Annotated in this window: 110 protein-coding genes (1 of these 110 running past the window's edge); 47 read left to right on the top strand and 63 right to left on the bottom strand. The window is 64.9% G+C overall.

Annotated features, from left to right (window positions below; all coding sequences use genetic code 11):
* Positions 1-80, bottom strand: partial view of an aldo/keto reductase gene (locus JW897_RS12085; RefSeq protein WP_205466278.1) — the start only. It extends 910 nt beyond the left edge of the window; the window shows 80 of its 990 coding nt (coding positions 1-80); the start codon lies at positions 78-80; its stop codon lies off the left edge, out of view.
* Between the two features lie 103 nt (positions 81-183).
* Here JW897_RS12085 and JW897_RS12080 point away from each other — a divergent pair, with 103 nt between their 5' ends.
* Positions 184-1,101: a LysR family transcriptional regulator gene (locus JW897_RS12080; RefSeq protein ID WP_205466277.1), complete on the top strand. Its 918-nt coding sequence runs from the start codon at positions 184-186 to the stop codon at positions 1,099-1,101.
* A gap of 13 nt (positions 1,102-1,114) precedes the next feature.
* On the opposite strand, the gene JW897_RS12075 is transcribed toward JW897_RS12080, so the two are convergent.
* Positions 1,115-2,056, bottom strand: a complete 942-nt coding sequence (locus tag JW897_RS12075; RefSeq protein ID WP_205466276.1) for a GGDEF domain-containing protein — start codon at positions 2,054-2,056, stop codon at positions 1,115-1,117.
* Positions 2,057-2,087: 31 nt separating this feature from the next.
* Complete coding sequence (locus JW897_RS12070; protein ID WP_048415661.1) at positions 2,088-4,898, bottom strand: bifunctional diguanylate cyclase/phosphodiesterase; 2,811 nt, start codon at positions 4,896-4,898, stop codon at positions 2,088-2,090.
* A gap of 253 nt (positions 4,899-5,151) precedes the next feature.
* Between JW897_RS12070 and JW897_RS12065 the strand changes: the two genes are divergently transcribed.
* The 3 genes from JW897_RS12065 to JW897_RS12055 all read left to right on the top strand — a co-directional run bounded on the left by JW897_RS12065 (position 5,152) and on the right by JW897_RS12055 (position 8,338).
* Complete coding sequence (locus tag JW897_RS12065; RefSeq protein ID WP_048415662.1) at positions 5,152-6,471, top strand: TRZ/ATZ family hydrolase; 1,320 nt, start codon at positions 5,152-5,154, stop codon at positions 6,469-6,471.
* Between the two features lie 2 nt (positions 6,472-6,473).
* Complete coding sequence (ubiG, locus tag JW897_RS12060; protein ID WP_205466275.1) at positions 6,474-7,172, top strand: bifunctional 2-polyprenyl-6-hydroxyphenol methylase/3-demethylubiquinol 3-O-methyltransferase UbiG; 699 nt, start codon at positions 6,474-6,476, stop codon at positions 7,170-7,172.
* A 497-nt stretch (positions 7,173-7,669) separates the two neighbouring features.
* Complete coding sequence (locus JW897_RS12055) at positions 7,670-8,338, top strand: GntR family transcriptional regulator (protein ID WP_048415664.1); 669 nt, start codon at positions 7,670-7,672, stop codon at positions 8,336-8,338.
* Here JW897_RS12055 and JW897_RS12050 read toward each other — a convergent pair.
* Complete coding sequence (locus JW897_RS12050; protein ID WP_205466274.1) at positions 8,321-9,226, bottom strand: LysR family transcriptional regulator; 906 nt, start codon at positions 9,224-9,226, stop codon at positions 8,321-8,323. The two genes, JW897_RS12055 and JW897_RS12050, sit on opposite strands and share 18 nt — an antisense overlap.
* Positions 9,227-9,313: 87 nt before the next feature.
* On the opposite strand from JW897_RS12050, the gene mdtH reads away from it, so the two are divergent.
* Positions 9,314-10,516 carry a multidrug efflux MFS transporter MdtH gene (gene mdtH / locus JW897_RS12045; protein ID WP_205466273.1) on the top strand — a complete coding sequence of 401 codons (1,203 nt, stop codon included), beginning with the start codon at positions 9,314-9,316 and terminating at the stop codon, positions 10,514-10,516.
* 85 nt (positions 10,517-10,601) lie between these two features.
* Here mdtH and JW897_RS12040 read toward each other — a convergent pair whose 3' ends face one another.
* Positions 10,602-10,805 carry a cold-shock protein gene (locus JW897_RS12040; RefSeq protein ID WP_019101271.1) on the bottom strand — a complete coding sequence of 68 codons (204 nt, stop codon included), beginning with the start codon at positions 10,803-10,805 and terminating at the stop codon, positions 10,602-10,604.
* Positions 10,806-11,036: 231 nt separating this feature from the next.
* Between JW897_RS12040 and clpS the strand changes: the two genes are divergently transcribed.
* Both clpS and clpA read left to right on the top strand, forming a co-directional pair.
* Entirely contained in the window at positions 11,037-11,345 is a 309-nt protein-coding gene (clpS, locus tag JW897_RS12035; RefSeq protein WP_019101854.1) for an ATP-dependent Clp protease adapter ClpS, read from the top strand.
* Entirely contained in the window at positions 11,345-13,621 is a 2,277-nt protein-coding gene (gene clpA / locus JW897_RS12030; RefSeq protein WP_048415667.1) for an ATP-dependent Clp protease ATP-binding subunit ClpA, read from the top strand. The genes clpS and clpA overlap by 1 nt, the downstream gene beginning before the upstream one ends.
* 55 nt (positions 13,622-13,676) lie before the next feature.
* Here clpA and xerD read toward each other — a convergent pair whose 3' ends face one another.
* The 8 genes from xerD to JW897_RS11990 form a co-directional block, all read right to left on the bottom strand.
* Positions 13,677-14,585 (bottom strand): site-specific tyrosine recombinase XerD, encoded by a 909-nt coding sequence (gene xerD / locus JW897_RS12025; protein ID WP_369700248.1) that lies wholly within the window; start codon positions 14,583-14,585, stop codon positions 13,677-13,679.
* Between the two features lie 162 nt (positions 14,586-14,747).
* Entirely contained in the window at positions 14,748-15,215 is a 468-nt protein-coding gene (locus JW897_RS12020; RefSeq protein ID WP_205466272.1) for a methylated-DNA--[protein]-cysteine S-methyltransferase, read from the bottom strand.
* Positions 15,216-15,306: 91 nt separating this feature from the next.
* Positions 15,307-15,675, bottom strand: coding sequence for a 50S ribosomal protein L19 (rplS, locus tag JW897_RS12015; RefSeq protein WP_048415669.1), 369 nt, complete (start codon positions 15,673-15,675; stop codon positions 15,307-15,309).
* A 3-nt stretch (positions 15,676-15,678) separates the two neighbouring features.
* Positions 15,679-16,446, bottom strand: a complete 768-nt coding sequence (gene trmD / locus JW897_RS12010; protein ID WP_048415670.1) for a tRNA (guanosine(37)-N1)-methyltransferase TrmD — start codon at positions 16,444-16,446, stop codon at positions 15,679-15,681.
* On the bottom strand, positions 16,446-16,952 hold the full coding sequence (rimM, locus tag JW897_RS12005) for a ribosome maturation factor RimM (RefSeq protein WP_205466271.1): 507 nt from the start codon (positions 16,950-16,952) through the stop codon (positions 16,446-16,448). Before rimM ends, trmD begins: the two co-directional genes overlap by 1 nt.
* Before the next feature lie 35 nt (positions 16,953-16,987).
* Positions 16,988-17,236 carry a 30S ribosomal protein S16 gene (gene rpsP / locus JW897_RS12000; protein WP_019102878.1) on the bottom strand — a complete coding sequence of 83 codons (249 nt, stop codon included), beginning with the start codon at positions 17,234-17,236 and terminating at the stop codon, positions 16,988-16,990.
* A 107-nt stretch (positions 17,237-17,343) separates the two neighbouring features.
* The gene (locus JW897_RS11995) at positions 17,344-20,019 is read right to left on the bottom strand and encodes a bifunctional acetate--CoA ligase family protein/GNAT family N-acetyltransferase (protein WP_205466270.1); all 2,676 of its coding nucleotides are present in this window, start codon (positions 20,017-20,019) and stop codon (positions 17,344-17,346) included.
* Complete coding sequence (locus JW897_RS11990) at positions 20,016-21,026, bottom strand: cation diffusion facilitator family transporter (RefSeq protein ID WP_205466269.1); 1,011 nt, start codon at positions 21,024-21,026, stop codon at positions 20,016-20,018. Before JW897_RS11990 ends, JW897_RS11995 begins: the two co-directional genes overlap by 4 nt.
* A gap of 188 nt (positions 21,027-21,214) precedes the next feature.
* Between JW897_RS11990 and nadA the strand changes: the two genes are divergently transcribed.
* The 5 genes from nadA (at position 21,215) to rpoS (ending at position 25,831) form a co-directional block, all read left to right on the top strand.
* Positions 21,215-22,132 carry a quinolinate synthase NadA gene (gene nadA, locus JW897_RS11985; RefSeq protein ID WP_205466268.1) on the top strand — a complete coding sequence of 306 codons (918 nt, stop codon included), beginning with the start codon at positions 21,215-21,217 and terminating at the stop codon, positions 22,130-22,132.
* Positions 22,133-22,262: 130 nt separating this feature from the next.
* Positions 22,263-23,009, top strand: a complete 747-nt coding sequence (gene surE, locus JW897_RS11980; RefSeq protein WP_048415674.1) for a 5'/3'-nucleotidase SurE — start codon at positions 22,263-22,265, stop codon at positions 23,007-23,009.
* A complete protein-coding gene (locus JW897_RS11975; protein WP_043632250.1) occupies positions 22,991-23,662 on the top strand; it encodes a protein-L-isoaspartate(D-aspartate) O-methyltransferase in 672 nt (223 codons plus the stop codon). Before surE ends, JW897_RS11975 begins: the two co-directional genes overlap by 19 nt.
* The gene (locus JW897_RS11970; RefSeq protein ID WP_259043246.1) at positions 23,575-24,834 is read left to right on the top strand and encodes a peptidoglycan DD-metalloendopeptidase family protein; all 1,260 of its coding nucleotides are present in this window, start codon (positions 23,575-23,577) and stop codon (positions 24,832-24,834) included. The genes JW897_RS11975 and JW897_RS11970 overlap by 88 nt, the downstream gene beginning before the upstream one ends.
* A gap of 49 nt (positions 24,835-24,883) precedes the next feature.
* Positions 24,884-25,831, top strand: coding sequence for an RNA polymerase sigma factor RpoS (rpoS, locus tag JW897_RS11965; RefSeq protein ID WP_019102885.1), 948 nt, complete (start codon positions 24,884-24,886; stop codon positions 25,829-25,831).
* A gap of 49 nt (positions 25,832-25,880) precedes the next feature.
* Here rpoS and JW897_RS11960 read toward each other — a convergent pair whose 3' ends face one another.
* The 3 genes from JW897_RS11960 to JW897_RS11950 are packed head-to-tail and all read right to left on the bottom strand — an operon-like array spanning position 25,881 to position 29,653.
* Positions 25,881-27,818 (bottom strand): transglutaminase TgpA family protein, encoded by a 1,938-nt coding sequence (locus JW897_RS11960; RefSeq protein ID WP_205466267.1) that lies wholly within the window; start codon positions 27,816-27,818, stop codon positions 25,881-25,883.
* Positions 27,805-28,773 (bottom strand): DUF58 domain-containing protein, encoded by a 969-nt coding sequence (locus JW897_RS11955; protein ID WP_205466266.1) that lies wholly within the window; start codon positions 28,771-28,773, stop codon positions 27,805-27,807. Before JW897_RS11955 ends, JW897_RS11960 begins: the two co-directional genes overlap by 14 nt.
* Positions 28,757-29,653, bottom strand: a complete 897-nt coding sequence (locus JW897_RS11950; protein WP_048415678.1) for an AAA family ATPase — start codon at positions 29,651-29,653, stop codon at positions 28,757-28,759. Before JW897_RS11950 ends, JW897_RS11955 begins: the two co-directional genes overlap by 17 nt.
* Before the next feature lie 73 nt (positions 29,654-29,726).
* Between JW897_RS11950 and JW897_RS11945 the strand changes: the two genes are divergently transcribed.
* A complete protein-coding gene (locus JW897_RS11945) occupies positions 29,727-30,686 on the top strand; it encodes a histone deacetylase family protein (RefSeq protein ID WP_231589330.1) in 960 nt (319 codons plus the stop codon).
* A gap of 63 nt (positions 30,687-30,749) precedes the next feature.
* On the opposite strand, the gene plsY is transcribed toward JW897_RS11945, so the two are convergent.
* A complete protein-coding gene (gene plsY, locus JW897_RS11940) occupies positions 30,750-31,379 on the bottom strand; it encodes a glycerol-3-phosphate 1-O-acyltransferase PlsY (protein WP_048415679.1) in 630 nt (209 codons plus the stop codon).
* Positions 31,380-31,452: 73 nt separating this feature from the next.
* On the opposite strand from plsY, the gene JW897_RS11935 reads away from it, so the two are divergent.
* Together JW897_RS11935 and JW897_RS11930 are read left to right on the top strand one after the other, a co-directional pair.
* Positions 31,453-31,812 (top strand): dihydroneopterin aldolase, encoded by a 360-nt coding sequence (locus JW897_RS11935; RefSeq protein ID WP_048415680.1) that lies wholly within the window; start codon positions 31,453-31,455, stop codon positions 31,810-31,812.
* Between the two features lie 73 nt (positions 31,813-31,885).
* Complete coding sequence (locus tag JW897_RS11930; protein ID WP_048415681.1) at positions 31,886-32,311, top strand: PaaI family thioesterase; 426 nt, start codon at positions 31,886-31,888, stop codon at positions 32,309-32,311.
* A 26-nt stretch (positions 32,312-32,337) separates the two neighbouring features.
* Here JW897_RS11930 and JW897_RS11925 read toward each other — a convergent pair whose 3' ends face one another.
* From JW897_RS11925 to mutY, 15 genes are all read right to left on the bottom strand, one after another.
* Entirely contained in the window at positions 32,338-32,628 is a 291-nt protein-coding gene (locus JW897_RS11925; protein ID WP_156187979.1) for a hypothetical protein, read from the bottom strand.
* 74 nt (positions 32,629-32,702) lie between these two features.
* Positions 32,703-33,095, bottom strand: a complete 393-nt coding sequence (locus tag JW897_RS11920; protein ID WP_231589331.1) for a group II truncated hemoglobin — start codon at positions 33,093-33,095, stop codon at positions 32,703-32,705.
* Positions 33,092-34,300 (bottom strand): formate-dependent phosphoribosylglycinamide formyltransferase, encoded by a 1,209-nt coding sequence (gene purT, locus JW897_RS11915; protein WP_048415683.1) that lies wholly within the window; start codon positions 34,298-34,300, stop codon positions 33,092-33,094. The genes JW897_RS11920 and purT overlap by 4 nt, the downstream gene beginning before the upstream one ends.
* A gap of 115 nt (positions 34,301-34,415) precedes the next feature.
* Entirely contained in the window at positions 34,416-35,672 is a 1,257-nt protein-coding gene (locus tag JW897_RS11910; RefSeq protein ID WP_205466265.1) for a D-amino acid dehydrogenase, read from the bottom strand.
* A 67-nt stretch (positions 35,673-35,739) separates the two neighbouring features.
* A complete protein-coding gene (locus tag JW897_RS11905; RefSeq protein WP_205466264.1) occupies positions 35,740-36,588 on the bottom strand; it encodes a CheR family methyltransferase in 849 nt (282 codons plus the stop codon).
* Between the two features lie 62 nt (positions 36,589-36,650).
* Positions 36,651-36,983, bottom strand: a complete 333-nt coding sequence (erpA, locus tag JW897_RS11900; RefSeq protein ID WP_197083112.1) for an iron-sulfur cluster insertion protein ErpA — start codon at positions 36,981-36,983, stop codon at positions 36,651-36,653.
* 218 nt (positions 36,984-37,201) lie between these two features.
* Positions 37,202-38,230: an N-acetyl-gamma-glutamyl-phosphate reductase gene (gene argC / locus JW897_RS11895; RefSeq protein WP_048415687.1), complete on the bottom strand. Its 1,029-nt coding sequence runs from the start codon at positions 38,228-38,230 to the stop codon at positions 37,202-37,204.
* A 154-nt stretch (positions 38,231-38,384) separates the two neighbouring features.
* Positions 38,385-38,777 carry a 30S ribosomal protein S9 gene (gene rpsI, locus JW897_RS11890; RefSeq protein WP_019102900.1) on the bottom strand — a complete coding sequence of 131 codons (393 nt, stop codon included), beginning with the start codon at positions 38,775-38,777 and terminating at the stop codon, positions 38,385-38,387.
* Between the two features lie 15 nt (positions 38,778-38,792).
* On the bottom strand, positions 38,793-39,221 hold the full coding sequence (gene rplM / locus JW897_RS11885; RefSeq protein ID WP_019102901.1) for a 50S ribosomal protein L13: 429 nt from the start codon (positions 39,219-39,221) through the stop codon (positions 38,793-38,795).
* 498 nt (positions 39,222-39,719) lie between these two features.
* Complete coding sequence (gene deoD / locus JW897_RS11880) at positions 39,720-40,430, bottom strand: purine-nucleoside phosphorylase (RefSeq protein ID WP_048415688.1); 711 nt, start codon at positions 40,428-40,430, stop codon at positions 39,720-39,722.
* 72 nt (positions 40,431-40,502) lie between these two features.
* Positions 40,503-41,717, bottom strand: a complete 1,215-nt coding sequence (locus tag JW897_RS11875; RefSeq protein WP_048415689.1) for a phosphopentomutase — start codon at positions 41,715-41,717, stop codon at positions 40,503-40,505.
* A 15-nt stretch (positions 41,718-41,732) separates the two neighbouring features.
* Positions 41,733-43,058 (bottom strand): thymidine phosphorylase, encoded by a 1,326-nt coding sequence (gene deoA / locus JW897_RS11870; RefSeq protein WP_048415690.1) that lies wholly within the window; start codon positions 43,056-43,058, stop codon positions 41,733-41,735.
* A 214-nt stretch (positions 43,059-43,272) separates the two neighbouring features.
* Complete coding sequence (gene deoC, locus JW897_RS11865) at positions 43,273-44,040, bottom strand: deoxyribose-phosphate aldolase (RefSeq protein WP_205466263.1); 768 nt, start codon at positions 44,038-44,040, stop codon at positions 43,273-43,275.
* Between the two features lie 168 nt (positions 44,041-44,208).
* Positions 44,209-46,413: a RelA/SpoT family protein gene (locus JW897_RS11860; RefSeq protein ID WP_048415692.1), complete on the bottom strand. Its 2,205-nt coding sequence runs from the start codon at positions 46,411-46,413 to the stop codon at positions 44,209-44,211.
* 40 nt (positions 46,414-46,453) lie between these two features.
* Positions 46,454-47,494, bottom strand: coding sequence for an A/G-specific adenine glycosylase (gene mutY, locus JW897_RS11855; RefSeq protein WP_048415718.1), 1,041 nt, complete (start codon positions 47,492-47,494; stop codon positions 46,454-46,456).
* A 126-nt stretch (positions 47,495-47,620) separates the two neighbouring features.
* Between mutY and JW897_RS24615 the strand changes: the two genes are divergently transcribed.
* The 3 genes from JW897_RS24615 to JW897_RS11840 all read left to right on the top strand — a co-directional run bounded on the left by JW897_RS24615 (position 47,621) and on the right by JW897_RS11840 (position 51,881).
* Complete coding sequence (locus JW897_RS24615) at positions 47,621-50,359, top strand: THUMP domain-containing protein (RefSeq protein WP_205466262.1); 2,739 nt, start codon at positions 47,621-47,623, stop codon at positions 50,357-50,359.
* Positions 50,360-50,769: 410 nt separating this feature from the next.
* A complete protein-coding gene (locus JW897_RS11845) occupies positions 50,770-51,084 on the top strand; it encodes a DUF1484 family protein (protein ID WP_048415694.1) in 315 nt (104 codons plus the stop codon).
* Between the two features lie 194 nt (positions 51,085-51,278).
* Positions 51,279-51,881, top strand: coding sequence for a MarC family protein (locus JW897_RS11840; RefSeq protein ID WP_019100349.1), 603 nt, complete (start codon positions 51,279-51,281; stop codon positions 51,879-51,881).
* 28 nt (positions 51,882-51,909) lie between these two features.
* Here JW897_RS11840 and JW897_RS11835 read toward each other — a convergent pair whose 3' ends face one another.
* A complete protein-coding gene (locus tag JW897_RS11835) occupies positions 51,910-52,635 on the bottom strand; it encodes a substrate-binding periplasmic protein (protein WP_205466261.1) in 726 nt (241 codons plus the stop codon).
* Positions 52,636-52,930: 295 nt separating this feature from the next.
* Between JW897_RS11835 and JW897_RS11830 the strand changes: the two genes are divergently transcribed.
* From JW897_RS11830 to JW897_RS11820, 3 genes are all read left to right on the top strand, one after another.
* Positions 52,931-54,259, top strand: a complete 1,329-nt coding sequence (locus JW897_RS11830; protein WP_205466260.1) for a dicarboxylate/amino acid:cation symporter — start codon at positions 52,931-52,933, stop codon at positions 54,257-54,259.
* 214 nt (positions 54,260-54,473) lie between these two features.
* Entirely contained in the window at positions 54,474-55,247 is a 774-nt protein-coding gene (locus JW897_RS11825) for a GNAT family N-acetyltransferase (protein WP_205466259.1), read from the top strand.
* Between the two features lie 134 nt (positions 55,248-55,381).
* A complete protein-coding gene (locus JW897_RS11820) occupies positions 55,382-55,972 on the top strand; it encodes a thiol peroxidase (RefSeq protein ID WP_197083110.1) in 591 nt (196 codons plus the stop codon).
* A 76-nt stretch (positions 55,973-56,048) separates the two neighbouring features.
* Here the strand turns inward: JW897_RS11820 and JW897_RS11815 are convergent, their stop codons facing one another.
* The 3 genes from JW897_RS11815 to ppsA all read right to left on the bottom strand — a co-directional run bounded on the left by JW897_RS11815 (position 56,049) and on the right by ppsA (position 59,341).
* The gene (locus tag JW897_RS11815) at positions 56,049-56,393 is read right to left on the bottom strand and encodes a NirD/YgiW/YdeI family stress tolerance protein (protein WP_205466258.1); all 345 of its coding nucleotides are present in this window, start codon (positions 56,391-56,393) and stop codon (positions 56,049-56,051) included.
* A 60-nt stretch (positions 56,394-56,453) separates the two neighbouring features.
* Positions 56,454-56,822, bottom strand: a complete 369-nt coding sequence (locus tag JW897_RS11810) for a hypothetical protein (protein WP_205466256.1) — start codon at positions 56,820-56,822, stop codon at positions 56,454-56,456.
* Between the two features lie 131 nt (positions 56,823-56,953).
* Positions 56,954-59,341 (bottom strand): phosphoenolpyruvate synthase, encoded by a 2,388-nt coding sequence (gene ppsA, locus JW897_RS11805; RefSeq protein ID WP_048415700.1) that lies wholly within the window; start codon positions 59,339-59,341, stop codon positions 56,954-56,956.
* A gap of 322 nt (positions 59,342-59,663) precedes the next feature.
* Here ppsA and ppsR point away from each other — a divergent pair, with 322 nt between their 5' ends.
* The 3 genes from ppsR (at position 59,664) to trpS (ending at position 62,219) form a co-directional block, all read left to right on the top strand.
* Positions 59,664-60,488 (top strand): posphoenolpyruvate synthetase regulatory kinase/phosphorylase PpsR, encoded by an 825-nt coding sequence (gene ppsR, locus JW897_RS11800; RefSeq protein WP_048415701.1) that lies wholly within the window; start codon positions 59,664-59,666, stop codon positions 60,486-60,488.
* 184 nt (positions 60,489-60,672) lie between these two features.
* Positions 60,673-60,972 (top strand): hypothetical protein, encoded by a 300-nt coding sequence (locus tag JW897_RS11795; protein ID WP_205466254.1) that lies wholly within the window; start codon positions 60,673-60,675, stop codon positions 60,970-60,972.
* 224 nt (positions 60,973-61,196) lie between these two features.
* Complete coding sequence (gene trpS, locus JW897_RS11790) at positions 61,197-62,219, top strand: tryptophan--tRNA ligase (protein WP_205466252.1); 1,023 nt, start codon at positions 61,197-61,199, stop codon at positions 62,217-62,219.
* Here trpS and JW897_RS24610 read toward each other — a convergent pair.
* Positions 62,213-62,857: a GNAT family N-acetyltransferase gene (locus JW897_RS24610; RefSeq protein WP_338030569.1), complete on the bottom strand. Its 645-nt coding sequence runs from the start codon at positions 62,855-62,857 to the stop codon at positions 62,213-62,215. The genes trpS and JW897_RS24610 overlap by 7 nt on opposite strands.
* A 31-nt stretch (positions 62,858-62,888) precedes the next feature.
* Between JW897_RS24610 and JW897_RS11780 the strand changes: the two genes are divergently transcribed.
* Positions 62,889-63,374, top strand: coding sequence for a CreA family protein (locus tag JW897_RS11780; protein WP_240352182.1), 486 nt, complete (start codon positions 62,889-62,891; stop codon positions 63,372-63,374).
* Between the two features lie 44 nt (positions 63,375-63,418).
* Here the strand turns inward: JW897_RS11780 and JW897_RS11775 are convergent, their stop codons facing one another.
* Genes JW897_RS11775 through mltG form a run of 7 tightly spaced genes read right to left on the bottom strand, consistent with a single transcriptional unit; the run spans position 63,419 to position 68,480 of the window.
* On the bottom strand, positions 63,419-64,195 hold the full coding sequence (locus JW897_RS11775) for an MBL fold metallo-hydrolase (RefSeq protein ID WP_205466248.1): 777 nt from the start codon (positions 64,193-64,195) through the stop codon (positions 63,419-63,421).
* Positions 64,196-64,219: 24 nt separating this feature from the next.
* The gene (locus JW897_RS11770) at positions 64,220-64,612 is read right to left on the bottom strand and encodes a hypothetical protein (protein WP_205466247.1); all 393 of its coding nucleotides are present in this window, start codon (positions 64,610-64,612) and stop codon (positions 64,220-64,222) included.
* Between the two features lie 14 nt (positions 64,613-64,626).
* Complete coding sequence (locus JW897_RS11765) at positions 64,627-65,397, bottom strand: TatD family hydrolase (protein WP_048416061.1); 771 nt, start codon at positions 65,395-65,397, stop codon at positions 64,627-64,629.
* A 48-nt stretch (positions 65,398-65,445) separates the two neighbouring features.
* Positions 65,446-65,820 carry a PilZ domain-containing protein gene (locus tag JW897_RS11760; protein WP_048416050.1) on the bottom strand — a complete coding sequence of 125 codons (375 nt, stop codon included), beginning with the start codon at positions 65,818-65,820 and terminating at the stop codon, positions 65,446-65,448.
* 19 nt (positions 65,821-65,839) lie between these two features.
* Positions 65,840-66,853, bottom strand: a complete 1,014-nt coding sequence (locus JW897_RS11755) for a DNA polymerase III subunit delta' (protein ID WP_048416051.1) — start codon at positions 66,851-66,853, stop codon at positions 65,840-65,842.
* Positions 66,853-67,488 carry a dTMP kinase gene (tmk, locus tag JW897_RS11750; RefSeq protein WP_205466245.1) on the bottom strand — a complete coding sequence of 212 codons (636 nt, stop codon included), beginning with the start codon at positions 67,486-67,488 and terminating at the stop codon, positions 66,853-66,855. The genes JW897_RS11755 and tmk overlap by 1 nt, the downstream gene beginning before the upstream one ends.
* Entirely contained in the window at positions 67,488-68,480 is a 993-nt protein-coding gene (gene mltG / locus JW897_RS11745; protein WP_082159184.1) for an endolytic transglycosylase MltG, read from the bottom strand. The genes tmk and mltG overlap by 1 nt, the downstream gene beginning before the upstream one ends.
* A gap of 198 nt (positions 68,481-68,678) precedes the next feature.
* Between mltG and JW897_RS11740 the strand changes: the two genes are divergently transcribed.
* From JW897_RS11740 to JW897_RS11705, 8 genes are all read left to right on the top strand, one after another.
* Entirely contained in the window at positions 68,679-69,356 is a 678-nt protein-coding gene (locus tag JW897_RS11740; RefSeq protein WP_048416054.1) for a DUF3313 family protein, read from the top strand.
* A 106-nt stretch (positions 69,357-69,462) separates the two neighbouring features.
* Positions 69,463-70,149: a DUF3313 family protein gene (locus JW897_RS11735; RefSeq protein ID WP_082159186.1), complete on the top strand. Its 687-nt coding sequence runs from the start codon at positions 69,463-69,465 to the stop codon at positions 70,147-70,149.
* A 52-nt stretch (positions 70,150-70,201) separates the two neighbouring features.
* On the top strand, positions 70,202-70,930 hold the full coding sequence (gene modA / locus JW897_RS11730; protein WP_048416056.1) for a molybdate ABC transporter substrate-binding protein: 729 nt from the start codon (positions 70,202-70,204) through the stop codon (positions 70,928-70,930).
* A complete protein-coding gene (modB, locus tag JW897_RS11725) occupies positions 70,927-71,601 on the top strand; it encodes a molybdate ABC transporter permease subunit (protein ID WP_048416057.1) in 675 nt (224 codons plus the stop codon). The genes modA and modB overlap by 4 nt, the downstream gene beginning before the upstream one ends.
* Positions 71,602-71,753: 152 nt before the next feature.
* Positions 71,754-72,017: a hypothetical protein gene (locus JW897_RS11720; RefSeq protein WP_048416058.1), complete on the top strand. Its 264-nt coding sequence runs from the start codon at positions 71,754-71,756 to the stop codon at positions 72,015-72,017.
* Between the two features lie 170 nt (positions 72,018-72,187).
* Positions 72,188-73,666: a flagellar filament capping protein FliD gene (gene fliD / locus JW897_RS11715; protein WP_205466243.1), complete on the top strand. Its 1,479-nt coding sequence runs from the start codon at positions 72,188-72,190 to the stop codon at positions 73,664-73,666.
* 93 nt (positions 73,667-73,759) lie between these two features.
* The gene (locus tag JW897_RS11710; RefSeq protein WP_048416062.1) at positions 73,760-74,458 is read left to right on the top strand and encodes a FadR/GntR family transcriptional regulator; all 699 of its coding nucleotides are present in this window, start codon (positions 73,760-73,762) and stop codon (positions 74,456-74,458) included.
* 71 nt (positions 74,459-74,529) lie between these two features.
* A complete protein-coding gene (locus JW897_RS11705) occupies positions 74,530-75,801 on the top strand; it encodes a CynX/NimT family MFS transporter (protein WP_048416060.1) in 1,272 nt (423 codons plus the stop codon).
* Between the two features lie 289 nt (positions 75,802-76,090).
* Here the strand turns inward: JW897_RS11705 and JW897_RS11700 are convergent, their stop codons facing one another.
* The 3 genes from JW897_RS11700 to JW897_RS11690 are packed head-to-tail and all read right to left on the bottom strand — an operon-like array spanning position 76,091 to position 79,852.
* Complete coding sequence (locus tag JW897_RS11700; protein WP_240352181.1) at positions 76,091-76,618, bottom strand: DUF2946 family protein; 528 nt, start codon at positions 76,616-76,618, stop codon at positions 76,091-76,093.
* Between the two features lie 52 nt (positions 76,619-76,670).
* Positions 76,671-79,163 (bottom strand): ABC transporter permease, encoded by a 2,493-nt coding sequence (locus JW897_RS11695; protein ID WP_205466241.1) that lies wholly within the window; start codon positions 79,161-79,163, stop codon positions 76,671-76,673.
* Positions 79,160-79,852: an ABC transporter ATP-binding protein gene (locus JW897_RS11690; RefSeq protein WP_048414370.1), complete on the bottom strand. Its 693-nt coding sequence runs from the start codon at positions 79,850-79,852 to the stop codon at positions 79,160-79,162. Before JW897_RS11690 ends, JW897_RS11695 begins: the two co-directional genes overlap by 4 nt.
* Positions 79,853-79,854: 2 nt before the next feature.
* Here JW897_RS11690 and JW897_RS11685 point away from each other — a divergent pair, with 2 nt between their 5' ends.
* Both JW897_RS11685 and JW897_RS11680 read left to right on the top strand, forming a co-directional pair.
* Entirely contained in the window at positions 79,855-80,454 is a 600-nt protein-coding gene (locus JW897_RS11685) for an arylesterase (RefSeq protein WP_205466239.1), read from the top strand.
* Between the two features lie 117 nt (positions 80,455-80,571).
* Positions 80,572-81,867, top strand: a complete 1,296-nt coding sequence (locus JW897_RS11680; protein WP_205466237.1) for an MFS transporter — start codon at positions 80,572-80,574, stop codon at positions 81,865-81,867.
* 88 nt (positions 81,868-81,955) lie between these two features.
* On the opposite strand, the gene JW897_RS11675 is transcribed toward JW897_RS11680, so the two are convergent.
* The 6 genes from JW897_RS11675 to JW897_RS11650 form a co-directional block, all read right to left on the bottom strand.
* Entirely contained in the window at positions 81,956-83,164 is a 1,209-nt protein-coding gene (locus JW897_RS11675) for a GGDEF domain-containing protein (protein ID WP_205466234.1), read from the bottom strand.
* A 20-nt stretch (positions 83,165-83,184) separates the two neighbouring features.
* Entirely contained in the window at positions 83,185-84,387 is a 1,203-nt protein-coding gene (locus JW897_RS11670; RefSeq protein WP_053077363.1) for a GGDEF domain-containing protein, read from the bottom strand.
* A gap of 139 nt (positions 84,388-84,526) precedes the next feature.
* On the bottom strand, positions 84,527-85,141 hold the full coding sequence (locus JW897_RS11665; RefSeq protein WP_048409261.1) for a peroxiredoxin: 615 nt from the start codon (positions 85,139-85,141) through the stop codon (positions 84,527-84,529).
* Between the two features lie 290 nt (positions 85,142-85,431).
* Positions 85,432-87,225 carry an aspartate--tRNA ligase gene (gene aspS, locus JW897_RS11660; protein ID WP_205466232.1) on the bottom strand — a complete coding sequence of 598 codons (1,794 nt, stop codon included), beginning with the start codon at positions 87,223-87,225 and terminating at the stop codon, positions 85,432-85,434.
* An 83-nt stretch (positions 87,226-87,308) separates the two neighbouring features.
* Positions 87,309-87,977: a DUF502 domain-containing protein gene (locus tag JW897_RS11655; protein ID WP_019103357.1), complete on the bottom strand. Its 669-nt coding sequence runs from the start codon at positions 87,975-87,977 to the stop codon at positions 87,309-87,311.
* A 6-nt stretch (positions 87,978-87,983) separates the two neighbouring features.
* Complete coding sequence (locus tag JW897_RS11650; protein WP_048414374.1) at positions 87,984-88,244, bottom strand: FmdB family zinc ribbon protein; 261 nt, start codon at positions 88,242-88,244, stop codon at positions 87,984-87,986.
* 264 nt (positions 88,245-88,508) lie between these two features.
* Between JW897_RS11650 and fabI the strand changes: the two genes are divergently transcribed.
* Genes fabI through JW897_RS11635 form a run of 3 tightly spaced genes read left to right on the top strand, consistent with a single transcriptional unit; the run spans position 88,509 to position 91,383 of the window.
* Positions 88,509-89,285, top strand: coding sequence for an enoyl-ACP reductase FabI (fabI, locus tag JW897_RS11645; RefSeq protein WP_048414429.1), 777 nt, complete (start codon positions 88,509-88,511; stop codon positions 89,283-89,285).
* 11 nt (positions 89,286-89,296) lie between these two features.
* Positions 89,297-90,232 carry a phosphate acetyltransferase gene (locus tag JW897_RS11640; protein WP_048414375.1) on the top strand — a complete coding sequence of 312 codons (936 nt, stop codon included), beginning with the start codon at positions 89,297-89,299 and terminating at the stop codon, positions 90,230-90,232.
* The gene (locus JW897_RS11635) at positions 90,229-91,383 is read left to right on the top strand and encodes an acetate/propionate family kinase (RefSeq protein WP_048414376.1); all 1,155 of its coding nucleotides are present in this window, start codon (positions 90,229-90,231) and stop codon (positions 91,381-91,383) included. The genes JW897_RS11640 and JW897_RS11635 overlap by 4 nt, the downstream gene beginning before the upstream one ends.
* Before the next feature lie 97 nt (positions 91,384-91,480).
* Here JW897_RS11635 and JW897_RS11630 read toward each other — a convergent pair whose 3' ends face one another.
* Together JW897_RS11630 and rpsT are read right to left on the bottom strand one after the other, a co-directional pair.
* Entirely contained in the window at positions 91,481-92,539 is a 1,059-nt protein-coding gene (locus tag JW897_RS11630) for a phospholipase A (RefSeq protein WP_205466230.1), read from the bottom strand.
* Positions 92,540-92,626: 87 nt separating this feature from the next.
* Complete coding sequence (gene rpsT / locus JW897_RS11625; protein ID WP_048409254.1) at positions 92,627-92,890, bottom strand: 30S ribosomal protein S20; 264 nt, start codon at positions 92,888-92,890, stop codon at positions 92,627-92,629.
* A gap of 126 nt (positions 92,891-93,016) precedes the next feature.
* Here rpsT and murJ point away from each other — a divergent pair, with 126 nt between their 5' ends.
* The 3 genes from murJ to queF all read left to right on the top strand — a co-directional run bounded on the left by murJ (position 93,017) and on the right by queF (position 96,223).
* Positions 93,017-94,552 carry a murein biosynthesis integral membrane protein MurJ gene (gene murJ / locus JW897_RS11620; protein ID WP_205466228.1) on the top strand — a complete coding sequence of 512 codons (1,536 nt, stop codon included), beginning with the start codon at positions 93,017-93,019 and terminating at the stop codon, positions 94,550-94,552.
* A 1-nt stretch (position 94,553) separates the two neighbouring features.
* Complete coding sequence (locus JW897_RS11615; RefSeq protein WP_205466227.1) at positions 94,554-95,321, top strand: CPBP family intramembrane glutamic endopeptidase; 768 nt, start codon at positions 94,554-94,556, stop codon at positions 95,319-95,321.
* Between the two features lie 62 nt (positions 95,322-95,383).
* Positions 95,384-96,223 carry an NADPH-dependent 7-cyano-7-deazaguanine reductase QueF gene (queF, locus tag JW897_RS11610; protein ID WP_205466225.1) on the top strand — a complete coding sequence of 280 codons (840 nt, stop codon included), beginning with the start codon at positions 95,384-95,386 and terminating at the stop codon, positions 96,221-96,223.
* Between the two features lie 222 nt (positions 96,224-96,445).
* On the opposite strand, the gene JW897_RS11605 is transcribed toward queF, so the two are convergent.
* From JW897_RS11605 to aroQ, 5 genes are all read right to left on the bottom strand, one after another.
* The gene (locus JW897_RS11605) at positions 96,446-97,549 is read right to left on the bottom strand and encodes a DUF3426 domain-containing protein (protein ID WP_205466223.1); all 1,104 of its coding nucleotides are present in this window, start codon (positions 97,547-97,549) and stop codon (positions 96,446-96,448) included.
* Entirely contained in the window at positions 97,546-98,442 is an 897-nt protein-coding gene (gene prmA / locus JW897_RS11600; RefSeq protein WP_048414380.1) for a 50S ribosomal protein L11 methyltransferase, read from the bottom strand. The genes JW897_RS11605 and prmA overlap by 4 nt, the downstream gene beginning before the upstream one ends.
* Positions 98,442-99,800: an acetyl-CoA carboxylase biotin carboxylase subunit gene (gene accC / locus JW897_RS11595; protein WP_043592857.1), complete on the bottom strand. Its 1,359-nt coding sequence runs from the start codon at positions 99,798-99,800 to the stop codon at positions 98,442-98,444. Before accC ends, prmA begins: the two co-directional genes overlap by 1 nt.
* Positions 99,801-99,926: 126 nt before the next feature.
* Positions 99,927-100,379: an acetyl-CoA carboxylase biotin carboxyl carrier protein gene (gene accB, locus JW897_RS11590; RefSeq protein WP_048414381.1), complete on the bottom strand. Its 453-nt coding sequence runs from the start codon at positions 100,377-100,379 to the stop codon at positions 99,927-99,929.
* 36 nt (positions 100,380-100,415) lie between these two features.
* Positions 100,416-100,865, bottom strand: a complete 450-nt coding sequence (gene aroQ / locus JW897_RS11585; RefSeq protein ID WP_048414432.1) for a type II 3-dehydroquinate dehydratase — start codon at positions 100,863-100,865, stop codon at positions 100,416-100,418.
* A 279-nt stretch (positions 100,866-101,144) separates the two neighbouring features.
* Between aroQ and queA the strand changes: the two genes are divergently transcribed.
* From queA to ubiB, 5 genes are all read left to right on the top strand, one after another.
* Positions 101,145-102,167, top strand: coding sequence for a tRNA preQ1(34) S-adenosylmethionine ribosyltransferase-isomerase QueA (queA, locus tag JW897_RS11580; RefSeq protein WP_205466221.1), 1,023 nt, complete (start codon positions 101,145-101,147; stop codon positions 102,165-102,167).
* Between the two features lie 35 nt (positions 102,168-102,202).
* Positions 102,203-102,574 (top strand): gamma-butyrobetaine hydroxylase family protein, encoded by a 372-nt coding sequence (locus JW897_RS11575; RefSeq protein WP_205466220.1) that lies wholly within the window; start codon positions 102,203-102,205, stop codon positions 102,572-102,574.
* 2 nt (positions 102,575-102,576) lie between these two features.
* Positions 102,577-103,311: a bifunctional demethylmenaquinone methyltransferase/2-methoxy-6-polyprenyl-1,4-benzoquinol methylase UbiE gene (ubiE, locus tag JW897_RS11570; RefSeq protein ID WP_048414384.1), complete on the top strand. Its 735-nt coding sequence runs from the start codon at positions 102,577-102,579 to the stop codon at positions 103,309-103,311.
* 318 nt (positions 103,312-103,629) lie between these two features.
* Positions 103,630-104,214, top strand: a complete 585-nt coding sequence (locus JW897_RS11565; protein WP_048414385.1) for a ubiquinone biosynthesis accessory factor UbiJ — start codon at positions 103,630-103,632, stop codon at positions 104,212-104,214.
* Between the two features lie 6 nt (positions 104,215-104,220).
* Entirely contained in the window at positions 104,221-105,747 is a 1,527-nt protein-coding gene (ubiB, locus tag JW897_RS11560) for a ubiquinone biosynthesis regulatory protein kinase UbiB (RefSeq protein WP_048414386.1), read from the top strand.
* Between the two features lies 1 nt (position 105,748).
* Here the strand turns inward: ubiB and JW897_RS11555 are convergent, their stop codons facing one another.
* From JW897_RS11555 to JW897_RS11545, 3 genes are all read right to left on the bottom strand, one after another.
* Positions 105,749-107,161: an exonuclease domain-containing protein gene (locus JW897_RS11555; RefSeq protein WP_240352180.1), complete on the bottom strand. Its 1,413-nt coding sequence runs from the start codon at positions 107,159-107,161 to the stop codon at positions 105,749-105,751.
* Between the two features lie 139 nt (positions 107,162-107,300).
* Entirely contained in the window at positions 107,301-108,575 is a 1,275-nt protein-coding gene (locus JW897_RS11550; RefSeq protein WP_205466218.1) for a Y-family DNA polymerase, read from the bottom strand.
* A 137-nt stretch (positions 108,576-108,712) separates the two neighbouring features.
* Complete coding sequence (locus tag JW897_RS11545; protein WP_205466216.1) at positions 108,713-110,467, bottom strand: cholesterol oxidase substrate-binding domain-containing protein; 1,755 nt, start codon at positions 110,465-110,467, stop codon at positions 108,713-108,715.
* Positions 110,468-110,768: 301 nt separating this feature from the next.
* On the opposite strand from JW897_RS11545, the gene JW897_RS11540 reads away from it, so the two are divergent.
* Positions 110,769-112,337 (top strand): condensation domain-containing protein (locus tag JW897_RS11540; protein ID WP_205466214.1); only part of this gene is annotated, 1,569 nt, incomplete at its 3' end.

Below are 112,337 nucleotides of genomic sequence, written 5' to 3'. Positions count from 1 at the left end.
TAGAAGGCGCTCATGCCCATGCAGCCCAAGCCCAGCGCGGAAACGGTAGGGCCGTTACGGCCCAGGAGACGTTGTTTCATGCCTGCCATCTTTCGTGGTTGGTTAAGATGCCTGCAGCATAGACTCTTGCCTCAACGGGAAAAATGGGCTTAATCTGCATGCATTACGTAGAATAACTTCACAATGCCGCAAAATTCCCTGCACGCGCTGCAAGCCTTCCGTCTGATCGCCCAACACGGCAGCTTCACCCGCGCCGCCGCTCAACAAGAGATCACGCCTTCGGCGCTGAGCCAGACGCTGCGTCAGCTGGAAGCCCAGTTGGGCGTGCGCCTGCTGAACCGCACCACCCGCAAGGTAGGACTGACCGAGGCCGGCCAGGCGCTGCTGGCTCGGATCACGCCGTTGCTGGAACAATTGGACGGCGCGCTGGACGACACCCGTCAATGGCAGGGCCAGGTCAGCGGCACGCTGAAGCTGACCCTGCCCCACATCGCCGCCAGCCTGCTGCTGTATCCGCTGCTGCCCGGCTTCATGCGCGCTCATCCGCAGCTGCGGCTGGAACTGGATGTGAACAACCAGCTGGTGGACATCGTGGAGCGCGGCCTGGACGCCGGCCTGCGCTTTGGCGAGAGCCTGCAGCAAGACATGCAGGCGGTGGCGGTCAGCGCCCCGCTCCGCTTTTGCGTGGCCGCCAGCCCCCGCTATCTGCAGGCGCGCGGCGCGCCCGAGCATCCGGCCCAGTTGCGGCAGCATGATTGCCTGCGCTATCGCTTCGCCAGCAGCGGCCAGATCTACCGCTGGCAATTCGTCGACGCCGGACGGCCGTTCGAAGTCGCGGTGCAAGGCCCGCTGACCGCCAACGACACCGGAGCGGCGCTGCACGTCGCGCTGGACGGGCTGGGGCTCGCCTATTTGCCGCAAGCGATGGCCGCGCCGCATCTGGCGGACGGCGGCCTGGTGACGGTGCTGGACGAGTGGATGCCGCCGGCGGAGGCCTTTTACCTGTATTACCCGCACCACCTGCATCAGCCGGCGAAACTGCGTGTGTTCATCGATTATCTGAGACAGGCCATGGCCGGGCCCGCGCCGGATGCCCGCTGACGGCGCGTCGGCCTCAGCCCGCCCGACAGCAATTGCGTCCCGCCGCCTTGGCCAGATACAAGGCGGCGTCCGCGCGTTGCAGCAGAGCCTCCACCTCCAGGCCCGGCTGCGCGCAGACATGGCCTATGCTCAGCGTCAGGGGCACCGGCTGCTGCTGCCACTGCAGCTGGGCGCCGGCGAGCCGCTGCCGAGCCCGCTCCGCCAAAACCGCGGCCTCGACCCCATCGGCGTCCGGAGCCAGCAGCAGGAACTCCTCCCCGCCCCAGCGCGAACAGAGCAAATCCGGAAACGCCTCGCGCAGCAGGCGCGCCGCCTCCACCAGCACGTAGTCGCCGCCGTCGTGGCCGAAGCGGTCGTTCACCAGCTTGAAGTGGTCGATGTCGCACAGCAGCACGGCGAAGGGCCGGCGCGTCTGCAGCCATTGCAGCCAGGCGGACTCCAGCTGGCGCACCGCCTCGCGGCGGTTGATCAGTCCGGTGAGAAAATCGGTGCGCGACAGCCGGGCGTTCTCGTCCATCATGCACTTGAGGTCGTCCACGTCGCGAAAGGTGACGATGTGCCAGTTGGGCAGCAGGTCGGCGTGCAGCTGCGCGGTGACGATGAACCAGCGCAAGCGGCCGTCGGCGCAACAGACCCGCACCGTCATCTCCGCCAGATTGCGGCCCAGCGCCAGGCTGTCCTTCACCGCCTGCAGCCAGCTTTGCTCCACCTCCAGGCGGTAGGCCGGGTCGGGATAAGCCAGCCGGAACCAGGCCTCCATGTCCGGCATCTGCTCCAGCGTATAGCCTATCTGTTGCAGGAAAGCGCGGTTGAGATAGCGATGGACGCGCCGGCCGGGCTGGTCCAGCTTGGCGTCGGACTCCGAAATCAGGATGGGAATGGGCACGAAGTCCAGGCTGCGCGACAGCACCTCCTTGCCGACATCCACCGCCTCGTCGCCAATCCTGAAAGTCATCAGCGCGCTCCCGCCCAGCCCTTGGGTCAGCTCACTCCTGCGGCAACAGGCTGTCCTGCGCCAGCAGTTTGACGAACTCGTCCGCCGGCAGCGGCCGGGCGATCAGATAGCCTTGCACGTACTCGCAGCCCTCGCGTTGCAGGAAGTGCCATTGCTCTATCGTTTCCACCCCTTCCGCCACCACCTTCATGTTCAGGTTCTTGGCCATATTGATGATGGCGCGGGCAATGGCGGTGTCGTCGGCGTCGTGCGGGATGTCGCGCACGAAGGAACGGTCGATCTTCAGCTTGTCCGCCTTGAAACGCTTCAGGTAGGACAGGCTGGAATAGCCGGTGCCGAAGTCGTCGATGGACAGCTTCAGCCCCATGTTCTTCATATTGTCGATGGCCTGGATGGTGGCCATCGCGTCCTCCATCACCACGCTCTCGGTCACCTCGATGTCCAGCGCGTGGCCGGGCAGGCCGTTGGTGGCCAGCGCCGAGGTGATCTGATCCGCCAGATCGGACTGACGGAACTGCAAGGCGGACAGATTGATGGCCAGGGTCAGTTCCGGCAGGCCCTGGCTGCGCCAGGCGGCCAGCTGGCGCGTGGCCTCGCCTATCACCCAGTTGCCGATCTGCACGATGAAGCCGCGCTCTTCCGCCACCTCGATGAAGCGCACCGGCCCCAGCACGCCCAGCGACGGGTGGTTCCAGCGGATCAGCGCCTCGGCGCCGATGATGCGGCCGCTGGCCATTTCCACCTGCGGCTGGTAATGCAGCACGAATTCCTCGCGCTCCAAGGCGAAACGCAGCTGGCTCTCGATCGCCAGGATTTCGCGCGCGCGGGCGTTGAGGTCGGCGGTGTAGAACTTGTAGCTGTTGCGGCCCGAGGATTTGGCGTGGTACATCGCCGCGTCGGCGTTGCGCACCAGGGTTTCGTAGTCGCGGCCGTCGTCCGGGTAGACGCTGATGCCGATGGACGGCGTGATGGTGATCACATGGTTGTGCAGCTCGATCGACGCGGAGAAGGCGTCACGGATGCGCTCCGCCGCCAGCGCCGCCTCGCCGGGATCGGAAATCACCGGCAGCAATACGATGAATTCGTCGCCGCCCTGGCGCGCCAGCATCTCGCCCGGCCCCAGCACGCCCTTGATGCGGTCCGCCGCCACCTGCAGCAGGGTGTCGCCGGCGGTGTGGCCCAGCGATTCGTTGACGGTCTTGAAGCGGTCCAGGTCCAGCAGCAACAGCGCCAGCCGCTCGTTGTCGCGGCCGGCGTTGTGGATCGCCAGCTCCACCCGGTCCTGCATGTGCACGCGGTTGGGCAGGCTGGTCAGCACGTCGAAGTGGGCGAGGAACTGGATGCGCTCGTCGGCCGCCTTGCGTTCGGTCAGATCGCTGAAGATGGCCACGTAATGGGTGATTTCGCCCAGGCTGTTGCGCACCGCGTTGATCGCCAGCCATTCCGGGAACACCTCGCCGTTCTTGCGGCGGTTCCACAGCTCGCCCTGCCAGGAGCCGTGATCGGCGATGGACTGCCACATCTGCTCGTAAAACGGCTGGTCGTGGCGGCCCGAGGACAAGACGCTGGTCTTCTGGCCCAGCACCTCGTGCTGGGTGTAGCCGGTGATTTCGGTGAAAGCGCGGTTGACGCTGCGGATGCGTTTGTCGGCGTCGGTGATCATGATGCCCTCCACGGTGTTCTCGAACACCTTGGCGGCCAGTTGCACCCTCTCCTCCGCCGCGCGCTTCTCGGAGATGTCGCGCACCATGCGCCACACCGCGTTGATGCGGCCGAAAGCGTCGCGCATCGCCACGGTCTTGACGCTGACCGGCACCGGATTGCCGAAGCGGTTGATGTAGGTGGCCTCGAACTCGTCGCAGTAGCCGAAGCGCAAAACCTTGTTGTCCAGATTGAAGCGTTCCAGCGCCTCGCTCTCCGGCCCCACCAGGGTCCAGAAATTCTGCAGCTTGAGCTGGTCCAGGCTGTAGCACATCAGATTGAGAAAGGCGGGGTTGGCGTCTATCACCTGGCCGTCCAGCGAGCTGATAACGATGCCGTCCAGATTGGACCAGAACAGCTCGCGGTATTTGTTCTCGGAGCGGCGCAGCGCGTCCTCCACCTCGCGGCGGCGGGAGATGTCCGCCTCCAGCGCCAGCGTCTTGGCGCGCAACTCGTCCAGCAGGCGCTTGAGTTCGGCGCGGGTCCATTCCAGATGTTTGCCCAGATGACCGATCTCGTCGCGGCGCTGCCATTCGAACGGCCGGTCCAGCTTGAGTTCGGCCAACAAGCGCGCCTGCTCGGTCAGGGCCTTCATCGGGCTGAGAAAGCGCGAATGCAGAATGCTCATGATCAGCAGGATGGACAACACCAGCTGCGCCGCCAGAATCATCAGGATGTTCTTGATCTGGTTGTTGAGCGCGATGGCCAGGTGCTCGTTGTCGAACTCCAGCGTCACCTGGCCGATTTCCTCGCCGCGGTAGATCACCGGTTTTTCCACGAAGGACACGCTGCCGATGCGGCGTTCCGCGCGCACCGAGGATAGGAAAATCTGATTGGACTGGGTATCGGTGACGCGGATGGAAACCACCCTCGCGTCTTCCATCACCGAAGCGATCAAGGGGTTGCCGGCCTGGCGGCTCAGGTTCCACAAGGGCTCCTGCATGCCCAGGGCGACGATGTCCAGCAGGCGTTTTTGATCGGTTTCCAACTGGGCGGTCAGCGCGTCCCGTTGAATATTGAAACTCAGATAACTAATGATGGACGCGGGAATCAGCAAGCCCAGCACCACGGCGATGAGAAAAACAGCCCTAAGGGAAAGGCCGGTACTGGCTGTGGATTTATCGTCAGCGTGGTGTGCCATGTTTGCGTTTATTATCGCTCGCCATTAGCCGCAGGCAATTGAGCCCATGCGTCAGTTGTTCATATTTTCAAAAGTATACACCGGATAATCGCGGCAAAATGCTGGAATATTCACTAGTCATCGCCTTGTCAAGCCCGGCTCCGGCAAGCCTTGCGCCGGCGCGCTCCGGCGCCGCTTCCCGCGCTCCGTCATTGCCTTGCATTTAGCCTCGGCCTACAATCCACACACTTCAAAATCGCGCCAGGATTGCCCCATGTCCCAGTCCCGTTATGACAAAATTATCTCCGCCCGCTGGATCATTACCGTCGAGGAAGACGGCGAAATCCTGGAAAACCACGCCATTGCTTTGAAGGATGGCAGGATTGCCGCGATTATTCCAGCCGACCAAGCCGGCGCGCTGGAGGCGGATCAACGCGTGGAATTGCCCAATCACGTGCTGATGCCGGGCCTGATCAATCTGCACGGCCACTCCGCGATGACGCTGTTGCGCGGCATGGCCGACGACAAGGCGCTGATGGACTGGCTGACCAACCATATCTGGCCGGCCGAGGGCAAACATGTGCGCGACGACTTCGTGTTCGACGGCGCGCTGCTGGCGATGGGGGAAATGATCCGCGGCGGCACCACCACCATCAACGACATGTATTTCTATCACGGCGCGATGGCGCGCGCCGGCCTGGCCTCCGGCATGCGCACCTTCGTCGGCTGTTCCATCCTGGAATTCCCCACCAATTACGCCAGCAACGCCGACGACTACATCAGCAAGTCCCTGGCCGAGCGCCGCCAATTCCTGGGCGAAGAGCTGATCACCTTCACGCTGGCCCCGCACGCGCCCTATACCGTGTCGGACGACACCTTCGCCAAGGTGGTGACGCTGGCCGAGCAGGAAGACATGCTGATCCATTGCCACATCCACGAAACCGCGGACGAAGTGAGCAATAGCGTCAAGGAACGCCACCAGCGCCCGCTGGCCCGCCTGCAACAGCTGGGCCTGCTGTCGCCGCGCCTGATCGCCGCCCACATGGTGCATTTGAACGACGAGGAAATCGACATCGCCGCCAAGCACGGCGTGTCGGTCGCGCACAATCCCTCGTCCAATATGAAGCTGGCTTCCGGCATCGCCCCGATTCCCAAGATGCTGCAGGCCGGCATCGCCGTGGGCATAGGCACCGACGGCGCCGCGTCCAACAACAAGCTGGACATGCTGGCGGAAACCCGGCTGGCGGCGCTGCTGGCCAAAGTGGGCACGTTGGACCCCACCTCGGTTCCGGCCGCCACCGCCATCCGCATGGCCACGCTGAACGGCGCGCGCGCACTGGGCATCGCCGACAAGGTCGGCTCGATCAAGGCCGGCAAGCAGGCCGATCTGATCGCCATCGACCTGTCCGCCATCGAAACCGCGCCGGCCTTCGATCCGATCTCCCACGTGGTCTACGCGGCCGGCCGCGAACAAGTCAGCCACGTCTGGGTCAAAGGCCAGGCCCTATTGGAACAACGCCAACTCAAGACTCTGGACGAAGCCGCGCTCAAGGCGCGCGCGGAAGACTGGCGTCACCGCATCCTGGCGAAATAATCATGATCAATGTAGACGAAACCGAAATCGACAAATTCAGCCAGCTGGCGCACAAGTGGTGGGACATGAGCGGCGAATTCAAGCCGCTGCATGAAATCAACCCGCTGCGCCTGGGCTTCATCGACGAACGCGCGGCCATCGCCGGCAAGCAAGTGCTGGACGTGGGCTGCGGCGGCGGCATCCTGGCGGAGAGCATGGCCGCGCGCGGCGCCGCCGTCACCGGCATAGACCTGGCCAAGAAATCGCTGAAAGTGGCGCAATTGCACAGCCTGGAGTCCGGCGTGGCGGTGGACTACCGCTGCGTGGCGGTGGAGGAACTGGCGGCGGAAGCGCCGGCCAGCTTCGACGTGGTCACCTGCATGGAAATGCTGGAGCACGTGCCGGACCCGCAAAGCGTGGTGCGCAGCTGCGCCAGCCTGGTCAAGCCCGGCGGCTGGGTGTTCTTCTCCACGCTCAACCGCAACGCCAAGTCCTATCTGCTGGCGGTGGTCGGCGCCGAATACGTGCTGAACATGCTGCCGCGCGGCACTCACGAATACGCGCGCTTCCTCAAGCCTTCGGAATTGTCGCGCATGGCCCGCAACGCCGGTCTGGAGCTGGACGCCGTCCGCGGCATGAGCTACAACCCGCTGACCCGCATCTATGCGCTGGGCGACGACACCGCGGTCAACTATCTGATGGCCTGCCGCCGTCCCGAATAAGCGGCAAGAAAAAAGGCCTTCGCCAAAGGCGAAGGCCTGAATCACACTCCCGGTTCCACACCGGACACAACCCGCTAAAGTTCGCGAACGCCGCGTCGGCTTCGACGCCCTCGCGGGACGGCCCGCTTGCGGCGGCGTTCGGCTTGCGCCGTTCGTCGCCTGCGAGGCTGCTGTTCCCGCGCGGGCCGGCCGCCGGCCGGGTCCGCAAGGCGGCGGAAATGCCTCTCCGACGCCTCTCGCCCATTTTGATAGCCCCTCTCGTGTCAGCCATTTCAAACAAGCGTTTTAATCGTATGATTGATATGATGAATGCGCAAGAAAAACCTTCCGGACGCAGGTCTAGTGCGGCAAGTTGACAACAGTCCGCGCCAAAACCGCTGATAATGTTTTGATAACAACAATCTGTCGGACAAACTACTGCCAGACAAACGTTGCAGTTTGATTGCCGTCGCATATCAAACATAGGAAAATAATAATATTCTATTCCGGAGAGCAAGATGACGTTCAAAGCGAACGACTCACTGACCGAACAAATCGCCCAATACCTGGGCAAACAAATCATACAAGGCACGATGCAGGCAGGAGATCGCATCCAGGAGTTGCGCATTGCGTCGGAACTGGACGTCAGCCGCGGGTCCGTGCGCGAAGCTTTATTGATTTTGCAACGCCGCCATCTGGTGGAGATTTTTCCGCGCCGCGGCGCGGTGGTATCCAGCATCACCGGCCAGGATGTGCGCCATTTCTTCGAGCTGTGGTTTCTGTTGCTGGATCAAGCGGTCTGTAATCTCGCCACCTCGTGGCAGAACGACGACCTGGCCCACTTCTTCGAAGTCACCACCCAGTTGGCCGACTGCAATCGCAAAGACGATTTGCACGGCTTTTACGAGCACGGCGTCGATTTCCTCGACACCCTGTACCGCTACGCCGGCAACCGCTATCTGGAACACACGCTGAAAGACTTGCTGCCGCTGACCCAGCGCTGTCTGTTCGCCATTCTGCGGGCCGGCAAGAGCCAGATGGATCAGACCCAGCTCTTCCTGGAAAACCTGCTCAAGACCATCATCGCCCGCGACACCGCCAAATTGCGCCAGATGGTGGCCGAATTCGGCCAGCAATACAGCCAGCTGGCGCAAAGCGCGGCCGAGTCGCTAGCCGGACGCCATTGACGCCCACCGCCCGGCCAAAGCCCGGGCGGCGTCCAACACCAACTCCTTTCCCTCGTCCCTGCGCTTGCCGGCTCGCCAGGCCATGGTGACCTCCCACTGCCAGGCCGGCAGGTCGACAACGCTCAGCCGTCGCAAAACGCCGTCGGCCAGATCGGACTGAATCGACAATTCCGGCATGAAGCACAGAAAACCGTGGCGCAGCGCCAATTCCCTGGCCGCCGACGCCGGCTGGACCGCATGGATGGGCTGGGCCACGGTGCGCGCCAGCCGCAGCCGGCGTATCAACTCATCGCACTCCACGCCCCAGTACTGGGGGGCGATGCGGTAGGCGGCCACCTCCTCCAGCGATATCGGCTCCCGGCGCTCCGCCAGCGGATGCCCGGCCGCCGCCACCGCCACGATGGGAGAGCGCCACAGCGTTTCCATCTGAATGCCGGCCATCGCCGGGCAACGCAGCACAAAGCCCACCTGCACCAGGCCGGACAACAGGTTCTGCATGATTAGCGGCGAGTGATCGGTGTCGCAGCGGATTTCCAGCGGCGCCTCGGCCAGGTCCAACAGCAAAGGCCCAAAGACCGCCGAGGTCAGCGAGGGCAGGCAAGACAGCCGCAGACAGGGCAAGGCCGGCGTGCCCTGCAGGATTTCCCGCCCCTGCTCCAGCGCCGACGCCGCCTGCTGCGCCGATGGCAAAAAGGCCAGGCAGGCCGCTGTGGGCTCCGCGCCACGGCGATGGCGATGAAACAGGCAAGTCCCCAATTCCTGCTCCAGCGCCTGCACCCGCTGGCTGACCTGCGGCTGCGACCAGCCGCGCTTGGCCGCGGCCTGGCTGAAACTGCCCAATTCGGCGATATCCAGCAGCAGGCGCAAATCGGAGAGGACGATAGACATAAGAAAATCCAATATTAACTATTACAGATTAGTCAGTTACAGAATATCAGAACCGCTCATAAAATGACATGAAAATAAGGAGATTTCATGGCATTGCTAGCGCGGGCCCGGACCTTGGGCAAAGGCTTCATCCTGCTGGACAACCTGATCGTGGTATTCGGTTTCTTCATGGTCTTTCCCTTGATCAGCCTGCATTTCGTCGATCAATTGGGCTGGACCGCCGCCGCGGTGGGATTTGGGCTGGGCTTGCGCCAGTTCACCCAGCAAGGGCTCGGCTTGTTCGGAGGCTCCTTGGCCGACCGCTTCGGCGCCAAGCCGCTGATCGTGGCCGGCATGCTGCTGCGCGCCGCCGGCTTCGCCGCCATGGCGCTGGCGGACTCGCCGTGGCAGCTCTGGCTGTCCTGCCTGCTTTCCGGCCTGGGCGGCACCCTGTTCGATCCGCCGCGCTCCGCGCTGGTGGCCAAATTGACGCGGCCGCGCGAACGCAACCGCTTCTACTCGCTGCTGATGATGCAGGACAGCGCCGGCGCGGTGGGCGGCGCCTTGTTCGGCTCCTGGCTGCTGCAGTTCGATTTCCGCTGGGTCTGCCTGGGCGGCGCCGTCGCGTTTCTGGCGGCGGCGGCGGCAAACGCCTGCCTGCTGCCGGCTTATCGCGTCGCAGCCCGGCGCGCGCCGGCGCTGGCGTCCATCCGCATCGTGCTGAACGACCGCCGCTTCCTGAAGCTGGTGCTCACCCTCAGCGGCTATTACCTGCTCAGCGTGCAGATCATGCTGCTGCTGCCCATCGCCATCAAGCAGCTGACCGGCACCGCCCAGGCCGTCGGCTGGATGTACGGCCTGGAAACCGCCCTGTCGCTCAGCCTGCTCTACCCGCTGGCGCGGCTGGGCGAGCGTCATTTCCGCCTGGAGACCAGGGTGCTGGCCGGCATTGCGCTGATGAGCCTCAGCCTGGCCTGCATGGCCGCGGTGCGGCAGCCGCTGGCCGCCTTCGTCATCCTGGCGGCGTTCTTTCTCGGCACCCTCATCACCGAGCCGGCGCGGGAAACCCTGGTGGCCAGCCTGGCCCGACCGGAAGCCAGGGCCAGCTATATGGGCGCCAGCCGGCTGGGGCTGGCCTTGGGCGGCGGCGGCGGCTTCCTCGCCGGCGGCTGGCTGTACGATTTGGCCCAAAGCCGGCATCAGGCCGGCCTGCCCTGGCTGCTGCTGGCCGCAGCGGGCGCGCTCACCTTCATCGCGCTGGCGCGCCAGTTCGGCGCGGCCGCGCCGAGGGCGGCCAAACAAGCGGCCTGACAACAACAAAAGCCCGCCGGATGGCGGGCTTTTCATCAATCAGCTGGGCTGTTTGCCTTGCGGCAAACAGACAGTAAAACCGGTGTTACGCGTTCTGAATGTTGGACGCTTGCTTGCCCTTCGGACCGGACACCACTTCAAAGCTTACACGTTGCCCTTCTTTCAGGGTTTTGAAGCCTTGCATGTTGATGGCCGAGAAGTGAGCGAACAAGTCTTCGCCGCCTTCGTCCGGAGTAATGAAACCAAAGCCTTTAGCGTCATTGAACCACTTAACGGTACCTAATGCCATTCTTACTTCCTTGCAAAAAAAGGCTGGTGAAGCCGACCAACTTAGAGCTTAATAAGAGTTGTCTGGCTTGCCTAGCGCAAAAAAATGCCAAACAGTTAAGCCAAGCACCAGCTGCATTTCTACGCAACCCGCCGCCCATCGTCAAGTCGTAGAGGAAAAGTGCCAGTCCCCTTGAAAAAAACTCTTGGGGAACCCAAATTGAAGTAAGACGCAGATTCCACGAAAGCCGACATGTCTACGCAGTTCAAGGACGATGCCATACAAGAGGCGTCCCGGGTTAGGGAAAACCCACCCCCGATGTATAAGGTCTTGTTATTGAACGATGATTTTACCCCGATGGATTTTGTGATCCAGGTCCTCCAGCAGTTCTTCTACATGAACCGCGAAAAGGCCACTCACATCATGCTGCAAGTCCACACGCAAGGTCACGGCGTGTGTGGCGTTTATACCAAAGACGTGGCTGCAACAAAGGTCGAGCAGGTGTTGCAATATGCGAAAGCGCACCAGCATCCGCTCCAGTGCGTTATGGAGGAAAACTGATGATTGCCCAGGAGCTTGAAGTAAGCCTGCACATGGCGTTCATGGACGCAAGGCGCAAGCGCCACGAGTTCATCAGCGTGGAGCATCTGTTACTCGCGATGACCGACAACCCGTCGGCCGCCGAAGTACTGCGCGCATGTGGAGCCAATATCGACCAGCTGAAAAAACAGCTGGGAGATTTCATCGATGAGCACACCCCCACCGTGCCAGGAGAGGCGGAGGTGGAAACTCAACCCACACTCGGCTTCCAGCGCGTGATACAGCGCGCGATCCTGCACGTGCAGTCCTCCGGCAAGAAGGAGGTGACCGGGGCTAACATCCTGGTGGCCATCTTCGGCGAGAAGGATTCCCACGCGGTGTACTATCTGCACCAGCAAGGCATTTCGCGGCTGGACGTGGTGAATTTCATTTCGCACGGGATCACCAAGCAGCGCTCGCAGCAGCCGCCGCAGGAGCCCCGCGACAACAGCGGCGAAGCGGAGAGCGAGGAGCAGGCCTCCGGTCCGGGCGGAGCGCTGGAAAACTACACGCAGAACCTCAACCAACAGGCGCGCGACGGCAGGATAGACCCGCTGATCGGCCGCGAGGCCGAGCTTGAGCGCACCGTGCAGATTCTGTGCCGCCGCCGCAAGAACAACCCGCTCTTGGTGGGCGAAGCCGGCGTGGGCAAGACCGCCATCGCCGAAGGCCTGGCGCGCCGCATCGTCAACGGCGAAGTGCCGGAGATCCTGGCCAAGTCCACCGTCTACGCGCTGGACATGGGCGCGCTGCTGGCCGGCACCAAATACCGCGGCGATTTCGAACAGCGGCTGAAGGCGGTGATCAAGCAATTGACCGATGACAGCAACGCCATCCTGTTCATCGACGAGATCCACACCCTGATCGGCGCCGGCGCGGCCTCCGGCGGCACGCTGGACGCGTCCAACCTGCTGAAGCCGGCGCTGTCCAACGGCAGCCTGCGCTGTATCGGGGCGACCACCTACAACGAATACCGCAGCATCTTCGAAAAGGACAACGCGCTGTCGCGTCGTTTCCAGAAGATCGACGTCAACGAGCCGACGGTGGAACAGACCGTGGAAATCCTCAAGGGGCTGAAATCGCGCTTCGAGGCCCACCACGGCGTCAAGTACACCCAATCCGCGCTGTCCACCGCGGCGGAGCTGTCGGCGCGCTTCATCAACGACCGCCACCTGCCGGACAAGGCCATCGACGTGATCGACGAGGCCGGCGCCGCGCAGAAGATTCTGCCCAAGTCCAAGCAGAAGAAGGTGATCAACAAGACCGAGATCGAGGACATCGTCGCCAAGATCGCGCGCATTCCGCCCAAGACCGTGTCGTCCGACGACAAGAACGTGCTGAAAAACCTGGAGCGCGATCTGAAAAACGTGGTGTTCGGCCAGGAGAAAGCCATCGAAGGGCTGGCCAGCGCCATCAAGATGACGCGTTCCGGCCTGGGCAATCCGCAAAAGCCGATCGGGTCCTTCCTGTTCTCCGGCCCCACAGGCGTCGGCAAGACCGAGGTGGCGCGCCAGCTGGCCTACATCCTGGGCGTGGAGTTGATCCGCTTCGACATGTCCGAATACATGGAGCGCCACGCGGTGTCGCGGCTGATCGGCGCGCCTCCGGGCTACGTCGGCTTCGAACAGGGCGGCCAGCTGACCGAGGCGGTCAACAAGCATCCGTACGCGGTGGTGTTGCTGGATGAGATCGAAAAAGCGCATCCGGACATCTACAACGTGCTGCTGCAAGTGATGGACCACGGCACGCTGACCGACAACAACGGCCGCAAGGCGGACTTCCGCAACGTGGTGATCATCATGACCACCAACGCGGGCGCGGAGTCCTTGTCCAAGCCGACGCTGGGCTTCACCCAGACCAAGGCGGCCGGCGACGAGATGGGCGACATCAAGAAGCAGTTCAGCCCGGAATTCCGCAACCGCCTGGACGCCATCATCCCGTTCAAGATGCTGGACGAGCAGATCATCCTGCAAGTGGTGGACAAGTTCCTGATGCAGCTGGAACAGCAGTTGGCGGAGAAGCGGGTGGACATCCACTTCACCGACGAGCTGCGCCGCTACCTGGCGAAGAACGGCTTCGATCCGCTGATGGGCGCCCGCCCGATGGCGCGTCTGATCCAGGACACGCTGCGCAAGGCGCTGGCCGACGAGTTGCTGTTCGGCCGCCTGGTCACCGGCGGCGAGGTCACCGTCACCGTCGTGGACGACAAGGTGGAACTGCAATTCGACCACCAGGCGCTGACGCCCGAACCGGCCTGATCCTGCTTCCGCAATACGCAACGCCCGCTGACGCGGGCGTTTTTCTTTTCATCTCTCAACCACGCGGATGATGCTTGGCGTGCAACTGCTTCAAGCGCTCGCGCGCCACATGGGTGTAGATCTGGGTGGTGGAGATGTCCGAATGCCCCAGCAACAGCTGCACCACGCGCAAATCGGCGCCGTGGTTGACCAGATGAGTGGCGAAGGCGTGGCGCAGCACATGCGGGCTCACCGCCGGCAAGCCCTGCCGCTTGGCGTACTGCGAGATCAGATGCCAGGCCATTTGCCGCGTCATGCCCGCCTTGCGCTGGGTCACGAACACCGTGTCGCAAACCGCCCCCGCCAGCAAGAGCGGCCTCGCCTCGGCCAGATAGCGCTGCAGCCACTCCTGCGCCAGTTCGCCCAAGGGCACCAGCCTTTCCTTATTGCCCTTGCCCATGGTCTTGACCAGGCCGTCCAGCAGGTTCACCTGCTGCAAGCTCAGGCCCACCAGCTCCGACACCCGCAAGCCGCTGGCGTAGAGCAGCTCCAGCATCGCCCGGTCGCGCAGACCCAGCGGCGTGCCCACGTCCGGCGCTTCCAGCAAGGCTTCCACATGCCGCTCGGACAGGGATTTGGGCAGGCGCGGCCCCTGTTTGGGCGCGCGCAGCCGCGCGCAGGGATCGTCGCCGCGCACGCCCGACTGCGCCAGGTATTGATAGAAGCGCTTCATCGCCGACACCATGCGCGCCCGGGTCGCCGGCTTCTCGCGGTCCACCCCCAGCAACAGCGCCTGCTCCAACTGCTCCGGGCCGGCCTCCGTCAAACCCACGCCGTCGTCGCCCAGACGCGCGGCCAGCTTGCCCAGATCGCGCCGATACGCGGCCAGGGTGTTCTTGGACAAGCCGTCGCTCAACCATAGCTGGTCCAAAAACGCGTCAATGGCCTCTTCGGCCGCCTTCATCTCTTCGCTGCTCGCATCCATTGTCGTCGTCCGCTGATAGCCGGTCAGGCCGCCGCCCGCGCGGCGCACCCATACTGAATAATCTTCAGCCTTTGTCCGCCTCGCCGGCAAAACATTCCCTCGTCGGCCCGGCCGGCGCGTCAAAAGCGCGGAACGGCCGCCTTGCGCGCGTATCGGCGCGACTCAGCAGCCGAACTCATGCGCCAGCAGCCACTGCTTGATGTCCACGGTTTCCCGGCCCAATGAGCGGTTGAAACCGCCCAGGCTGCGGCGGGCCACCACGCGGTGGCAAGGCACGATGATGGGCACCGGATTGCGGCCGCAGGCATTGCCCACCGCCCGCGCCGACGAGCCCAGCGCCGTGGCGATATCCTGATAGCGCGTCATCCCTCCGCAGGGAATCCGTTCTATCTCGCGCCAGACGCGCAGCTGGTGCTCGCTGCCCAGCAGACGATAAGGCAGGCTGAAGCCGAAGCGCGGATCGAGGAAATAAGCGCGCAGCTGTTCCGCCACCTCCTGCTCCAGACTGCGCGGCGCCGGCGGCCTGAGGGCCCGCCGCGCGGCCAGGAACTCCAGATTCACCAGCGCGCCGTCGAGACACAGCATGCCCAGCTGCCCGAACGGCGCATCGATCACCGCGCTGTATTCCATTGTCCGCCTCCGGCGTCCCGATAATAAAAAAGCGCAAGGCATCGCCTTGCGCTTTGAACCGTCATCAAGCCTAAGCCTGACTCGACAAGGCTTAGCCTTGCTTGCGAGCCGGCAGTTTTTCCTTGATGCGTGCGGATTTGCCGGTACGGCCGCGCAGGTAGTACAGCTTGGCGCGACGCACGTCGCCGCGGCGCTTCACTTCAACAGCAGCCACCAGCGGGGAGTAGGTTTGGAAAGTACGCTCTACGCCTTCGCCGGCGGACATCTTGCGCACGGTGAAAGCGCTGTTCAGGCCAGCGTTTTTCTTGGCGATAACCACGCCTTCGTAAGCCTGCAGACGTTCGCGGTTGCCTTCCTTAACCTTCACCTGAACGACGATGGTGTCGCCCGGGGCGAATTCCGGCAGGGTTTTGCCCAGGCGGGCGATTTCTTCTTGCTCGAGTTTCTGGATCAGATCCATGATTTACTCCTGGTTTTTCTGGAGATCTTGTTCCTGCTGGTACTCCGCCAGCAGCCGAGATTCCTGTTTTGTCAAAATACGGCCTTGCAGCAAATCCGGGCGACGTTGCATCGTCCTGCCCAGAGCCTGTTTCAGCCGCCATTTAGCGATCAGCGCATGATTACCGGACAACAACACGTCCGGCACCCGCATGCCCTGATAGTCTTCGGGTCGGGTATAGTGCGGACAATCAAGAAGCCCGTCCACAAATGAATCTTCGTAAGCCGACTGCGCGTCGTTCAGGACGCCGGGCAGCAAACGCACCACCGCGTCCATCAACACCATGGCCGGCAGCTCGCCGCCGGACAGCACGTAGTCGCCGATGGAGATTTCCTCGTCGACCTCGCGCTGGATCAACCTCTCGTCCACGCCCTCGTAGCGACCGCACAGCAGGATCAGGCCCGCGCGTTGCGACAACTCCGCCGCTTTCGCGTGCGTCAGCGGACGGCCTTGCGGCGAAAGATAAATCACATGGCTGCGCTCGGCTCCGGCTTGCGCCTGCCTCGCCCTGGCCGCCGCGATCGACTGCGCCAGGGGCTCGATCTGCATCACCATGCCGGGGCCGCCGCCATAAGGCCGGTCGTCCACCCGACGATAGTTGTCATGCGTGAAATCGCGAGGATTCCAAGCCTGAAAACCCCAAATGCCCAAATCAAGCGCCCGCTGGCTGACGCCAAAGCGGGCAATGGAATCGAACATCTCCGGAAACAGCGTTACCGCGTCGATCTGCATCAGTAGTCCAGACCCCAGTCCACCTGGATCTTGCCTTCGGCAAGCTGGACTTCCAGCACATACTGATCCACGAAGGGAATCATGCGCTGACTGTCCGCGCCCTGCACCACCAACAGATCATGCGCGCCGGTTTCCATCAATTCGCTGACTTTGCCCAGCACTTCGCCTTGCTGATTGACGACCTCCAGACCGATCAGATCGGCCCAGTAGTATTCGCCTTCCTCGGCGGCCGGCAACTCTGCGCGCGGCACGGCGATCTGCATGCCGCGCAAGGCTTCGGCCGCGTCGCGGTCTTCCACGCCTTCCAGCTTGGCGGCAAGCGCCTTGGGCTGGAGAGCGCCGTTTTCAAATGTGTACGGCCTCCAGTCGTTCTCCTTGCCCAGCCACCAGACCGGGTAGTCGAACAGACCGTCAGCGTATTCGGTGTCGGCCTGGACTTTCACCCAGCCCTTGACACCAAAGGCGCCACGCACAAACCCCATCACTACGAGATCTTCGCTGCGCATGCGCCTAGTCCGTCAGTTGATGTGTCAACGAACGCTTAGGCAGCAGCCTTCTGCTCTTTCAGCAGCTTGGCAACGGCGTCGGAAACTTGAGCGCCAACGCCTACCCAGTGGTTCAGGCGGTCCATGGTGAAACGAACGCGCTCTTGCTTCTCGTTGGCAACCGGGTTGTAGAAGCCAACGCGCTCGATGAAGCGACCGTCACGACGGTTACGGGAATCGGTCACCACGATGTTGTAGAACGGACGGTTCTTGGCGCCGCCACGTGCCAGACGAATCACTACCATTGTCGATTGTCCTTGAATAAATACGGTATGTAGAAAAGCCCACGATTTTAGGTCAGTTTTCCCTTATCTTGCAAGCGCTTAATGCAAGACGGCTGTCAAGCCCGTCGTTACAAGCTCTTGGACACCATGGTCAGGGCCCGGTCTTCCGGGTGGGGCTCAACGGAAAAGCCCAGCTTGTGCATCAGTTTCAGCATGCCCTTGTTGCCGGCCAGCACCTCGCCGCGCATCACTTTCAGGCCCTGCTCGCGCGCCGCGTCGAACAAGGCTCTCATCAATAGATAGCCTATGCCCTTGCCCTGCCAGCGGTCGGCCACCTCCAGCGCGAACTCGCAGCCTTCGTTGTCCGGATCGGTGATGAAGCGCGCCACCGCCAGCATTTCCTCGCCGTCCTTGTGCTCGCGCGTCATCGCCAGCGCCATTTCGCGGTCGTAATCCAGCTGGGTGAAACGCACCAACATGCTTTGCGACAATTGCTTGATGCTGGACAGGTAGCGGTTGTAGCGGCTTTCCTCGGACAGATTGCGCACGAACTCCTGTTGCATGTCCGCGTCTTCCGGCCGCACCGGCCGCACCATCACATTGGTGCCGTCGTTCAGCTTGGCGCACACCACCATGTGGCTGGGGTAAGGCATGATCGCCATATGGCCGTAGCGCTTCAAATCCGGCCGCCGCGGCCGCACGATGATGCGGGCGTCCAGCGCGATCACCCCCTGCTCGTCGGCCACCAGCGGGTTGATGTCCATCTCGCGCAGCTCCGGCAGTTCGCACACCATCTCCGACACGTGCAGCAGCACGTCCTCCAGCTCGTCCTGGTCCACCGCCGGCAGGTTCTTGAACGCGCCCAGCAATTGGCCGATGCGGGTATGGCGGATCATGCTGGCCACCAGATAGCCGTTGAGCGGCGGCAGCGACAGCGCGCGGTCGTGCATCACTTCCACCGCGATGCCGCCAGCGCCGAAGGTGATCACCGGCCCGAAGGCATCGTCGTGGGTGACGCCCACCATCACTTCGCGGGCGAAACGGCGCTTGCGCATAGGCTGCACCGACACCCCGTCTATGCGCGCCTCCGGCCGCGCCTGCCGGGTGCGGCCGATGATGGCGTCGAAGGCTTCGCGCAGCGTCGCCTCGTTGCTGATGTTCAGTTCCACGCCGCCGACGTCGGACTTATAAATGATGTCCGGCGAATCGATCTTCAACACCACCGGGTAGCCTATCTTGTCGGCCTGCTTGACCGCCTCGTTGGCGGTTCGCGCCAGCCGGGTGGGGTTGACCGGGATGTGGAAGGCGGCCAGCACCTCCTTGGATTCGCGCTCGGACAGGATGTCCCGGCCCTCCTTCAAGGCCGAGGCGATCACCTTGCGCGCCTTGGCCACGTCCGGATCCGCGCGCTTGCCCTCCAGCGGCCCCGGCGTCTGCAGCAGCAATTGCTGGTTGCGCTGGTAGGCCGCCAGATTGCGGAACACCTCGATGCCGTACTCCGGCGCGCGGAAATGCGCGCACTTGGCCTTGGAAAACAGTTCGCGGCTTTCCGACACCTTGGCGTCGCCCAGCCAGGACAGGAACAGCGGTTTGCTGGACTCTCGCTGCAAACCTATCATCAGCTGCGCGGTGGTCAGGTGATCGGTGCCGGCCTGCGGCGTGAAGACCACCATCACGCCGTCCACGTTCGGGTCGTCCAGACAGGCCTTCACCGCGGTGCGAAAACGCGATGGGCTGGCGTCGCCGATGATGTCCAGCGGATTGCCGCGCGACCAGTTGCGCGGCAACACGCCATTCAGCAACTCCAGCGTGGGCTCGGACAGCTTGGCCAGCTCCACCCGGTTGGAATAGGCGCTGTCGGCGGCCAGCACGCCGGGGCCGATGCCGTTGGTAACGATGGCCAGCCGCTTGCCGCCCACCCGGTAATTGGCGGCCAGCACCTTGGCCGCGGTGAACAACTGGGCGATGGTGTCCACCCGCAACACGCCGGCGCGCGCCAGCGCGGCGTCGAACACGTCGCCGCTTTCCACCAGATTGCTTGAGTGCGTAACGCCGGTCACCGCGTCTTCGTAGCGGCCGGACTTGATCACCACCACCGGCTTGGTGCGCGCCGCGGCGCGCAGCGCCGACATGAAGCGGCGCGCGTCGTGGATGTGGTGGACATGCAACAGAATGCCCTGGGTGAAGTTGTCCGCCACCAGGTAATCCAGAATTTCGCCGAAGCCGACGTCCAGCGCGTTGCCCACCGAAATCACGCTGGAAAAGCCTATGCCCTTGCTGTCCGCCCAGTCCAGCATCGCCGTGCACAGCGCAGACGACTGCGACACCAGCGCCAGATTGCCCGGCCTCACCTTGCTGGTGTAGTTGCTGGCGTTGAAGCCGGCCACCGGCCGCATCAGGCCCAGCACGTTGGGGCCGAGGATGCGGATGCCGAAATGGCGGCTGATCGACAGCGTCTCGTTGATGATCTCCCGCTCCAGCTGCTCGCTGTCGGCGAACTCCTTGGCCAGCAGCACCGCCTTGATGCCCTTCTTGCCGCAGTCCTTCATGATCGCCGGCAAGGTGCGGGTGGCGGTCACCACCACCGCCAGGTCCACGGACTCGCTGATCTGGCGCACCGAGGCCACCGCCGGCACCCCGGCCACCACCTTGTGATTGAGGTTGACCGGAAACAGCTTGCCCTGGAAGTTGCCCGCCAGCAGATTGGCGAACACCGCTTGCCCGATCGAGCCCGGCGTGTCGCTGGCGCCTATCACGGCGACGCTGCGCGGCGAAAACAACGGAGTCAGGTAATGCGGCCTCATTGATGCTTATCCTCGGAAATAATGGTAACCGGCACGGTTTTCCCCGCCGGCGGCGGCAACGGCCACTCCGGCTGCAAAGTCACATGATCGATGCCGAACTCGCGCGACAACATGCGCTGGCAGGCCGCCAGGATGCGCGGCCAATCCTGCGGCGCGCCCAGCTGCAAATGCGCGGACAAGGCCACGCGGTCCGCGGCCATGGTCCAGATGTGCAGATCATGCACCGACCTGACCCCGGCGATGCCGCCCAGGGCGCGACCGATGCGGTTGAAGTCCAGCTCCGCCGGCACCTCCTCCATCAACACCGCCAGCGATTTGCGCAGCAGCCGCCAAGTCGACGACAGGATCAGGCAAGCCACCAGCATGGACAAGATCGGGTCCGCCGGCGTCCAGCCGGTCCAAAACACGATGGCCCCGGAAGCGATCGCCGCCAGCGAGCCCAGCAAATCCCCCATCACGTGCAGCAGCGCCGCCTTGCTGTTCAGGCTGTGCGCGCCGCGGCTCAGAATCCACACGGCCAGCACGTTCACCAGCAAACCCGCCGTCGCGATGCCCATCACGCCCAGGCCGTTGACCGCTTGCGGCTCCAGCAAACGCCGCACCGCCTCCACCGCGATGAAGACGATGACCCCGAACATGAACAAGCTGTTCAGAAAGGCGCCTATCACTTCCGCGCGGCCATGGCCGAAAGAATGCGACTCGTCCGCCGGACGGCGGCCGATATGCGCCACCCACAAGGCCAGCAGCAGCGACATGGAATCGGTCAGCATGTGGCCGGCGTCGGACAACAGCGCCAGCGAGCCCGTCGCCCAGCCGCCCACCGCCTCCACGCAGGCGAAGCCTATCGTCAGCAGCGCCACCCAGCGCAAGGCGCGCATGCTGGCGGCCCGCGCCGCCGCGCCCGTCACTCCGCCATGGGGGTGGCGATGCGGATGATTGTAATCGTGCTCGTCGTCATGCTCGCCGCCCACCGAGCCATCATCATGCAGACTGAATCTTGACGTCATCTTGACCTCCGGCAAGCCGAGTCCATCGCGTCCCGCTCCGCCGCAAGCGCCTAACGAGAATGGACTGGCGCGGACACTACAATATTGTTAATCTTTGCTGTTTAGCAATAGCTCTTTACTGCACCGCACAAAGTCGCCACGCGCCCTTGCACCAACAGAGGTCGGATGGCGGCGGGAGTCGATCCATCATGACGAAACGCGTCGTCACGCTTGCCCATTACTACACCCAGCCTGAAATCCAGCAAATGGCCGACAAGGTTGGCGACAGCCTGGAGCTTTCTTTGTACGCCAAGGAAGCCAATGCCGACATCATCGTTTTCGCCGGCGTGCGCTTCATGGCGGAAACCGCGAAAATCCTCAACCCGCAGGCGGAAGTGATTCTGCCCGACGCCGGTTCCACCTGTTCGCTGGTCACCCAGACCGACGTCGCCGCGCTGGCCAAATGGCGCAAGCAGCATCCGGACCACGTGCACGTGTCCTACATCAACTCCAGCGCCGAGCACAAAGCGCTGTCCGACTGGATCGTCACCAGCCGCAATGTCGACGACATCATTGCCCACCTGTACGCCGAAGGCAAAAAAGTGATCTTCTCGCCGGACCGCAATATGGGCGGCTACCTCAACTACCAGTACGGCTACGACATGCCGCTGTGGTCGGCGGTGTGCGAAGTGCACGACAAATTCAACGAGGCGGCGCTGGACGAAGCCTTCGCGGTCGCCGGCGCGGAGAAATACCTGATCGCCCACCCGGAAAGCCCGCTGCCGGTGCTGAAGAAGGCCGACTACGTCGGCTCCACCTCCGGCATGCTCAACTGGGTCAAGCAATTCTCCGGCAGCCCCGACGCGGTGATCTTCGTCGCCACCGAAGACGGCATCCTCTACAACATGGGCCTGGCCCGTCCGGACCTGGATCTGCGCCAGGCGCCGATCTACGCCGGCTGCCAGTGCAACTCCTGTCCGTACATGAAGATGAACACCATAGAAGCGGTCAAGCGCGCCCAGCAGGGCGTGGGCTTGCGCATCGACTACCTGAGCCGGGAACAGATGGACGCGGCGCGGCTGCCGATCGAGCGCATGCTGGAATTCAGCCAGCGTTATTACGCCTGAACCGCCTGCCCCAACCCGCCCACCGGCGGGTTTTGTTTGTCCCTCTTCCACGCCGGACTTTTCCGCGTCATCGTTGGAGCGATACAATCAGCCGGGCCACCTTTGCCGGCAAGAACAATAGAAAGACAGCATGAAGTTTCTCATCAGCAACGACGACGGTTATTTCGCTCCCGGACTGGCCATGCTGGCGCAAACCCTGTCCCGCCACGGCGAAGTCGTCGTTGTCGCGCCGGAGCGGGACCGCAGCGGCGCCAGCAACTCCCTGACCCTGGACCGCCCCCTGACCGTGCGCAAGGCCGCCAACGGCTTCCACTACGTCAACGGCACCCCCACCGACTGCGTGCACCTCGCCGTGACCGGCATGCTGGACTTCAAGCCGGACATGGTGTTCAGCGGCATCAACCACGGCCCGAATATGGGCGACGACACCCTGTACTCCGGCACCGTGGCCGCCGCCACCGAAGGCTTCATGCTGGGCATCCCCTCCATCGCGGTGTCGCTGGCCGGCTATAGCGGCCAGCACTTCGCCAGCGCCGGCCTGGTCGTTGATCAACTGGTGGAACGCTGCAAGCGCAACCCCTTCCGTGAACCGGTGCTGCTCAACGTCAACGTGCCCGACATCGCTCCGGAAGCGCTGGGCCAATTGACCGTCACCCGCCTGGGCCGCCGCCATTGCGCGCAGCCGGTGATCAAGTCTCAGAATCCGCGCGGCGAGACGATATACTGGGTAGGACCGGTCGGCAATGTGCAGGACGCCGGCGCGGGCACGGACTTCGGCGCGCTGGCCAACAACGACATTTCAGTGACGCCGCTGATGCTGGATTTAACCGCCTACGGCCAACTAGACGGAATCAAGACATGGCTACACCACAGCTGACGCCGGGCCAGCCGGCCTACGGCATGCTTTCCGACCGCACCCGACGCCGCATGGTCGAGCGCCTGCGCCAGAACGGCGTGGCCGACGAGCGCGTGCTGACCGCGATGTCGGACGTGCCGCGTCATCTGTTTGTGGACCAGGCGCTGGCCACCCGCGCCTATGACGACGTGTCCCTGCCCATAGGACACGGCCAGACCATCTCCCAGCCCTTCACCGTGGCGCGGATGACGGAAATCCTGTTGAATGGCAAGAAACCGGGCAAGGTGCTGGAGATCGGCACCGGCTGCGGCTACCAGACAGCGGTGCTGCTGAAGACCGGCGCCGAGGTCTACTCCATTGAACGCTTGGGCGCCATTCTTGACAAAGCCAGACGCAATTTGCGCGCCGCCAAGCTGGTGCACGCCCGCCTGGTTCACGGCGACGGCCATTTCGGCCTGGCCGAGGCCGCGCCCTTCGACGGCATCATCATGACCGCCGCCGCGCGCAACATTCCCCAGGCCCTGGTCGAACAACTCAACGACGGCGGCCGCATGATCATGCCGATAGGCGAAGAGGAACAGTACTTGTGGCTGATAGAGAAAACCGCGCAAGGCCTGCAGAAAAGCCGGCTGGACCCGGTGAAGTTCGTACCCTTGCTTGCCGGACGCAGTTAAAACTGCAAAAACACAACAGTTTCTTTGTCCGACAATTTATCAAATCACTTAAACAGACTATAAAAAACAAAAGTATGCTAAAAATGCATTGCAGCTATGCATATATATTCACGGCCTCGATCGGCATCGCCCTGAGCGGATGCAGCAGCATCGCCCAGCAGCCGGCCCCCGTGGAAAGCGCAACGCCGGCAGTCACCCGCAGCGCGCCGCCTTCGGCGCCCGTCGCGACCACCGGCAACAGTGCGGCGGTGACCACGCCGTACCAGGATAACGGAGGAGTGTCCGCCGCGCCGATAGGCTCCGCCTCGGCGGCGGGCGCAACAACAAAAGAAAAGACCCATGTGGTTCAGCCGGGGGAGAACCTGTTCCGCATCTCTCTGAACAACGGCCTGAAATACAAGGATGTCGCGGCCTGGAACAACCTGCCGGACAACAATATCAAAGTAGGACAAGTATTGCGCTTGACCCCGCCCGGCGACGACGTCCCCGCGGCGGCCAGCGCCGGTCAGCCGACGGCGGCCGCCGCGCCGGCCCAGCCAAGCGCGCCGGTGGAAAGCGCAACTGTCCAAGCTGGCGGTGTCAAGGCCTACCCTAAAGCCCTGAAACTGCCTTACAGCGCAGAAGCAGCAAAAACCCTGTCCGCCCAGAGCGAGGGAGGACCGGGCAACAACAAGAACGCTCAAGCTCCGATCAGCTCCGCCGGCGCGCCGGCGGCGGCAAGCGCTCCGGCCAAGGCCGAAGCCCCGGCGGCGACGCCGTCCAGCAAGCCCGAGGCCAGCAAGCCGGCGGCGAAAACGGACGAAGACGCGGTGCCGTGGCTGTGGCCGACCGAAGGCAAGATGATCCGGGGCTATTCCGATAGCAGCAAGGGCATAGACATCAGCGGCCGCAGCGGCCAGCCGGTGTTGGCGGCGGGAGACGGCAAAGTGGTGTACAGCGGCACCGGCCTGCGTGGCTACGGCAAGCTGATCATCATCAAGCACAATAAATCCTTCCTGTCGGCCTACGCCCACAATAGCCAGTTGCTCGTAAAGGAGGGCCAGTCTGTCAAGCGAGGGCAGAAGATTGCCGAAATGGGCAATTCCGACGCCGACCAAGTGAAACTGCACTTTGAAATCCGCCGCCTCGGCAAGCCGGTGGATCCGATGCAGTACCTTGACCATAAGTCCTGACGGGCGGCCGGGGCCCCCGTCCAGGATCAGAAAGAGACGGGGGTAGAACATGAGTAGCGAACTCGACATTCTCGAAGAGCAAGAAATTCTCGACGAGGAAAGCAATGAGGAAGCCGTTGCCGAAGTGGAGGCAGAGGAAGTCGGCGAAGCGCAGCCGGTATACGAAGAAGTTGCCGACGTCACCCAAATCTACCTCAACGATATCGGCAACAACGCCCTGCTGACGCCGCAGGAAGAACTGGCTCTGGCCCGCCGCGTGGTGGCTGGAGAATTCGAAGCGCGGCAGAAGATGATCGAGCACAATCTGCGGCTGGTGGTGAACATCGCCAAGCATTACATCAACCGCGGCCTGGCGCTGCTGGATCTGATCGAGGAAGGCAATATCGGTCTGATGCACGCGCTGGAGAAGTTCGATCCGGAGCGCGGCTTCCGCTTCTCCACCTATGCCACCTGGTGGATACGCCAGAGCATAGAACGCGCCATCATGAACCAATCTCGCACCATCCGCCTGCCGGTGCACGTGATCAAGGAACTCAACGTCTATCTGCGCGCTTCGCGCCACCTGGAAAGCCAGATCGGCCGCGAGCCGACGCTGGACGAAATCGCCCACCTGGTGGGCAAGCCGGTGGACGATGTGCGCAAGGTGATGAACCTCAACGAGCGCATGGCCTCGCTGGACGCGCCGCTGGACATCGACCCGATGCTGTCGATCGGCGAGTCCATCCCGGACGAGCAGCATGACGAGCCGGAAATCCAGTTGCACAACAGCCAGTTGGAGCACTTCGTCCACGAATGGCTGGGCCAGTTGAACGAGAAGCAGAAACTGGTGATCGAGCGCCGCTACGGTCTGAACGGCTACGAGATCTGCACGCTGGAGGAGTTGGCCGCCGCGCTGAGCCTGACCCGCGAACGCGTGCGCCAGATCCAGATCGAGGGCCTGGAGCAGTTGCGCCGCATCCTGCGCCGCAAGGGCATCTCCAAGGACTTCCTGTTGTAAGCCGCGGCAGCGTCGGCCGCCAGCAGCCCCCGGCCCCCCGGGGGCTTCGTCATTTGCGCGCCAGCCGGAAACGGCGGCTGCGGCGCAGCCAGTCCCGCTGCCGGGCGGCGTCCGCCGCGCGCGCGCGATAGCGCAAGGCCACGTAATCCTGCACCAGCGCCTTCAACTGCCGGTATTCCGCCTCAGCCAGCCCCGGCTTGGCGCGGCGCAACAACTCCAACGGCCCGTCGCATGGGCCCGCCTCGATCCGGCGCCGACGCAGCTCGGCCAACAGCAGCCGCCAGCCCCGCGTCAGCGGCTCCTCTCGCCCGCGGCCCCGCCGCCACCACCAAGCCAAGGGCAGGGCCGCCAGCAAGACGCCGACCAACAAAGCCCGCAACACGCTGGCCGCGCTCACGCTCTCGCCCAGCCCCAGGCGTTGAAACACGTTCCGCTGCCGCGCGGCGTCGTAGCCCACCACCCATTGCTGCCAGGCGAAGCCCGCCGCCTGCCAGTTCTGGCGCAAATCGCGCAGCCAGGCCGGCGGCAAACCCGCCACCCCGCGCTCCCTCAAGGCCGGCACGCTTTGCTCCGCGCCGTCCGCCAGCCGCAGCGGCGCCACCGCGCCGGTGGGATCGACGCGCAGCCATTGCCGGCTCTCCGCCAGCCAGATCTCGACCCAGGCGTGCGCGTCGGACGACTTCACCTGCCAGAAACGTCCCACCGGATTGTATTCGCCGCCCTGATAACCGACGACAATCCGCGCCGGCATGCCCGCGGCCCGCGCCAGGAACGCCAATGCCGACGCGTAATGCTCGCAAAAGCCTTGCCGGCTGGAAAACAGGAATTGATCGATCTCGTCTTGCCGGTCCAGCAGCGGCGGATTCAGCGTGTAGCGAAAGCTCTGGCTTTGGAAGGCCTGCAAGGCGGCCTGCGCGAAAGCGCCCTCCCCGCGCGCCGCCAGCTCCCGCGCCCAGGCGCGCGCGCGGGGATTGCCGGGCGGCAAGCGCAGGTAAAACGCGCGCTCGGCGTCGGACAAAGCCGCCCGATAGCGCGCGCCTAGCCGGCTGACCGCGTAAAAACGCTGAGTCCTCCTGTCCTTGCCGTCTCCGCGCAGCACCATGCCGTATCGCAATCGCGACGCGTCCTCGCCCGGCTGCGGCACATCCAGCGCCGGCAAACGCCCCTTGTCCGGCTCCAGCGTGATCGCATACTCCACCGTGTCGCCGCCGCTGACGCCCTCCGCGGCCACGCCGCGCGTCTCGCCGCCGCTCCAGCGGCTGCCGTCGAAACGGTCCAGCAGCAAGACCCGCCAGTACATCTGCGCCCGCGGCGGCGAGCGCTGCGGGAACACCACGGAAAAAGCCGGCTCCCGACTCAAAATCAGCTGGCTGACACTGCCCGGCTCCAGACTGTCGCCCAAGCCGCTGACCGCCTGTCTGCCCGGCTCGCTGGGCATGCTCCACAGCGGACCGGACAAGCGCGGCATGACCACGAACAAGACCAGCATCAAGGGTAGCGCCAGGGCCAGCGCCGACGCGGCCGAACGCAGGCTGCCGCGCCACGGCGCGCCCTCCAGCGCCGCCATCGCGCCGGTCAGCGCCAACAGGCTCAAAGCCAGCCAGACCGCCGCCGCCGGCGACTGATCGAACAGCAAGGGCATGGCCGCCAGAAACACCCCCAGCGCGATCAACACCCGCCAGTCCCGCTGCTGCGCGCACTCCTGCGCCTTGAAGCCCAGCAGCAGCAGCAAAATGCCGACGCCGCCCTCGCGCCCCACCAGGGTGCCGAGCGTGCGCCAGCACAGCCAGGCGGCCAGGAGCAAGGGCGGCAGCAACCACCAGAAGGCCGGAGGCGCCCGGCCCCGCCAGACCAGGACCGCCTTGCCCAGCAATAAGGCGAAGGCCAGGGCGACCAGCCAGAACGGCAGATGCAGCCATAGCGGCGCGGCGCTCAAAGCCACCGCCGCCAGCGCCGGCCAGGTCCTGCCGCGCTCAGGAACGCTCATCGCCGCGCTCCAGGTACAAGGCCAGGGCCGTCAGCGCCAACAAGCGCTGTTGCGGCTGCGGGCCCACGCTGCGTGTCGGCAGCTTCAACACATAAGGCTGACGCAGGCGCTCGCACTGCTCGACGCGCCAGGCCAAACGCGACAGCTTGAGCTCCACGTCGCCGCCGCGGCCGTAATCCTGCCAGTCCAGGGCCAGCAAGCCGGCGCGCCCTTCCCCGGCGAATTGCTTGCTGACCAGCGCGCCGCGGCGCGCCAGCACTTTCCAGGCGATGCGGCGCGGCGAATCCCCGACGCGATACGCGTCCAGATGGGAGAAGTCCTCTTCCTCGCCCGGCTGATCGCTGGGCTGATCGCCGCCGCCCAGACTGCGGCCGCGCTGGCCGTCCTGCAAGGGCGCGGGAAACAGCAGCGCCTGGGCCGTCAGCCTGACCCAGGCGCTGGCGCGCACCAGACCGAACGGCGCCTCGCTCCAGACCTGACAGGCCGGCAAGGCCATATAGCCGCGCCGGCTGCCGCAAACGCTCAGCAGCAGCTCGAACTCCTCCCCGCCGGGCAGGCGGTCAATCCGGGTTTCCGCGCCGTCTTCCAGCGCCAGGCTCAGTTGACGCTCGCCGTCGTCCTCATGCCGCAGCAACACGCGGAAACGCACGGCGTCGCCGGCGAAGACAGGCTCCGCGTCCAGCGCGCGCAACTGCAGGCCGGCCAACTGGCGGTAAGCCAGCAGCACCGCCACCAGCAGCAAGCCGGCCACCCAAAACGACAGCGCGTAGGCCAGGCTGACGTCGTAGTTCAACGCGCCTATCCACACCGCCAGCGCCACCAGGCCCAGCGTCAGGCCGAAGCGGGTGGGCAGCAGATAAATGCGGTTTTGCTCCAGCCGGCAATGCGGCTGCGGCGTCGCGCGGCGCAGCATCCATTGCCGCAGCCGGCGGCGCGGGTCAAGGAATGGGAACATGGGCGAGCAGCCCGCTGGCGGCGTCGCCGCCGTTGCCGCCGAGCAGACGATGGCCGGCCACGCTGGGGAAGACCGCCTTCACGTCCTCCGGCAGCACGTGATCGCGCCCTTCCAGCAAGGCCCAGGCGCGCGCCGCCGCCGCCAGCGCCAGGCCGGCGCGCGGGCTCAGCCCCGAGGCGAAGCGGCTGTCCCGGCGCGTGGCCTCGACCAAGGCCAGCACGTAGCCGGCCAAGGCCGGGCTGACCGTCAGCTGCGCGGCCTGGCGCTGCAGCGCGATCAATTCGCCGGGACGCAAGGCCGGCACCAGCTTGGCCAGCAGCTGGCGACGGTCCTCGCCCTGCAGCAAGGCCAGCTCGGCCTCGCGCGGCGGATAACCCAGCGAGATGCGCATCAGGAAACGGTCCTGCTGCGACTCCGGCAAGGGGAAGGTGCCGGCCTGTTCCGCCGGGTTCTGGGTGGCGATGACGAAGAAGGGCTCGGGCAAGGGATAGGTGGCGCCGTCCACCGAAACCTGACGCTCCTCCATCGCCTCCAGCAAGGCGGACTGGACCTTGGGCGAGGCGCGGTTGATCTCGTCGGCCAGCAGCACCTGCGAAAACACCGGGCCTTGATGAAAGTGGAAGGAAGAAGAGTCGCGCTGGTAGATGTTGACGCCGAGGATGTCCGAGGGCAGCAGATCGCTGGTGAACTGCACCCGGCGATATTCCAGGCCCAGCACGCCGGCCAGACCATGGGCCAACGTGGTCTTACCCACGCCGGGCACGTCCTCGATCAGCAAATGGCCTCGGGCGATCAAGCAGGTCAAGGCCAGGCGAATCGCCTGCGGCTTGCCCAGGATCAGCTGATTCAGTTGACGATACGCAATGGAGAGAGATTGCATTTGCACCCGCTTACGCGCACTATTTATCGATATCACATATCCCGCGCCCATTGTACGCAACAAGGAATCGCACGTGTTGACCTGGCTGAAAAATCGCTTGCAACGCTCAGGGCTCACCGCCTACATCACCCACCCCGAGTGTCTGCAGCACAATATGGGCGTGGGCCACCCGGAATGCCCGGAGCGCCTGATCGCCATCCGCGACCAGCTGATGGCCTCGCAGATTCTGGACGGGCTGCAGGAGATCGAAGCGCCGGAAGTCACCGAACAGCAGTTGGCGCGCGTGCATCCGCCGCACTATCTCGAATATCTGGAATCCTGCTCTCCCAGCATAGGCACTTTTCGCGTGGACCCGGACACCGCGATGTCCGCCGGCACGCTGCAAGCCGCGCGGCGCGCCGCCGGCGCCGTGGTCAAGGCGGTGGAGCTGGTGGCCGAGGACAAGGCGCCCAACGCCTTCTGCGCGGTGCGCCCGCCCGGCCACCACGCTGAAAGCGGCAAGGCGATGGGCTTCTGTTTCTTCAACAATCTGGCCATCGGCGTCACCCACGCGCTGTCCCACTATCAGTTCGAACGGGTGGCGGTGATCGACTTCGACGTCCATCACGGCAACGGCACCGAGGAAATCCTGCGCGACGATCCCAGGGTGCTGATGGTGTCCGTCTTCCAGCATCCGTTCTACCCCTATTGCGGCGACGCGCCGCTGGGCCCCAACATGCACAATGTGCCGCTGAAGGCAGGCAGCGGCGGCCGCGAGTTCCGCGAAGCGGTGGAGACGGTCTGGCTGCCGCTATTGCACGACTTCCAGCCGCAGATCCTATTCATCTCCGCCGGCTTCGACGCGCACCGCGAAGACGATATGGGTTCGCTGGGGCTGGTGGAGGCCGATTACGAGTGGGTGACCCGCCACCTGATGCAGATCGCCGATCTCTACGCCGACGGCCGCGTGGTCTCGGTGCTGGAAGGCGGTTACGACCTGTCGGCGCTGGGCCGCAGCGTGGCCGCTCACCTACGGGTGCTGTCCGACGGCTGAGCCGAGCCGCGCCAAAACAAAAAGCCGTCGCAAGCGACGGCCTTTTCATTCGCGGAGCCAAGCTCAGGAGGAGCTCTTGTCCGAGCTCTTGCCGCCTATCTTGTCCTCTTGACCGGTCAAGAGCTTGATCAGATTGGACTTGTGGCGATGCACCACCAGAATGGCGATGACGATGCAGCTGCCGAAGTAAACGCTCTGCGGCCCGACGATGAAATAGGCGTACACCGGCGTCAGCACGCAGGCGATGAGGGCGGACAGCGAGGAAATCTTCAGCACGAAGGCGACGAACAGCCAGGTGGCCAGCGCCGCCAGCGCCAGCCACGGGCTGAAGCCCAGCAGCACGCCCACCGCGGTGGCCACGCCCTTGCCGCCCTTGAAGCCGAAGAACACCGGCCACATGTGGCCGATCAGCACCGCCAGCGCCGACATCGCGATCGCCTGCTCGCCCAGCCCGTACTGCGGTCCGAACCAGGCGGTCAGCGCCACCGCCACCCAGCCCTTGACCCCGTCGCCGAGCAAGGTCAGCGCCGCCGCCAGCTTCTTGCCACTGCGCAGCACATTGGTGGCGCCGGGGTTGCCGGAACCGTAACTGCGCGGGTCGGCCATGCCCATGGCCTTGCTGACAATCACCGCGAAAGAGAGCGAGCCGATCAGGTAGGCCGCAACAACAAAGGCAAAAGCTGTCGTGGTCATGGTGTATCCATTAGAATAGAAGGCTTCGGATTTTACGGTATCGGGCGGCAAACCCCAACTCCCAGACAAACTGATGGACATCATATTCCTGCGCGAAGTGCGCGCCGACACCATTATCGGTGTCTACGAATGGGAGCGGAAAGCCCCGCAAACCATTGAAATCGACCTGGAAATCGGCATTCCCAGCGAAGCGCCCTGTCACAGCGACAATATCGGCGACACCATACACTACGGCGTGGTGGTGGAGCGGCTGCGCAAGGCGCTTTCGGAGCAACACTTCCTGCTGCTTGAGGCGCTGGCGGAATACATCGCCAAGGTGATCCGCGAGGACTTCGGCGCGCCCTGGGCCCGCGTCTCGGTCACCAAGCTGGGCATCCTGCCCGGCGTCAAACGCGTCGGCGTGCTGATCGAACGCGGCCACCGCCCGCGCTGAGCCCAAGCCGCCGGGCATTGACGCCCGCGCCCCGGCGCTCGATGATGTCAAGGTCACAGCGCCGGAGCGCCCCATGCCTCGACTATCCGTCCCGGAATTCCAGAGCCTGATCGATCAGGAACTGCCCCTGGTCCGCCTGTTCGGCATCCGGACCGAATCCATCGCCGACGGCGGCGCGGTGCTGCGCATGCATTTCAACCCGGACCTGATCCGGCCGGGCGGCACCATCGCCGGGCCCGCCTTGATGGCGCTGGCCGACGCCACGCTGTACGCGGTGGTGCTGGGCATGATAGGCCGAGTGGAGCTGGCGGTGACCACCAGCCTCAACATCAACTTCCTGCGCAAGCCGCCGCCGGCGGACGTGATCGCGGAAGGCCGCATCCTGAAGCTGGGCAAACGGCTGGCGGTGGGGGAAGTCTTGCTGCTGTCGGCGGGGCTGGAAGAGCCGGTGGCCCACGTCACCGGCACCTATTCGATTCCGCCCCCTCCCGGGAGCTGAAGCGACGCCGGGCCTTGCGCCCGGTCTCAGTCGGTGTTCACTTTCAAGCGCAGGCCGAACTGCTTGGGCGTCAAACGCAAAGACAGTTGTGCTTGCTTGTTCAGGTCCAGCACCGGGGACAAGGACAGGCGGTTGCTGACTGCTTCGCGCTCAAAGCGCAACCCGCCTAGAGTGATGTCCCTGTCGACGTCCCGAGGAAGGGCTTTGGCCCCCGCGTCGGCCGGAGAGGCGCAAGCCCAGGCTTGCGGCAAACACGTCGCCATGGCGCCCGCGCACACCGCCAGTCCCAGCCACAACATCAACAGCTTGCATGCCATGCGCACCATCTCCACCGGATGAAATGCGAGAACCTTCTCTCATCATGGACATTGGCGCGCCGGCCGCAAGTTTTTTATTGATTGCGCATGAAGTCGGCGGTGTTGTGGAAGGCCTCGATCAGCTTTTGCTTCAGCCAATCCTCGGCCACCAGCTCGTCCACCGCGCGGCGCATGCAGGACATCCACTGATCGCGCGCCGCCTCGTCCACCGCGAACGGCATATGGCGCATGCGCAGCCGCGGATGGCCGAAGGCCTCCATGTATAAAGACGGGCCGCCCAGCCAACCGGACAGGAACATGAACAGCTTCTGGCGCGAGCCGGCCAGGTCCTGCGGATGCATGTCGCGCAGCGGCTTGACCGCCGGATCGCTGTCCATGATGTCGTAAAAACGGTCGCTCAACCAACGCACCACGCCTTCGCCGCCCAATAATTGATAGGGCGTCATTTCCCGCACTTCATCGCTCACGCTTCATTCCCCGTCGTCGGCCGCACCAGCGCGGCCGCTGTTCTGGCCCGCTCGCGAGCCTGTTCCACCGTCTCCGCCGTGGCCAGGGCCACGCCCATGCGGCGCTTCAAATAACTTTCCGGCTTGCCGAACAGACGCAGGTCCGCGCCCGGCACCCGCAGGGCCTCGTCCACGCCGTCGAAAACGATGCCGGCCTCGTCCAGGCCGCCGTAGATCACCGCCGACGCGCCGGCGCTGAACATCGTCGCGTCCACCGGCAGGCCCAGGATGGCGCGCGCGTGCAATTCGAACTCGGACCAGCGCTGGGTCGCCAGCGTCACCAGGCCGGTGTCGTGCGGCCGCGGACTCACTTCGGAGAACCATACCTGATCGCCCTTGACGAACAGCTCGACGCCGAACAGGCCGCGGCCGCCCAGCGCGTCGGTCACCGCCTTGGACACTTCGCGCGCGCGCAGCAAGGCCAGCTCGCTCATCGGCTGCGGCTGCCAGCTCTCCACGTAATCGCCGCTGCGCTGCAGATGGCCGACCGGCGCGCAGAAATGCGTGGCGATGCCGCCCGCGCCGTCCGCCGCGCGCACGGTCAACTGGGTGATTTCGTAATCAAAATCGATGAAGCCCTCGACAATCACCCTGCCCTTGTCCACCCGGCCGCTGCTGGCGGCGTATTGCCAGGCCTTGGCCACGTCCTCCGGCCCGCGCAGCAGCGACTGGCCCTTGCCGCTGGACGACATCACCGGCTTCACCAGGCAGGGGTAGCCGATGCCGTCGTCGATGGCGGCTTGCAGCGCTTCCAGGCTGGACGCGAACGCGTACGGCGAAGTGGGCAGGCCCAGCTCTTCCGCCGCCAGCCGGCGGATGCCTTCGCGGTTCATCGTCAGATGCGCGGCGCGCGCGGTGGGAATCACCTCGGCCAGGCCGTCCGCCTCGATGCGCAGCAATTCTTCGGTGGCGATGGCCTCGATCTCCGGCACGATCAGATGCGGCCGCAGCTGCTCCACCAGCCGGCGCAAGGCCGCGGCGTCCGACATGTCGATCACGTGGCTGGCGTGGGCCACCTGCATCGCCGGCGCGCCGGCGTAGCGGTCCACGGCGATGGTTTCCACGCCCAGCCGCTGCAAGGCGATTACCACCTCCTTGCCCAGCTCCCCGCTGCCCAACAACATCACCCTGACGGCACTGCGACTTTGCGGCGTTCCGATACGCATGACGATTTTTCCTGGAAATGAATGGCTTGGCCCGCCGACGGCGGACGATGGGAATCCGAATCGGCGCGATTTTACCATGCGCCGGGCATCGGCTCGCTTCAGTTCAACCTATCGCTCAAGCGCGGCAGAACGCGAAATCCAGCGCCGGCGTGTCGCCGTTGACGATCTCCGCCAGCGCGCGGCCGGAACCGGCGCCCTCGGTCCAGCCCAAGGTCCCGTGACCGGTGTTCAGATACAAGCGCCGCAGCCGGCTGGGGCCGATCAGCGGCACATTGCCCGGCGTGGCCGGCCTCAGGCCGCTCCAGAAACGCGCGCGCTCCCAGTCGCAGGCGTCGCCGAACAAGGCGCGGCCGCGCTGCAGCAGCAAATCGCAACGCCGCGGCTCCAAATGCGTGGAATAGCCGGACAGCTCGGCGGTGCCGGCGATGCGCAGCTCGTCGCCCAGCCGCGACACCACCACCTTGTGGGCTTCGTCGGTAATGCTGGTCAGCGGCGCGGCGGCGGCGTCCAGAATCGGCAGCGTGGCGGAATAGCCTTTGGCCGGATACACCGGCAGGCGCAAGCCGGCCTGCGCCGCCAGCAACGGGGAATAAGCGCCCAGCGCCAATACGTAGGCGTCGGCCTCGATGCGCTCGTACGCGCCGTCGGCGGTGGTGACCGACACCCCGCTCACCGCGTCGTCCACGCGCTCCAAGGCGTTGATCCGGGTCTGGAAGCGGAACTCCACCCCGCGCAGCGCGCAGGCCTGGGCCAGCGCGACGGTGAACAGATGCACATTGCCGGATTCGTCGTCCGGGCTCCAGCAGGCGCCGCTCAGTTCGGGCAGGATGCGCGCCAGGGCCGGCTCCCGCTCCAGCGCCTGCAACGGCGTCAGCAGGCTTTTCTCCACGCCCAGCTTTCGCAGCTGCGCGCAGCCCTCGCGGGCCTGGGCCAGTTCGGCGTCGGAGAACAGCAGGGTCAGGATGCCCCGCTGCAACTGCTGGTAGTCTATGCCCAGCTCCTGGCGCAAACCCCGCAGCGTATCGCGGCTGTACAGGCCCAGCGCCACCATCTGGCGCATATTGCGCTCGCTGCGCCCCGGCAGGCATTCGCGCAGGAAATCCAGTCCCCAGCGCCATTGCCGCGTGTCCAGCCGCGGCCGGAACAGCAAGGGCGCGTCGTCGCGCAGCAGCCAGCGCAATACCCGCCACGGCGCGCGCGGATTGGCCCAAGGCTCCGACTGGCTGACCGAAATCTGGCCGCCGTTGGCGAAACTGGTTTCTCTCGCCGCGCCGCTGGCGCGGTCCACCACCACCACTTGGTGGCCCTTCTCCGCCAAAAACCAGGCGGTGGACACGCCGATGACGCCGGCGCCCAACACAACTACTCGCATCGACTCTCCACAAAAGCCAATGGGCAAGACCCGCTTGCCCATTGGCTTTACCAGCCGCGATCCACCCTTATGGCTTCTTCGCGTGCTCGTAAACCGTCTTGCCGCGCAGATGGAAATAATCCGACGCGAAATAGAAATTCTCGGAATGGCCGACGAACAGCAGACCGTCCGGCTTCAACAGCGGCGCAAAACGCTTAAGCACGCCGAACTGGGTATCGCGATCGAAATAAATCATTACGTTGCGGCAGAAAATGGCGTCGAACTGGCGCTTGACCGACCAGTTCGTCTCCACCAGATTCAAGCGCTGGAAGGTGATCATATTGCGCAGCTGGGCCTTGGCCTGGAAGCTGCCGTCCGGCTGCTTGTCGAAGTATTTGGCGGCGTAGCCCGGCGGCAGGCGCGCCACCTTGTCCGCGGCGTAAATGCCCTTGCGTCCGGTTTCCAGCACGCTGGTGTCCAGATCGGTGGCCAGCACGCTGATGCGCGCGCCCGGCACCGCCTCCAAGGCGGTGATCGCCAGCGAATACGGCTCTTCGCCGGTGGACGAGGCCGCGCACCAGATCGCCAGCTCTCCGCTGCCCCCCTTCTTCTTCAGATGCTCGGCCAGCAGCGGGAAATGGTGCTCTTCGCGGAAGAAGAAAGTCAGATTGGTGGTCAGCGCGTTGACGAACTGTTCGAACTCGCGCTTGCCGCTGATCGACTCTAGGAAGTCGACGTAGGCGGCGAAGCCGGGCAGCTTCAGCTCGCGGATGCGACGCACCAGGCGGCCGTAAACCATGTCTTTCTTCGACGGGTTCAACGAAATGCCCGCTTCCTTGTAGATCAGTTTGCGAATGCGTTCGAAGTCGGCATCGCTAAACGCGAATTCACGGGTGAATTCGATCTTCGGCAAGACGACGGGTGGCAGCTTATTCATTTTGTTGTCCCCATAAAAAAGGCCCGGGCAAAAGCCCGAGCCTGTATTCTACCGCGTCCGGATCACACCGAGAACGACGAACCACAACCGCAGGTGGTGGTGGCGTTCGGATTGCGGATCACGAACTGGGAGCCCTCCAGGCTTTCCTGATAATCGATTTCAGCGCCGACCAGGTACTGGTAGCTCATCGGATCCACCAGGAAGGTCACGCCTTGTCTCTCTATAGCGGTATCGTCTTCATTTGCGATTTCGTCAAATGTGAAACCGTACTGGAAGCCGGAGCAGCCGCCGCCGGTAACGAAGACGCGCAGTTTCAGATCGGGATTGCCTTCCTCGGCGATCAGCTCCTGCACCTTGGAACAAGCGCTTGCGCTGAAGTTGATCGGGGACGGCATTTCAGTTGCAGCAGTAGTCATGTCAAACCTCGCAATTCAGTTCCGGGGCCTTGAGAACCCGCCAACGGTCCGCTAGCGGCCTGGCTGCGTGCGCGCTGCGGTTTCTCAAACCCCTTCTAAAGCCGGCAGAGCGGCATTCACCCACTATTTTAGTCGGATATTGGGGCCGATGGCGAGTCTTCAAGCGAACTAGTTCTTTCCGCGCATGCGCGGCTGTCTCAAGGCAGCAAGGGAACGATGTCCAGACCGGCCCGCTCCGGCAGCCCGAACATCAGGTTCATGTTCTGCACCGCCTGGCCGGCAGCGCCCTTGACCAGATTGTCTATCACCGACAACACCACCACCACCTCGCCGCCCTGCGGCCTGTGCGCGGCGATGCGGCAGACGTTGGCGCCGCGCACCGAACGCGTCTCCGGATGGCTGCCGGCCGGCAACACGTCGACGAAGGCTTCGCCGGCGTAACGGCGCTCGAACAGCGCCTGCACGTCGACGTCCGCCTTCAAGCGCGCGTACAGCGTGGCGTGAATGCCGCGTATCATCGGCGTCAGATGCGGGACAAAGGTCAGGCCCACCGGCTGCGCGGCCGCCCGGCCCAGGCCCTGGCGGATTTCCGGCAGATGGCGGTGGCCGGCCACGCCGTAAGCTTTAAAGGAATCCCCGGCCTCGGCCAGCAAGGCCCCCACCTCCGCCTTGCGTCCGGCGCCGGACACGCCGGACTTGCAGTCGGCGATCAGGCTGGACAGCTCCACCGCTCCGGCTTCGATCAAGGGCAGAAAGCCCAGTTGCACCGCGGTCGGATAGCAACCCGGGTTCGCCACCAGCCGCGCGCCGCGGATGGCCTCGCGATTGATTTCCGGCAAGCCGTACACCGCTTCGGCCACCAAATCCGGCGAACCGTGGCTCATGCCGTACCATTTTTCCCATTCGGCGACGTCCTGGATCCGGTAATCGGCGGCCAGATCCACCACCCGCACGCCGGCGGCCAGCAGCTCGCGCGCCTCATTCATCGCAATGCCGTTGGGTGTGGCGAAAAACACCACATCGCAGTCCTGCAGCCGGGCTTGGTCGGGAGTGGAGAAGGCCAGATCGATGCGGCCTCGCAAGCTGGGAAACATGTCGGCCACCTTCATGCCGGCTTCCTTGCGCGAGGTGACCGCGCTCACGCGCGCCGACGGATGGCCGGCCAGCAAACGCAGCAGTTCGACACCCGTGTAGCCGGTGCCCCCGACGATTCCCACCTTGATCATGCCCATTCCTTTATATAAAACCGCGTCGCAAAAACGACAGTGTAGGCACTGCGATGCTGCCTTGCAATACGAAAGGGGAAAAGCGGGAAAACGACGGGCAAAGAAAAACCGCCTGACGAAGCAGGCGGTTTTCTTGAAAACAGAATCCGGCGAATTAACGCTTGGAGAACTGCTTGGCGCGGCGAGCTTTGCGCAGGCCGACTTTTTTACGCTCAACTTCACGAGCGTCGCGGGTCACGTAACCAGCAGCGGACAGAGCCGGCTTCAGAGCGGTGTCGAAGTCGATCAGAGCGCGGGTGATGCCGTGACGGATCGCGCCGGCTTGGCCGGTTTCGCCGCCGCCGACAACATTCACCTTGATGTCGAAGGATTCGAGGTTCTCGGTCAGTGCCAGCGGCTGGCGGATTACCATGCGACCGGTTTCACGAGCGAAATATTCATCAACCGGCTTGCCGTTGACGATGATCTGGCCCGAGCCCTTTTGCATGAACACGCGAGCAACGGAGCTCTTGCGACGGCCGGTGCCGTAGTAGTATTTACCGTTCATTTCTACGCCTTAAAATCAGATTTCCAGCACTTTCGGCTGTTGAGCAGTGTGCGGATGCTCGGAACCGGAGTACACCTTGAGTTTCTTGATCATGGCGTAACCCAGCGGGCCCTTCGGCAGCATGCCTTTTACGGCTTTTTCCAGAACGCGCTCCGGGAACTTGTCTTGCAGTTCGGTGAAGCTGCGCTCGTAGATACCACCCGGGTAGCCGGAGTGACGGTAGTACTTTTTGTCTTGTGCCTTGGCACCGGTAACGCGCAGCTTCTCGACGTTGACCACGACGATGAAATCGCCGGTATCTACGTGCGGGGTGTATTCCGGCTTGTGCTTGCCACGCAGGCGACGGGCGATCTCAGCGGCGAGGCGGCCCAAAACCTTGTCGTTGGCATCGACCACAAACCAGTCGCGTTTAACCTCATGCGGCTTGGCAGAAAAGGTCTTCATGGAACTCTTCCATCGTAATTCTTGAAAGTTACGGATTCTATTACAGCCCCGATCCGGCTGTCAAACCCTTGTGAGACAACAGAAATCCGGCGACCGGGCGGCGATGCTCGCGCAGAGGGAAAAATGCAGGCGGAATGGGGAGTTTAGCGGCGGCAAGACAAAAAAAAGCGCAACGTCTTGCTTTGTTGCGCCAAGTTCCACCTAAAGAAGGAGGATGGAGGAGACAACACCAAAACGCACACTTTGCATGCCACGTCCTGATGCAGGTTTCATTATCTGCATAGACTTGCTTCATTGCAAGGCTTTTTGTGCATTGCACTATAAAACGTGGCTTTTTACGTCACACGTGGCGAAAGACCCTGTTAAATCAAGGACAAAATCGCCATCGCACTGCAAGACAACTTTGGGGCCGCGTCGTTTTTTGCGCCGCTTTTGCCGCGGGCCCGCGCGGTGGCGGGGCCCCAGGCCCCGCCGCACTGTCCGACAATCCGCGGACGCTTACAGCTTGATCGCCGCGGCCAGAGCCACTTCCATCATGTCGCGGAAGGTGGTCTGACGCTCTTCGGCGCTGGTGGCCTCGCCGGTGGGGATGATGTCCGACACGGTCAGAATGCCCACCGCGCGCGCGCCGTATTGCGCGGCCACGCTGTAGATGCCGGCCAGTTCCATCTCGATGACCTTGACCTGCATCTTGTCCAGCACTTCCAGCATATTCGGCTGCACGCCGTAGAACAGGTCGGCGGAGAACACATTGCCCACCGTCACCGGCTTGCCCTGCTCCGCCGCGGCGTCCACCACCGTGCGCAGCAGGCCGTAATCGGCGATGGCGGCGTAGTCGTGGTCGTTGAAGCGCATGCGGTTGACCTTGCTGTCGGTGGACGCGCCCATGGCGACGAACAGTTCGCGCAGCTTGATGTCGGGCGTCACCGCGCCGCAGGAGCCGATGCGGATGATGTTCTTGACGCCGTAGTCCTTGATCAGCTCGGTGGTGTAGATGCTGGCGGACGGAATGCCCATGCCGTGGGCCATCACCGACAGGCGCTTGCCCTGGTAGGTGCCGGTGTAGCCGAACACATTGCGCACCGTGGTCACCAGCTTGGCGTCTTCCAGGAAGGTTTCCGCGATCATTTTGGCGCGCAGCGGATCGCCGGGCATCAACACGGTTTCGGCAAAATCGCCCGGCTGGGCGTTGATATGCGGTGTCGCCATCGTCTTTAGTCTCCAGATTCAAAAGAGCCCCGGCGCGCAGGCGCCGGGGCGTAAACGTCGTTCAATCCCGCCTCACAGGAAGGACTGACCGTAATCCATAGGGCTCAGGCCCAGATGCGCCGCCACGGTCTGGCCGATGTCGGCGAAAGTGGCGCGCTCGCCCAGCGAACCGGCCGGCACCTTCTTGCCGTAGCACAGCACCGGGATGTGTTCGCGGGTATGGTCCGTGCCTTCCCAGGTGGGATCGCAGCCGTGATCGGCGGACAGGATCAGGATATCGTCGTCGCCCAGCGCCGCCATCACCTCCGGCAGCCTCGCGTCGAACTCCTCCAGCGCTCGGGCGTAGCCGGCGGTGTCGCGGCGGTGACCGTAGCTGGAGTCGAAGTCGACGAAGTTGGCCATGATGATGGCCGGCCGCTCCTCATGGTCGCGCATCGCGCCCAGGGTGGCGTCCCACAGCTGGTCGAAGCCGGTGGCCTTGTGCTTGTGGGTGATGCCGACATGGGCGTAGATGTCGGCGATCTTGCCGATGGACACCACGTCGCCGCCGGCCTTGGCCAGCTTTTCCAGCACCGTCGTCGCCGGCGGCTCCACCGCCAGGTCCTTGCGGTTGCCGGTGCGCACGAACTGGCCCTTGCCTTCGCCGACAAAGGGCCGCGCGATCACGCGGCCGATATTGTACGGCTCCAGCAGCTCGCGGGTGATCTTGCACAATTGGTACAGCCGTTCCAGCCCGAACGTCTCTTCATGACAGGCGATCTGGAACACCGAGTCCGCCGAGGTGTAGAAGATGGGCTTGCCGCTCTTCATGTGCTCCTCGCCCAGCCGGTCCAGGATCTCGGTGCCGGAGGCGTGGCAGTTGCCCAGATAGCCGGGCAGCTCCGCCTTGGCCACGATGGCGTCCAGCAGTTCTGGCGGGAAGCTGTTGTCGTGGTCGCTGAAATAGCCCCAGTCGAACAAGACCGGCACGCCGGCGATTTCCCAGTGGCCGGACGGCGTGTCCTTGCCGCTGGACAGCTCGCGGGCGTAGCCGTAGGCCGCCGCCGGCTCGGCCGGGTCCATGCCTTCCGGGAAATAGCCGGAAGACAGCCGGCAGGCGTGGCCCAGACCCATGCGGGACAGATTGGGCAGCGTCAGCGCGCCGCTGCGGCCGACGTTGGCGCGGCCGGCGGCCGCCTCCATGGCGATGTGGCCCAGCGTGTTGCTGCCGGCGTCGCCGAACTGCGGGGCGTCGGCGGCGGCGCCGATGCCCAGCGAGTCCAGAATCAGAATGATGGCTCGTTTCATATTGCCGCTCCGGGATTACTGCTGGCGAATCTTCTGATAGACCAGCGGCAGCGCGGAAGGTGCCGCGTCTGCCAGTTGGATCGCCGCCTTCAGGCGGCGCTCCGCGTCGGCGAAGCTGTTTTCGTCCGCCGCGTGAATGTAAGCCAGCGGCGCGCCGGCGTCGATGCGCTGGCCCAGCTCGACGAAGCGGGACAGGCCGACGCGGAAGTCCAGCTCGTCGCTGGGCAGGCGGCGTCCGCCGCCCAGCGCGCACACCGCCATGCCGATGCCGCGGGTGTCCATGCCGCCGACGAAGCCGGCGCGCTCGGCCAGCACCGGGCGCACGATGGGCGCGGCCGCCATATGGGAATCATAGTTCTCCATGAAGTCGGCGGGGCCGCCCAGCGCGGCCACCATGCGGCCGAAGATCTCGGCGGCGCGGCCGGAGTCCAGCGCGGTTTGCAGCTTGTCGCGCGCCTCGGCCTCGTCCTTGGCCAGTTTGCCCACCACCAGCATCTCGGCGCACAGCGCCATGGTGACTTCATGCAGCCGCGGATTGCGCTCGTCGCCCTTCAGGTAACGAACCGCTTCGCGGGTTTCAATGCTGTTGCCGGCGGTCCAGGCCAAGGGCTGGCTCATCTCCGTAATCAGCGCGCTGGTGGCCACGCCGGCGCCGTTGCCCACCTTGACGATGCGCTCGGCCAGCTCCACGGATTTCTCCATCGTCGGCATGAAGGCGCCGGTGCCGGCCTTCACGTCCATTACCAAGGCATCCAGGCCGGCGGCCAGTTTCTTGGACAGAATCGAGGCGGTGATCATCGCCACCGACTCCACCGTCGCGGTCACGTCGCGCACCGCGTAGACGCGGCGGTCGGCCGGCGCCAGGTCCGAGGTCTGGCCGATGATGGCCACGCCCACTTCCTTGACCACGCGGCGGAACTCGTCCGGGCTGGGGAAGGGATTGTAGCCGGGAATCGCCGACAGCTTGTCCAGCGTGCCGCCGGTATGGCCCAGGCCGCGGCCGGAAATCATCGGCACGAAACCGCCGCAGGCGGCCACCATCGGCCCCAACATCAGCGACACCACGTCGCCGACGCCGCCGGTGGAATGCTTGTCCACCACCGGGCCGGGCAGGTTGAGGTCGCTCCACTGCATGCGGCGGCCGGAGTCGCGCATCGCCAGCGCCATGTGCACGTTTTCTTCCAAAGCCATGCCGTTGAAGTACACCGCCATGGTCAGCGCGGAGATTTGGCTGTCCGCCACGCTGCCGTCGGTGATGCCGGCGACGAACTGCTGGATGTCCTGTTGCGACAGCGCCTGGCCGTCGCGTTTCTTGCGAATGATTTCCTGAGGCAAAAACATGGCATTCTCCCTGCCTTGCGCCTGCCGCGGCGAAACGCGCCGCGAGCAATAAATAATGGCCGGGACCCGGGCCACGGCCAAGAATTAAGAGCCGCTAACAAAACCGCTTAGCGCACCTGAGGCAAGGCGCACCGACGCAGGCAGTACTAAAGTACGACAAGTCGGTGCAACGCGGCATCAGGGGTTTTGTCAGCGGCGATGAAACAGCGAACGATCAGTAGCCGCTAATCGGCTTAACCTCGCCCCCTTCGATTTCCGCCTGCAAATTGCCCAACAGGCCGGACGCGCCGAAACGGAAGCGCTCGGCGCTCACCCAGCCCGCGCCCAGCAGATGCTCGGCCAGCTCCAGGTATTCCGCCGCCTCGGCCGCGGTGCGCACGCCGCCGGCGGCCTTGAAGCCGCAAGCGCCGCCGGTTTCGCGGATGGCGGACAGCATCACGCCGGCCGCTTCCAGCGTGGCGTTCACCGGCACCTTGCCGGTGGAAGTCTTGATGAAGTCGGCGCCGGCCTGGATGGAGATCAGGCTGGCCTCGCGGATCAGCGCCTCGTCCTTCAGCTCGCCGCTTTCGATGATGACTTTCAGCGTCTTGCCCTCGCAGGCGTCCTTGCAGGCCGCCACCAGTTGCGCGCCCACCTCGCGGTTGCCCGCCATCAGCGCGCGATACGGGAACACCACGTCCACCTCGTCCGCGCCGTAGGCGATCGCGGCGCGGGTTTCCGCCACCGCGATGGCGATGTCCTCGTCGCCGGCCGGGAAGTTGGTGACGGTGGCCACTTTGACCTCGGGGCAGCCGGCCTCGCGCAGGGTTTTCTTGGCGATGGGCACGAAGCGCGGATACACGCAGACCGCGGCCACTGTGCCGGCTTCGCTCTTGGCCTTGCGGCACAGCGCGGCGACCTTGTCGTTAGTGTCGTCGTCGTTCAGCGTGGTGAGATCCATCAGGGACAGGGCGCGGCGCGCCGCGGCGATCAGTTCGGACATGAGCTAGCAAACCTTTCAAAATTGAACGGCCGGGCCTCGCCCAGCGTTCCAAAGCCTCCGCGTCGCCGGCCGGCGGCGACGCAAAAAAACCATTATGAAAATTTCTTTAAGTCAAAGCAATGCACAGCGACGGTGAACTTGTGCCAACGCAAACTCGGCCGCGGCACGCTATAAACGCCGCGCCTCCTGCACCCCACTCAACTCCATCATCCGCGACAGCACCCGGCTGATGTCCTGCACCTGGCGCACCTCCACGGTGAAGCGCATGCGGGCGCGGGTGTCGCGCGACAGGGTGTTGACGCCGATCAGGTTCAGCTTCTCGCGCGACAGCACGTCGGACAGGTCGCGCAGCAGGCCGGGGCGGTCCATCGCGATGATTTCGATGTCGATGGGGAAGACGCTGCTGCGCTGGTCGCCCCATTCCGCGGCGATCAGCCGCTCCGGCGCTTCCACCGACAGCTTTTTCAGCGTCAGGCAACTGGTGCGGTGGATGGAAATGCCGCGCCCCTTGGTGACGAAACCCATCACCCCGTCCGGCGGCGCCGGCTTGCAGCACTTGGCCAGCACCGTCATCAGATTGTCCACGCCCTCGATCAGCACGCCGCCGGCGTCGTGGCCGCCCTTGCTGGCCTTGACCAGGCTTTCCGGCGCCACGTCCGCCGGCGGCGGCGGCGCGAAGCTGACGATGGCGTTGGACACCACGCGCGTGGTCAGCTCGCCGTGGCCCAGCGCGCCGTAGACTTCTTCCAGCTTGTCGTAGCCCAGCTTCTCCGCCAGCGCGCCCAGATTGGGCTGCATATGGCTGTGGCGCGCCAGCTCGCGCTCGAACAGCATCTTGCCGGTTTCGCGCACGGTGTCGGCGTTGAGCAGGCGGATGTGCTGGCGGATCTTGGAAATGGCGCGATGGCTCTTCACCCAGCCGTCGTGCAACCAGTTCACCGACGGCCCGCCCTCCTTGGCGGTGATGATCTCCACCCGCTGGCCGTTTTGCAGTGGCGTGGACAGCGGCACGATCTGCCCCTCCACCTTGGCGCCGCGGCAGCGGTGGCCCAGGTTGGTGTGCACCGAGTAGGCGAAATCGATGGGGGTGGCGCCGAAGGGCAAGGCCATCACCCGGCCCTGCGGCGTCAGCACATAGATGGTGTCGGCGAACAGCTCGGTCTTGAACGCCTCGGCCAGGCCCTCACGGTCCGACATCTCCTCGCGCCAGTCCAGCAATTGGCGCAGCCAGGAGATTTTCTCCTCGTAGGCGGCGTCGCCCTTGCCGCCTTCCTTGTAGCGCCAGTGCGCGGCCACGCCGAACTCGGCGTGCTCGTGCATCTCGAAGGTGCGGATCTGCACCTCCACCGCCTTGTCCTCCGGCCCAATCACCGCGGTGTGCAGGCTGCGGTAATTATTGGCCTTGGGGTGGGAGATGTAGTCGTCGAACTCGCCGGGAATCGGCTGCCAGGTGCCATGGATGATGCCCAGCGCCGTGTAGCAGTCCGGCAGCCGCTCCACCAGGATGCGCACCGCGCGGATGTCGTAAAGCTCGGAGAAATCCAGTTTTTTCTTCTTCATCTTCTTCCAGATGGAGAAGATGTGCTTGGGCCGGCCGGCCACTTCCGCCTTGACGCCGGCGTTCTTCAGCTCCGCGCGCAGGGTGTCCAGCAAGCGGTCGATATAGTCGATGCGCTCCAGCCGGCGCTCGTCCAGCAGCTTGGCGATGCGCTTGTAGCTGTCCGGCTCGGTATGGCGGAAGCCCAGGTCCTCCAGCTCCCACTTGATCTGCCACACCCCCAGGCGGTTGGCCAAGGGCGCGAACAGGTCCAGCGTCTCGGTGGCGATGCGGCGGCGCACCGCCTCGTCCTCCACCTCGGCCAGGTAATGCATGGTCTGGGTGCGCCAGGCCAGCTTGATCAGCACCACGCGGATGTCGGCCACCATGGCCAGCAGCATCTTGCGCATGGTTTCCGCCTGGCGCGCGCGCTCTTCCGGCGTGGACAGCTTGTCGATGCGCGCCAGCTCGGTGATGCGGCGCACGCCGTTGACCCCCTCCACCAGCACCGCCACCGTGGGGTTGAAGGTTTCGCAGAGCCAGGCCTGCCAGTCCTCGCGGTAATCCGAGGCGGCGAACATCAAGGTGGCGACGATGGCGTCCGGCAACAGGTTCAGATCCGCGACGATGGCGGCCGCGGCCACCGCGTGGTTGAACAAGTCCTCGCCGGTCTGGGCCATGGTCTTGCCGCAGTACAGGGCGCGCGCCTCGTCAAAGGCGCGAGTGATCATCGCCTGCTCTTCCCCGCTCAGCGAAGAAGACAGGCCCTCCAGCCAGCGCTGCGGATTGGCCGCGTCTGCCAGGGTGTCAGCCATCGAACGAACTACGGAAACCATATCAACCCAGTTACTCAAATCTTGTTTCGACAGCGCCCGGCTATTCCGCCAAGCGCAACAACAGCCGGCGCACCGGCGCGGGCACGCCGGCGTCCGGCGCCTCCGCCAACGGCAGCCACTGGCCGTTGTCCTCCATCGCCGCGCCGCCGTTCAAGCCGTCCAGGCGCGCCGGCAGCGGCGTAATGATCAAACGGTAATGCGTGAACACATGCTCCAGTTCCGGCCAGGCCGGCAACGCGTCGCCCCGCCCCGTCCGTTGCAGCCAGTCCTCGGCCTGCGTCGAGGTCTCGAACTCCGGCAAAGACAGCAAGCCGCCCCAGATGCCGGTAGGCGGCCGCCGCAGCAGCCACACCTTGTCGCCATGGGTGGCCAGCAGCATCACCGTATGGCGGGTGGGCACCGTCTTCTTCGGCCGCGGCGTCGGCAGCTCGCCGGTGCGCCCCTCGCGCGCCGCCACGCAGCCGTCCACCATAGGACAGACGGTACAGGCCGGCTTGCCGCGACTGCACACCGTGGCGCCCAGGTCCATCAAACCTTGAGTGTAGGCGCTCATCAGCGCCGCATCCCGCGGCAGCAGGTCTTCGGCCAGCCGCCACAAACTCTGCTCCACCGCCCGCTCGCCGGGGAAACCGGCGACGCCGAAGCAGCGGGTCAGCACCCGCTTGACGTTGCCGTCCAGAATGGTTTCCCGCCGGCCGAAGGCAAAAGAAGCAATCGCCGCGGCGGTGGAGCGCCCCACGCCGGGCAGGCGCTCCAGCTGCTGGCGCTCGGCCGGGAAGCTGCCGCCAAACTCGGTCATCACCATCTGCGCCGCCTTGTGCAGATTGCGCGCCCGGCTGTAGTAGCCCAGGCCGCTCCACAAGGCCAGCACGTCCTCCTGCGGCGCGGCGGCCAGGGCGGCCACGTCCGGAAAGCGGGCGAGAAAGCGCGGGTAGTAGTCCAGCACGCTTTTGACCTGGGTCTGTTGCAGCATGATCTCGGACAGCCAGATCCGGTACGGGTCGCTGACCTGCCACGGCAGATCATGGCGTCCATGCGTTTTTTGCCAGGCGGTCAGGCGCGCGGCGAAGGAGCTGTGCAGCATCGTCTATCATCTTGAATCGAACCGGATATGGTAGCGGAAAGCCTCGCTGTCACCAAGCAGCCTCCGGACAAATAAGTTAAAATCAAAGAATTGCTTAAAAGTCTGCTTACTCAAGGAAGTTCCATGTCCAGTTTCCGTTCCCGCCAGCGTGCCAATATGCGCCGCGAATTCAATAGCCGCGACAATGAGGCCAGTTCGCCGGCAGGCGGAGACAGCCCGGCCGGCAAAAGCCCCGTGATCCAGAAGAAAGCGCCTTCGGCCGACTCCGCGCCGCGCGCGCCCTATTCCGGCCCGCGTCCAGGCAACGCCAAGCCCAATTGGCAAGACCGCGGCCCAGGACAGGGACAAGGCCCGCGCGACGGCGGCAAGCGCGGCCCTTATCAAGGACGCGACCAACAAGCCGGGCGCGACAAGCCCTATGGCAACGACCGCCGGCCGCAAGGCCAGCAGCGCTTTGAGCGCAACGAAGGCCAGGACAGCTTCAATAAAGAGCGCGGCAACAACTGGCAGCCGCGCAGCTTCGCCCGCGACGGCGAAGAGCGCCCGCAAGGCAGCGGTCCCAAGAAGCCCTTCCATCACCGCGAAGACCGCGAGCCGCGCGACTACAGCCGCGACCGCGGCCCGTCCGGCCGCAAGCCGCTGAACGCCGCCGCGGACGTGGAAACGGAACGCAAGCCCTATAGCCGCGATCGCGGTCCGTCCGGCCGCAAACCGCTGCATCTGGAGCGCGGCGACGAAACCCGCGCGCCGCAGGGCAAGCCGCGCTGGCAGCAGCGCGACGACGAACGCCACGTGGACCAGCCGCGCAAACCGTTCAATCCGTCCGCCGACCGCGAACAGCGCTTCCGCCGCGACGACGCCGAACAGGCGCCGCGCAAGCCGTGGCAGGAACGCCAGCACAGCGAGCCGCGCGACGACGGCCCGCGCAAACTGTTCGGCAAATCCGCCAAGCACGACAACCACTTCCGCCGCGACGACGCCGAGCAAGCGCCGCGCAAACCGTGGCAGGAGCGCCAGCACGACGACCGCGACAACCGCTTCCGTCGCGACGACGCCGAGCAAGCGCCGCGCAAGCCGTGGCAAGAACGCCAGCACGGCGACCGCGACAACCGCTTCCGCCGCGACGACGCCGAACAAGCGCCGCGCAAGCCGTGGCAGGAACGCCAGCACGGCGACCGCGACAACCGTTTCCGCCGCGACGACGCCGAGCAAGCGCCGCGCAAGCCGTGGCAGCAAAACGAGCCGGCTGAACGCGACGAGGGCGGTCCGCGCAAACTGTTCGGCAAATCCGCCGAACGCGACAACCGTAGCCGCCGCGACGACGCCGAACCCGCTCCGCGCCAGGAGCGCCCGCAAGGCGAAGCGGCCGCGCGCAACGAAGGCGGCACGCGCAAACTGTTCAGCAAGCCGTCCTATCGCGACAACGACCAGCGCCGCGACGACGCCGAACGCGCGCCGCGCCAAAGCTGGCAACAGGAAGAACGCCCGCGCCACGAGCGCCGTGAAGGCGACGCCCGCCAGCTGTTCGGCAAGCCGAACGCCGGCGGCCTGAAGCCGCTGGGCGACCAGCACCGCGTGGAAACCCGCGGCGAACACCGCCACGCCGAAGCGCCGCGCCACGCGCCGTCCGAACGTCAGGCCCCCAGCCTGACCCAGGTGCGCGACAGCGTACTGTCTCTGTTCGCCCCCTGCCCACGCGGCCTGGAAGCCATCCTGGCCGACGAATTACGCGGCCTGGGCGCGCGCGACATCGCCACCGCCGACGGCGGCGTGGCCTTCGCCGGCGACCGCGACCTGCTGATGGCGGCCAACCTGCACAGCCGAACCGCCAGCCGCGTGCTGCTGCAACTAGCCCAGGGCGGCTACCGCAACGAACAGGACATCTACCGCCTGGCGATGAACGTGGACTGGCCGCGCTGGTTCGACGTGTCCAACAGCATCAAGCTGAAGACCGACGCCATCCGCTGCCACTTCAAGAGCCTGGACTTCATCTCGCTGAAAGTGAAGGACGCGATCTGCGACCGCTTCCGCCAGGCGCAGCTGGGCCGTCCCAATGTCGACACCCGCCACCCGGACGTGCGCGTCCACGTGTTCCTGACCGAAGACAGCGCCACCATCTACCTGGACACCAGCGGAGAACCGCTGTTCAAGCGCGGCTGGCGCCAGGAAACCGGCGACGCGCCGCTGCGTGAAAACCTGGCCGCCGGCATCCTGATGCTGACCGGCTACAACGGCAGCCAGCCGCTGCTGGACCCGATGTGCGGCAGCGGCACCTTCCTGGTGGAAGCCGCCGACATCGCGCTCAACCGCGCGCCGGGTCGCCAACGCAAATTCGCCTTCCAGAAACTGCGCGGCTTCGATTCCGCCAGCTGGGAAAAACTGCTGCTGGACGCTCAACACGCCGAGAAGCCGCTGACCAAGCTGACGATCAACGGCTCCGACCGCGACCAGGCCATCATCAACGTCGCCAAGGACAATCTGGAACGCGCCGGTCTTGCCGGCCTGGTGGAACTGAAGGCGATGGACGTGCTGGACGCCCGCCCCAACGGCGAAAACGGCATCCTGGTAGCCAACCCGCCTTACGGCGTGCGCATGGACGAACTGGACCAGCTGGCCGAATGGTATCCGCTGCTGGGCGACTGGCTGAAAGCCCACTTCGCCGGCTGGCACGCCAATCTGTTCAGCGGCGACCTGCGCCTGGCCAAGCTGATCCACCTGTCGCCCAAGCGCCGCACCCCGCTGTACAACGGCTCGCTGCAATGCCGGCTGTTCGTCATCAATATGGTGGAAGGCAGCGCCCGCAAGGAAAAACCGGGCGAGCAGGCCGAGACCATAGAGCAGGACGATCACGCCGCGGAGTAAGCAATCGCGCGGACAGCAAAACGGCGAGCCATGGCTCGCCGTTTTTTATGGTACACCCCTCCCCGCTTGACCCCGCCATCCCCTTCGGCAACAATCGCCGCGTGCCGCTTCACTTAGCGGCGCTTGGGCTTAGCAGCCAATTTGGAATTAGGGCGGGTGCCGCTGCAGATGCAGCCGCGCCCGGAAAGCCATTGTCTTGCCATCCGGCGGGCCGTGGCGGGGAGGCCTAGTGCCTGCCGGTTCCCTTTTTCCCGGTCTGCTAACCTCGTCACGCGCCTGCCAGCCCGTTTAGCAGCGAGCCCGCAGGCGAACCACGAAAAAGGAGCGTTCCCCATGTTGGTTCTACCCTTGTTCAGCTATCCCCCGCCCTGCGACACGCCAGCCCGCGCCCCGGTTCAGGAGGCGCAGCCATGAATCCCATCCCCAGCTTCATTGAACTAGACCGCCTGATCCAGCAACTGCGCGCGCAGTGCCTGCGCCAAGACGCGCCGCCCATTCTCGAATCCGAATGGAAACGGCTGACGCATTGCAGCCAATACCTCCACGACAGCTGTCACGCCGCCTCGCTGGAACTGGGCCAGATCAGCAGCGCGCTGGCCGGGCTGCTGACGCTGCTGGATCAGTCCGAGATCGAGCATCTGGACCGAGAGCAGGCGTATTGCCTGCTCGAACCCTTCACCCGCCGCTTGCAGCAAAGCTATCGGCAGTTGCAGGAACTGAGCTGAGCTCGTCCACGCCCGCCGGCCCGGTCTGGCGGGCAGGACTGAGAAGCAGGCCAAACGAATAAAACCGTCGCAATCCGGACTAACCCATTCGGCATCTCCATGAGATAATCCCGCCCGGACGCGCGCTTAAAAACCAGAGCCTACCCACAAGGCCTGCGCGCCATCGTTACCCTACAACGCTGCAAGCACACACCATGCAAACCTCTTTCCTGTCCGCCACCGTCCTGCTGATCCTGATCACCGATCCGCTGGGCAATATTCCGCTATTCATCGCCGCGCTCAAGCAGGTCAAGCCGGAACGCCGCCGCCGCGTGGTCTACCGCGAATGCCTGATCGCCTTCCTGGTGCTGTCCGCCTTCATGTTCTTTGGCCGCAACTTCCTGGACCTGATGCATCTGACCGATGATTCGATGCGGGTGGCCGGCGGCGTGATCCTGTTCCTGATCGCCATCAAGATGATCTTCCCCGGCGAGGGCAGCGTGTTCGGCGGCGACAAGATGCACGGCGAGCCCTTCATCGTGCCGATTGCCGTGCCCTTGATCGCCGGCCCGTCGGCGATGGCCACCGTGCTGCTGATGTCCACCCGCGAACCGGAGCGGATGCTGGAATGGCTGGGCGCCTTGACCATCTGCATGCTGGTGACGCTGCTGGTGTTCCTGTTTTCCGGCAAGCTGCAGAAACTGCTGGGCGAGCAGGCGATCACCGCGCTGGAGCGGCTGATGGGCCTGGTGCTGACGGCGATCTCGATCGAGATGCTGTTGGGCGGCGTGGCGTCCTACATCAAGCAATTCCATTGAGCGGCGCGCTCGTCCGCATGGCCCCGGGCTAGCGGTAATGCTTGCGCAGCGCGTCCACCACGCCGTCGCGCTGCATATTGCTTAGCGTCTTGTTGAGTTTCTGCACGATGCGCTCATCCAGCCCCGGATTGCAGGCCAGATACATCTGCACCGTGTTGAAGCTGAACAGCAGGCGGACGGGCAGACGGTTGGCGGCGGCGATATAAGCGCCGCTGAACTCGCCGCTGGCCCAGAAATCGATATGGCCGGCCACCAGCTTCTTGGCGTTCAAATCGTCCGCTCTCGCCAGGTCCAGTTTGAAGCCCAGATCGGCCAGATACTGCGACATGCCCGAGCCTTTGTAGCTGCCTATGGTGTAGCCGCGCGCGCCCTCCAGCGTGGCCACGCCGGCCGGGCTGTGGGGGCCGGCGAACAGGCTCCAGGAATTGCTGACCAGGGGCCCCACCCATTTGAACTGACTTTCCCGGCTCTGCGTGCGCGAGGTCGAGTAAACGCAGCTATTGCTCTCCTGCTGCGCGATGGCGTAGGCGCGCAGCCAGGGCAGCAGTTCCATGCTGTACGGAATGCCGGCGCGCTGGAACAGTTCGCGCAGGATGTCGGTGGACAGGCCGCCGATCTTGCCCTCCTCCAGCGCGATGTTGAACGGCGGATAATCCTCGGTCAGCAAACGGAGGCGGGGCGATGTCGACTCCGCCCGGACACCGACGGAGAGCGCGCCCAACAGCAGGGCGACGTGAACAAATGCTGACTTCATGGCGGCAAGCCTCCCGCGCGATTCCGACGATGCGTCTTCCAAGCATAGAAGCTGGCGGCCCGGATGCGGCGCGGACATCCGCCCAAACCGCCGCGCCGCAACGGCGACAGAGGCGATTTGGTTCGTGTTGGGGTTATCCCGCATAGGGATATCGGCAATTCGTCGCCGCGCCTCCTCTTGTTAGCATCCCGCCTCATGGGCCAATAAGAGCCTGCCTTTCGATCGCATAAACGACTTCGGCCCGCCCGGCTTTCCGGGAGGCGCGGCTGGAGCGGACAACGCCACAGGGATCACGATGCAAACCAAAACCCCTCTTTACCAGCGCCTGTATTTCCAGGTGCTGCTGGCCATTTTCCTCGGCGTGATGCTCGGAGCCTTCGTTCCCGACCTGGGCGCGAAGATGAAGCCGCTGGGCGACGCCTTCATCAAACTGATCAAGATGATGATCGCTCCCATCATCTTCGCCACCGTGGTGGTGGGCATCGCCAAGATGGGCGATATGAAGGAAGTGGGCCGCGTGGGCGTCAAGGCGCTGTTCTACTTCGAAGCCGTCACCACGCTGGCGCTGGTGATCGGTCTGGTGGTGGTGAACGTGCTCAAGCCGGGCGCCGGCCTCAATGTGGACCCCAGCACGCTGGACGCGCATTCGGTGGCCAAGTACGCGGCCAACGCCAAGGAGATGAGCAGCATCGATTTCCTGATGCACATCATCCCGGACACGGTGGTGGGCGCTTTCGCCAACGGTGAAATCCTGCAGGTGCTGACCTTCTCGGTGCTGCTGGGCCTGGCCTTGACCAAGATGGGCGACAACGGCAAGACCATCGTCCACATCCTGGACGAGTTCTCCCATGCTTTGTTCGGCGTGATCAATATGCTGATGAAGCTGGCTCCCATCGGCGCCTTCGGCGCGATGGCCTTCACCATAGGCAAATACGGCGTCGGCTCGCTCAAGCAGTTGGGCTTCCTGATGCTCTGCGTCTACCTGACCTGTTTCGCCTTCGTCTTCGTAGTGCTGGGCACCATCGCCAAGCTCAACGGCTTCAGCCTGTGGCGCTTCCTGGTCTACATCAAGGAAGAGCTGCTGCTGGTGCTGGGCACGTCCTCGTCCGAATCCGCGCTGCCGGGCATCATGAAGAAGCTGGAAAACCTGGGCTGCTCCAAACCGGTGGTGGGCATGGTGATTCCCACCGGCTACTCCTTCAACCTGGACGGCACCTCCATCTATCTGACCATGGCCGCCATCTTCATCGCCCAGGCCACCAATGTGGACCTGACGCTGGCGGAGGAGCTGGGCCTGCTGGGCGTGCTGCTGCTGACGTCCAAGGGCGCGGCGGCGGTGACCGGCGGCGGCTTCATCACTCTGGCCGCCACGCTGGCGACGCTGGGCGGCAAGCTGCCGGTGTCCGGCCTGGCGCTGCTGATCGGCATCGACCGCTTCATGTCCGAAGCCCGCGCCATCACCAATCTGATCGGCAACGGCGTGGCCACCATCGTGGTGGCGCGCTGGGAGAAGGCGCTGGACGAAGAGCGCATGCGCCGCGTGCTGGCGGGCGAACCGGTGCTGCCGGCCGAAACCGGCGCCCAGCCGGACATCGCGCCGGAACCGGCGATGCAGGCGCGCTGATCCCGCCCCCGGGATGCCGACGCGCATTCCGCTTCCCGGGGCTTGCAAGGCCTACACGAATACCCCTTTCGAGGGGTATTTTTCATTGCATGACGGGAAGACGGCCCCCTGCCTCTCCTCCGCCGCCGCCCCCGTGCTAGAATTCCCGCTCCCGCGCCCGGAATCGTAGAGGAAGGGCGTATTGTTCTTTACTCTCTCGCAGGATTGCGTCCCCATGCCCAACACCTCTTTCACCTCGACTCTTCTCGACCGCAGTTCCGCCTCGCAACAGCGCTTGCGCGACGAGCAACAGGCGCTGTTCGCCATTCTGATCGAACGGGAACGCGAGTTCGGCTTCAATCCCGACATCACCGTCGAATATCCGGAAGCGCTGAGCGAGCTTCTGGACAGCCCCGCGGCCTATCTGGACGCGCGCATCCGCGCGGCCGAAGCCTCCCGCGGGCGTCCGTTCGCGCGCGTCGCCATCCTCACCACCTATGGCGATGCGCTGGGCGGCCCGCTGACGGCGGCCGGCTATCGGGAAGAAATCATCGACATGCCGGCAGGCCCAGACAACACGCGCGGCTACGCGCGCGAATGGCGTGACGACGGCGTCGGCGTCTTCTACCTGGAAGCGGTCAACGAGATGGACGAGAAAATCCAGCCCAGCTTCGTGTTCAAGCTGGAAGACGAGGCAGGCGAACTGCTGGCCGGCATGTCCGGATCGGTATCGGAGCAAAACGGCGAGCGTTGCGCCTATATCGCCACCGTGGTCGCTCGCGACGACGCACCCGCGGGCACCGGCAGCCAGGTGGCCGCCGCCGTCTGGCGCTACCTGAGCGAACAGGGCGTCGCCCGCGTCAACCTCGGCACCCAGACCGCCGGCCGTTTCTACGAGCGCCAGGGTTTTCGCGTCATCCACACCATCGTGCCCCTGTTGCGGCACCGGACCGGCGACGACGGCAACCGCGTGTGGCAAGACCTGGTGATCATGCGCAAGGATCTGTAATACGCCTAAGCTTTTGTTTTCACAGCCCTTAGAGCCTGCGTCAACGCAGGCTTTTTTTATGCTCACGGCACAGCGGCGGCTTGCTTTTGCCGCCGCGTGGTCCACGATAGAAGAATGGGCATAGGGAGACGAGAATGAGCGACTTCATGTTGCAATACGGCGATGAACTGTTGCCGGTGGAGGGGGACTTCCCGGAGGTGGGCGCTTACCTGCCCAGCTTCATGCTGGTGGGCGACGGCAAGCAGGACGTGGCGCTGGAGGGTCTGGGCGGCGTGCCCAAACTGATTCTGACCCTGCTGTCGCTGGACGAGTACGAGCATGGCGGCCAATACCTGCTGCAGGAAACGCGGCGCTTTCTGGAGCGCTGGCCGCAAATCAGCCTGGTGGTGATCACCGTGGACTCGCCGTCTTCGCTGGCGCGCGCCCGGCGCGAGCACGGCCTGCCCCACGTCACCCTGCTGTCCACGCTGCGCGGCCGGGATTTCCACAAGCATTACGGGGTATTGATCCGCGAATATCCGCTCAGCGGCTATACCGCGCCGGCCCTGCTGCTGGCCGACGGCGCCAACATCATTCATTACGCCGAGCGGCTGCGCAACACCCAGGATCTGTTCGACTTCGACAAGATCAACCATTTGCTGCGCGAGGCCGAGGAGCAGGCGCTGGAGGCGCAGCAAGAGCTTGAGCACGAGGAACAATTGAAGGACGAGGGGCCGTCGCAATAAATTCGCCCAGGCATACAACACGGGCCCGGTCTGCTAGCGCAGCGCCGGGCCCGTTTGCTTTCAAGGAGAAAGCGGTTTACGGCAGCACTTCCACCAGCTTGGCGTCCACCTTTGTGGAGGTCAGTTCCTTGTCCACTTCGCCGACGATGCGCAGCTTGCTGTTCTGGTCGAACTTTTTCGCCGGCAGGCGTTTCTGGCTGATCTTCACCGTCATGGTGCCGGTGGCGTCGCGGAATTCGTAGCGCTTGTGGTCGATCTGACGGACGATCTTGCCTTCCAGGGTTACAGGGGTGTCGTCGGCGGCTTTCTGCGCGGCGGCAACGGTGGTGACGGCGGCCGGCACGCCGGGGCCGGCGAACTCAGCCTGGGCGGCGAAGGGCAGGGACAGCGCGGCGGCGAGCAGAACGGTGATGGCTTTCATGAGGTGGCTCCTAGGTGTTGGTTTACAGCGCCATTAGAACAGCGCCGGCTTAACCCAAACTTAAGCGCTCGCCTTCTCCCCCAGCAAACGGCGCACAGAGTCCGAATAGGCCGTATAACTGGGCTGCTGACGGAGGTGGGCTTGCTCGCCGGCGATGCGCTGCTTTACGCCCTTGAGCGCCACTTGCAGCTCGGTATTCAATCTCAGGTTTCTATGGCTAAAACTCGTCGACAGCGGCTTGATCTCGGCGGCGATGGCATCGCGCAAGGCGCTAAGATTGGCGTAACAACCGCGTTCCAAGGCCTGGTTGGAGCAGGCTGTCAATACCTTGGCCAGCGCACTGGCTTCCTTGGCTTGCGGCGCGTTCAAATAGCGCGGGATCAAGACATCCAGTGTTTGATGGGAAACCGGGAGAAAAGGAAGTCGCATAAGTGTTTCCTAGTAAAAGTGATAACACTGCCCAGCATAGGTCCCCATCCCCGGCCCCGCTTGCAAGAAGCGCCGGACAAAACAAAACCGCCCGGCAAGCGGGCGGTTCGGGAAGCGGCGAGACAGCGAACTCAGCTGTTCAGTTCGCGCGCCAGGTAGAGCCAGGTTTCCACCACGGTGTCCGGGTTCAGGGACACGGTTTCGATGCCCTCTTCCACCAGCCACTTGGCGAAGTCCGGATGGTCGGACGGGCCCTGGCCGCAAATGCCGATGTATTTGCCTTGCTTGCGGCAAGCCTGGATCGCCATGTGCAGCATGACCTTGACCGCCTCGTTGCGCTCGTCGAAGGTGGAGGCGATCGGGCCGCCGGAGTCGCGGTCCACGCCCAGCGTCAGCTGGGTCATGTCGTTGGAGCCGATGGAGAAGCCGTCGAAATGCTGCAGGAACTTGTCGGCCAGCACGGCGTTGGTCGGCAGTTCGCACATCATGATCAGGCGCAGGCCGTTTTCGCCGCGCTTGAGGCCGTTGGCGGCCAGGATCTCCACCACTTGCTCGGCTTCGGACAGGGTGCGCACAAAGGGAATCATCACTTCCACATTGGTCAGACCCATCACGTCGCGCACTTTCTTGATGGCGCGGCATTCCAGTTCAAAGCAATCGCGGAAGGATTCGGCCACGTAGCGGGCGGCGCCGCGGAAGCCGATCATCGGGTTTTCTTCGTGCGGCTCGTACAGCTGACCGCCGATCAGGTTGGCGTACTCGTTCGACTTGAAGTCGGACATGCGCACGATGACCTTTTTCGGATAGAAGGCGGCGGCCAGAGTGGACACGCCTTCGGCGATCTTGTCGACGTAGAAGTCCACCGGGCTGGCGTAGCCGGCGATGCGGTCGCTGATGGTGGCTTTCAGATCCGCCGGCAGCTTGTCGAATTCCAGCAGCGCTTTCGGGTGGATGCCGATCTGACGGTTGATCACGAACTCCATCCGCGCCAGGCCCACGCCCTCGTTAGGCAGCTGCGCGAAGTCGAAAGCCAGTTCCGGGTTGCCGACGTTCATCATGATCTTGACCGGGGCCTTGGGCATCTTGTCCAGTTCCAGGTCGATCACTTCCACGTCCAGCAGGCCGTCGTAGATGTTGCCGGTGTCGCCTTCGGCGCAGGACACGGTCACCTGCATGCCTTCGGACAGCACCTGGGTGGCGTCGCCGCAACCCACCACGGCCGGAATGCCCAGCTCGCGCGCGATGATGGCCGCGTGGCAGGTGCGGCCGCCGCGGTTGGTGACGATGGCGGCGGCGCGTTTCATCACCGGTTCCCAATCCGGGTCGGTCATGTCGGTCACCAGCACGTCGCCCGGCTTGACGCGGTCCATCTCGGACGCGTCCTTGATGGTGCGCACCACGCCCTGGCCGATCTTCTGACCGATGGCGCGGCCTTCGCACAGCACTTGCGATTTGCTGTTCAGACGGTAGCGGCGCAGCGTGTCCTTGCGGTCTTCCTGCGACTTCACCGTTTCCGGACGGGCCTGCAGGATGTAGAGCTTGCCGTCGTGGCCGTCGCGGCCCCATTCGATGTCCATCGGACGACCGTAGTGCTTCTCGATGATTAGCGCGTATTCGGCCAGTTCGGCCACTTCGGCGTCGCTGATGGAGAATTGCTGGCGCTCCGCCGGGGACACGTCCACGGTCTTGACCGAGCGGCCGGCTTGCGAAGCGTCGGTGAACTCCATCTTGATCAGCTTGGAGCCCATGGTCTTGCGCAGCACCGCCGGACGGCCGGCTTTCAGCGTCGGCTTGTGCACGTAGAATTCGTCGGGGTTTACCGCGCCCTGCACCACGGTTTCGCCCAGGCCGTAGGACGCGGTGATGAACACCACGTCGTCAAAGCCGGATTCGGTGTCGATGGTGAACATCACGCCGGCCGCGCCGCAATCGGAGCGCACCATGCGCTGCACGCCGGCGGACAGAGCCACCACGTCGTGCTCAAAGCCTTTGTGCACGCGGTAGGAAATGGCGCGGTCGTTGTAGAGGGAGGCGAAAACGTGTTTCATCGCATCCTTGACGTTGTCAAGGCCGCGGATATTCAGGAAGGTTTCTTGCTGGCCTGCGAACGAGGCGTCGGGGAGGTCTTCGGCGGTGGCGGAGGAACGGACTGCAACGGAGATGTCGGCGCCGCCGGCATCGGCCACCATCTGATCCCAGGCCTCTTTGATATCGGCGTCAAGCTTGGCGGGGAACGGGGTATCGATGATCCATTGCCGGATTTCCTTGCCGATCCGGGCCAGTTCGCTGACATCGTCGATGTCCAGCTTGGCCAGCGCGGCGCTGATCTTGTCGGCCAGGCCGTTGTGCTGCAGAAAATCCCGGTAAGCCTGCGCTGTGGTGGCGAAGCCGCCCGGGACGCGAACCCCGGAGCCGGCCAGCTGGCTGATCATTTCACCAAGGGAGGCGTTCTTGCCGCCTACCTGCTCCACATCGGTCATGCGCAGTTTCTCGAACCAGATGACGTAGTTCTCAGCCATCACTTCACTTCCTGTGTTGGATTGGGACGATAGGGCCGCATTCTAGCCGAATTACGTGCCAGATGCGTAGCGTCTTTTGCACCGCAACACGGGTTTTCGGCTCGACAAGGACAAGCATTGCAACAGAATCAATAAGTTGACAGACATTCCTGATGAAAATGATTGTCAAAACCGTGTAATTTACGCACTACATGCTTGGCCGGCGCCCGCGGCGGGTTTCGTCGCGGCCTTTCAGAGTATAGAATCCCTTGAACCCCGGGCGCGCCGCAACAGCGCGGCAGGCGCGGTTCCGGCCTCGTTCACTCGCAATACAGGTGTTTGCATGCCCCACCATCTCCGCTCCGCCTTCTTCGTTTCCGACCGCACCGGCATCACCGCCGAATCGCTGGGCCACACGCTGCTGACCCAGTTCGACACCGTGGAATTCAAGCGCGAGACCATTCCCTTCGTCGATACCGTGGAAAAAGCTCAGGCCCTGGCCGAGGTCATCCGCCAGGTGTCGGAAACCGATCACCTGAAGCCGCTGGTGTTCACCAGCATCATCAACCCGGACGTGCGCAGCGCGCTGCAGGTTGAGAACGCGGTAATGATAGATTTCTTCGACACCTTCATCGGCCAGCTGGAGCAGGAAATCGGCCAGCGCGCCTCGCTGAGCGTGGGCAAGGCCCACGGCATGGTCAACGAGGAGAAGTACGATCACCGCATCGAGGCGGTCAACTTCTCGCTGAACCACGACGACGGCGTCAAATTGAAGGACCTGCACGAGGCGGACGTGATCCTGGTGGGCGTGTCCCGCTCCGGCAAGACGCCGACCTGCCTGTATCTGGCGCTGCAATACGGCATCCGCGCCGCCAACTACCCGCTGACGCCGGAAGACCTGGGCAGCCCGACGCTGCCCAAGCTGCTGCTGCCGTTCAAGGACAAGATCTTCGGCCTGACCATCGATCCGGCGCGCTTGCACCACATCCGCTCCGAACGCCGGCCGGACTCCAAATACGCCAGCATGGACAACTGCCGCCGCGAGGTGAACGAGGCCGAGTCCATGTTCCGCCACCACGGCGTGCCCTTCATCAGCACCACCCACAAGTCCATCGAGGAAATCGCCTCCACCATCATGCACAAGGCGGCGCTGGGTCGGCGCTTCTGAACGCGCTGTCGCAATGAAGCCAGCCGGGCCCGCCCGGCTTTTTTCATGCCCTTGCGCTGGGCAGTCGCCTGCCAATATCCAGATAGCACTTTGTTTCTTATCACTTTTTTACAATTAAGATTGGAACATATAGCAAGCGCGCGCTCTCAAATAGGCATCTTGATTCCCATGCCCGGATCCATCGATGCACATCGTCTCCATCGCCGCCCTGACCCGCTCCGCCGCCTCGCCGCTGAAGGAAGTGGGCGCGGTCGCCGCCAAGACCGACAGCCGCGCCGCCGCCAGCGACCCGCGCAAGGAAATGGCGGAATTCGCCGCCCCCCATCCGCCGTCCAGCGCGCCCAGCGGGGATTCCGCGCCCAAGGGCGAGTCTTTCGAACGGCTGTTGCGCCAAGCCCGGAACGCGGCCGCGAGCAAGAACGCCTCGCCTTACGCCGAAGACCTGATGCCGCCGGCCGGCAGCCTGCTGCACGTCCTGGCCTGAAAAGACGCTTGACGCTGCTTTGCCCGCCGTGCTCTGATAAAGCCCATGAACTACGCAACCGCATTCGCATCCTTTTCTTGGTGGTGGCGCCTGAACTAAGGCGGCGCCGGCGTTTGCATACCCAAAACCCGGAAGCTGCCGATACGGCGGCATAGGGTTTCCAGCAGTCCCCCTCCCCAGATCGGCAGTTTCCAACAAGCTCAAGCTTACTGGAGACCACTGTTATGAATCTGGACAGCATCACAGCCAAAGACATCATCCTGACCGGCGACCGCACCACCGGGCAATTGCATCTGGGCCACTATGTCGGTTCGCTGCGCAACCGCGTGATCCTGCAGGATCGCTGCCGCCAGTTTCTGCTGCTGGCCGACGCCCAGGCGCTGACCGACAATATGGGCAACTATCTGAAGGTTCGCGACAATGTGCTGCAGGTGGCGCTGGACTACCTGGCGGTGGGCATAGACCCGGAAAAAAGCACCATCTTCATCCAAAGCCTGGTGCCGGAACTGACCGAGCTGTCGTCCTACTACCTCAATCTGGTCACCGTGGCGCGCCTGGAGCGCAACCCCACCATCAAGGATGAAATCAAGCAGCGCGGCTATGAGCGCGACATCCCCGCCGGCTTCCTCACTTATCCCGCCGCCCAGGCCGCCGACATCACCGCCTTCAAGGCCAGCATCGTGCCGGTGGGCGAAGACCAGATCCCGATGATCGAGCAGACCAATGAGATCGTGCGCCGCTTCAACGCCAGCGTGGATCAGCCGGTGCTGGTGGAAACGCGCGCGGTGGTGCCGGAGCACGGCTCCCGCCTGCCCGGCATCGACGGCAAGGCCAAGATGTCCAAATCGCTGGGCAACACCATCACTCTGTCGGCCACGCCGGACGAGATCCGCCAGGCGGTGAAGATGATGTACACCGACCCCAATCACCTGCGCGTGGCCGATCCGGGCCAGGTGGAAGGCAATGTGGTGTTCACCTATCTGGACGTGTTCCATTCCGACCCTGAGCAGGTGGCGGAATGGAAGGAACATTATCGCCGCGGCGGCCTGGGCGACACCGTGATCAAGAAGCAGTTGGAAGAATGCCTGCAGACCCTGCTGGAGCCGATCCGCGCCCGCCGCGAGCAGTACGCGCGCGATCCGGCGGCGGTGATGGCGATGCTGAAGACCGGCACCCAGCGCGCGCGCGAAGTGGCGGCCGCCACGCTGGCCGAGGTTAAGGCGGCGATGGGCTTGAACTACTATTGATCGTTATTGAGGCGGGCTACATCGCAGAGCCCGCCCTTCTCGCGCACATACAGATCCAAGCCCATCCCCCCCACCAGCACGATGCTCTGCCGCTGACGCAGAAAGCCTGAAGAACGCAGCAGATGCTTCATCGGCTTGGCGTAAGGCGAACACAATGCCCGCAAGGAAATATTGGCGGGGAGTTCAGCAATGACTGCGCCCAGCATGGCGCGGCCTTTCCCTTTGCCCCGCCACGCCGGCGCTATGGAAAACATGTCGAGATTGACATTCATGCCGGCTCTGGACAACCAGGAAAAACCAACAGGTTGGCCACCATCCCGCAACAACCATAGCCCCGCTCCCCAAGCCGGCAGCGTGCCCAGCACAATGCGAGATCGCCTCGCTCCAATACAGCCGGAGAACAAATGCCGCAGCAAGGCAACATGGCCTGCCGCACTCAGATAATGGTCCGAGTAGGAACCATGGAAGCCCCCCTCTTGCACCAACTCGTATATGAAGGGGATATCCAGCCAGCCCTCTCCAGCGAGCTCGCACAGCCTTCGATGCCGACACTGTATTCTTGTCTCACCGCTCCATTCCGGTCCCGGTTGTGCTGTAATCGAGGCAAGCCGGCGCCCCAGGCACCGATGCCTGCACATGCCAATTGACTTAAAAAACAGGGGTATCGCTATGATGAAGACCACCAATCCGTTAAGCCTGATGATCTGCTTGCTACTTGGTTATATATCCAGCGCGGCTCAAGCGGAAGAAGTGGGCGAGGTGTCCACCACCTTCAAGCTGCTCAGCCCCAACGACAAGGTGGTGGTGGAGGCGTTTGACGACCCGGCGGTGCAAGGCGTGGCCTGCTATATCTCGCGCGCCAAGACCGGCGGCTACAAGGGCGCGCTGGGACTGGCCAAGGACCCGTCCCGCTTCTCGGTGGCCTGCCGCCAGGTGGGCGCGATCAAGTTCGCGCGGCCGCTGCCCAAGCAGGAACAGGTGTTCAAGGAGGGCGCGTCCTTCATCTTCAAGCATGTGCGGGTGGTACGCATCGTCGACGCCAAACGCAATACGCTGACCTATCTCAGTTATTCCGACAAGCTGCTGGACGGCAGCCCGGACAATGCGCTGACCGCGGTGGCGGTGCTGGATCAGAAAATCCCGTTACGGCCCTGAAATAAAAGCGATTGATTATTAACGATTTCTTGGCATGACGGGCATCAGCTAAACGGCAGCTCGACGCGCAGACCGTCGTAGCCGACCTCGACGCCGGGCGGACACTCGGCGCTGAGCGCGCCGAACTCCAAGCGATGGGTCATGTGGATCAGCACCGTGCGCTCGGCGCCGATGCGCTTGGCCCAGTCGAAGGACTGGCTCACGCCCAGATGGGACGGATAAGGGTCGTGGTTCAGGCAGTCCAGGAACAGCAGCTTCAGCCCTTGCAGCAAGGGCAGGCTGCTGTCCGGGATGTCCGACACATCGGTCAGCCAGGCCATGTCGCCGACGCGCCAGCCCAGACAGGGCCAGGAGCCGTGCTGCAGCGGCACCGGCGTCAGCGTGACGCCGCCGCACTCCACCGGCCCGTCCACCTGCCGCGGCAGCAGCACCGGCTTGTCCCACATCTTGGAGGGCGGCTGCAAGGCATAGCCGAAGCGGCTCTTGATATTGTCCAGGGTGAAGGCGTTGCCGTAGAGCGTGATCGGCCCCTTCTTCACGTAGCAGAAGGCGCGCAGATCGTCGATGCCGTTCAGGTGGTCGGCGTGCGGGTGGGTGTACAGCACCGCGTCCACCTGGCTCAGCCCTTCGCGCAGCGCCTGTTGGCGCAGGTCCGGCCCGGTGTCGATCAACAAACCCTGGCCGCCCGCCTTGATATAGGCGCTGGCGCGGGTGCGGCGGTTGCGCGGGTCCGCCGAGCGGCAGGTGGCGCAATCGCAGCCTATGGCCGGCGTGCCGGAACTGGAGCCGCAGCCCAGGATGGTGACTTCAAGCGAACCCAATGGCGTTTCCCAAGTGACAAGGCATCAGCGGCAGCGCTGCGGGCGCTCGGCCTTCTCGCGCACCCAGCCGCCGTCGCAACGAACGTTGCCGTCGGCGTCCTGCTGGCAGCTGCCGCGCGGCTGCTTGGCGCAATACGGATTGCCGTCGCGCGACAGCAGGCAGGCGCCGGGGCCGGCGTAAGTGACGCCGTTGGCGCGCACCACGCCGCCGCCGGCATACGGCGAGCACAGCACGTTGCCGAATTCGTCGATCGCGCATTCCCCCTTGCCGCACATCGCCTGGCCGCGCTGCACCAGGGCGATGCCGCCGTCTTCGGAGCAATAGCTGCGGCCGTTCAGATTGACGCAATTGGCCCAGGCCTGGGCCGAGAACAATATGGCCAGCAAGGCCAGTCCGGACAGCAAGATTCGCTTCATGCCCATTCCCCGCATCAACGGCCGGCCTTGGAGAACAGCCGGAAAAAGTTATCGCTGGTGACGCGCGCCACCTCTTCCACCGCCATGCCGCGCAGCTCGGCGATGTGGGCGGCCACATGGCGGACATAGGCCGGCTCGTTGACCTTGCCACGATACGGCACCGGCGCCAGATAGGGCGAGTCGGTTTCGATCAACATCCGCTCCAGCGGCACTTTCTGCGCCACTTCCTTGACCTGGGCCGCGTTCTTGAAGGTCACCACGCCGGAGAAGGAAATGTAGAAACCCAGTTCCAGCGCGGCCTGAGCCACTTCCCAGGTTTCGGTGAAGCAGTGCATCACGCCGCCGCAGACCTCGGCGTTCTCTTCGCGCATCAGGCGGATGGTGTCCTCGGCCGATTCGCGGGTATGGATCACCAGCGGCAGCCCCACGCGCTTGGCGGCGCGGATATGGGTGCGGAAGCGCTGATGCTGCCAGTCCAGATCGCCCTTGCACCAGTGGTAGTCGAGGCCGGTTTCGCCTATGCCCACCACGCGCGGGTGGGCGGCCAGCGCCACCAGTTCGTCTTCGCTGTACTCTTCGGCGTCCGGGTCGTCCGGGTGCACGCCCACGGTGGCGTACAGATTGCCGTGGCTTTCCGCCAGCGCCAGCACTTGCGGATACTTGGGACGGCTGACCCCTATCACCAGCGCGTGGCTGACCTGATTGGCCTGCATATTGGCCAGCACTTCCGGCATGCGCGCGGCGAGGTCGGGGAAATTGATGTGGCAGTGGGAATCAATGAACATTTTTGCGTCAATCAGGCTGCAGCGCGCTTGCGCGCGCCGCGAAAACAATCACATGGTATGGGTGGGCCGGCTGGAGTTGAGCACACCGCTGAGCAGCGCCTCGATCTTGTCCTTGGCCTGCTTGCCGGCGTCGCCGGCGACGAACTCGACGCCGACGCCCTGCACCCGGCTGTTGTTGGCGCCGGCCGGCGTCAGCCACACCACCTTGGCCTGCACCGCGATGCGCTGCGGGTCGTCCATCAGGGTCAGCAGCAGGAACACTTCCTCGCCCAGCTTCATTTCCTTGTTGGTGGGAATGAAAATCCCGCCGTGGCGCACAAAGGGCATGTAGGCGGCGAACAGCGCGCTGCGCTCCTTGATGTGCAGGGACAGCACCCCGGGACGGTTGGGATTGAGGTCCGGGCGAGTGGCGGAATTGTCCATACTTGGCTAACCCTCTATGTCAGGCGGCCTTGCCGCTGGCGAATATCTTCAGATAGTCCATCAGCACCGCTTCCAATTGCAAGCGCGTGTTCAGCGTGTGCTGGCCGAACGGCGCCAGCTGGTTGAGCGTTTGCTGACACGCCATCAATTGCGCGATGTCGGCGCGCGCCGCCAGCTGCTGCAAGGCGCGCTCCTGATCTGGATAATAGCGGACCAGACCGGCTAGTCTCAAACTCGCCAGATCATGCAGCCATTTCATCAACCAGCCTATGGGCAGCAGCAAGGGCAGTTTCTGCTTGTCCACCGCCTCGGACAGCTGCAGCACATTGGCGAAGCTGGGCTGGGCCAGGCCCTGGACGAACTGGCCGCGCAGCTTGGCCAGCGCCGGATCGTGGTCGAACAGCGGCGCGCCGCCGTTGTGGGCCAGTTCCAGCTCGGCGTCCGCCACGCCCTGCTCGCGCAGCCAGGCCAGCGCCTGCGCCGGGTCCGGCCGTGTCAGCGGAAACTGGCGGCAACGGCTGCGTATGGTGGGCAGCAGCCGCTGCGGCGCGTGCGCCACCAGCAGGAACAGCACTTCGGCCGGCGGCTCTTCCAGGATTTTGAGCAAGGCGTTGGCGGCGGCCGGGTTCAGGCTTTCCGCCGGCTCCACCAGCACGATGCGCCGGCCGGCGCGATGCGCGCTCAGGTGGGCGAAATCGATCACCTCGCGCACCGCCTCGATCTTGATCACCGGCAGCTTGCGGCTGACCTTCTTGCCCTCGGCGCCCTCCTTGCCTTCCTCGTCCTCGTCGCCCAGCGGCGACAGCCGGCGGAAGTCCGGGTGGGTGCCGTGCCGATACCAGCGGCAGGCCTCGCATTCGCCGCAAGGCCGGTGACCGGCCTGCGGCCGCTCGCACAGCAAGGACTGGGCCAGATGCTCGGCGAACTCCAGCTTGCCGATGCCGGCGGCGCCGGTGAACAGCCAGGCGTTGGGCAGGCGTTCACGCTCGGCGTTCAAGCGCGCCCAATCGCCTTCTTGCCAGGGCAGCAGCATCACGCGGCCTCCAGCAGTTTTTGCAGGCAGGCCGCGATGTCGACCTGGATCTCGGCGATGGAGCGGCTGGCGTCCAGCACCGCGAAACGCGGCTGGCCGGCGGCGCGGCGCAGATAGGCTTCGCGCACGCGCACGTGGAAATCGGCCTTCTCCTGCTCGAAGCGGTCCAGTTGCCGGGTCTTGGACATGCGCTCGGCCGCCACCTCCAGCGGCAGGTCGAACAGCAAGGTCAGGTCCGGCTGCAGGCCGTGCTGCACCCATTGCTCCAGTTCGGCGATGCGCTCGAAGGGCACGCCGCGGCCGCCGCCCTGGAAGGCGAAGGTGGAGTCGGTGAAGCGGTCGGACACCAGCCACTGGCCGGCGGCCAGCGCGGGCTCGATCACGCTGTGCAGCAATTGCTGGCGCGAGGCGAACACCAGCAGGGTTTCCGCGTCCAGCGAGGCCTCGGTGTCCACCGCCAGCAGCAGTTCGCGGATTTTCTCGCCCAGCGGGGTGCCGCCCGGCTCGCGGGTGAACACGGCGTCGACGCCGCGTTGCGCCAGCCAATCGCGGATAAAGGCCAGATGGGTGCTCTTGCCGGCGCCGTCTATGCCTTCCAGGCTGATGAAGCGGCCGCGTTGCTGCTCTAGCGCCATTACTGTCCTTTCTTCAAGATGTATTTGCGCACCGCCTGGTTGTGTTCGTCCAGCGTCGCGGAAAAATGCGAAGTGCCGTCGCCGCGGGCGACGAAATACAGGGCCGTGGTTTCGGCCGGATTGGCCGCCGCGTCCAGCGCCGCCTTGCCCGGCAGGGCGATGGGCGTCGGCGTCAATCCGGCGCGGGTATAAGTGTTGTAAGGCGTGTCGCGGCGCAGATCGGCCTTGCCTATCTTGCCCTGATACAGGCTGCCCATGCCGTAGATCACCGAGGGATCGGTCTGCAGCCGCATGCCCTGCTTCAGGCGGTTGACGAACACCCCCGCCACCATTGGACGGTCTGCGTCTTCGCCGGTTTCCTTTTCTATCAGGCTGGCCATGATCAGCAGTTCGTAAGGCGTGCGGTAAGGCAGTTCCGGCTTGCGCGCCGCCCAGGCCGCTTCCAGCCGCTGCTGCATCGCGGCGAAGGCCTGCCGATACAGTTCGGCGTCCTCGATGCCCGGGCTGAACAAATAGGTGCTGGGGAAGAACAGGCCTTCCGGCTTGGCGTCGCCGAAGCCCAGCCGCCGCATGATGTCCTCGTCGCTCCAGTCCTTGGCGCTATGCCGGATGTCCGGGTTGCGGTCTATCGCCTGGCGGAATTGGCGGAAGGTCCAGCCCTCGATCACCGTCAGGCTGGCCTCGTCCGGGTGGCCGTCGGCCAGGCGGCTCAGGATGTCCAGCATCGACGCCTGACCGTCGAAACGGTACAGGCCGGCCTTGATCTTGCGGTCCACGCCTTGCAGGCGGGCCAGCGCCACCATCACCTGGCGGCTGCGCACCACCCCCTCCTGCTCCAGCCCCCGCGCCACCTGGCTCAAGGTGCGGTTGGGCCCCACGGTCAGCTTGTAGCCGCCCTCCGGCAGGCCAACCGGAATCAGGACCACCCAGGCCAGCCAGGCACAGCCCAGCGCGAAGCACAGCAACAACAGGCGAAACAGTGTTTTCATCATTTGACGGGAAGAATGAGACGGCGCAGCGGAACGATCGCGCATGATACCAGACAAGCCGGCCTGACCGACATGTCAGGCCCTCCCCGCGCAATCAAGCAAAGTTTGCGCCAAATCAACTGTCCACCTTTCCATTTTGCATAGTTTTGCTCGCGTTCTATACCTGATTAAATGGACTGCTTAAATGATGCGAGTCTTTTCATGAAGCCATTCTTCAATCTGGGATGCGCATTGGTGGCCTGGACGGCGCTGGCCAGATTGGCGGCAGTCCGGCAGACCGACAGGGATTTATGGCGCCTGCCGATGGATGCCTTCCGACAAGGACGGCATCCGCAGCAGCTGACCTATCTGCAATCGCCCGCGGCGCTGAACGGCTACCACGCGCTGATCGTGGAACCGCTGTTGCTGCTGAACCGGCAACAGGACGGCGGCTGGCAACTGCTGCAGACCGCGGAGCAGGAAAGCGCCAACCAGATCATGCGCCGCCAGGTGGCCGCCTTGTTGCAGGCCTGGCCGATCGCGCTGACCGACATCCCCACCGCCGGCGCGCTGCGCCTGCGCATCGCGGTGGCGGCGCGCCAATCGCGGATCGCCCAGGACAGCCAGCCGCTGAACAGCAGCCACGTGGCGCTGCAACTGCCCTGCATGGCTTCCAATATAGAACCGTATCTGCAATTGGTGTCCTCGGTGTCCCAATTGGAGGACGCGATGGGGCGGGGCGTGGTCGCCGGCGGCGTCACCATGCAGTCGCAAGCCGAAGCCGCGGCCGGCGACGAGGACGACGGCTGGCGGCAATTGCTGATCCAGGACTGGTCCCCGCTGCTGCGCCAGCAATTGACGCCGGCGGCGCGCCGCGGCGCGGCCTCGCCGGCGCGATAAGACGCATGAAGACAGTCCGACCCGTCACAAAGTCGCAACAATATCGATGGAACGCCGCCCGCCTCCCGCAGTCCATCTCCCACGCAATCTCCACTGAGCCCGCACGATGAAACCCTTCTTTAAACTCGCCTGCGCGCTGATGGCTTCCGCCTTGCTGGCCAATATCGGCCACGCCGGGGAGCAGCCGGAGAATCTGGTTCTGCTGCCCAGCGAAGCCTTCCACCCCAGCCCGGACCATGCCGGCCAGGTGCTGTACCTGCAGCCCGGCGTCGACCTGAAGCGCTATCACGGCATCCTGATCGAACCGCTGATCTTTCTGGGCCGCCAGGCGGACGGCCAGTGGCAGGCCACCGCGGCCGACGAGCACAACCGCCTAGACGCCTGCTACCGCAGCAGCCTGGCCCGGGCGCTGTGCAGCGAGGGCCTGCCGGTGGCCTCCTCGGCCGGGCCGGGCATCGCCCGGCTGCGCGTGGCGGTGGGCCACATGCTGAGGGAGCTGGCCGAAGCCGACGCGCGGCGACCGTTGCCGGCCGCGCTCAATCTGGCCCGCTTCGCCGACGACATCGACCCCTATCTGGCCCAGGTGTCCACCGTAGGCCAGCTGGAAGACTCCGAATCCGGCCTGCTGCTGGCCGGCGGCGTCAATCTGCTGGGCAATAATCCGGACCCCGCCGACGCGCAACCGTCCAACGCGGAATGGCTGCAACAGCGCGTAGACCTGTGGAGCCGCGACCACGCGCGGCAGATGGCCCAGCACTTGGCGGCGGCTACTCCGTTTGGGGGAGTAGGCTAGCGCCCAGGCTGGCGGCATAATGCTTGTTTGATCCTCTGTCAGGAAGCCGACCATGCCGCGCAAAGTACTGAGCTTGTTGCTGTTGCTGTCCCCGCTGTTCGCCGCCGCCGACACCGTCACCGTGGCGGTCGCCAGCAATTTCCAGCAGACGCTGGACAAGATCGCAGTGGAGTTCAAGGCCGCCAGCGGCCACGACATCAAGGCCAGCGGCGGCGCCTCCGGCAAGCTGACCGCGCAGATCCGCCAGGGCGCGCCCTTCGACGTGTTCCTGTCCGCCGACGACGAGCGCCCGGCCGAACTGCTGCGCGACAAGATAGGCAAGCCCGACAGCCGCTTCACCTACGCCATCGGCAAGCTGGCGCTGTGGAGCAAGCAACGCGACGACGCCGGCGAAGCCGCGCTGCGCGGCGGCAACTTCAACAAGCTGGCCATCGCCAACCCGGCGGCCGCGCCTTACGGCCGCGCGGCGATGGAGACCCTGACCGCGCTCAAGCTCGTCGACGCGCTCAAGCCCAAGTTCGTCACCGGCGACAACATCAGCCAGACCATGCAGTTCGCCCAGGTCGGCGGCGCCGACTTCGCCTTCGTCGCTTACGCGCAGCTGCTGGAGCAAGGCATCGCCGACCACTACTGGCTGGTGCCGGCCAAGCTGCACCAGCCCATCCGCCAAGACGCGCTGCTGGTGCGCGACACCCCGGCGGCCAGGGCCTTCCTCGTCTTCCTCAAGGGCGACAAGGCGCGCGCGCTGATCAAGAAAGCGGGCTACGACTTCGCGCAATGAGCGCATCCGAATGGGCGGCCATCGCGCTTACGCTGCGGCTGGCCGCCATCAGCACCCTGATCCTGCTCCTGCTTTGCGTGCCGCTGGGCTGGTGGCTGTCGCGCACGCGTTCCCGCCTCAAGCCGGTGATAGAGGCCGGCGCGACGCTGCCGCTGGTGTTGCCGCCCACGGTGCTGGGCTTTTATCTGCTGGTGGCCTTCGGCCCGCACGGCCCCATCGGCCAGCTGACCGCCTGGCTGGGCTGGCCCGGCCTCGCCTTCACCTTTCAGGGACTGATCATCGCCTCGGTGCTGTACTCCTTGCCCTTCGTGCTGCAACCCTTGATCGTCAGCTTCAACGCGGTGCGGCGCGAGGAAATCGAAACCGCGATGGTATTGGGCGCCAACCGCTGGCAGCGGCTGACCCGGGTCATCCTGCCCAGCTGCCGCTCCGGGGTGCTGGCCGCCGCCAGCATGGGCTTCGCCCACACCGTGGGCGAGTTCGGCGTAGTGTTGATGATAGGCGGCAATATCGAAGGGGAAACCCGGGTCATCTCCATCGCGCTGTACAACCACGTGGAACAGGCGGACTACGCCAGCGCGCACCGTCTGGGCCTGTTGCTGGTCTTGTTCGCCTTCTCCACCCTGGCCCTGGTCTACCGCCTCAACGCGCGCCAGCGCCGCTACGACTGAGCCGACGGGCCGTGTTTGCTGACAATGCTGACATCTATCGATGCAAGCTGTTACATGACGTCAACAAAACGCAGTGTTCATGCGCTATAACTTGGAGTATCGTTTTTCTCGCCCGTCATGGGCCCGACAACCTGACCCAACAAGGATGAATCATGCGCAAATACCTGATGATCGCTGTTCTGGCCCTGACTTCCGCCAACCTGGCGCTGGCTGACGCCGCCTGCGACGCCAAGGCCGCCGAGAAAAAACTGGCCGGCGCCGCCAAGAGCAGCTTCCTGAAGAAATGCGAGAAAGACAGCGCCGCCGCCAATGCCCAAAAAAGCTGCGACGCCAAAGCCGCCGACAAGAAACTCGCCGGCGCGGCCAAGGCCAGCTTCGTCAAGAAATGCGTGAAGGACGCGGCCCCGGCCAAATAAGCCCCCTCTCCGGCGGCCTGTCCGCCGGGACAGCCCGCTCGCCGGCAAATTCCTGATTCTTCGCCTACACTGAGAGGTGGCAACAGGGATTCTGCGGGTGAGCCATGGCAAACAATATCCTCGGAAATTACAATCCGCTGTTATCGCTTTTCGGCAATAACAATCAATTCTTGAGCGGTTTATTGGGCTCCACTTCGCCCATCGTGCCGCTGATCCGCAGCAGCAACAGCTCGCAGAGCTCCGGCACCGATCCCAATGTGGTGCTGATTTCCGGGCTGGGCCAGTTGCTGTCCAGCCTGAACGTCTTCCAGGACAGCCTGCAACAGATCTATTCCCCGTACGCGGTCAACAACTCCATCAGCGGCAGCAGCAGCAATCCGTCGGTGGCCAGCGTTTCCACCGCCGCCGGCGCGCAAAACGGCAATTACAGCGTGTCGGTGTCGCAGCTGGCGCAGGCGCACAGCGCGGTCACCGCCTTCACCCTGCCGGACACCAGCAGCACCGCGGTGGGCAGCGGCACGCTGACCATCAAGACCGGCAGCTACGCCTACACCTCGCCCACCTCGGCCACCAGCTTCACCCCCAGCGGCAGCTCGGCCACGCTGTCCATCAGCAACGGCACCCTGTCCAGCATCGCCACCGCCATCAACGGCTCCGGCGTCGGCATGGTGGCCAATATCGTGCAGAACGCCTCCGGCAATTATCAATTGCAGATCAGCGCCGCCCAGACCGGCGCCAGCAACAATTTTCAGATCCTGGTCAGCGACAACGACGGCAACAACACGGATCAGAGCGGCCTGTCCCGCCTGGCCTTCGACCAGACCCAGGCGGTGGGCAGCGGCCAGAACCTGACCCAGACCCAGGCCGCGCAAAACGCCAACTACCTGATCAACGGCGCGTCCGGCTCCAACGCCGGCAACAGCGGCATCTCGCTGGGCTCATCCGTGTCCATGGACCTGCTGTCCACCGGCAGCACCAATATCTCGGTCAAGCTGGACCTGAACGGCCTCAACGGACAGGCGCAATCGCTGGCCGACGCCTTCAACACCATGCAAGGCAGCCTGAACGCGCTGCTGGTCAGCGGCGGCCTGCTCAGCCGCGACCCCATCGCCAAGCAATTGGCCAGCAGCATGAACCTGCAGGCCGCCGCCAGTTACAGCAACGGCAGCTCGCTGCTGGTCAAGCTGAACCAGATCGGCCTCAATTTCCAATACCCGCAGCAGTTCGGCCAGATGGGCAGCCTCAGCCTGAGCAACAACAGCCTGCAAAGCGCTTACAGCGGGGATTCCCAAGGCGTGGCCGATCTGCTCTACACCGCCGCCCGGGCGTTGAACTGGCTGGCCAACAGCTACGCCTCCTACGGCAACGGCACCATTCCGCAAACCCTGACCGCGCTGCAGAAAATGCAGTTCAGCCTGCAGCTGCGGCAATCCGCCACCCCGGCGTCCAACACCGTCCCCTCCAATCTCGCCTCCTTGACGGTCAACCAGTCCGGCACCATCCAGCTGAGCGCGCAGCAAATCAGCGCGCTGTCGCTGTACGCGATGGTCTACTCCCTGGGCGCGCCTTACGCGGTCAATTCCCAGATTCTGAACAACGGCCTGGGCCTGTCCGGCAACAGCGGCAACGGCATTTCCACTTATGCATGATTGATATTCGCTATTTGTTTTTCCTCTAGCATTGCCGATTCCATCTTGTCTCGTTAAAATTCATCGGATGATTGGATGAATCAGGAGCAAGCCATGTCGGCGCTTCCCTATAAACGCTCGCTGGTCGACATCGCGGTGGAAAACATCGCCAAGCGGCTGGCGGACGGCGATTGGCCGCTGGGCGCTCGCATTCCCACCGAGCCGGAACTGGCGGAACAACTGGGCGTCAGCCGCAACACGGTGCGCGAGGCGGTGCGGGTGCTGCTGTACGCCGGCCTGCTGGAGGTGCGCCAGGGCGACGGCAGCTATGTGCGCGCCACGGTCAACCCCGGCGAGGCGATGCGCGCCATCAGCCGCGCCAGCCTGCGCGAACACCTGGAAGTGCGCTGCATGCTGGAAGAAAGCGCGGCGAGGCTGGCGGCCAGCCGCTGTCCGGAAGCGGATCTCGGCGCGATAGCGGACGCGCTGGCGCGCCGCGGCGAACGGCTGCCGCAGGAGCCGCTGGAGGCCTTCATCGACCGGGATCTGGAGTTTCATCTCGCCGTCGCCAACGCCAGCGGCAACCAGGCCTTGGCCGAGCTCTACGCGTATTTCTCGCGCGCGGTGCGCCAGCATGTGCAGCAGTCCATCCTCGACGAGGCGCTGCCGGACCCGGACCTCGCCGCCCACCAAGCCATTTACGAAGCCATCCGCCTGCGCCGGCCGGACGAGGCGGCGCAAGCCGCCGCCGCCATCACCCGCCCCTTGCTGGAGGCGCTGGACCGCTTGCTGAACCGCTCCGCCGCGGCTTGAGCCCGATTCGAGCCGGCCCCCAGGCGCGGGGAGCCGGCTCCGACAACAACAAAAGCGCAGAAGGAAAACACATGTCCACACCCAAATCCATGCCGGACCACCTGCCGGTTGAAGACACGCTGATCGACGCCGAGATCGACGACGCCGGCGTGCAAAGCCAGCGCCCGGCGCTGAGCCGTCCCTGGCTGTTGCTGCTGGGCCTGATGCTGGTCGGCGCCAATCTGCGGCCGGCGCTGTCCAGCCTGTCCCCGGTGCTGCACGACGTCGCCGCCAGCCGCGGGCTCAGCGGCCTGATGGCCGGCCTGCTCACCACGTTGCCGGTGGCCTGCCTCGGCCTGTTCGGCCCCCTGGCACCGCGGCTGGCCCGCCTCTGGGGCAGCGAGAAAACCATCGCGCTGATCCTGGTGACCTTGGCGCTGGGCATCTTGCTGCGCACCCAGTTCGGCCAAGTCGGCCTGTTCGCCGGCTCGGCGCTGGCCGGCGCCAGCATAGGCATCATCGGCGTGCTGCTGCCCGGCATCGTCAAGCGCGACTTCCCCCGTCAGGTCAGCCTGATGACCGGGGTCTACACCATGGCGCTGTGCCTGGGCGCGGCGCTGGCCGCCGGCCTGACCGTGCCGGCGATGCACTGGATGGGAAACAGCTGGCAAGGCGCGCTGGCGATCTGGGCGACGCCGGCGCTGCTGGCGCTGCTGGTGTGGTGGCCGCAGACGCGTAAGCGGCAGGCGTCCCATCACGGCCAATGGCTGGTGCGCGGCCTGCTGCGCGATCCGCTGGCCTGGCAGGTGACCTTGTTCATGGGTCTGCAATCGTCGATGGCCTACATCGTGTTCGGCTGGCTGCCGTCCATCCTGATAGACCGCGGCGAGACCGCGCTGCACGCCGGCCTGCTGCTGTCCATTTCCATCATGGTGCAAGTAGTGTCCTCGCTGCTGGTGCCGGCGCTGGGACAGCGCTGCCGCGACCAGCGCCCGCCTATCGCCGCCACCGTGGCGCTGGTGATCAGCGGCCTGCTCGGCATGTTGTTCGCGCCCACCGACAGCCTGCTGTTCTGGGCGGTGCTGCTGGGCTTGGGCCAGGGCGGCCTGTTCAGCATGGCGCTGAGCCTGCTGGCGCTGCGCTCGCCGGACCCGCACGTGGCCGCCCACCTGTCCGGCATGGCCCAGGGCGTCGGCTACGCGCTGGCCTCGCTCGGTCCGCTCAGCGTAGGCCTGATCCGCGACCAGACCCACAGCCTGTGGCCGCTGGGCCTGCTGCTCGCGCTGATCTCCGCCGCCACCTTCGCCATGGGCATGCTGGCCGGACGCAAGCGCCTGGTGCAGGTGGAGTCGCGTCCGCTCTAAGAACCTGTTTACGATCTGCTGCGCTTCGGCGATACAGCGTTGAAAACACCCTCAAAATGCTCATGTACCAACCGTACATTCCGCTTTTTCGGTCGTTTTCGCCTTGCCTCGCTCTTGCTCGCGAGATCGTAAACACGTTCTAAGAACCTGTTCAAAGTCTCGCGAGCTGGAACGAGACCAGGCGTTGCGGCCGACGCTCAGCAGATTTTGAACGGGCTCCAAGCCCCGCCGCGCGCGGACCAAACAAAACCCCGGGCTTGCCCGGGGTTTTGTTTGACGGCGGAGCGGCTCAGCCCTTGGGGCGGCCGACGATGCCGTAGCGCAGCCACAAATCCGGCAGGCTCTCCTTGCCCAGCGGAATCGCGGCCTTGCCCAAGGCCAGCCGGTCCGGCAGCGTAGCCATGTCGCCGTCCCAGCCCGGCGCCCCTTCGTCCAGCACCGCGGCCAGGTCGCGGTCGTCCACCGCCGCCAGCTCGCCGCCGATCTCGATCAACAGCATGCCCTCCGGCGTCAGCCAGGCGGAACGCGCCGGCACGTCGTCGTCGTAGGGCAGCGTGCTCCAGCCCGACGGGGTACGCCGCGCCACCAGCGGCGCGGCGTCCAGCGTCACATAGACTTTCTGCGGCCCGTTCTGCACATAACAGCGCCCCAGCCCGTCGCGGCTGTAGTTGCGGCCGAAGAACTCGATCATCGCCTCGTGCTGCAGGCGTTCGTCCTTGATCCACCACTGGCCGCGCGCGTCCAGCCGCAGCCAGCCAAACACGGCGGGCACGTTCGGCCACTTGGCCATTGCCGCCTGTACTATCGCATCCATCATGCGTCTCCTTGCGGGTCTGCTCCCGCTTGACTCTCAGCTTTGACCACCAAACTCAGATCGCCCGCAACACCGCCATCGGCGATGTCCGGGTCACTCGCCCCACCAACGGCCAACCGGCCACCACCACTACCAGCGCGCCGCTGACGACGCCGGCGGGCAACAGCCAGGGATTGAACACCAAGGGCAGATTGAACAATTTGACCGAAGCCAAAGCGCCGATGCCCATCGCGCCCAACGCCGCCAATAAACCGGAAAACGCGCCCAGCCAGGCCAGCTCCGCCAGCACCACGCTGCGCACCTGTCGCCGCGACGCCCCCAGCGCCCGCATCAGGCCGACATCGAACAGCCGCTCGTCGCGGGTGGCCGCCAGCGACGCCCACAACACCAGCACGCCGGCGGCCAGCGCCAGGCCGAACATGGCCTCGATGCCGCGCGACAGCTTGTCCATCATCGCCCGCACCTCGGTCAGAATCGCCCCGACGTCGATCACGGTCAGATTGGGAAACTCGCCCACCAGGCGATTGACGAAGTCCTCGTCCACCGCCTCCAGCCGGAAGCTGGTGATCCAGCTGGCCGGCTGCTGGCTGAACTGGCCGGGCGTGCCGATCACGAAGAAATTGACGCGGAAACTGTCCCACGGCACTTCGCGCAGGCTGGTGACCTTGGCGCGGTAAGTGGTGCCGGCCAGGTCGAAAGCCAACATGTCACCCAGCTTGATGCCCAGGGTGTCGGCCAGCCCGCGCTCCACCGAGAACTGCGGCGGAATCCGTTTCTGGGGCTGCCACCATTGGCCCGCGGTCAGCTTGTTGCCCGGCGGCAACTCGTCGCGCCAGGACAGATTGAATTCGCGCTCGGCCAGCCGCCGCGCGCGCTCGTCTTCATACGCGGACGGCCGCACCGGATGCTCGTTGATCGCGATCAGCCGCGCCCGCACCATGGGCGCCAGTTCCGGCGCCGCGCGTCCCTCCGCGGCGAAGGCGTTGCGCACGCCGTCGAGCTGATGGCGCTGGATATTGATGACGAATTTGTTCGGCGCGTCCGCCGGCACGCTGCGCTGCCAGGCGCCGATCAGGTCGTCGCGGACGATGGTGAGCGTCAGCAAGGCCATCAGGCCCACCGACAAGGACACGATCTGTATCACCGCCAGCCAGTGGCGGCGCGCGATATTGGCGATGCCGAAGCGCCAGCCCACCCGGCGTCCGCGCGGCAGCCGCCGCATCAGATGGACCACGCCCAGCGCCAGCGCGCCCACCGCGGCGAAGAAGCCCAGCATGCCGGCCAGCAGCCAGCCGGCCACCGCCAGGTCGCCCACCTGCCAGGCGGCCAGGCCCAGCAGCGCCACCAGGGCCAGCAAGGGCGCCAGCACGCCCTGGCGCGTCGGCGTCAATTCATCGCGCAGCACCGCCGCCGGCGGCACGTCGCGTATGCCCATCAAGGGCGGCAGCGCCAGACCGGCCAGCAGCACCAGCGAGGCCAGCGGGCCCACCAGCCAGGTCAGCCAGCCCGGATCGGGCAGGATTTCACCGACATAGCCGCTGGCCAGCCGCATCAAGGCCAGCTGCACGCCGAAGCCGCCGGCGGTGCCCAGCGCGCCGGCCAGCAGGCCCAGCAAGAGGAACAGGCTGACGAACAGCCCCCACACCTCGCCCGCGGTCAGGCCCAGGCAGCGCAGCACCGCCACCTGCTGCCAATGGCGCGCCAGATAACGCCGCACCACCAGCGCCACCACCGACGCCGCCAGCGCCACGGTCAGCATCGCGGTCAGGCCCAGAAAACGCCGCGCGCGCTCCAGCGCGGTGCGCACTTCCGGCCTGGCCTCCTCCACGTTTTCCAGCCGCGCGTCCTTGGGCTTGGCCTTTTCCAGCCACTGGCGGAAATCGGCGACGCCGCGGTCGTCTCCGGCGAACATCAGCCGCCAGCGCGCGCGGCTGCCTTCCTGAATCAGGCCGGTGGCGGCCAGGTCGGCGCGGTTGAACATCAGCCGCGGCACGAAGTTGTACAAATCCATCGCGCCGTCCGGTTCGCGGACGATTTCGCCGGCCAGCCGCAGCTGCGCGCCGCCCACGCCCAGGGTGTCGCCCAGCTTCAGCTTCAGCCGCCGCATCAGTCTGGCGTCGGCCCAGGCGGTGCCCGCGGCCGGCCGCAGGCTGCCGGTTTCGATCCGGCCGTCGGCCAGCCGCACGCTGACTTCGCCGCGCAAGGGATAGTTGTCGCTGACCGATTTATACGTGGCCAAGGCCGCCTGGCCGTCGGAAAACACCATGGAGGGAAAGCTGATGTTGTCGGCCAGCCGCAGGCCGCGCTTTTCCGCCTCGCGGCGGATGGACTCCGGCGCCGGCTGATTGCCGTTGAGCACCAGATCGGCGGCCAGCAGCTGGGTGGCCTGGGTGGTCAGCGCGCGCTCCACGCGGTCTGAGAAAAAGGCCACGCTGCTCATCGCCATCACCGCCACCACCAGGGCCAGCGCCAGGATGGTCAGCTCGCCGGACACCAGTTCGCGGCGGATGAAGCGGAACACCAGGGTCAAGCGGCCGGCCAGCGTCATGAGCGCGCTCCGTTGAGCTTGCCTTCCACCAGCCGGTAGATGGCGTCGCAACGGCTGGCCAGTTCGGTGTCGTGGGTGACCAGCACCAGGGCGGTGCCCTGCTCGGCATTGAGCTGGAACAGCAGGTCGATGATCTGCCGGCCGCTGTGCGGGTCCAGATTGCCGGTGGGCTCGTCGGCGAACAGCAGGCCGGGATGAATGACGAAGGCGCGCGCCAGGGCCACCCGTTGCTGCTCGCCGCCGGAAAGATGACGCGGGTAATGGCCCAGCCTGTGGCTGAGGCCGACGCGGTCCAGCATCTGGCGCGCCGCTTCGCGCGCGTCGGCGCGGCCGGCCAGCTCCAGCGGCAGCATCACGTTTTCCAGCGCGGTCAGTTGCGGCATCAGCTGGAAATTCTGGAACACGAACCCCACCTTGTCTCTGCGCAGCAGCGCGCGCGCGTCTTCGCTCAAGCCGGACAAGGCTTGGCCGAACAAGGACACCTCGCCGCCGGACGGATGGTCCAGCCCCGCCAACAGGGACAACAGGGTAGACTTGCCGGAGCCGGAGGCGCCGACGATGGCCACGCTCTCGCCCGGATACAGGGTCAGCGTGGCGCTGCGCAGGATGTTCAGCGGCTCGCCGTGGAAATGCACCTGCTTGGCCAGCTCGCTGGCCGCCAACACCGCCTGGGTTTCAATTGGATTCATTTATGCGCTCGATACTAAGCAAAGTTCTACTTTCCGCCGGCCTGTGCCTGCTGATGCTGCCGGCGTCCGCCGCGACGATACTGGTGTTCGGCGACAGTCTGTCCGCCGGCTACGGCCTGTCTCCCGGCCAGGGCTGGGTCAGCCTGCTCGCCAAGGAGATGGGGGCGAAGCACCGCATCGTCAATGCCAGCGTCTCCGGAGAAACCACCGACGGCGGCCTGGCCAGGCTGCCGGACGCGCTGGCGCGCCATCGCCCGGACATCGTGGTGCTGGAACTGGGCGCCAACGACGGCCTGCGCGGCCTGCCGTTGGCGCAGATGCGCGGCAACCTGTCCAAGATGATCGCCTTGGCCAAACAAAGCAAGGCCAAGGTGGTGCTGGTGGGCATGGCCCTGCCTCCGAACTATGGCCCGCAATACGGCGCCGAGTTCCGCAAAGCCTACGCCGACCTGGCCAAGCGCGAACGCCTGCCCTTCGTGCCGCTGCTGGTGGCCGGCTTCGAGGCCGATCTGTCCCAATTCCAGCCGGACGGGCTGCACCCGGTGGCCGCCGCCCAGCCCGCGATGATGCGCACGGTCAAGGCCAAGCTGCCGCTGCGCTGAAAACCCGCGCGCGCGCCGCGCGGCGGCTTCCGGCTCGCCCAGGATATTCACGGAGTTGACTTTCTTCGCTGCAACGCAGCAAGATAAGTCAAAAGCATAATCATATCCTGGATTCTTATGAGCCGCCCGCCCCCCGCCCCCTGGCTGAAACGCCTGCTGTCTCCCTATCGCGGCCTGCCCGCCACGGTCTACATCCAGGTGTTGTGCAGCCTGATCAACAATATCGGCGGCATCTCCAAACTCTTCCTGCCGCTTTATCTGCGCGAGAACTACCAGCTGGGCTATGCGCAGATCGGCCTGATGATGGCGGCCTACGGCGCCGGCGCGCTGCTGGGGTCCCTCAACGGCGGCGCGCTGTCCGACCGCTTCGACGGCCGCAAGCTGGCCACGCTGTTCCTGAGCGCCTCCGGCCTGTGCCTGCTGTTGCTGGCGCTGGCGATCCCGCTCTGGCTGTTCGTGCCGGTGCTGCTGGTCTCCGGCTTCGCCGACGGCGCTTTCCGCCCGGTCAATCTGCGGCTGGCGCTGGAGCCCTGTCTGCCTCGGCAGCGCGCGGTGGCCCAGGGCATGCTGCGGGTGGCCTTCAATCTGGGCGTCGCCGGCGCCGGCCTGCTCAGCGGCTCATTGGCCGCCATCGGCTACGACTGGGTTTACGCCGCCAACGCCGCCGCCACGCTGAGCGCGGCGCTGTGGCTGGCCTGGGCCTACCGCCGCAACGACTCGGCACCCGTCCCTCCGGCTGCGCTCGAAACCGCCGAAACCGGCGCCGAAGCGCTGATCGGTCCCTGGCGCGACCTTCCCTTTCTGCGCATGTTGCTTGCCCTGACGCTGATGACCGCGGTATTCGACCAGATCTATGTGACGCTGGGACTGTTCCTGCGCGAGCATTATCAACTGGGCCCGCAATGGATGGGCTATCTGTTCACGCTGAACGGGCTGATGGTGGTGGCGCTGCAGATTCCGATCAGCCACCGCATTCTGGACTGGGGCTTGCTGGCCAGCACCCAGGCCGGCGTGCTGCTGACCGGCGTCTCCTTCCTGTGGCTGACGCTGGGCCAGGGCCCGCTGTGGGCGCTGCTGATGATGACGACGCTGACGCTGGGCGAGCTGTTGGTGTCGCCCTGTTACACCATGCTGGTGATGCACCGCTCGGAAGGCCGGCTGCGCGGCCGCTATCTGGGGCTGTACAACGCGGTGTGGCAGGGCCGCACCCTGTTCGCTCCGGCCTTGGGCACCTGGCTCTACGGCGCGGTGGGCGGCGTCGCGCTGTGGTGGATGTGCGCCGCCGCCGTCTGCCTGTCGGCGCTGATCCAGCAGCCGGCGCTGCGCCTCATGCTCGCCCGCCAATCCGAGCCGGCGCCGCAGAGCCGGTTCAAAGCCGCGCCGGCCAAGGCGAGCCAGGGCGAAAACGGCTGAGGAAGCGGAATGCGCGCGTCGTGGACCGTTCGGACCGCGCTCGCCGCGCCGCCTCTCGGCAAGCGCGGCAGGCTTTGGGCAGGCTGGCCTAGTCCCGCTCCGGCTCCGCATCCCACACGCACACCCGGTTGCGGCCGGACGCCTTGGCCCGGTACAAGGCGGCGTCCGCCTGCAGCAAGGCTTGCTGACTGCCGTTCAGCGGCGGCTGGCCCGCCACGCCTATGGACACCGTCTGCGCGTAACCGTCCGGCAAGCCGTCCAGCTGGGCCTGGGCCAGGCGCAGCCTGACCGCCTCCATTCTCTCCGCCAGCCGCTCCGGCGCCAAGCCGGGCGCCAGCACCACGAACTCCTCGCCGCCGTAACGCGCCAGCGTCATCCAGCCCTCCAGACAGGATGCGATGTGCTGCGCCGCCTGCTGCAGCACCTGGTCTCCCGCCAAATGGCCGAAGCGGTCGTTCACCTGCTTGAATTCGTCCAGATCCAGCATCGCCAGGCTCCAGACCGCGGCGTCCGACTGGTCCAGCTCCGCCATCCGGCAACGCAAGGCCCGCTGGTTCAGACAGCCGGTCAACACATCGGAATCCGCCAGCAAGCGCATCTGTTCCGCCGCCTGTTCCAGCATCTGCCTGCGCTGCTCCAGCAGCTCCCGCTTGGCCGCGCTTTCCGCGTACAGCTCCTGCAGCCGGCGCAGCACCACCGCATTGCGCTCGCGCAGCCTGACGGTGTCGCGCAGCAGCGGATTGAAGCTGGACAGGAACTCCCACTGCACCAGGATGAAAATCACCGCGCCCACCAGCAAGGCGCTGTACAGCAAAGTGCCCTCGGAATGGAAACGGTACAGCGGATACGCCCAGTAACCGACGAAAAACGTCAGGTGCAGATCGCGGCACGGCGCTTGCAGCAGACACACCGCGGCGAAACCGCCGGCCAGCCACAGCACCACCACGATGCGGTAGGGCCCCTCCATCTGCGGGAACATGAACCACATCATCATGCTCCACACCAGCGCGCTGAACAGCATCAGCTCCCGCAGGACCTGGTAATGCCGGAACACCTGGTCCTGGCTATGCGCGTGGCAGTGAAACCGGTAGACCAGCCGCGCGAACAGCAATTGCATCAGCAGAAAGATGCCCACCCAACACAGGATGCGCCAGGCGGGCGCGTGCCCGAGCATCAGCAGGCCGAACAGGGGTATCGCGATGAAGGATTGCAGAATCGAGAGTTTGAGCATGGAGACAAACTGGCGCACCAGTTCCGCCTCCAGCTCCGGATGCGCGGCCTGCCAGGGAAATGGCATCAGAATGCCCAGTCTCCGCCTCACGCCGCGGCCTCTCTCGCCAGGCAGACGCGGTCGCGCCCCAGCGCCTTGGCTTGATACAGCGCCTTGTCCGCCTGCTGCAGCAGGCCCAGCGGGTCGACGCCCGGCCGCCAGGCGGCCACGCCGCAGGACAGGGTCACCGGCAGGTCGCCGGTCAGCCGCCGCCAGTCCCAGCCGCCCACCTTGTCGCGCAGCGCCTCCATGCGCCGGCTCAGCTCGGCGCCGCTGCAGGCCGGGGCCAGCAGCAGGAATTCCTCGCCGCCGTAACGGCCGAACAGTTCGCCGTCCGCCAAGGCCTGCTGCGCCAGCTCGCACAGCTGCTGCAACACCTCGTCGCCGCGCGCATGGCCGCAGCTGTCGTTGACGCGCTTGAAATGGTCCAGATCGATGATGGCGATGGCGAAAGGCGAGCCCTGGGTTTCCGAGAGCTCCAGCAGGCGCTCCATTTCCCGCATCAGGGTGCGCATATTGAGCACGCCGGTCAGCGGGTCGCGCGAGGCCAGTTCGCTGATGCGCTCCACCGCGCCGTCCAGCTCCATGTTTTTCTGCTCCAGCATCGCGTTGTAGTTATCCAGCTGCGTCTGTTCCAGCGTCAATTCCCGCATCAGGCTAGCGTTTTCGGCGCGCTGCCCCATGGACTCCAGCGCAAAGCGATGCAATAAGGAAGTGAATTGCATCAGCGACAGGCAATAGATGATGCCGGAAACGCCCACCCAGCGCAGCACCGGCTCCGGCGACAGAAACAAGCGCAACAGCAGCAAGCACCAGAGCGGGCCGACGAAGCCGTAAAACAGTTCGCGGCGCGCCGACAGCATCGCACCCAGCACCGCGCTGACCGCGATGCCCCACAGCACCACGATCAGGCTGTAAGTCAGATCGCCGTCGGGCATCAGGATCCAGGCCGCGGCTCCCCAGCCCACGCCCACGGCGACGATCTGCACGGCAAAGCGCCGGTACAGCGCGGCGATCTGCCAGTCGTCGTGCTCGGGGCAGCGACAGGCGCGCCAGGTGGTGCCCCATTGCCACAACAACAACAGGCTGAGAAGCACCAGCCACAATACGGACGGGACGACCGGCGTCCGCCCCCATTCCAGTCCGATCAGCAGGGCCGCGCCCAATAAGGCGTGCGGCACGGACAGGTAGGTGGAGCGCATCGCATGCAGCATGGTGAGGCTGTCCAGCTGACTGATCGGCAGAGGCATGGCTCGGGCCTGTCGTTATCTTGGTAACTTATTGTTAGTTATAGCGAGCAATGCGCCAAGTCAGCGCGGGCCGCGCAATAAAAAGCCCCGCGGGCCAAGGCGCGCGGGGCAGGGTCGGACGCAATCCGCTTGCGACGGATTACAGGTCCTTGGCGTTTTCTGCCAGGTAGGAAGCCACGCCTTCGGCGCTCGGCTTCATGCCCTTCTTGCCCTTGTTCCAGCCAGCCGGGCACACTTCGCCGTGCTCTTCGGTGAATTGCAGCGCGTCAACCATGCGCAGCATTTCGTCGACGTTGCGGCCCAGCGGCAGGTTGTTCACCACTTGGTGCTGCACCACGCCGGAACGGTCGATCAGGAAGGAGCCGCGGAAAGCGACGCCGCCTTCGGCTTCAACGTCGAAGGCCTTGCACAGTTCGTGCTGGATGTCGCCCACCAGGGTGTAGCCAACCTGGCCGATGCCGCCCTTTTCCACCGGGGTGTTGCGCCATGCGGCGTGGGAGAACTGGCTGTCGATGGACACGCCGATCACTTCCACGTTCTTGGCTTTGAAATCGGCCAGGCGGTGATCGAAGGCGATCAGTTCGGACGGGCACACGAAGGTGAAGTCCAGCGGGTAGAAGAACACTACCGCGTACTTGCCGGCGGTAGCTTGCTTGAAGGAGTAGTTGTCAACGATCTGACCATCGCCCAGCACGGCGGAGAAGGTTTTCGCGCCATCGAAGAAGGGGGCTTGTTTGCCAACGAGTACGGCCATTGCGGATCTCCTTAAAGGTCTTGGTGTGACCGCGCTTCCCTGATCGGGCGTCGGGAAACGCGGCGGAATGCGAGGCTTTATAAATCAGGCCCGCCGACATCGGCAAATTGTAAATCCATATCGTTGCGATAAAGTTTTGCAATGCAGGCCCGGCAGGCGCTCGCGTCAAGTATGAGGCCGGTATTAGATTGGGCCAAAAGCGCAAGGTTCAAGCCAAGGACGCCGAGAGCCGCCGAATGAAAAACGGCCGCTGCTTGCGCAACGGCCGTCGGCGTCGAATCAAGCCGGCGTCAGGCGGAAGGCTCGGCCTTCTGGCGCAGGCGCAGGTTCAGTTCGCGTAGCTGCTTGTCGTCCACCGCGTTGGGCGCGTTGGTCAGCAGGCACTGGGCGCGCTGGGTTTTCGGGAAGGCGATCACGTCGCGGATGGATTCCGCGCCGCACATCAGCGTCACCAGGCGATCCAGGCCGAAGGCCAGGCCGCCGTGCGGCGGCGCGCCGAACTTCAGGTTGTCCAGCAGGAAGCCGAACTTGTTCTGTTGCTCTTCCGGGCTGATCTTCAGCGCGCCGAACACTTTTTCCTGGATTTCAGCGCGATGGATACGGATGGAGCCGCCGCCGATTTCCCAGCCGTTCAGCACCATGTCGTAAGCGCGCGCCAGGCAGGCGCCCGGATCGGTGGCCATCAGGTCCTCGTGGCCCTGCTTCGGGCTGGTGAACGGATGGTGGCAGGCGGTCCAGCGGTCGGCGTCCTCGTCGTGCTCGAACATCGGGAAGTCCACCACCCACAGCGGACGCCATTCCTTGACGAAGTAGCCGTTGGCCAGGCCGTGCTCGTGGCCGATCTTGATGCGCAGCGCGCCGATGGCCTCGTTCACCACCTTGGCCTTGTCCGCGCCGAAGAAGATGATGTCGCCGTTTTGCGCGCCGGTGCGCTCGATGATGGCTTTCAGGCCGTCGGCGGACAGGAACTTGACGATGGGCGACTGCAGACCTTCTTCGGTCGGCTTGCTGGCGTCGTTGACCTTGATGTAGGCCAGGCCCTTGGCGCCGTAGATGCCGACGAACTGGGTGTAGTCGTCGATTTCCTTGCGGCTGAGGCCGGAACCGCCCGGCACGCGCAGGGCCACTACGCGGCCACCCGCCATGTCGGCGGCGCCGCGGAACACCTTGAACTCTTCCGACTTCATCACGTCGGTCAGTTCGGTGAATTTCAGGTCCACGCGCATGTCCGGCTTGTCGGAGCCGTAGTAGAACATCGCGTCGGCGTAGCTCATGCGCGGGAACTGCGGCAGCTCCACGCCCAGCACGTCGCGGAAGATCTCCTTGGTCATGCCCTCGGTGATGTCCATGATCTGATCCTCGTTCAGGAACGAGGTCTCGATGTCGATCTGGGTGAATTCAGGCTGACGGTCGGCGCGCAGATCTTCGTCGCGGAAGCACTTGGTGATCTGGTAGTAGCGGTCGAAGCCGGCCACCATCAGCAATTGCTTGAACAACTGCGGCGATTGCGGCAGCGCGAAGAATTCGCCCGGATGCACGCGGGACGGCACCAGGTAGTCGCGCGCGCCTTCCGGCGTGGAGCGGGTCAGCATCGGGGTTTCGATGTCGATGAAGCCCTGCTTGTCCAGGTGGTTGCGCACGCCCATCGCCACCTTGTAGCGCAGACGCAGGTTTTTCTGCATCGCCGGGCGGCGCAGATCGATCACGCGGTTGGTCAGACGCACGTTCTCGGACAGGGTCTCGTCGTCGATCTGGAACGGCGGCGTGGCGGCGGCGTTGAGGATTTCGATTTCCTTGGCCAGGATTTCGATCTCGCCGGAAATCATCTTGCTGTTGGCGGTGCCGGCCGGACGCTCGCGCACGATGCCGGTGATGGACAGCACGTATTCGCCGCGGCTGCTGTCGGCCAACTGGAAGGCTTCCGGGGTGTCCGGATCGATCACCACCTGCACCAGGCCTTCGCGGTCGCGCAGGTCGATGAAGATCACGCCGCCATGGTCGCGGCGGCGGTGAGCCCAGCCCTTCACGGTAACGGTCTGGCCGAGGTATTTCTTGTCAATAAGTCCGCAATAGTCGGTTCGCATTGGGTAAACCCTTTTATTCAAATTCGGTGAGGCTTCCCCGCCTGGGGGAAAGAAAGGCGTTAAGGGCTAGACAGGGTGTCGGTCTAGCCCTGCCGATTATGTTCGTCGTTCAGACGTGGACGCTGAGCGGCCGGCGGCGGATTCGGCGCCACCATGCCCATGGAGATCGCGTATTTCAACGCCTCGTCCACGCTCATGTTCAGATCGCGGGTGTCCTTCTTGGCCACCATCACGAAATAGCCCGAAGTCGGGTTGGGGATGGTGGGCACGTAGACCCCGATGAACTCGTCGTCGGACAGCGATTCGGACACGACTTCAGGCAGCGGGCCGGTCTGAAACGCCACCGTCCACATGCCGGAATGAGGGAACTGCACCAGCAGCGCCTTCTTGAAGGCCTGGCCGGAGTCGGACAGCAGCGTGTCGCTGACTTGCTTGACGCTGTTGTAAATGCTCTTCACCACCGGGATGCGCGACAGCAGCGCGTCCCACATGTCCAGCACGCGCTGGCCCAGCACGTTGGCGGCCAGCATGCCGGTGCCCAGCAGGATCAGCACCGACAGCACCACGCCCAAGCCCGGCAGGTGGAAGCCGAGCAAGGCCTCCGGCTGCCATTCCTGCGGCAACAGGTTCAGCGTCTGGTCCAGCGAAGTGACGATCAGGTTCAACACCCACAGCGTCACGGCCAAGGGCAGCCACACCAGCAAGCCGGTGACCAGATAGCCCTTCAGCGTCATTTTGATTTGCGGCGTCATCGGGGTTTACGCGCACCCACAGCCGGTGCCGCAGCTATGGCCGCCGCCGCTGTCCGAAGACGAGGCGGACGAGCCGCCGGACGCGCCGCCCTTGAAATCGGTGGCGTACCAGCCGGAACCCTTCAGCTGGAAGCCGGCCGCGGACAGCTGCTTGCGATACTCGGCGCTGCCGCAGGCCGGGCATTGCGCGACGGGCTCGTCGCTGAGTTTTTGCAGATGCTCTTTGGCGACGCCGCAGGCGCCGCAACGGTATTCGTAGATTGGCATAGCTTTGCTTCCCCACCAGTAATCATGATGGCATAATAAACCGAACTCATGCTGCACTGCACTATCCGAGCGTGAACTTACGCCCGGCATGCCTAGTCGGACAGATGCGGATGAAGGGCTCCAACATCAAGCCTTCGTCCCGCCAAATCGTCGATTATATCCGACTGAATCGTCAATACAAAAATCCCTTTGCTTCATTAGCCCGCAATACTGCCCTGCAACCCTACAAATCCCGGAGGTCACATGGTTTACCAAGAGGGTCAGATGGAAAGCATTCGCAACATTCTTGCCGGCAAGAAAGGCCTGATCGTCGGCATCGCCAATGAAAACAGCATCGCCTACGGCTGCGCCAGCGTGCTGCGCGACCTGGGCGCCGAATTCGCCGTCACCTATCTTAACCAGAAAGCGGAAAAATACGTGCGTCCGCTGGCCGACCAGCTGGGTTCGCCGCTGGTGCTGCCGCTGGACGTGGAACAGCCGGGGCAGATGGAGGCGGTGTTCGAGGCGATTCGCCAGCAATGGGGCAAACTGGATTTCGTCATTCACTCCATCGCCTTCTGCCCGATGGACGATCTGCACGGCCGCGTCACCGACTGTTCCCAGGCCGGCTTCCAGCAGGCGATGCGCGTCTCCTGCTACTCCTTCATCGAAATGGCCCGCCTGGCCGAGCCCTTGATGAGCCAGGGCGGCAGCCTGATCACCATGAGCTATTACGGCGCCGACAAGGTGGTGGAGAACTACAACATCATGGGCCCGGTCAAGGCCGCGCTGGAAAGCGTGTCCCGCTACCTGGCCAGCGAGCTGGGTTCCAAGAACATCCGCGTGCACGCGGTGTCCCCCGGCCCGCTGCGCACCCGCGCCGCCTCCGGCATCGCCCACTTCGACCAATTGATCGAGGACGCCATCGCGCGCGCTCCGCAGAACCGCCTGGTGGAAATCGAGGACGTGGGCACCACCTGCGCCTTCCTGATCTCCGACGCCGCCCGCGGCCTGACCGGCCAGACCATCTATGTCGATGGCGGCCACCACATCAAGGCTTGAGGAGGCCCGCCATGACACGCGACGAACACGCTTTTGCCGACATCCTGCAACAGGCGACCGGCCTGGGGCCGCTGCCGATGGCGGTGGCCCACCCCTGCAGCCGCGAAGCGCTGCTGGGCGCGGTGGAGGCCGCCGACCACGGCATCGCCACCCCCATCCTGGTGGCCCCCGCCGCCCGGCTGGCCAAGCTGGCCGACGAGCTGGAAGTGGACCTGAGCCGCTTCGAGCTGATCGACGTGCCGCACAGCCACGCCGCCGCCGAGCAGGCGGTGACCCTGGTGCGCGACGGCTACGCCGACATTCTGATGAAGGGCAGCCTGCACACCGACGAATTCATGGCCGAAGCGCTGGCGCGCGGCACCGGCATCCGCACCGACCGCCGCATCAGCCACGTCTGGATCATGAAGGTGGAGACCTATCCGCGCTATCTGTTCATCACCGACGCCGCGATCAATATCGAGCCCGACCTGCTGACCAAGCGCGACATCTGCCAGAACGCCATTGACCTGACCCAGGCGCTGGGCATCCGCCAGCCCAAGGTGGCCATCCTGGCCGCGGTGGAAACCATCAATCCGGCGATGCGCTCCACGCTGGACGCCGCCGCGCTGTGCAAGATGGCGGACCGCGGCCAGATCACCGGCGCCATCCTCGACGGCCCGCTGGCCTTCGACAACGCCATCTCGCGCGAAGCCGCCGACAGCAAGGGCATCGTCTCGCCGGTGGCAGGCGACCCGGACATCCTGCTGGTGCCGGATCTGGAAGCCGGCAATATGCTGGGCAAGCAGCTGACCTATCTGGCCGCCGCGGCTTCGGCCGGCATCGTGATGGGCGCGCGCGCGCCCATCGTGCTGACCAGCCGCGCCGACGACGCCAACGGCCGCCTCGCCTCCGCCGCCGTGGCCAATTTGCTGGCGCACAAGCGCCGGCAAAGCGGGCCGCGGCCATGAGCAGGGTGCTGCTCGCCGTCAACGCCGGCTCCTCCACGCTGAAATTCCGCGCCTTCGCGCCGGACGGGCGCCAGCTGCTGGCGCGCGGCATGGTGGACCGCTTCGGCCAGGCCAAGCCGGAACTGCAATTGCTGGACGGCAAGGGCCAGACGCTGAGCCGCCACGCGCTGGACGACGGCGGCCGCGCCAACGCCATCGCCGCGGTGATCAACAGCCTGGCCGACCAGCAGCTGGAGCCGCTGGCCGTGGTGCACCGGGTGGTGCACGGCGGCGGCCGCTTCACCGCCGCCGTACGGCTGGACGCCGACATCCGCGCCCAGCTGGAGGACTACGTGGCGCTGGCGCCGCTGCATCAGCCGGTCAGCCTGTCGGTGATTTCCGCCTTCGAGGAGTACGACGCCCGGCTGCCGCAGTTCGCCTGCTTCGACACCGCCTTCCACGCCCAGCAGCCGGAGGTGGCCACCCGCTTCGGCATCGCCCGCCACTGGCACGACGACGGGGTGCGCCGCTACGGCTTCCACGGCCTGTCCTACGCCGCCATCGCCAGGCGGCTGCCGGAACTGGGCCTGGAGCGCGCCAAGGTGGTGGTCTGCCACCTGGGCAGCGGCGCCAGCGCCTGCGCGCTGGACGCCGGCCGCAGCATGGCTTCCAGCATGGGCTTCTCCGCGGTGGACGGGCTGATGATGGGCAGCCGCCCCGGCTACATCGACCCGGAAGTCATCCTCTACTGGCAGGAACAGGCCGGCATGAGCGTGGCCGATGTGCGGCGCGAGCTGTACAAGAACTCCGGCCTGCTCGGCGTCTCCGGCCTGTCGTCCGATATGCGCGAACTGCTGGCCAGCGACCTGCCGGCGGCGCGCGAGGCCATCGAGCTGTTCTGTTACCGGGTGGCGCGCGAAGTGGCCAGCCTGGCCGCGGCGATGAAGGGCCTGGACGCGCTGGTGTTCACCGCCGGCGTGGGCGAGCATTCGCCGGAGGTGCGCGGCCGGGTGCTGCAACAGCTGGCCTGGCTGGGCTTTGAGGCCGACCAGGCCGCCAACCTGGCCCAGGCGCGGCGGCTGACCACCGCCGCCAGCGCGCGCGCGGCCTATGTGCTGCCCACCGACGAGGAAGGCGAGATGGCGCGCCAGGCGGCCGCGCTGCTGCAATAAGCGCAAGGCCCGCCTAGCGGCGGGCCTGCTTCGAGCCTGTTCACCATCCTTGCATCATCCGCACCGCGGATTCCAAGCCCAGCCTAGCGAGCGGGATTCACTCCAGCCAGTCGCTCATCGTCAGCCCCACGCCCAGCGCGCGGGTGCGCACGTTGTAATCGATCAGGCTTTCGCCGTAACCGTCGAAAGCCTGCACATAGCCGCGCAGCTTGCCCCTCAGCGGGAAGCTCCAGTCCAGCTGCAAGCCGTGCTTGCCGCTGTCGAAATTGGGCCGCCACAAGGCGCTGAAGGTCTGGCCGCGATATTGGTAGATCGCCTGCAGATCGCCGTGCCTCAGGTATTTGACGATGTCGGGGTTGTCGTCATTGTCGCCGGACTCCGGCAGCCGCGCCCACCAGCGTCCTTGCAGCGTGAACGGACCGTTGTCCAGCGCCGCCATCGCGTACACCCGATTCCAGCTGCGCGACAAGGGATTGGCGCGGCCGTTGGACTGGTGCAGCAGGCCCAGGCCGCCCATGCGCAGCCGGGTGTCGCCCCAGGCCCAGGAAGACGGCAGCGGGAAGGTCAGGATCAGCTCCGGCTCGTAGTCGGTGCCGCGGAACGGCGCGGAATGCGCCCTGTTGTAGATTTGCCAATGCGATTGCTGGGTGTAGGCGAACCACAGGTTCAGCGGGGTATCGAAAATGTCTTCCCACACCTTGGTCTTGAACGACAGCTGGAACTTGGCCTCGGTCTTGTCCAGCTCGCCGCCCGGCGTCTGACTGGGCGGCCGGGTCGGCGATTGCGGCTCGTTGTTGGGCTTGGCCATCTGCCAGACCGGCAGATAGTAATTGGGACGGTACAGGCGGAAGCCGAAGGTATCGCCGCGCGAGCGGCCATCCAGGTCCCAGGCTTCGGCCAGCCGGCTGGGCGCCGGCGCCGCGTCCGTCCGGACATCCGCGACCGGAACCCGGCTTTCCGCGGGCGGAATGGCGGAAGGAGGCGATATGGCCGCCGTCGCCGCGGGCTGGCCGGCCGCCAGGCCGTCATAGCAGGCCAGTCTCAACTTGGCATCCGCCAAGCGGCCGCACTCGGCCAATTGCTGCGGCAGCTCCGCCGCCAGGGTCTGCGCCGCGCACAAGGCCAGCGCCCACGCCGTCCATCCAGACATAGCCATGCCTCCCCCTAGGGAAATCAATGCGCCAGACACACAAAAGGCCCCGCGATGCGGAGCCTTTGCGTATTCTTCAGCGCTGGGCTGTGATCAGGCCATGGCCTTGATCTGAGCCGACAGACGGCTCTTGTGACGAGCGGCCTTGTTCTTGTGGAACACGCCCTTGTCAGCAATGCGGTCAATCACTTTTTCGGAAGTCTGGAACACTACCTTGGCAGCGGCTTTATCGCCTGCTTCAACTGCCTTGAGCACTTTCTTAACTGCAGTACGGAATGCAGTACGCAGGCTGGCGTTGTGCGCGCGCTGCTTAAGGGCTGTGCGTGCACGCTTGCGAGCTTGTGCGCTGTTAGCCATGAATCTTTCTCCTGATGAGCGGAATCTGAAACCCGCGATTCTAAGCCCTAAACTCAGGTTTTGCAACAATAAACCTGGCGGCGTACACTAGCGGGCTTGCTCAACGCTAGATAAACCACCCGCAACATGAATCTGCTCAAGGCTCTGGCTGCTGTCAGCAGCATGACCATGGTGTCCCGCATCCTGGGCCTGGTCCGCGATACCATCATCGCTCGCGTTTTCGGGGCCGGCATGGCCGCCGACGCCTTCAACGCCGCCTTCAAGATTCCCAACATGCTGCGCCGCCTGTTCGCGGAAGGCGCGTTTTCACAGGCTTTCGTGCCCATTCTGGGCGAATACAAGAACCAGCGCAGCGAAGAGGAAACCCGCGAATTCGTCGCCAAGATCACCGGCGTGCTGGGTTCGGTGCTGCTGCTGGTCACTGCCGTCGGCATGCTGGCCGCGCCGCTGATCATGTGGATTTCCGCGCCCGGCTTTTACCGCGAGCCGGCCAAGGCCGCCCTGTTCGCCGACATCCTGCGCGTGTCCTTTCCCTATATCTTCTTTATCTCGCTGTCGTCGATGACCGGCAGCGTGCTCAACAGCTGGGGCAAGTTCTCGATTCCGGCGTTCACGCCCACCTTCCTCAACCTCAGTTTCATCGTGTTCGCGCTGTTCTTCAGCAGCCACTTCGACCCGCCCATCATGGCGCTGGCCTGGGCGGTCTTCGTCGGCGGCCTGGTGCAACTGGTGTGGCAGCTGCCCTTCCTGAAGCAGATAGGCATGCTGGCGCGCCCGGTGTTCGCCTTCCGCGACCCGGCGGTCTGGCGCGTGATCAAACAGATGGGGCCGGCCATCTTCGGGGTGTCGGTGGCGCAGATCTCGCTGCTGATCAACTCCACCTTCGCCTCCTTCCTGCCCACCGGCAGCGTGTCCTGGATGTATTACGCCGACCGGCTGATGGAATTCCCGTCCGGCGTGCTGGGCGTGGCGCTGGGCACCATCCTGCTGCCCTCGCTGTCCAAACACGCCGCCACCCGCTCCGACGGCGAGTTCAGCGTGCTGCTGGACTGGGGCATCCGCCTGTCGCTGCTGCTGGCGGTGCCGGCCACGGTGGGCCTGGGCCTGCTGTCCGGCCCGCTGCTGGCCACGCTGTTCACCTACGGCAAATTCACCGCCCACGACGCGCTGATGTCGCAGCAGGCGGTGATCGCCTACTCCTTCGGCCTGCTCGGCCTGATCCTGGTCAAGGTGCTGGCGCCCGGCTTCTACGCGCGCCAGGACATCAAGACCCCGGTGCGCATCGCGCTGATCACGCTGTGCCTGACCCAGTTGATGAACCTGGCCTTCGTGTTCCCGCTCAAGCACGCCGGCCTGGCTCTGTCCATCGGCCTCGCCTCCTGCCTCAACGCCGGCCTGCTGCTGCGCGCGCTGCTCAAGCGCGGCATCTACCAGCCCTCCGCCGGCTGGAGCGGCTTCCTGCTCAAGATGGCCGTGGCCATCCTGGCGATGGCCGCCGCGCTGCTGGCGCTGCAATGGCTGCTGCCCGTCCACTGGCACGGTCCGGCCTGGCAGCGCGTGGCCTGGCTGAGCCTGCTGGTCGTCGCCGGCGCGGCCGTCTATTTCGCCGCGCTGTTCGCGCTCGGCTTCCGCCCGCGCGACTTCATGCGCCGCGAGCGCTGAGATGGAGGCCGGCCAGCGCCTGCCCGCCCTGACGCCGGCCGACCGCCAGGCCGCGGGCGTGCTGCTGGTCAGCTGCCTGTGCCTGACCCTGCTCTATTACCCTGCCAACCGCTACTGGATGCTGGACTGGCTGCTGCAATGGTGGCCGGCGCTGGGCCTGTCCTTCCGCCAGCAGGTGGTGCACAACCCGGACACCGATCTCTACCGCGCCGCCTACTGGGCGCTGGCCAGCATCGCCAGCTACTGCCTGCTGCCGCTGCTGGCCATCCGCCTGCTGGACCGCCGCCCGCTGGCCGATTTCGGCCTGGCCTGGCCGGACCGCGCCGCGCTGAAGACGGATTTGAAGCTGTTCCCGCTGTTCTACGCCGCGATGCTGCCCCTGGTGTGGTGGGCGTCGGGCCAGCCCGGCTTTTTGAAGATCTACCCCTTCTTCCGGCTCGGCGCCGGCGAGAGCCTGTGGCCGCACTGGCTGCTGTGGGAGTTGTTGTATTTCGCCCAGTTCGCCGCGCTGGAGTTCTTCTTCCGCGGCTATATGGTGCACGGGCTCAAGCCCAGGCTGGGCGTCAGCGCCATCTTCGTGATGGTGCTGCCCTACTGCATGATCCATTTTGAAAAGCCGCTGCTGGAAAGCCTGGCCGCCATCGTCGCCGGCGTCGCGCTGGGCGCGCTCAGCTACCGCTACCGCTCGATCTGGCTGGGCATCGCGCTGCATTGCAGCGTGGCGCTGACCATGGATTTGATGGCGCTGTGGCGCAAGGGCCTGCTTTAAAAAGCGGCTCGCGATCCGCCGCGCCTCGGCGGTGCGGCGCTGGAACCGATATAATTCAAGCCATGAACACTCAAGCCATGTCCCCGGAGCAATCGCCTCTGGGCAAAACCGTCAGCTACCAGGACCATTACGCCCCCGGCCTGCTGTTTCCGATCCCGCGCCAGGTCAAGCGCGACGAAATCGGCGTGGACGCCGCCGCGCTGCCGTTTGCCGGCGTGGACATCTGGACCGGTTTCGAACTGTCCTGGCTCAACGCCCGCGGCAAGCCGCAGGTGGGCATCGCCACCTTCCGCATCCCGGCCGACAGCCCGAACCTGATCGAGTCCAAATCGTTCAAGCTCTATCTGAACAGCTATAACCAGACCCGGATGGCCGGCCTGGACGCGCTGCGCCGCCAGTTGGCCGACGACCTGTCCGCCGCCGCCGGCAAGCCGATAGGCGTGGACATCATGCTGCCGCAGCAGTTTGGCGACGAAACCATCGCCGAACCGGCCGGCGACTGCATCGACGATCTGGACATCGAGGTGGACAACTACGCGCCCTGCCCGCAGATCCTGCGCGCCGACGCCGGCGAGGTGGTCAGCGAAACCCTGTGCAGCCATCTGCTGAAGTCCAACTGCCTGGTCACCGGCCAGCCGGACTGGGGCAGCGTGCAGATCCGCTACACCGGCCCGCGGCTGGACCGCGAGGCGCTGCTGCGCTATCTGATCGGCTTCCGCCAGCACAATGAATTCCACGAGCAATGCGTGGAGCGCATCTTCACCGACCTGCTGCGCGCCTGCGCGCCCAGCCGGCTCACCGTCTACGCGCGCTACACCCGCCGCGGCGGCCTGGACATCAATCCCTTCCGCAGCAATTGCGGCGAGATGCCGGTGGGGAATACCCGCACCGCGCGGCAATAAGATCTTTCCGGACGGGAAAAGCGAACAGGCCGGCGAATGCCGGCCTGTTTGTCGTTCTGGAAACCATGATCAATGGTTCTGAGAGCCTGTTCAGAATCTCGCGAGCAAGAGCGAGACAAGGCGAAAACCGCTGAGAAAGCGGAATGTACAGATGGTACATGAGCATTTCGAAGCGGGTTTCAACGCCGTATCGCCGATGCGCAGCAGACTTTGAACAGCTTCTTAAGGGTAGAACCAATACAAGCTATACCCCATCGCATGCACCTTGCCGGCGTCCAGCCGCATGGTCACCTTGACCTCGCTGTTGGAGTTGAAATGGCCGAGCTTGAAGTCGTCCGGCTTCAGGTATTCCTTGGGCGCGAACACTTTGCGGATCAGCACCTGATCGTCGGAATCCTTCAAGGTCACTTCCAGCATCGGATAAGCCTGGGAGTAAGTGGCGTGGTTCTTCAGCGTGGCGGACAGCTGGATCAGATTGGGGAAATCGGGGACAAAGGCCAGTTCCGACCACTCGGTGCGCACGCGGGCGATGTCGGTGGGCCAGGGCACCGCACAGCCCACCGCGTCGCACAGGCTTTCCAGCGTAGGGCGCAGTTCCGGCACTTCCGCGGCGATGCGGGTGCGGTTGAAATACACCAGCTGGCCGGCCAACACCAGCACGCCGATCGCCGAGGCGATCACGGCCAGGAAGGTCAGCGCCGGGTGGCGACGACGCGGCGCCTCGTCCTCATCGTCGTCGACGTGGCTGAGCGGCGACTCGACGCGCGGCTCCGGCGCCGGCGCGGGCTTGACCGGCGGCGCTTCAAACAGGGGCTCAGGCGCCGCTTCAGGCTCCGGTTCCGGAGCGGGACGGCGGCGGTTGCCGAACACTTCCGGCGCCGGCTCCTCCGGCGCGGCGTCTTCCGCGCCAAACGGGTTGCCCAGCGGCGCGCTGACATGGCGATTCTGCATCGCCTCCGCCAAAGCGCGTTGGAACTCCTCGACGTCGGCGCGCGCGGCCGGGGCCTCCTCCGCCATAGGCGGCGGCATCAGCAACTCGTCCGGCGGCGCTTCCGCCGCGCTGGCGCCCGGATCGAAATCCGGCACTTCCAGCTCGAAATCGTCCAGCGCCTCGCGCGGCTGGGCCGGCTGCGGCGGAACGGCCGGCTGCGGCGCCGCGGCGCGCGGAGGCTCCGCCGGCGGCGCTTCCGCTGCGACGAAATGCTCGGTGGCGTTGAACACATGCGAACAGCGCCCGCAGCGCACCAAGCCATTGGCGGCCGCTAACTGGGCATCATTGACCTTGAAGCGTGTCTGGCAATTGGGGCACTGTGTCGTATATGTCATACCGTGGGGCGTCGGGTTCCTGTCAGTCTGGTCCATCCTTCGTCGAACACCGGAGCATCCATCTGGAACCATTGTTCGTAGATGGCGGACAGCTCTTCGGCTTGTTCGGCGAGAATGCCTGAAAGCACGATTCTACCACCGGTTTTGACGTGGCTCGCCAGCAACTGGCCCAACATGCGCAGCGGATTGGCCAGAATATTGGCCAGTACCACGTCGTAAACCGCTTCCGGGTTCTGATCCGGCAGGCAGAAATCCGCCTTGACCTGGTTCTGCTCGGCGTTGTCCTGGCTGGCCCGCACCGCCTGCGCGTCGATGTCCACGCCCAAGGCCGAGGCCGCGCCCAGCTTGAGCGCGGCGATGGCAAGGATGCCGGAGCCGCAGCCGTAGTCCAGCACGCTTTCGCCGCCTTGTAGCTGCGCGTCCAGCCATTGCAGGCACAAGCGCGTGGTGGGGTGGCTGCCGGTGCCGAAAGCCAGGCCCGGGTCCAATTGCAGATTGACCGCGTTCGGTGCCGGCGGCTCGTGCCAGGTCGGCGTGATCCACAGCCGGTCCGAAATCCGGATCGGGTCGAACTGCGACTGGGTCAGACGCACCCAGTCCTGCTCTTCCACCCGCTCCATGCTGTAGCTGGGCAGGCTCAGGCCGCAGGCGTTGGCGGCGGCGGCGATCAGCAGGGCCACGTCGGCCGCTTCATCAAACAGGGTGATGATGCGGCTGCGGCTCCACAGCTTGTCCACCGGCTCGCCGGGCTCGCCGAAAATGGGTTCTTCGCGCTCGGTGCCGGCAAAAGCGTCTTCGATCGCGGTGGACAGCGCGCCGGCGTCCATCAGCGCGTCGGCCAGACGCTCGGCAACGGTTGACTCGGCGTCAATGGTGGCTTGCAGCCAGGCCATCAGGCGCCCCCTTTTTTCTGCTGCGACAAACGCTGCTCCAGATAGTGAATGCACGTGCCGCCGCGCTGGAAAGCCGCGTCCATGAACAGTTCCTGATGCAGCGGGATATTGGTCTTGATGCCGGAAATGGAGATTTCCGACAGCGCCACCCGCATCCGCGCCATCGCCTGCTCGCGGGTATCGCCGAAGGCGATCAGCTTGCCCACCATGGAATCGTAATGCGAAGGCACGGTGTAGCCCTGGTAAATATGCGAATCGATGCGAATGCCCGGGCCGCCGGCCGGGTGGTAGCTTTCGATCTTGCCCGGGGACGGCACGAAGGTGAACGGGTCCTCGGCGTTGATCCGGCACTCCATCGCATGGCCGCGCAACACCACGTCCTTCTGTTTGTAGCGCAGTTTCTCGCCTGCGGCGATGCGGATCTGTTCCTGCACGATGTCGATGCCGGTGATCATCTCGGTCACCGGGTGCTCAACCTGCACGCGGGTGTTCATCTCGATGAAGTAGAACTCGCCGCGCTCGAACAGGAATTCGAAGGTGCCGGCGCCGCGGTAGCCGATGCGGCGGCAGGCTTCGGCGCAGGCTTCGCCTATCTTCTGGCGTTGCTTGTCGGTGATGCCCGGCGCCGGCGCTTCCTCGATGATCTTCTGGTGGCGGCGCTGCATCGAGCAGTCGCGCTCGCCCAGATAGATGGCGTTGCCGTATTCGTCGGCCAGGATCTGGATTTCGATGTGGCGCGGCTCTTCCAGGAATTTTTCCATGTAGACGGTGGGATTGCCGAAAGCCGCGCCGGCCTCGGTGCGGGTCATCTGCACCGAGTTGATCAAAGCGCCTTCGGTATGCACCACGCGCATGCCGCGGCCGCCGCCGCCGCCGGCGGCCTTGATGATCACCGGGAAGCCGATCTTCTTGGCGATCTTGACGATCTCGGCCGGATCGTCCGGCAAAGCGCCGTCGGAGCCCGGCACGCAGGGCACGCCGGCTTCAATCATCGCGTTCTTGGCCGACACCTTGTCGCCCATCTGGCGGATGGTGTCCGGACGCGGACCGATGAACACGAAGCCGGATTGCTCGACGCGCTCGGCGAAGTCGGCGTTTTCCGACAGGAAGCCGTAACCCGGGTGGATGGCCTGGGAATCGGTCACCTCGGCGGCGGCGATCAGGGCCGGCACGTTCAGATAGCTCTTGCCGCTGGGCGCCGGGCCGATGCAGACCGATTCGTCGGCCAGCTTCACGTACTTGGCTTCGCGGTCGGCCTCGGAATGCACCACCACGGTCTTGATGCCCATTTCGCGGCAGGCGCGCTGGATACGCAGGGCGATTTCACCCCGGTTGGCAATCAGAATTTTTTCAAACATGGAATTCTCCGCTGGCGGATTCCGCGGCCGGCGTCGTCGCCGGCGGGGGCCGCCAATGCTGTCGTGGCAAACGACAAGGGCACAGACGCTGCGCCGTGCCCTGTTGCCGTCAGCCTGTCGTCTGGCTTACTCGATGATGAACAGCGGCTCGCCGAATTCCACCGGCTGGCCGTCTTCAACCAGAATGGCCTTGACCACGCCGGAGCGGTCGGCTTCGATCTCGTTCATCAGCTTCATCGCTTCGATGATGCACAGGGTGTCGCCGGCGTTGACGCTCTGACCCACTTCGATGAAGCTCTTGGCGCCCGGGCTCGGCGAACGGTAGAAGGTGCCCACCATGGGCGACTTCATCGCGTTCTTGTCGTTGCTGGCCGGCGCGGCGGCTTCGGCGGCCGGGGCCGCGGCGGCCGGGGCGGCGTTGGGCACTTGCAGCGCGGTCATCGGCTGAGCGTAGGCCATTTGCGGCGCGGCGGATACGCGGGTGATGCGGACTTTTTCTTCCCCCTCGGTCACCTCGAGTTCGGCAATGCCGGATTCCTCGACGAGATCGATCAGCTTCTTGAGTTTACGGAGATCCATTGATAATCCTTCGAGTGGGATATTCGGTAGAGTGAGTTAGGCTTGCGCGGCAAGATGCCGGATGGCGTGCGCAAGCGCCAGTTCATAGCCGTGGGCGCCGAATCCGCAGATCACGCCGACCGCGAGGTCGGAGAAATACGAATGCTTGCGGAACGGTTCGCGGGCATGAACGTTGGAAAGGTGGACTTCGATAAACGGCACTTGCACCGCCGCCAGCGCATCGCGCAAGGCGACGCTGGTATGGGTGAAAGCGGCCGGATTGACCAGAATGAAGGCAGTACCGTCATGCAGGCACTGCTGCACGCGATCAATCAACACATATTCCGCATTGCTCTGCAATGCCGACAATTCAAACCCCGCGGCGCTAGCCTGCTGTTCCAGCCGCTGGTTGATATCGTCAAGCGTTTCCCGGCCGTAGTGCTGCGGCTCCCGCTGTCCCAGCAGATTGAGGTTGGGGCCGTGCAACACGAGGATTTTTCCGGTCAAAGCCTGCTCCTGTTTATCATCTTGGGCGCGAGTTTGCCGCAATTCGCTGCAAGATGTCTAGCTTTTGCATCATTTCAAACAGTTGTTTGGATGCCGAACACGGCGGTTCTTCGAGTCAAAGCACTAGTATCCACGGGCGTTTTTCCGCCTGGCAAGTTTTTACCGCCTTGCCGAAAATCGATGTTGATTCAGCGCAAATCCAGCCACTTCGCTCACTAAGCTGATGCCGGCGGCCGGCGGCGCGGGTATAATTTGCCGATTCTGAATCTTTTACGTCTTATGCAGCTTTCCGACTTCGACTACCACCTGCCCGAGCAGCTGATCGCCCAGCACCCTCCGGCCGAGCGCGGCGCCAGCCGCCTGCTGCGCGTGGCCGGCCATGACCGCGCCGATCTGCGCTTCACCGACTTCATCGACCAGGTCAGTCCCGGCGACGTGATGGTGTTCAACGACACCCGCGTGATCAAGGCGCGGCTGTTCGGCGAAAAAGCCAGCGGCGGCAAGATCGAGGCGCTGATAGAACGCGTGCTGGACGCCCACACCGCGCTGGCCCACGTCCGCGCCTCCAAATCGCCCAAACCCGGCACCCGGCTGATCTTCGCCGATCGCTGGGAGGCGGAGATGGTAGAGCGCCACGGCGAACTGTTCAAGCTGCGCTTCCTGGCCGAGGACAATCTGTTCGACATCCTGGAAGCCTCCGGCAAGCTGCCGCTGCCGCCTTATATAGAACGCGGCGCCGGCGACGAGGATGACGAGCGCTATCAAACCGTCTACGCCCGCGAACGCGGCGCGGTGGCGGCGCCCACCGCCGGCCTGCATTTCACCGAAGACATGCTGGAGCAGCTGCGCGCCAAGGGCGTGCGCCTGGCCTACGTGACGCTGCACGTCGGCGCCGGCACCTTCCAGCCGGTGCGGGTGGACAATATCGCCGAGCACAAGATGCACAGCGAGATCTACGAAGTGCCGGAAACCACTCGCGCGCTGATCGCCGAGGCTCACGCCGCCGGCCGCAAAGTGCTGTCGGTGGGCACCACCAGCATGCGCGCGCTGGAATCCGCCGCCCGCGGCGGCGAACTGGCCGCCGGCTGCGGCGAAACCGACATCTTCATCACCCCGGGCTACCGCTTCCGGGTGGTGGACCGTCTGCTGACCAATTTCCACCTGCCCAAGTCCACGCTGCTGATGCTGGTGTCGGCCTTCGCCGGCTACGAGGAAATCCGCGCCGCCTACCAGCACGCGGTGGAGCGGGAATACCGTTTCTTCAGCTATGGCGACGCCATGCTGCTGGAACGCAAAGACTGACGCGCGGCCCCATCGGCCGCCTTTGAGGATAGACCATGTCCGGACTCACCCCCGACGCGCCCGCGCCGCAGGAAATCCAGCTGCACGCGGTGTCGCGCGTGCTGGAAATCAGCTTCGACGACGGCGCCCGCTTCGAGCTGCCCTGCGAATACCTGCGCGTCTACTCGCCCTCGGCTGAAGTGCGCGGCCACGGCGCCGGCCAGGAAGTGCTGCAAGTGGGCAAGCGCCACGTCGCCGTCACCGCGCTGGAGCCGGTGGGCCATTACGCGCTGAAGATCACCTTCGACGACGGCCACGACAGCGGACTGTACAGCTGGAGCTATCTATACGAGCTGGGCGCCAAGCGCGACCAGTACTGGCAGGATTATCTCAATCGCCTCGCCGCCGCAGGCGCGAGCAGGGAGTGACCATGGACAAGACGACCCACTTCGGCTTCAAGACCGTTGCCGAAAGCGAAAAAGCCGCCAAGGTGGCCGATGTGTTCCACTCGGTGGCCAAGAAATACGATGTGATGAACGACCTGATGTCCGGCGGGCTGCACCGGGTGTGGAAGCATTTCACCCTGACCACCTCCGGCGTCAAGGCAGGCGACAAGGTACTGGACATCGCCGGCGGCACCGGCGACCTGTCGCGCGGCTGGGCCAAGCGCGTGGGCAAGAGCGGCGAGGTATGGCTGACCGACATCAACAGCTCGATGCTGACCGTGGGCCGCGACCGGCTGCTGGACGACGGCCTGATGCTGCCGGTGTCGCTGGCCGACGCCGAGAAGCTGCCCTTCCCCGACAATTACTTCGACGCGGTGTCGGTGGCTTTCGGCCTGCGCAACATGACCCACAAGGACGCGGCGCTGAAGGAAATGTGCCGGGTGCTGAAGCCGGGCGGCAAACTGATGGTGCTGGAGTTCTCCAAGGTGTGGAAGCCGCTGTCGCCGTTCTACGACTTCTACTCCTTCAAGGCGCTGCCGGTGATGGGCAAGCTGGTGGCAAACGACCCCGACAGCTACCAATACCTGGCCGAATCCATCCGCATGCACCCTGACCAGGACACCTTGAAGCAGATGATGCTGGACGCCGGCTTCGGCAAGGTGGACTACCACAATATGACCGGCGGCGTGGTTGCGCTGCACAAGGGCTACAAGTTCTAAGAACCTGTTTACGATCTGCTGCGCGTCGGCGATACCGCGTTGAAACCAACTTCGAAATGCTCATGTACCTCCCGTACATTCCGCTTTCTCAGCTGTTTTCGCCTTGTCTCGCCTTAGCTCGCGAGATCGTAAATACGTTCTAAGATCCTGCTCAAAGTCTGCTGCGCTGCGGCGATACGGCGTTGAAAACGCCTTCAGCTCGCTCTTGCTCGCGAGACTTTGAACAGCTTCTAAGAGCCTGATTACGATCCGCTGCGCTCCGGCGATGCGGCCTTGATCAGACCAGACCCCTTCACCTTCCATCCACGGAGACAGCGCATGGGTATTCAGATCGCGGCGTTCAACCACCTGCTGAACCAACACCCGGCGGTGCGGGCGGAACTGGCCGCGCACGCCGGACGGCGCGTCGCCGTGGCGCTGCCGCCCTTCCACGTGGCCGGCGTGTTCACCGACGACGGCTGGCTGGCCGCCTGCGAGGGCGAGCCGGAGGCCACGGTGCGGCTCAAGCACGCCGTCGCGCTGGCGGCGGTGGCCGGCCGCGACCCGGCGCTGAGCGACATCCAGCTGGAAGGCGACGCCGAACTGGCCGCCGCCGTCGGCCGCTTGCTGGGCCGCCTGCAGTGGAGCGCCGCCGAGGACCTATCCCGACTGGTGGGCGACGCCGCCGCCCAGCGCGCGGAAACCCTGGCGCGCGGCCTGCTCGGCTTCAAAGGCCAGGTGGCCTGGCGGCTGGCCGCCAACTGGGTGGAGCACCTGCGCGAGGAAACGCCGGTGCTGGCCGGCCGCCGTCAGGTGCAAGGCTTCGTCGCAGCGGTGGACACCTTGCGCGACGACGCCGGCCGCCTGGAAAAACGCCTGGCGCGGCTGCAGGCCGCGCTGCAACAAGAACAGACAAAGGCCTGACGGCACATGCGGATTTCGCGCTTTTTCAAGATTGTTTCCACCTTCTACCGCTTCGGCCTGGACGACTTCCTGGAAGGCCATTCCAAGCTCGGCTTCGTCCACAAGCTGTTCGGCCTGCTGCCGCTGCGCCGCGACGCCAGCGCGCCGCTGCCGCAACGAGTGCGGCTGGCGCTGGAAAGCCTGGGGCCCATCTTCGTCAAGTTCGGCCAGGTGCTGTCCACCCGCCGCGATCTGCTGCCGCCGGACTACGCCGACGAGCTGGCGAGGCTGCAGGACCGGGTGCCGCCTTACGACGGCCTGCAAGCGCGCGAGATGATAGAACGCAGCCTGGGCCGCAAGGTGGACGAACTCTACGTCGACTTCGACAACACCCCGGTGGCCAGCGCCTCGGTGGCCCAGGTGCACAAGGCCTGGCTGCGCCAGCCCGACGGCGGCCGCGGCCGCGAAGTGGCGGTCAAGGTGCTGCGCCCCGGCATCCAGCCGGTGATAGAGCAGGACCTGGCGCTGATGGCCACGCTGGCCGGCTGGGTGGAAAAGCTGTTCACCGACGGCAAGCGGCTGAAGCCGCGCGAAGTCGTCGCCGAGTTCGACAAATACCTGCACGACGAACTGGACATGATGCACGAGGCCGCCAACGCCTCGCAGCTGCGCCGCAACTTCAAGAACTCGGACATGCTGATCGTGCCCGAGGTGTTCTACGACTACACCAGCCGCGACGTGCTGACGCTGGAATGGATGCACGGCATCCCGGTGGGCCAGGTGGAACGGCTGCGCGAAGCCGGCGTGGACCTCTCCAGGCTCAGCCGCTTCGGCGTGGAAATCTTCTTCACCCAGGTGTTCCGCCACGGCTTCTTCCACGCCGACATGCACCCGGGCAATATCTTCGTCGCCGCCGACGGCCGCTACATCGCGCTGGACTTCGGCATCGTCGGCACGCTGACCGACACCGACAAGCACTACCTGGCGGTCAACTTCCTCGCCTTCTTCAACCGCGACTACCACCGCGTGGCCACCGCCCACATCGAATCCGGCTGGGTGCCGAAAGACACCCGCGCCGAGGAACTAGAAGCGGCGGTGCGCACCGTGTGCGAACCCATCTTCGAGAAGCCGCTGTCGGAAATCTCCTTCGGCATGGTGCTGCTGCGCCTGTTCGAAACCAGCCGCCGCTTCAATGTGGAGATCCAGCCGCAACTGGTGCTGCTGCAAAAGACCCTGCTCAATATCGAAGGCCTGGGCCGCCAGCTGGACCCCAATCTGGATCTGTGGGACACCGCCAAGCCCTTCCTGACCAAGTGGATGAACGAGCAGATAGGCTGGCGCGGCCTGCTGCGCACGCTGAAGCACGAAGCGCCGCAATGGGCCACCACCCTGCCCACGCTGCCGCGCAAGCTCAACGACGCGCTGTCCTCCGCCAACAGCGAGCTGCTGATCAGCGGCTATATCCAGCTGATGCGGGAACAGAAGCGCCAGAACTGGCTGCTGGCGCTGATCGCCGTTCTGCTGGCGGCGCTGCTGCTGAAGAACTGGCTATGATTCAGAGTTCGCGCAGCGCCGTCCCCTCCGCCGGCTTGCGCAGCCAGCCCTCCAACAGCTTGTAGCTGTCCAGATCGAAGGACGGCTCGCCCTCCAGCGGGCCGCCGTCGCGCTGGCGCGAGCCCAGATAGCACCAGCGGTCGAACACATGCTCGGCGCGCTCGCCGGTCACCTCGTCGGTCTCCACCACCGCGATCGCGCCGGCGAACGGCCAGGCCTTCACCTTCAGCTTGGCCAAGGCCCCCAGCAGCCGGATATTGTGCACCTCGGCCGGCTCGCGGCCGACACAGGCACCGCGGCAGCGGCCCAGCTTCAAGGCCGCGCACGGCGCGCCCTTGCGGCTGGTCACCGCCTCCACCCCCAGCACCGATTGGCACAAGGCGTTGCCCAGCGCGATCTCCGCCAGGATCTTGCGCGCCTCGCGCGCGTGGCGGAACAGGCCGTACAAATCCGCGGTGCGGCTGAAGTCCAGCTCGCGCGCGTACACCACCTTGGGACGGGTGAAGCCGTCCTCAGTCACCAGCTGGATGGAACACAGCTCCGGGCTCAGCTTGCCGCGATGGTTGTGCCGCGGCGCCAAGGCGTGGACGCGCTGCAGCTCCAGCAGATGCGCGCCGAACTCGCCCAGGGTCTCCCGCCACTCCACCCGGCCAATGGGCTCGCCGATATGCACCTCGCGACTCTTGCCGCCGCCCTTGACCGCGGCGAAATGCGCCAGCACCCGGTTGCGCAGATTGCTTCCTCGGCCCACGTACAAGGGCTTGCCGTCCTCGCCGTACAGCGTGTACACCCCCGGCACGTCCGGCAGCAGCTCCAGTTGCTCCTGCAGCGCCTCCGGCAGGCCGGCCAGCTCCGGCGGCGCGGCCAATACCGCCGCCATCGCCGCTTCCAGCGCCTCCGCGCCCAGCTCCTGATTGGCGAGGCCCAGAAAGCGATGCACCGCCTCCGCGTCCGCCAGCGCCCGGTGGCGCTCCGGCAGGCGGATGTCGTGCCGCTCTATCAGGCTGTCCAGGCTGTGCTTGAAAAACTGCGGGTAGAGCCGGCGCGACAGCTTCACCGTGCACAGCGACTGACTCTGGAAGCGCAGGCCGGCGCGGCGGAATTCGTTTTTCAGAAAGCCGTAGTCGAAGCGCGCGTTATGCGCCAGGAACAGGCGGCCGGACAGCATCGCCAGCAAACGCTCGGCCAGCTCGGCGAAGCTCGGCGCTTCCGCCACCATGGCGTCGGAAATGCCGGTCATGTTCTCGATGAAGGGAGGGATGGGCTGGCCGGGATTGATCAGAGAGCTGAAGCGCTCCACCCGGTCGCCGTCGATCAGGATGACGCCCACCTCGGTGATGCGGTCGCGGCTGATGTGGCCGCCGGTGGTTTCCAAGTCGACGATGGCGCAAGGCTGGGCAAACAGAGGGTTCAATGTCTCGCTTTCGAGTGCGGCGCACGGCGGCTTGATTGCACTATAGCCGCCGCCCTGGCCCCGCAAGGTTGCAAATCAAGAGCGGCATTTTACTCCAAGAGCCGGGCCGCGCCCCGCTTTCCGCCGCGTCCGCCCTCCGCTACTTCGCCTTCGCCACCGGGATGTCCTCCCAGCGCGTGGTGTAGGCCGGCGACAGCATGTCCTGCTTCATCTTCCACGGCTGCTCCAGCCCTTCCGCCAACAGCTTGACCATGCCGCGGCCCATGCGCTGGTTGATCGCGTCCAGCGCCGCCATCAGGCGCCGCCCTTTCTCCGGGTCCGCCCCCTCGGCGAACAGATCCGGCTGCGCCCGCTCCGCGTCCACCAGCTGCCAGGCCATCACCCCGCATTTCTGGTAGCCGGCGCCGGGCCGCCACAAGCGCTCGACCGCCCGCCCGGCCGCGGCCACCAGCACCCGGCTGTCCGCGCTGGCCGGCAACAGCGGCACCACCTCGCTGTCGCGCTGCACCGTGCCTTGCTGGTAGACGCCGCGCTGCAGGCTCACTTGCAGGAAGCCGGCCAGCGAGCCCTGCCGCCGCAAGCGCTCCGCCACCTGCGCCGCGTGCATCGCCACCGCCTCGCGCGCCTCCTCCAGCCGCGTCACCTTGTGGCCGAAGGAACGCGTGGACATCAAGGACTGCCGCGGCGGCAGCGCCTCCTCCAGGCTCAGGCAGGACAGGCCGTCCAGTTCGTCGGCGATGCGCGCCACGGTGACGCCGAAGCGGCGGATCAGCCAATCCCGGTCCGCCGCCGCCAGCGCCGCGGCGTGGCCGATGCGCTCCAGCCTCAGCTTGAGCGACAGCTTGCGGCCCACGCCCCAAACCTCCTCCACCGGCACCGCGGCCAGCACGCCGCGGCGCTCCTCCGCGTCCAACGCTTGCAGATTCATCACCCCCTCGCTGGACGGATCCTGCTTGGCCAGGTGGTTGGCCAGCTTGGCCAGGGTCTTGCTGGGACCGATGCCGACGCACACCGGCAGGCCCAGGCCGCGCAGCATCGCGTCGCGCATCGCTTGCGCCAGCCGTTCCGGTTCCGGCTCGCCGGCGATGTCCAGAAAGCATTCGTCTATCGAATACACCTCCTGCGCGCGCGCGAAGCCGGCCAGCAAACGCATCGCGCGGCCGGACAAATCGCCGTACAGGGTGTAATTGGAGGAAAACACCGCCACGCCCAACTGCTCCAGCCGCGCCTTGTGCAGGAAATAAGGCGCGCCCATGGGCACGCCCAGCGCCTTGGCTTCGGCCGAGCGCGACACGATGCAGCCGTCGTTGTTGGACAACACGACAATCGGCGCGCCGGCCAGCCGCGGGTTGAACACCCGCTCGCAGGAAGCGTAAAAGGAATTGCAATCGACTTGGGCGTAGCAGGATGGCATGGCTGGGTGGAATGGAGCGAATCCGGCGCGGTGGGGATGCTTACAGTGTAGCGTTCGCGGCCAGGCGGAAGCGAGCGCGCGGCGAAAAACGGCGCGCCGTCCCGAAGGAGGCGCGCCGTTTCCACTATTCTCTAGCGTCAGAGAGCGAGGCTGTCCAGCAAGGGCGAGGAGAACAGGCGATACGGGTCATAGGCCGCCAGCGCCGCCTTGGCCGCGTCCCAGTTGGCCGCCGCCGGCTGGCCGGCGCGGAAGGCGTTGGGGATGGTCGTCTGCAGCATGGCGGAATCCGCCCACGCCGCCTGATCGGTATAGCCCCAGCCCTTGGACCACTCCGGGCGCACCGCCGCGTAGGAACCGTTGAAATTGGCTTCTATCCACTGTTCGATCTCGCGATAGAACTGGTTGGCGTACGGCGTGCCCGGCAGCGTCAGGATGTCCAGCCACACGGCGACGTTCCACTCCGGATGGTCCGGCCGCGGGCGGATGGCGGACAAGGCCGGCGCCACGCCGCCGCCGAGCGCCGCCTCGCTGGGATCGTCCAGCCCGGTCACGCGGATCTCCACCGGCCCGTTCATAGGATAGCGGCCCTGCTGCTGATAAGCCTGCACCCGCGCCTGATAGAAGGTGACGAATTCATTGAGCACGCGCTGCACGTTTTCGCGGCGGGTCAGCACCGCGTAGCCGTTGGCGGTGACGCGCAGCGTGGTGGGCTTGACGTAGAGCAGCAGGTTTTTGGACCAGCCCCACAGATCCCAGCTGGCCGTCGCCACCAGGCCGGCGCTGGCCGCGGCGAACTGCGCCTTGCCGAAAGCCGGCGTCAGCTTGCCGTCGCCCAGCGACAGGATCTTGTTGGCCAGATCGGTCACTTCGTCCGGCAGATTGTCGGAGAAGGGATAGTTGAACGGTTTGTCGGTCTGGCGGGAGAACAAGGGCTTGTTCGGCGTCACCGTCCACACCTTGAGCCAGGGATTGCTGGTGAACGGGAACCAGATCGCCTCCACCCGGCCCGCGCTGTCCAGATAGCTGGCGAAAGTGCGTCCGCCGCTGCCCGCCGCGGCGAACATTTCGCCGTAGGGAATGTTGAACCAGCTCTGACAGCGCAGGCGCTGGTTGGGCGCCGCCTGCAAAGTGGCTTCCACGATCAGCGAGCGGCCCACGTGCGCCAGCAGCGGCGCGATCTGCGGATCGTTGCGGGCAAACTTGCGCAGCGCGTAGGCGCCGCTGGCCTTGTCGTAGACCACGGCGGTGAGGCTGAGCACCAGATTGCTGATCGAGCCGTAGCTGGCGCCGGCCAGCCGGCGTTCGCCCTTGGCCGGAATCGCGGTGCCGTGGCCGTTGATGGCCAGCACGCCGCCCAGGGTCAGATCCCCCGGCGCCGGCGCGGCGGTCACGCCCAGGCCGGCCTTTTCCATTCCGGTGAGCAAGGCTTCCATGGTGATGCCGGCCTGGGCGGTGACCTTGGCCACCGGACCCGAGGCGTCGATGGACATCGCGGTCAGATAACGCGTGGTGTCCAGCAGCACCACCGCCGGGCAGCTGACGCCGGCGGCCAGCGTCAGCGGCGACCAGTTGTGCATCATGCCGCGCGCCCGCACCTTGTAGCCGTTGTCCTTGGCCCAGTTGGCCACCTTCACCACCTCGTCCGCGGAGCGCGGCGCGCAGGTCCAGACATCATCCACCTTGATGTCGCCGGCCCAGTTCTTGAAGCTCTGCTTATATAGGGGAATATCGGCGGGGAAGTTATTGGGCTGGCTGCAAGTCAGCCGCGCCGCCATGATCCGTTCGGCCGGCAACCACCCCGCCAGCGCCCCCGCCGAAGTCAATTTCAAAGCCCCGGTCAAAAAGTCCCGCCGGCTGGCGGCCAATGGTTTTTCCGCATCATTCGAACTCATTCCAAAACTCCTCGCACTCTTAAAAGTAAAAATAAAAACAATACGAATTAAACAGACTTAATTTAAATCGTATTTGGCAGGAATATTTGAAAAAACATAATGGAAATCACTGCATCGGCTATCCCATTATCTTAATAGAATGACGCTATCATGTATTGCAACCATTAAAAACCTGACTTATTTACCAGTTAAATTGCTTCACTAATTTAATTCACATCGGTGTAGATTTACGCGACACACAGGCAGTCCGAAAAGCATATTTCGGCATAATACTTTCTAAAATAAGATTGGAATAACTCAAATGGAAACCTTCCCGCTTACACGCCGGCAGCTGGAAATTTATTTTCATCAATCGTTATTCTCCACGCCCGAATTATTCAACATCGGTGGTTTCATAAAGATCCAGGGCGCTCTCGATATCGACACCCTGAAAGCCGCGCTGAGCGCGCTGATGGAGCACACGCCCGCGCTGCGCATCGCCGTCGACGAGGCGGACGGTCAGCCGCGCCAGGTGCTGTGCCCGCGCCACCCTTGCCCGCTGACGGTGATAGACACCCGCGGCGAGCCGGACCCGGAGCGCGCGGCCAGGGAATGGACCGAGCGCGACTTCGCCCGCGCCTTCGCCTTCGACGGCCAAACGCCGCTGGCCGCCTACACGCTGCTGCGTCACGGGGACGAGGATTTCATCCTCTACGGCCGCTTCCACCACATCGCCTTCGACGGCTGGGCCATCGCCCGGCTCTACGGAGAGAAATGCCGCTACTACAACGGCCTGCGCCTGGGCGCGCTGCCGGAGCCGGCCCCGATGATGACGCCGGCCGAATTGGCGGAGGAAGAGGACGGCTACTACGAATCGCGCCATTACGCGAAGGACAGGCAGTACTGGCAGGACAAGCTGGCCGGTTATCAAACCCGGCTGTTCGCCGACGCCGGCGGACAACTGGCCTGCGGCCAGCACAGCTTCCAGCTGTCGGCGGAGAGCTACCGGCGGATAGGCGAACTGGCCGCCGCGCACCAGGCCACCGTCTTCCACTTTTTCATCGGCCTGATCTACACCCATGCGCTGCGGGAGTTCGGCGCCGACGATCTGCTGCTGGCGCTGCCCATCCTCAACCGCCGCAGCGCTCTGGCCAAGAACACCCCGGGGCTGTTCGCCAGCTTGTGCCCGCTGCGGCTGAAGCTCCGGCCGCACTGGAGCTTCGCCGAACTGCTCAGCCTGATACAGCGCGAACTGAGAGCCGATTTCCGCCATCACCGCTACCCGATAGGCGAAACCGAAGGCCTCAGCCGCGACCAACTGCCCTACGAGATCAGCCTGTCGTTCGAGAAACACGATTACGACGCCATGTTCGACGGCACCGTCAGCAATATGACCGCGATGCGCGCCTTGTCGCAGCACTACCCGCTGAAGATCTTCGTCCGCGAGGCGGACTCCCGCCAGCCGGTGAAAGTGGACCTCGACTACAATCTGGCCAGCTTCGCGGAACTGGACGCCGCCGCCTTCATCGACGGCGTGGAACCCTTGCTGCACAGCCTGCTGCGCGATCCCGAGCAAACCCTGGCCAAGCCCGCCCGCCGCGCCGCGCCTCCCCTCGCCGTCGCCCCGCCGCATCCCGATCTGTGCAGCTGGTTCGAACACGCCGCCCGGACCTTTCCCGAACGCGTCGCCGTCCAGGGCGAAACCACGGCCCTGCGCTACCGCGAGCTGGACGCCCGCGCCAACCAACTGGCCCGGCAATTGCTCCAGCTCGGCGTCGGCCCGGAGCAGCGCGTCGGCCTCTGCTGCCAACGTCAGCCCGATCTGCTGGTCGCCATCCTCGCCATCCTCAAGGCCGGCGCCGCCTATGTGCCGCTGGACCCCGGCTACCCC

Source organism: Chromobacterium alkanivorans, assembly GCF_016937655.1.
Classification (GTDB): domain Bacteria; phylum Pseudomonadota; class Gammaproteobacteria; order Burkholderiales; family Chromobacteriaceae; genus Chromobacterium; species Chromobacterium alkanivorans.
The sequence above is the reverse complement of the archived record's forward strand: the minus strand, read 5'-3'. Positions and strand labels throughout refer to the sequence as shown.

Excerpts from the sequence above, each read along its gene's own strand:
- JW897_RS11755 (WP_048416051.1), bottom strand. The coding sequence starts at position 66,853 with ATGCTGCTGCCCTGGCAAGAAGGCGATTGGGCGCGCTTGAACGCCGAG.
- JW897_RS11710 (WP_048416062.1), top strand. The coding sequence starts at position 73,760 with ATGTCGGCGCTTCCCTATAAACGCTCGCTGGTCGACATCGCGGTGGAA.
- JW897_RS11670 (WP_053077363.1), bottom strand. The coding sequence starts at position 84,387 with ATGCCTCTGCCGATCAGTCAGCTGGACAGCCTCACCATGCTGCATGCG.
- JW897_RS24610 (WP_338030569.1), bottom strand. The coding sequence starts at position 62,857 with ATGTGCAGGCATCGGTGCCTGGGGCGCCGGCTTGCCTCGATTACAGCA.
- JW897_RS11695 (WP_205466241.1), bottom strand. The coding sequence starts at position 79,163 with ATGACGCTGGCCGGCCGCTTGACCCTGGTGTTCCGCTTCATCCGCCGC.
- queF (WP_205466225.1), top strand. The coding sequence starts at position 95,384 with ATGAACACTCAAGCCATGTCCCCGGAGCAATCGCCTCTGGGCAAAACC.
- JW897_RS11810 (WP_205466256.1), bottom strand. The coding sequence starts at position 56,822 with ATGCGACTTCCTTTTCTCCCGGTTTCCCATCAAACACTGGATGTCTTG.
- JW897_RS11995 (WP_205466270.1), bottom strand. The coding sequence starts at position 20,019 with ATGAGGCCGCATTACCTGACTCCGTTGTTTTCGCCGCGCAGCGTCGCC.
- JW897_RS11765 (WP_048416061.1), bottom strand. The coding sequence starts at position 65,397 with ATGTTCATTGATTCCCACTGCCACATCAATTTCCCCGACCTCGCCGCG.
- JW897_RS12050 (WP_205466274.1), bottom strand. The coding sequence starts at position 9,226 with ATGTCTATCGTCCTCTCCGATTTGCGCCTGCTGCTGGATATCGCCGAA.
- trpS (WP_205466252.1), top strand. The coding sequence starts at position 61,197 with ATGAATCTGGACAGCATCACAGCCAAAGACATCATCCTGACCGGCGAC.
- JW897_RS11615 (WP_205466227.1), top strand. The coding sequence starts at position 94,554 with ATGGAGGCCGGCCAGCGCCTGCCCGCCCTGACGCCGGCCGACCGCCAG.
- JW897_RS12075 (WP_205466276.1), bottom strand. The coding sequence starts at position 2,056 with ATGACTTTCAGGATTGGCGACGAGGCGGTGGATGTCGGCAAGGAGGTG.
- JW897_RS11630 (WP_205466230.1), bottom strand. The coding sequence starts at position 92,539 with ATGGCTATGTCTGGATGGACGGCGTGGGCGCTGGCCTTGTGCGCGGCG.
- JW897_RS11700 (WP_240352181.1), bottom strand. The coding sequence starts at position 76,618 with ATGATGGATGCGATAGTACAGGCGGCAATGGCCAAGTGGCCGAACGTG.
- accB (WP_048414381.1), bottom strand. The coding sequence starts at position 100,379 with ATGGATCTCCGTAAACTCAAGAAGCTGATCGATCTCGTCGAGGAATCC.
- JW897_RS12055 (WP_048415664.1), top strand. The coding sequence starts at position 7,670 with ATGACGTTCAAAGCGAACGACTCACTGACCGAACAAATCGCCCAATAC.
- rpoS (WP_019102885.1), top strand. The coding sequence starts at position 24,884 with ATGAGTAGCGAACTCGACATTCTCGAAGAGCAAGAAATTCTCGACGAG.
- JW897_RS11675 (WP_205466234.1), bottom strand. The coding sequence starts at position 83,164 with ATGCCATTTCCCTGGCAGGCCGCGCATCCGGAGCTGGAGGCGGAACTG.
- JW897_RS11835 (WP_205466261.1), bottom strand. The coding sequence starts at position 52,635 with ATGAAGTCAGCATTTGTTCACGTCGCCCTGCTGTTGGGCGCGCTCTCC.
- rpsT (WP_048409254.1), bottom strand. The coding sequence starts at position 92,890 with ATGGCTAACAGCGCACAAGCTCGCAAGCGTGCACGCACAGCCCTTAAG.
- JW897_RS11650 (WP_048414374.1), bottom strand. The coding sequence starts at position 88,244 with ATGCCAATCTACGAATACCGTTGCGGCGCCTGCGGCGTCGCCAAAGAG.
- JW897_RS11780 (WP_240352182.1), top strand. The coding sequence starts at position 62,889 with ATGATGAAGACCACCAATCCGTTAAGCCTGATGATCTGCTTGCTACTT.
- trmD (WP_048415670.1), bottom strand. The coding sequence starts at position 16,446 with ATGCAGATCGACGCGGTAACGCTGTTTCCGGAGATGTTCGATTCCATT.
- JW897_RS11820 (WP_197083110.1), top strand. The coding sequence starts at position 55,382 with ATGAGCGACTTCATGTTGCAATACGGCGATGAACTGTTGCCGGTGGAG.
- queA (WP_205466221.1), top strand. The coding sequence starts at position 101,145 with ATGCAGCTTTCCGACTTCGACTACCACCTGCCCGAGCAGCTGATCGCC.
- JW897_RS11950 (WP_048415678.1), bottom strand. The coding sequence starts at position 29,653 with ATGCAATCTCTCTCCATTGCGTATCGTCAACTGAATCAGCTGATCCTG.
- mltG (WP_082159184.1), bottom strand. The coding sequence starts at position 68,480 with ATGATGAAAACACTGTTTCGCCTGTTGTTGCTGTGCTTCGCGCTGGGC.
- JW897_RS11550 (WP_205466218.1), bottom strand. The coding sequence starts at position 108,575 with ATGCCATCCTGCTACGCCCAAGTCGATTGCAATTCCTTTTACGCTTCC.
- rpsI (WP_019102900.1), bottom strand. The coding sequence starts at position 38,777 with ATGAACGGTAAATACTACTACGGCACCGGCCGTCGCAAGAGCTCCGTT.
- JW897_RS11960 (WP_205466267.1), bottom strand. The coding sequence starts at position 27,818 with ATGAGCGTTCCTGAGCGCGGCAGGACCTGGCCGGCGCTGGCGGCGGTG.
- JW897_RS11815 (WP_205466258.1), bottom strand. The coding sequence starts at position 56,393 with ATGAAAGCCATCACCGTTCTGCTCGCCGCCGCGCTGTCCCTGCCCTTC.
- JW897_RS11975 (WP_043632250.1), top strand. The coding sequence starts at position 22,991 with ATGGCTACACCACAGCTGACGCCGGGCCAGCCGGCCTACGGCATGCTT.
- rimM (WP_205466271.1), bottom strand. The coding sequence starts at position 16,952 with ATGCGCAGCGAAGATCTCGTAGTGATGGGGTTTGTGCGTGGCGCCTTT.
- rplS (WP_048415669.1), bottom strand. The coding sequence starts at position 15,675 with ATGGATCTGATCCAGAAACTCGAGCAAGAAGAAATCGCCCGCCTGGGC.
- JW897_RS11770 (WP_205466247.1), bottom strand. The coding sequence starts at position 64,612 with ATGAAGCGAATCTTGCTGTCCGGACTGGCCTTGCTGGCCATATTGTTC.
- JW897_RS12040 (WP_019101271.1), bottom strand. The coding sequence starts at position 10,805 with ATGGCATTAGGTACCGTTAAGTGGTTCAATGACGCTAAAGGCTTTGGT.
- JW897_RS11860 (WP_048415692.1), bottom strand. The coding sequence starts at position 46,413 with ATGGTTTCCGTAGTTCGTTCGATGGCTGACACCCTGGCAGACGCGGCC.
- JW897_RS11665 (WP_048409261.1), bottom strand. The coding sequence starts at position 85,141 with ATGGCCGTACTCGTTGGCAAACAAGCCCCCTTCTTCGATGGCGCGAAA.
- JW897_RS11830 (WP_205466260.1), top strand. The coding sequence starts at position 52,931 with ATGCAAACCAAAACCCCTCTTTACCAGCGCCTGTATTTCCAGGTGCTG.
- ubiE (WP_048414384.1), top strand. The coding sequence starts at position 102,577 with ATGGACAAGACGACCCACTTCGGCTTCAAGACCGTTGCCGAAAGCGAA.
- JW897_RS11740 (WP_048416054.1), top strand. The coding sequence starts at position 68,679 with ATGAAGCCATTCTTCAATCTGGGATGCGCATTGGTGGCCTGGACGGCG.
- JW897_RS11935 (WP_048415680.1), top strand. The coding sequence starts at position 31,453 with ATGGACATCATATTCCTGCGCGAAGTGCGCGCCGACACCATTATCGGT.
- rpsP (WP_019102878.1), bottom strand. The coding sequence starts at position 17,236 with ATGGTAGTGATTCGTCTGGCACGTGGCGGCGCCAAGAACCGTCCGTTC.
- surE (WP_048415674.1), top strand. The coding sequence starts at position 22,263 with ATGAAGTTTCTCATCAGCAACGACGACGGTTATTTCGCTCCCGGACTG.
- rplM (WP_019102901.1), bottom strand. The coding sequence starts at position 39,221 with ATGAAGACCTTTTCTGCCAAGCCGCATGAGGTTAAACGCGACTGGTTT.
- accC (WP_043592857.1), bottom strand. The coding sequence starts at position 99,800 with ATGTTTGAAAAAATTCTGATTGCCAACCGGGGTGAAATCGCCCTGCGT.
- ppsA (WP_048415700.1), bottom strand. The coding sequence starts at position 59,341 with ATGGCTGAGAACTACGTCATCTGGTTCGAGAAACTGCGCATGACCGAT.
- argC (WP_048415687.1), bottom strand. The coding sequence starts at position 38,230 with ATGATCAAGGTGGGAATCGTCGGGGGCACCGGCTACACGGGTGTCGAA.
- JW897_RS12080 (WP_205466277.1), top strand. The coding sequence starts at position 184 with ATGCCGCAAAATTCCCTGCACGCGCTGCAAGCCTTCCGTCTGATCGCC.
- JW897_RS11545 (WP_205466216.1), bottom strand. The coding sequence starts at position 110,467 with ATGAGTTCGAATGATGCGGAAAAACCATTGGCCGCCAGCCGGCGGGAC.
- aspS (WP_205466232.1), bottom strand. The coding sequence starts at position 87,225 with ATGCGAACCGACTATTGCGGACTTATTGACAAGAAATACCTCGGCCAG.
- JW897_RS11690 (WP_048414370.1), bottom strand. The coding sequence starts at position 79,852 with ATGAATCCAATTGAAACCCAGGCGGTGTTGGCGGCCAGCGAGCTGGCC.
- JW897_RS11930 (WP_048415681.1), top strand. The coding sequence starts at position 31,886 with ATGCCTCGACTATCCGTCCCGGAATTCCAGAGCCTGATCGATCAGGAA.
- nadA (WP_205466268.1), top strand. The coding sequence starts at position 21,215 with ATGACGAAACGCGTCGTCACGCTTGCCCATTACTACACCCAGCCTGAA.
- clpS (WP_019101854.1), top strand. The coding sequence starts at position 11,037 with ATGTCTACGCAGTTCAAGGACGATGCCATACAAGAGGCGTCCCGGGTT.
- prmA (WP_048414380.1), bottom strand. The coding sequence starts at position 98,442 with ATGGCCTGGCTGCAAGCCACCATTGACGCCGAGTCAACCGTTGCCGAG.
- mdtH (WP_205466273.1), top strand. The coding sequence starts at position 9,314 with ATGGCATTGCTAGCGCGGGCCCGGACCTTGGGCAAAGGCTTCATCCTG.
- JW897_RS11910 (WP_205466265.1), bottom strand. The coding sequence starts at position 35,672 with ATGCGAGTAGTTGTGTTGGGCGCCGGCGTCATCGGCGTGTCCACCGCC.
- JW897_RS11575 (WP_205466220.1), top strand. The coding sequence starts at position 102,203 with ATGTCCGGACTCACCCCCGACGCGCCCGCGCCGCAGGAAATCCAGCTG.
- JW897_RS11640 (WP_048414375.1), top strand. The coding sequence starts at position 89,297 with ATGACACGCGACGAACACGCTTTTGCCGACATCCTGCAACAGGCGACC.
- deoC (WP_205466263.1), bottom strand. The coding sequence starts at position 44,040 with ATGTCCGAACTGATCGCCGCGGCGCGCCGCGCCCTGTCCCTGATGGAT.
- erpA (WP_197083112.1), bottom strand. The coding sequence starts at position 36,983 with ATGCCGTCCCCGATCAACTTCAGCGCAAGCGCTTGTTCCAAGGTGCAG.
- purT (WP_048415683.1), bottom strand. The coding sequence starts at position 34,300 with ATGCGTATCGGAACGCCGCAAAGTCGCAGTGCCGTCAGGGTGATGTTG.
- JW897_RS11825 (WP_205466259.1), top strand. The coding sequence starts at position 54,474 with ATGCCCAACACCTCTTTCACCTCGACTCTTCTCGACCGCAGTTCCGCC.
- JW897_RS11845 (WP_048415694.1), top strand. The coding sequence starts at position 50,770 with ATGAATCCCATCCCCAGCTTCATTGAACTAGACCGCCTGATCCAGCAA.
- xerD (WP_369700248.1), bottom strand. The coding sequence starts at position 14,585 with ATGGATGCGAGCAGCGAAGAGATGAAGGCGGCCGAAGAGGCCATTGAC.
- JW897_RS11840 (WP_019100349.1), top strand. The coding sequence starts at position 51,279 with ATGCAAACCTCTTTCCTGTCCGCCACCGTCCTGCTGATCCTGATCACC.
- JW897_RS11955 (WP_205466266.1), bottom strand. The coding sequence starts at position 28,773 with ATGTTCCCATTCCTTGACCCGCGCCGCCGGCTGCGGCAATGGATGCTG.
- deoA (WP_048415690.1), bottom strand. The coding sequence starts at position 43,058 with ATGTTTTTGCCTCAGGAAATCATTCGCAAGAAACGCGACGGCCAGGCG.
- modA (WP_048416056.1), top strand. The coding sequence starts at position 70,202 with ATGCCGCGCAAAGTACTGAGCTTGTTGCTGTTGCTGTCCCCGCTGTTC.
- murJ (WP_205466228.1), top strand. The coding sequence starts at position 93,017 with ATGAATCTGCTCAAGGCTCTGGCTGCTGTCAGCAGCATGACCATGGTG.
- fabI (WP_048414429.1), top strand. The coding sequence starts at position 88,509 with ATGGAAAGCATTCGCAACATTCTTGCCGGCAAGAAAGGCCTGATCGTC.
- JW897_RS11565 (WP_048414385.1), top strand. The coding sequence starts at position 103,630 with ATGGGTATTCAGATCGCGGCGTTCAACCACCTGCTGAACCAACACCCG.
- plsY (WP_048415679.1), bottom strand. The coding sequence starts at position 31,379 with ATGACCACGACAGCTTTTGCCTTTGTTGTTGCGGCCTACCTGATCGGC.
- JW897_RS12070 (WP_048415661.1), bottom strand. The coding sequence starts at position 4,898 with ATGGCACACCACGCTGACGATAAATCCACAGCCAGTACCGGCCTTTCC.
- JW897_RS11990 (WP_205466269.1), bottom strand. The coding sequence starts at position 21,026 with ATGACGTCAAGATTCAGTCTGCATGATGATGGCTCGGTGGGCGGCGAG.
- ubiG (WP_205466275.1), top strand. The coding sequence starts at position 6,474 with ATGATCAATGTAGACGAAACCGAAATCGACAAATTCAGCCAGCTGGCG.
- ppsR (WP_048415701.1), top strand. The coding sequence starts at position 59,664 with ATGCCCCACCATCTCCGCTCCGCCTTCTTCGTTTCCGACCGCACCGGC.
- JW897_RS12065 (WP_048415662.1), top strand. The coding sequence starts at position 5,152 with ATGTCCCAGTCCCGTTATGACAAAATTATCTCCGCCCGCTGGATCATT.
- JW897_RS11760 (WP_048416050.1), bottom strand. The coding sequence starts at position 65,820 with ATGGACAATTCCGCCACTCGCCCGGACCTCAATCCCAACCGTCCCGGG.
- JW897_RS11685 (WP_205466239.1), top strand. The coding sequence starts at position 79,855 with ATGCGCTCGATACTAAGCAAAGTTCTACTTTCCGCCGGCCTGTGCCTG.
- JW897_RS11795 (WP_205466254.1), top strand. The coding sequence starts at position 60,673 with ATGCACATCGTCTCCATCGCCGCCCTGACCCGCTCCGCCGCCTCGCCG.
- JW897_RS11875 (WP_048415689.1), bottom strand. The coding sequence starts at position 41,717 with ATGAAACGAGCCATCATTCTGATTCTGGACTCGCTGGGCATCGGCGCC.
- JW897_RS11635 (WP_048414376.1), top strand. The coding sequence starts at position 90,229 with ATGAGCAGGGTGCTGCTCGCCGTCAACGCCGGCTCCTCCACGCTGAAA.
- JW897_RS11735 (WP_082159186.1), top strand. The coding sequence starts at position 69,463 with ATGAAACCCTTCTTTAAACTCGCCTGCGCGCTGATGGCTTCCGCCTTG.
- JW897_RS11925 (WP_156187979.1), bottom strand. The coding sequence starts at position 32,628 with ATGGCATGCAAGCTGTTGATGTTGTGGCTGGGACTGGCGGTGTGCGCG.
- ubiB (WP_048414386.1), top strand. The coding sequence starts at position 104,221 with ATGCGGATTTCGCGCTTTTTCAAGATTGTTTCCACCTTCTACCGCTTC.
- clpA (WP_048415667.1), top strand. The coding sequence starts at position 11,345 with ATGATTGCCCAGGAGCTTGAAGTAAGCCTGCACATGGCGTTCATGGAC.
- tmk (WP_205466245.1), bottom strand. The coding sequence starts at position 67,488 with ATGGCGCTAGAGCAGCAACGCGGCCGCTTCATCAGCCTGGAAGGCATA.
- JW897_RS11680 (WP_205466237.1), top strand. The coding sequence starts at position 80,572 with ATGAGCCGCCCGCCCCCCGCCCCCTGGCTGAAACGCCTGCTGTCTCCC.
- JW897_RS11605 (WP_205466223.1), bottom strand. The coding sequence starts at position 97,549 with ATGACATATACGACACAGTGCCCCAATTGCCAGACACGCTTCAAGGTC.
- JW897_RS12020 (WP_205466272.1), bottom strand. The coding sequence starts at position 15,215 with ATGGAATACAGCGCGGTGATCGATGCGCCGTTCGGGCAGCTGGGCATG.
- JW897_RS11655 (WP_019103357.1), bottom strand. The coding sequence starts at position 87,977 with ATGACGCCGCAAATCAAAATGACGCTGAAGGGCTATCTGGTCACCGGC.
- deoD (WP_048415688.1), bottom strand. The coding sequence starts at position 40,430 with ATGGCGACACCGCATATCAACGCCCAGCCGGGCGATTTTGCCGAAACC.
- modB (WP_048416057.1), top strand. The coding sequence starts at position 70,927 with ATGAGCGCATCCGAATGGGCGGCCATCGCGCTTACGCTGCGGCTGGCC.
- JW897_RS24615 (WP_205466262.1), top strand. The coding sequence starts at position 47,621 with ATGTCCAGTTTCCGTTCCCGCCAGCGTGCCAATATGCGCCGCGAATTC.
- JW897_RS11905 (WP_205466264.1), bottom strand. The coding sequence starts at position 36,588 with ATGAATAAGCTGCCACCCGTCGTCTTGCCGAAGATCGAATTCACCCGT.
- JW897_RS11720 (WP_048416058.1), top strand. The coding sequence starts at position 71,754 with ATGCGCAAATACCTGATGATCGCTGTTCTGGCCCTGACTTCCGCCAAC.
- JW897_RS11705 (WP_048416060.1), top strand. The coding sequence starts at position 74,530 with ATGTCCACACCCAAATCCATGCCGGACCACCTGCCGGTTGAAGACACG.